This is a genomic window from Pseudonocardia sp. ZF1, assembly GCF_056835605.1.
The window spans coordinates 2892835-3008177 of record NZ_JAJNBY010000001.1; the positions used below are offsets into that span (position 1 = coordinate 2892835).

Consider the following 115343-nt stretch of genomic DNA (forward strand, 5'->3'; position numbering starts at 1 on the left):
ACCTCCTCCAGGTGGGCCATCCGCTCCTCGTACTCGATGCCGTCGGCCTTCATCGCCGCGATCGCCTCGCCGCGGGCCTTGTTCTGCTGGGCGGCGAGGATCTGGCGGGGGTCGTCGAGGGTCGACTCGATCACCGAGAGCACGTCGAGTGCGTAGGTCGGCGACTCCCGGTCGAGGAGCTCGAACACCGCGAGCGCGAACGGCGACAGCGGCTGGTTGAGCGCGAAGTCCAGCTGCAGCTCGTCGACCACCCGCGCCCGTGGACGGGTCGCACCGTCCACGGTGTACTGCTCGACGACGCCGGAGGTGCGCAGCGCCCGGTTGATCGCGATCGCCCGCAGCATGTGCTTCAGCTGCCGCTTGCGGGGCTCGTGGTTGTCGGTGAGCAGGTGCTCCATCGCGGCGTAGGTGTCCCCGCCGCGCGAGACCACGTTGAGCAGCATCGCGTGGGTGACCTCGAAGTGGCTGGTCAGCGGCTCGGGCCGGGCCTGCTGGAGCTTCTCGAACGAGGTCTCCGACCAGCCGACGAACCCCTCGGGGGGCTGCTTGCGCGCCACCTTGCGGCGCTTCTTCGGGTCGTCGCCGGCCTTGGCCAGGGCCTTGGCGTTCTCGATGTCGTGCTCGGGGGCCTGCGCGACGACGGTGCCGACGGTGTCGTACCCGGCCCGCCCGGCGCGGCCGGCGATCTGGTGGAACTCGCGGGCCTTGAGCGGGCGCACGCGCCGCCCGTCGTACTTGGACAGGGCGGTGAACAGCACCGTGCGGATCGGCACGTTGATGCCGACGCCGAGGGTGTCGGTACCGCAGATGACCTTGAGCAGGCCGGCCTGGGCGAGGGTCTCCACCAGCCGCCGGTAGCGGGGGAGCATGCCGGCGTGGTGCACGCCGATCCCGTGGCGCACGAGGCGGGACAGGGTGCGGCCGAAGCCGGAGGTGAACCGGAACGCCCCGATCGTCTCGGCGATCGCGGCCTTGTCCTCCTTGGAGGTGACGTTGACGCTCATCAGTGCCTGCGCCCGTTCGACGGCGGCCTGCTGGGTGAAGTGCACGACGTAGACCGGCGCCTCACGCGTCGACAGCAGCTCGGTGATCGTCTCGTGCAGCGGCTCGACGACGTAGCGGAAGTGCAGCGGCACCGGCCGCTCCACGGAGGTGATCTCCGCGGTCTCCCGCCCGGTGCGCCGGGTCAGGTCCTCCGCGAAGAACGACGTGTCGCCCAGCGTGGCGCTCATCAGCAGGAACTGTGCCTGCGGCAGCTCGACGATCGGCACCTGCCAGGCCCAGCCGCGCGACGGGTCGGCGTAGAAGTGGAACTCGTCCATGATCACCGAGCCGACGTCGGTCCCGGGGCCCTCGCGCAGGGCGAGGTTCGCCAGGATCTCCGCGGTGCAGCAGATGATCGGCGCCTTCTCGTTCACCGCGGCGTCGCCGGTGAGCATGCCGACCTTGTCCGCGCCGAACACCTCGCACAGCGCGAAGAACTTCTCGCTGACCAGCGCCTTGATCGGCGCGGTGTAGAAGCTGCGCTCACCGCGGGCCAGCGCCGCGGCGTGCGCGCCGATCGCGACCAGCGACTTCCCCGAGCCCGTCGGCGTCGAGAGGATCACGTTGGCGCCGGTCACCAGCTCCAGCAGCGCCTCCTCCTGCGCCGGGTACAGCGACAGACCGCGCTCGTCGAACGCCCACTCGGCGAAGGTGTCCACCAGCGCGGCGGGATCCGGGGGGTTCGCGGGGTCGGAGGAGCGCGGCAGCCGGTCGGTGAGCGTCATGATGGGACCGATCGTCGCAGACACCCCCGACACCGGGCGCCGCAGCGCCGAGGTGGCGCCCGCACTCGCCCGTGCGGGGGATAGCGTGGATGCCGTGGTGGGGGTCGGTGCGACGCACGGCGCCGGGCAGGCGCGCGCCGGCGCGGGTCCTGCTGCGCCCATGCCCGACCTCGTCCCGCCGATGCTGCCCGCCGCGGGGGAGCTGACCGACGCGGGCGACCCGGACCGCTGGGCGGTCGAGTTCGCCTGGGAGGGCCACCGCTGTGTGGCCTACGCCCGGCCCGGCCGCGTCCGGCTGCTGTCCTCCACCGCACGCAGCGTGACCGGGTCCTTCCCCGAGCTCGCCGTGCTCGGCGACCAGGCCCCGCCGGGCGGCATGGTGCTCGACGGCACCGTGGTCGCCCTCGACGAGGCGGGCCGCCCGTCGCGCGGCCCGCTGCTGCGCCGCACCGCGACGGTGTCCCCGGACGCGGCCCTGCGGACCGAGGTGCCGGTCGGCTACGTGGTCACCGACCTGCTGTTCTGCGACGGCCGCCGCACCCTCGAGCTGCCCTACCGGCGGCGCCGCGCGGAGCTGGAGGCGCTCGACCTGGCCGGGCCGAAGATCCTGGTCCCGCCCTCGTTCGGGCTCGACGAGGCCGACCTCGTGGTCCGGACCGCGGAGCGCTACGGCCTCGACGGGCTGCACCTCAAGCGGCTCGACCTGCCCTACCAGCCCGGGCGGCGCACCCGGAACTGGCTGCGGGTGCCGCTGCGCCGCCACCGGCAGGTGCTCGTCGCGGGCTGGGTGCCCGCCGGGGGCCCCGGCGGGGGCCGGGAGCGGATCGGTGCCGTGCTGCTGGCGCTGCCCGAGCCCGACGGGCTCCGCTACGTGGGCCGCGTCGGGATCGGCGCCGCCGACGTCGACGCCCGCACCGTGCTGCGCGTCCCCGCCACCGGGAACCCGCCGCTCGGGGTGCCCGACGGGATCGGCGTCGACGCCCGCTGGCTGGCCCCCGGCCTGGTCGCGGCGGTCGAGCACCGGGGCCGGACGGCCGCCGGACGGCTCACCCTGCCGTCCTGGCGCGGTCTGGTGGCGCCCGCCGAGCACGACGACGACCTGGCCGGCGCGATCGACGCGGCACGCCGGGCGGCGTCGGCGGCCCGCCCGACCGTCGCGCTGCGCCGCCCGGGCCGCGGGACCGGGCAGGCACCCGGGCACGGCCCGGAGACCGTCGTCCTGCCCCGCGCCGGTGCCGCGGCCGCACCGGGCACCCGGCCCGCGTCCGAGGACGGGGACGCCGCGGCAGGCACCCGAGCCCCGGGCCCCGCCGGCCGCGCCGGCACCGCGGACCCCGACCGGCCCGCCGGTGACACGCCACCGGACGAGGGCCGCCCGGCCCGGCCCGGCGCGCACCGTGCCCCGGCCCCCGACGAGACCGTCCGCATCCGGGTCCGCGACGCCGTCCCGCCCGTCCCCGTGGACCCCGCGCCGCCGGCCGCCGCCCCGGACGGCCCCTGGCACGGGCCGCTGTCGCGGCGGCTGGAGCAGCACTTCGTCTACAACACCCTCAACACCATCGCCTCGCTGGTGCGCACCGACCCGCCACGGGCCCGGGAGCTGCTGCTCGGCTTCGCCGACCTATCCCGGGCCGCGGACCGGGCCGGGGAGCCCTCGATCCGGCTCGACGAGGAGCTCGCCGCCGTGCGGGCGTACCTGCAGATCGAACGGACCCGATTCGGCGCCCGGCTGACCACCGAGCTCGACGACCCGTCCGGGGCCGGTGTCGACCCGTCGTCGGCGGTGCCGCCGCTGTCGGTGCTCGCCGCGGTCCGCCGCGGGGTGCAGGAGGAGATCGAGCCGCACAGCGCGGGCGGCGCGGTCCACGTGCGGCTGGACCCGGACGCCCCCGACGGGCCCACGGCCCGGGTGGAGGTCCATCCGGCGGACCCGGCGGAGCGGTCCGCCCGCGTCCCGCTCGTCCTGTTGGTCCTGCCGCTGGGCGTGCCCGTCGTGTGACACCCGTCGGCGGGGGAGTGGCGTGCACCGCCCGGGGCGACGGACCTTCATCGATCCGGATAGCGTGCGCGCCATGCTGGGGCTGCCCGAGGGCACACGCGCGTGCCTGTTCGACCTGGACGGCGTACTCACCGACACCGCGAGCGTCCACGCCGCGGCGTGGAAGCAGATGTTCGACGAGTACCTCCGTTCCCGCGACGGTGACGGGTACACCCCGTTCGACGTCAACGCCGACTACGGTCCGTACGTGGACGGGAAGCCCCGTCTCGAGGGGACCCGCAGCTTCCTCGCCTCGCGCGGGATCGAGCTGCCCGAGGGGTCCCCGGACGACTCCGCGGACACCGGGACCCTGTGGGGCCTGTCGACCCGCAAGAACGACCTCGTGCAGGAGCGGATCCGCACCGACGGCGTCGAGGTCTACCCGGGGTCGCGCCGTTACCTGGAGGCGGTGAAGGACGCCGGGCTCACCACCGCCGTCGTGTCCTCCAGCGCGAACGCGGAGCAGATCCTCCGGGTCACCGGGCTGGAGACCTTCATCGACCACCGCGTCGACGGCGTCACCGCCCGCGAGCGCGGCCTGCCCGGCAAGCCCGCTCCCGACACCTTCCTCGCCGCCGCGGCCGACCTCGGGGTGGACCGGTCCGCCGCGGTCGTGTTCGAGGACGCGCTGGCCGGCGTGCAGGCCGGCCACGCGGGGGACTTCGGCGCCGTCGTCGGCGTCGACCGTCTCGACCAGGCGGACGCGCTGCGTGAGCACGGCGCGGACGTCGTCGTCACCGATCTCGCCGACCTGCTGGAGCGTTCGTGAAGCCCGACCACCTGCCCACCTTCACCGTCGAGCCGTGGGTGGTCCGCGAACCGCGTCTCGACCTGGACGCGATGGGCCAGACCGAGTCGGTCTTCGCGCTGTCCAACGGCCACATCGGGCTGCGCGGCAACCTCGACGAGGGTGAGCCGCACGTCCTGCCCGGCACCTACCTGAACTCCTTCTACGAGGTGCGTCCGCTGCCGTACGCCGAGGGCGGCTACGGCTACCCCGAGTCCGGGCAGACGATCATCAACACGACCAACGGCAAGCTGATCCGGCTGCTGGTCGACGACGAGCCGTTCGACCTGCGCTACGGCACCCTGCACCGGCACGAGCGGGTGCTGGACATGCAGGCCGGCACGCTGCACCGCGAGGTCGAGTGGGAGTCCCCGGCCGGGCGCCGGGTCCGGGTCCGCTCCACCCGCATGGTGTCGCTGACCCAGCGCGCGGTCGCCGCGATCTCCTACGAGGTGGAGCTGGTCAGCAACGGCAACGAGGGCAGCGGCGCGGCCGGGGACGGCGCGCTGCTGGTGCTGCAGTCCGAGCTCGTCGCCAACGAGCAGCTGCCCGGCCGCGACGCCGACGACCCGCGCCTGGACACCGCGCTGGACAACGTGCTGGAGCCCGAGCAGTCCCGCGCCGGCGACGCCGGGGCCACCCTGGTGCACCGCACCCGCAAGTCGGAGCTGCGCTGCGGCGCGGCGATGGAGCACGAGGTGTTCGGCCCGGACGGCGTCCAGGTGTCCACCGACGCCAACGAGGACCTCGCCCGCACCACCGTCATCGCCCGGGTCAAGCCCGGCCAGTCGCTGCGCGTGGTCAAGTACCTCGCCTACGGCTGGTCCTCGCGGCGCAGCCTGCCCGCCGTCTACGACCAGGTGCGCGCCGCCATCGCCGCCGCCCGCTACACCGGCTGGGACGGCCTGGTCGCCGAGCAGCGCGACTACCTCGACGACTTCTGGGCCACCGCCGACGTCGAGATCGACGGCGACGCCGAGCTGCAGCAGGCCGTGCGGCTGGCGACCTTCCACATCCTGCAGGCCGGCGCCCGCGCCGAGCGCCGCTGCATCCCGGCCAAGGGGCTGACCGCCGACGGCTACGACGGCCACACCTTCTGGGACACCGAGACGTTCTGCCTGCAGGTGCTGTCCTTCGTCGCCCCGGAGGCCGCCGCGGACGCGCTGCGCTGGCGCAAGTCGATCCTGCCGCTGGCCTTCGAGCGCGCCGAGACACTCGGCCTGAAGGGTGCCGCGTTCCCGTGGCGCACCATCCGCGGCCACGAGTGCTCCGGCTACTGGCCGGCGGGCACCGCGGCGTTCCACATCAACGCCGACATCGCCGACGCGGTGAAGCGGCACGTGCACGCCACCGGCGACACCAAGTTCGAGCTGGAGGTCGGGCTGGAGCTGCTGGTCGCGACCGCGCGGCTGTGGCGCTCGCTGGGCAGCCACGACTCGGCGGGCAACTTCCGCATCGACGGCGTCACCGGCCCCGACGAGTACTCCTCGATCGCGGACAACAACGTCTACACCAACCTGATGGCCCAGCAGAACCTGCGCTACGCCGCCGAGGTCGCCGCGAAGCACCCGCGCTCGGCGTCACGGCTCGGGGTGGACTCCGAGGAGATCGCGTCCTGGCGCGACGCCGCCGGCGCCATGTTCATCCCGTTCGACGAGCGCCTCGGCGTGCACCCGCAGTCCGAGGGCTTCACCGACCACCAGCGGTGGAACTTCGAGGAGACCCCGGCCGAGCGGTACCCGCTGCTGCTGAACTACCCCTACTTCGACCTGTACCGCAAGCAGGTCATCAAGCAGGCCGACCTCGTGCTGGCGATGCAGATCTTCCCGGAGGCGTTCACCGAGGAGCAGAAGCGCCGCAACTTCGCCTACTACGAGGCGATCACGGTGCGGGACTCGTCGCTGTCGGCGTGCACCCAGTCGGTGATGGCCGCCCGTACCGGGCACCTGGAGCTGGCCCACCAGTACCTCGCCGAGGCCGCCCTGGTGGACCTGCAGGACCTGGCGGGCAACACCGACCACGGCATGCACATCGCGTCGATGGCCGGGACCTGGACCGCGGTCGTGCTGGGCTTCGGCGGGATGCGCTGCGAGGCCGACGGGCTGTCGTTCGCACCGGTGCTCCCGGCGTCGCTGTCGCGGATCTCGTTCGGCCTGAAGTGGCAGGGACGCCGGATCCGGGTCTCGATCACCCCCGAGGAGACCGAGTACCGGCTCACCGACGGCGCCCCGATGCGGCTGCGCCACCACGGCGAGCCCATCGCGCTCGACGACGAGGGCCCGGCCACCGCTCCGACCCCCACCCCGGAGTGGGTGGAGCCGGTGGAACAGCCCCACGGACGGGCCCCGCGGGTCCGCGGCTGACCGCGCCGGGCCGGACCGTGCAGGACGGCGGGGGACGGCGCATCCCGCCGCCGTCCCCGCAGCGGTCCGATGCCCGGTCCGTCGTTCACCGGATGGTCGTGCACCACTGGTAGCCTGGTCAGTCGCTCCGTCGGCGACAGGCTCGTCCTGCCACCGCGCGGACGTGTCGTGTACGTCCCCCCGGTGGAGGATCCCCGCGCCGTGCCCGAACCCACTTCCGCTGCCGGCTCCCCGGCTGCCGCGGCCGACCCCGCCGCGCCGGTCGACCCGGAGCTGGCCCACGAACAGTCCTACGTGGCCATGCTCTACGAACAGCTCGAGGACCGCCGTCGCGACACCGCACGCCGGCTGGCCGACACGCTGCGCGAGGAGACCGTCGGCACCCCGCAGGCCATCACCCAGCGCGACGCCGCCGCGGAGATGCTCACCGACCGGCTCGCCGGTCTGCGTGCCGCCGAGCACGGGCTGGCCTTCGGCCGGCTCGACGCCGACGACGGCGAGATCCGCTACGTCGGCCGCATCGGCCTGCTCGACGAGGACAACGAGTACGAGCCCCTGCTGATGGACTGGCGGGCACCCGCCGCCCGGCCGTTCTACACCGCCACCGCCGCGAACCCCGAGGGGATGCGGCGGCGCAGGCACCTGCGGACCCGGCTGCGGCAGGTCGTCGCGGTCGACGACGAGCCGCTCAACCTGGCCGAGATGACCGAGGCGGAGCGGGCCCGCTCGGGTTCGGGGCTCACCAGCGAGGCCGCGCTGCTGGCGGCGGTGTCCTCGGCCCGTACCGGGCGGATGGGCGACATCGTCGCCACCATCCAGGGCGAGCAGGACCGGATCATCCGGTCGAAGCCGTCCGGGGTGCTGGTCGTGCAGGGCGGGCCCGGCACCGGGAAGACGGCGGTGGCGCTGCACCGCGCGGCCTACCTGCTCTACACCCACCGTGACCGGCTCGCCCGGCGCGGCGTGCTCGTCGTCGGGCCGAACCCGACGTTCCTGCGCTACATCGGCCAGGTCCTGCCCTCGCTGGGGGAGACCAGCGTCGTGCTCGGCACCGTCGCCCAGCTGTTCCCCGGCCTGGACGCGCGACGCACCGAGACCCCGGCGACGGCCGAGCTGAAGGGCCGCGCCGACATGGCGCCGGTGATCGCCGCGGCGGTGCGCGACCGGCAGCAGCTGCCGCGGACCCCGGTCGAGCTCGTCGTGGAGCAGCAGCGGGTCGTCCTCGACCGGGACACGGTCGCCCAGGCCCGCACCCGGGCCCGGCGCTCCCGCAAGCCGCACAACGAGGCCCGTCGCATCTTCCGCAAGGAGCTGCTGCGGCTGCTCGCCCAGCAGGTCGCCCGTCGCGTCGGCGGCGGCGAGTCCGGCCTGCTGGACCGGCGCGACGTCGACGACATCCGCGACGAGCTCGCCGAGTCCGCCGAGGTCGCGACGCAGCTCGAGGAGCTCTGGCCGACGCTGTCGCCCGAGCAGCTGCTCACCGACCTGTTCGCCGATCGTCGCCGGCTCAACTCGGTGGCCCGGCGGATCCCGGCGCCCGAGCGGGCCCTGCTGGAGCGCGCGGCGCCCGACGCCGACGTGCCCCCGGACCTGCGCTGGACCCCGGCCGACGTCGCCCTGCTCGACGAGGCCGCCGAACTGCTCGGAGACGACGGCGCCGCCCAGGCCGCCGCAGAGGCCGCGGCGCTGCGCGAGGAGGTCGAGTACGCCCAGGGCGTGCTCGACGTGCTCGACCTGGAGGAGGACCTCGACCCCGAGCTGCTGCGCGCCACCGACATCATCGACGCCGACAGGCTCGCCGAGCGCATGCAGGTCTCCCGCTACGACTCCACCGCCGAGCGGGCGGCCGCGGACCGTGAGTGGACCTACGGCCACATCATCGTCGACGAGGCGCAGGAGCTGTCGGCGATGGCCTGGCGGATGGTCATGCGTCGCGCCCCCGCCCGGTCGATGACCCTCGTCGGGGACATCGCCCAGACCGGTGACCGCGGCGGCGCGGGCTCGTGGGACGAGGTCCTGTCACCGTTCGTGGCACGCCGCTGGCGCCTGGAGCAGCTGACGGTGAACTACCGGACGCCCTCGGAGATCGCCGACGTCGCCGATGACGTGCTGGCCGAGATCGACGCCTCGCTGCGGCCGCCGTCGTCGGTGCGCTCGACCGGGGTGCCGCCGTGGGCGGCGGTGCTGCCCGCCGGGGCCGACGGCGACCGGGTCCTGGCCGAGCGCGTGCGCGCCGAGCGCGACGCCGTCGGGGACGGGCGCACCGTCGTCCTCACGCCGCAGGGCCGCCTGGACCGGGTCCGCGCCGTCCTCGACGCCGCCGGGCTCACCACCCCCGAGCCCGCCGAGGGCGAGTCCGAGCTGGACGCGCCGGTCGTCGTGCTGCCGGTCGCGGCGTCGAAGGGCCTGGAGTTCGACGCCGTCGTCGTGGTGGAGCCGCAGGAGATGCTCGACGAGTCCCCGCGCGGGCTCAACGACCTCTACGTCGCGATCACCCGGGCCACCCAGCGGCTCGGGGTGCTCCACTCCGGGGACCTGCCCCCGGTGCTCAAGCGGATCGGGCGCGCCTAGCGCACCCAGCGGTCGAACCAGGACAGCAGGGCCGCGCGCTGCAGCTCGGTGCCCGGGGTGACGGTGCCGAGCCCGTCCCCGGCGCCGTGCTCGAGCCCGGGAAGCTGCAGGTAGCGGGTCGGGATGCCGAGCTCGTCGGTCGCGGCGGCGAAACGGGCCACCGGCGCCGCCGGGACGAGGTGGTCCGCCGAGCCCTGCACGACCAGCGTCGGCGGCGAGTCGGGCCGGGCGTGGGTGATCGAGTCGGTGAACGCGTAGCGCTGCGGGAACTGCTCCGGCGACCCGCCGATGTAGGCCGCCCCGACCTGGCGCCCGATCGCGGAGAACGGCTCGGTGGCGGTCAGGTCGACCGCCGGGTACATCCCGGCGACCGCCCGCACCCGGGGCAGCGCGGCGAGGTCACCGCACGTCGGGGCCAGGGCCCCCGCGCGGTCGAGGTAGGCGGCGTCGACCGCGAGGTTGCCGCCTGCCGACTCGCCGAAGATCCCGACCCGCGAGGTGTCCAGCCCGAGCCCCGGGCCGGCGGTGCCGACCCAGGTGAGCGCGCAGCCGACGTCGCCGACCTGGGTGTCCCAGTCGTGCAGCTCTTCGGTCGCGAGCCGGTAGTCGACGTCGACGACGGCGTACCCGTTGTCGGCGAGGAACCGGTTGTACGGCGACGGGCCCCGCGAGCCCTGCACGAAGCCGCCGCCGTGCACCCGCACCAACACCGGCGCCGGGCCGCCGCCGGGCCGGGGCAGGTAGAGGTCCGCGAGCAGGGGGGTCCCGCCCGGAGCACCGAACTCGACGGTGCGGTCAGGCCCGGGCGCGGCGACCGGGACGGGCGAGACCGGCAGGAACGGGTGCAGCCCGCCGCCGTCGCGGGCGACGGTCACCACGAGCGCCGTGTACGTTCCCGTGGCCATCAGCGTGGCGGCCACCGTGAGGCCGATCAGCACCGAGCCGGCCCGACGGCGCCGCCACAGCGCCCGCACCCCGACGGCGGCCGCCACCCCGACCAGGGCCAGGACGACGTTCCACACGCCGAGGCCGTCGCGCAGCGAGCCCAGCACGAGCAGCAGCCCCTGCGACGTCACGTCCTGCAGCAGCGGCACCCACCAGCCGACCGGGGGCCAGCGCGAGCGCCTGGGCGAGGACGGTCCAGACCAGCACGACGACGGCCAGCAGACCGAGCAGGGCGGCGAGCAGCACCGCCCCCGCGCAGTGGACCCGACCGTGTGACCGGTCCCGCCGTCGTCCGCCCCGTCGCCGTGTCCTGTCCCACTGCGGGCCCCCGTCGTCCGTCGCACCGGATCTCGTTGTGCGACAGAGTAGGCGCTCCGGTCGACGGGGTGTTCAGCCGCGGGCGCGGTAGAGGTCCCGCAGCAGCGCGATCTCCGCCCCGTGGTGGATGGCCTCCCGGTGGATGTGCAGCACCAGGGTGGCCAGCGGCGCGTCGGCGTAGGGGCCCTCGGCCGGTCCGCACGGCCGGGCGAGGCCCTCGGCGCCGAGCGCGGCGACCCCGGCGGTCCAGCGGGCGTACTCGGCGTCGAGTGCGTCGAGCGCCGCCGCCGCGGTACCGGGGTAGGCGTAGGAGCCGTAGTCGACGGCCGGCCCGCCGAAATGGGAGTGCGAGCGCATCGCGAACACCCCGACCAGGAGGTGCCCGAACCGCCACGCGATCGTCGTGACCGGCGGCGGCTCCGGCGTCGGGAACGCGAAGTCGATCACCCAGTCGCCGGACCCGGCACCCGGCGGGGTCACCGACTCCCCGCGGCGGCGCACGCCCCAGCAGCCGGGCACCGGCTCCCAGTGGTACTCGTCGTCGGTGAGCCCGGCCAGCCGCGGGCGCAGTGCGGTCTCCCAGTGGAACGTCAGCTGCGCGAGCAGCTCGCCGTTCCAGTCGACACCCGTCCTCGTCCCCATCTCCGTCATGACCTCACAGTCTGGCCCCGATCGCGGACACCGACTGCCCGCGTGCGGATCCGGGTCAGCCGGCGAGGCGGACCGGGCGGAAGGCGCGGCTGCGGGCCCGCGTGGCGGCGGCGACCAGGGCACCGGCCAGGCGCAGGTCCTCGGCGTCGCGCTCCGGATGGGACTGGACACCGACCACCCAGGGCGCGTCGGCACCGCCGGGGCCCGACGGGTCGCTCCACTCCAGCGCCTCGACGACGTCCCCGGCGCGGGCGGACACCCGCAGCCCGGGGGCGACGCGGTCCACCCCCTGGTGGTGGTGACAGCGCACCGTCACCGGGCCCGGCCCCAGGATCTCCGCGGCCCGGGTCCCCGGCTCGGTCAGCACCGGCACCGGCGCGTACACCCCCGGTCCGGCCGAGTGCGCTCCGGCGACCTGTGCACCGACCACGTCGGGCAGGTGCTGGTGCAGCGTCCCGCCGAGCGCCACGTTGAGCAGCTGCAGCCCGCGGCACACGCCCAGCACCGGGATCCCGCGGCCGAGCGCCCGGTGCAGCGCCGCCACGTCGGCGGCGTCACGCCCGGTGCGCGGTGTGTCGGTGTGCGCGCCGGCCACCTGTCCGTAGCGGGCCGGGTCGACGTCCTGGCCGCCGATGAGGAGGAGCCCGTCGAGGGCGTCGACGGCCTCCTCGGCGCCGTCCACCGGGGCGAGCAGCACCGGGACGCCGCCCGCGGCCAGCACCATCTCGACGTAGGTGCGGGGGACCAGCACGACGTCGTCGTCGCGCATGATCCAGTAGTCGGCCCGCTCGCTGTAGCAGCTGATGCCGATGAGCGGGCGCGTCACGAGTCGGCCCCGTGCAGCACGTCGATCACCTGGTCGCCGTAGCGCGCGAGCTTGCCCTCGCCGATCCCGGAGATCGTGCCCAGCGCGGCCCGGTCGGCGGGGGACCGCGTCGCGATCTCACGCAGCGTCGCGTCGTGGAAGATCACGTAGGCGGGGACGCCCTGCTCCTTCGCCGTCGCCGCCCGCCATGCCCGGAGCCGCTCGAACACCGGCGCGAGCTCGGCCGGCATCTCCACGGCCTGCTTCGACCCGCCCCGCGACCGCGACGACCGCGCCGCGCGTTCCGGCTCGGAGCGCAGCATGACCTTCTGCTCGCCACGCATCGCGGCCGGGGACTCGTCGGTGAACCGCAGCGTCGAGTAGTTCCCGCCGACGGTCAGCAGCCCGCGCGCGACGAGCTGGCGCAGGACGTTGCGCCACGCGACGTCGGTCAGCTCGGTCCCGACGCCGAACACCGACAGCTCGTGGTGGCGGTGCTGGTCGACCTTCGGGGTGCGCTTGCCCAGCAGGATGTCGACGACCTGCCCGGCGCCGAACTCCTGGTTGCGCTCCTTCTTCAGCCGCCACACCGTCGACAGCACCTTCTGCGCCGCGACCGTGCCGTCCCACGACGACACCGGCGTCAGACACGTGTCGCAGTTCCCGCACCGCTGGGCAGCGGGCTTCTGCCCGAAGTAGCGCAGCAGCTGCGCCCGGCGGCACTCGGTGGTCTCGCACAGCGCGAGCATCGCGTCCAGGTGCTGGGCCAGGCGCCGCTTGTGCGCGGCGTCGCCCTCGCCGTCGTCGATCATCTTGCGCTGCTGGACGACGTCGGCGAGCCCGTAGGCCAGCCACGCCGTCGACGGCTCGCCGTCGCGGCCGGCCCGCCCGGTCTCCTGGTAGTAGCCCTCCACGGACTTCGGGAGGTCGAGGTGGGCGACGAAGCGGACGTCGGGCTTGTCGATGCCCATGCCGAACGCGATCGTCGCGCACATGACCAGGCCGTCCTCGCGCAGGAACCGGGACTGGTTCTCCCGGCGCACCGACGCGTCGAGCCCCGCGTGGTACGGCAGTGCCCGGATCCCCTGCGCGGTGAGGAACTCCGCGGTCTGCTCGACCGACCTGCGCGACAGGCAGTAGACGATCCCCGCGTCCCCGGCGTGCTCGGAGCGCAGCAGCTCCAGCAGCTGACGGCGCGGCTCGTTCTTCGCGACGATCCGGTACTGGATGTTGGGCCGGTCGAAGCTCGCGACGAAGGCCTGAGCCCCGGTCAGCTCCAGACGCTGCGCGATCTCGGTGCGGGTCGCGTCGGTCGCGGTCGCGGTCAGTGCGATCCGCGGGACGTCCGGCCAGCGCTTCGGCAGCTCGGAGAGCAGCAGGTAGTCGGGCCGGAAGTCGTGCCCCCACTGCGCGACGCAGTGCGCCTCGTCGATCGCGAACAGGGCGATCCGGCCGCGTTCGAGCAGCCGCACGGTGGCCTCGACACGCAGCCGCTCCGGGGCGAGGTAGAGCAGGTCCAGCTCGCCCGCGAGGAACTCCTGCTCGGTGAGGCGGCGCTCGTCGGCGTCCTGGGTGGAGTTGAGGAACCCGGCCCGCACCCCGAGCGCGCGCAGCGCGTCGACCTGGTCCTGCATCAGTGCGATCAGCGGCGACACCACGACCCCGGTGCCCGGCCGGGCCAGCGCCGGTACCTGGTAGCAGAGCGACTTGCCGCCACCGGTCGGCATGAGCACCAGCGCGTCCCCGCCGCCGGTGACCTGCTCGACGATCGCCTGCTGCTCGCCGCGGAACGCGTCGTAGCCGAAGACGCGGCGCAGGATCTCGTGCGGGTCGCTGCTGTGCACCCGCTCCGGGACCGGCTCCGGCTCCGGCAGCCGGCCCGGCCCGGCGGGAGCGGCGGCCCAGGCGTCCTCCGGTGGGGGTTCGTCGCCGTAGTCGTCCTCGGGTTCGGGCGGGAGCGGGATCTCGTCCGGGTCGGAGGCGTCGAACACGTCGTCGATCGTACGAGCCCCGCCGCGTGCGCCCCGCCCGGCACTCACCTCGCGGCACCGCCGACCGCGCCCGGGCCCGGGCGCGGCGTGGCCCCGGTCACCGCCCGTGTGTCGCGGGCGCCGCGGTGCTGCGCCGGACGGCCCCGGGGTGTAGCAAGACCTGCAGGACCAGCGGCGTTCGCAGACCGGGCGCCGGGCGATCACGCGAGAAGGACGGATCCGTGGATCTGAAGATCGGGTACAAGGCGTCGGCCGAGCAGTTCGGCCCCCGCGACCTCGTCGAGTACGCGGTGCTGGCCGAGGAGCTCGGGCTCGACAGCGTCTGGGCGTCGGACCACTTCCTGCCGTGGCGGCACGAGGGCGGGCACGCCCCGGCCGCACTGCCCTGGATGGCGGCGGTGGGGGAGCGCACGAAGCGGGTGCAGATCGGCACCTCCGTGCTCACCCCCACGTTCCGCTACAACCCGGCGGTGCTGGCCCAGGAGTTCGCCACGATGGCGCTGCTCACCGGCAACCGGGTCGCACTCGGCGTCGGCACCGGCGAGGCGCTCAACGAGATCGCGGTGTCCGGGCGGGAGTGGCCCGAGTTCAAGGAGCGCTTCGCCCGGCTGCGCGAGGCCGTGAAGATGATGCGGGCGCTGTGGACCGAGGAGTCGGTCAGCATCGAGGGCGAGTACTACACCTTCGTCGACGCCATGATCTACGACCGGCCGGAGCAGCCGGTGCCGATCTACGTCGCCGCGGGGGGCCCGATGGTCGCCCGGTTCGCCGGCCGGTTCGGCGACGGGTTCATCTGCACCTCCGGCAAGGGCATGGACCTCTACACCGACAAGCTCCTCCCGGGGGTCGAGGAGGGCGCGGGCAAGGCCGACCGCGACGCAGGCGCCATCGACAAGATGATCGAGATCAAGATCAGCTACGACCGGGACCCCGACGCCGCGCGGGAGAACACCCGGTTCTGGGCGCCGCTGTCGCTGACCGCCGACCAGAAGAACTCCGTCGACTCCTCGCAGGAGATGGAGCGCCTGGCCGACGAGCTGCCGATCGAGCAGGTGGTGAAGCGCTGGATCGTCGCGTCGGACCCCGACGAGGCCGTCGAACAGATCAAGCCCTACCTCGACGCGGGCCTGAACCACCTCGTGGTGCACGGACCGGGCCACGACCAGCGCCGGTTCCTGACGCAGTTCACCGAGGACGTCGCGCCGAAGCTGCGGGCGCTCGCGTGAGCGCCGCGACGAGCGCTCCCGCCGTCACCCGCGACGGACGGGTGCTGCGCTGCCGGGTCTCCACCGGCCGGCACGGCACCCTCGACGGGCCCGCCATGGCCGAGGTCACCGAGGCGCTGCTGGCGCTCGACCCGGCCGAGACCGGAGCGGTGCTGGTGCACGGCGACGGCGAGAACTTCTGCACCGGCGGTGACGTGCGAGCCTTCGCCGGGGCCGAGGACCGCTACGCCTACGTGCACGGCCTCGCCGACACCTTCCACTCCATGCTGCGCCCGCTGGCCGCCTCCCCGGTGCCCACGATCGCGGCGGTGCCGGGCTGGGCCGCCGGTGCGGGAATGAGCATCGCGCTGGCCTGCGACCTCGCCGTCGGCGGGACCTCGACCCGGATGCGCCCGGCCTACCCCGGCATCGGGTTCTCCCCGGACGGCGGAATGACCTGGACGCTGCCGCGGCTGATCGGCGCCGCGCGGGCGCGGCGGGTCCTGCTCACCGACGAGGTCCTCGAGGCCGAGACGCTGGCCCAACTGGGCCTGCTCGCCTCCGTCGTCGACGACGACCGGGTGGCCGACGAGGCCGCCGCGGTCGCGCACCGGCTCGCCCAGGGACCGACGGCCGCGCTGGGCCGCATCCGCGGGCTCCTGACCGCGACCTGGGACCGGGGGCTCGACGAGCAGCTGGCGGCGGAGGCGGACTCCATCGCGACCTGCGCCGCGGGGCCGGAGGGGGCCGAGGGTCTCGCCGCGTTCGGCGAGAAGCGCCGTCCGCAGTTCCACTGACCACCGCACACGACGAGGGGGCGCGACCGGACGGTCGCGCCCCCTCGTCGTCGGTGTGAGCGGTCAGCGCCCGCTGGCCGGGCTCCCCGCGACGACCCGGCGTGAGCGCTGCGGGCCGCGGGCGGTGCCGGGCATGCCCACGGCGAAGCGCCGGGCCGGGCGGTGCAGGCCCGGGCCGAGCGGCCAGCCCGCGTCGAGCGGGGCGAGCAGGCGGTCCAGCTCGGAGTCCGGGGTGGCGCCGACGCTGTTGCGGAGCAGCCGCTGGAACTCCTCGTACTCGGCGAGCGCGTCGGCGACGTGCCCGCCGGCGAGCAGGGCCTCGACCAGGGCACGGCGCGACCGCTCGCGACTCGGCGCGGTGGCGACGGCCCGGCGCGCGACGGCGACGGCGTCGTCGTGCCGGTCGGCGGCGGTGAGCGTGCCGGCCAGTCCTTCCAGGGCGGACAGGCGCAGCTGGCGGAACCGTTCGCGCTCCACGGCGATCCATGCCGCGGTCCACGACGGGAGGATGTCGGCCTCCAGCAGCGCGGTCTCCGGCGCGCCGATCTCACGGACGGTGCGCAGCATGCTGGGCGCGGACAGCCCGCGGATCAACAGCATGGCCTCGGTGAGATCGACGACCACGTCGTCACCGAGCTGCAGCCGACCGAGGTGGTCGGCGTCGAGCAGGCCCGGTACGTCGACGCCGGCCACGGCCTCGTCGAGCAGCCGGGCCGCGGGGACGGGACCGACCCCGGGCCACAGCGTCGCGGCGAGCGCCGCGGTCGGCTGCGGCCGCCGGTGGACGGCGAGGTAGGCGACCAGGCGACGGGAGTCGACCGGCAGCGGGACGGCGCGATCACCCGCGCGCAGCCCGAACGAGCCCAGCACCCGCACGTGCGGGGTGGAGGTGGGAGTGCTCTGCTCACTGGATCGACAGTGATCGTCGGACATGGCCGTTTCCCCGGATCGGTCGTGACGTGCGGCCCGCGATCGGCTCCGTACCGAGCCGGGGCGCGCCGGGCGGGAGGCCTCGGATCGCGGAGCGAGCACGACGGAACCGCACCGACACGGACGGCGGGCGGCGTCTCCGTGTGGTGTCGTGGGACGAGGATAGCCCAGCAGTGCCCACGGTGTGAGATCCGGGTACGGCCGGATTGTGAGATCTGCGTCAGGCCCGGGAGAGCAGCCGGACGTGGGTCCCGTCCGGGGCACGCCACACGTGCAGGCTGTCGCAGAGCTGCCGGGCGATCCAGGTCCCGCGCCCCCGTGCCTGCGACGGGTGCGGCGGCGCGAGCCCGATCAGCGGCAGCGCGATCGCGCCGCTGTCCTGCACCTCGCAGACCAGCTCCCCGTCGCGCGCCCACACCGACAGCCCCGCCTCCGGGGAGCCGTGCTCGACCGCGTTGGTGGCGACCTCGTTGACCGCCTGCACCATGTCCTCGCCGCGCGCGGTGTCGAACCGGCACACCCGGGCGGCCTCCTCGACGGCGTCGCGCACCCGGGACAGCTCGAAGGTGTTGTAGGACAACGTGACGTCCGGCGGTCCGAGCAGGTGTGGCGGCGCGATCGGCAGGGCCGCGAGCGCCTCGGCGGGCGGGCGGTGCCGCGGGTTCTCGGTGAGCCCGGACGCGTGCAGCCGCAGCGGGTGGTTGACCACCGCCGACTCGCCGACCGCGCCGTGCAGCGGCAGCCGTGGGTAGGCGCACACCTGCAGGACCGGTAGCCCGGCGAGGGAGATGTTGAGCGCGGCCTCCAGCTCGACCCAGAAACCGCCGTCGACGCCGTCGAGGTCCGGGTCGTGCGCGCTCACCACGAACACCGGGCGGCCCGAGGAGGTCAGCGCCCGCAGCTCCCGGGCCCGCCAGGCGGCGACGGTCTGTCCGGACTCCCGGGCCGAGCTGGTCAGCGAGGTGAGCCTGCCGAGCTCGACCTCGTCGCCGAGCTCGTCGTGCAGCGCCTGCTCCAGCGGTGCGGGCAGGTCCACCGCGACCCGGGCGCCGGTGTCCCGCGCCGCGGCCCGGGCGGCGGGGGCGACGGTGGCGAGCAGCTCGACCGGGTCGTCGGCGTGCACGAGGGCGTGCCGGAAGCCGGGCGGGCGGGGCGCGGCGTTGACCTTCACCGGAGCTGTCCTCCCGGGTGCACGACCTCGGGGGCCGGCGGACGGTCGTCGAACACGAGCTGGGGGGAGAAGGCCGCGCCGCAGCGTTCGAGCACACGCAGCACCCGCGGCCGGACCCGGTGCAGCACCAGGCGGTGGGTGGCCGGGAAGCCCTCGGCGGCGTGCACCAGCGCGACCGCGGTGGCGACGTCGACGAACCGCACCGAGGCCAGGTCCAGGCCGATGTCGGTGGAGGCGTCCGCGGAACGCAGCGCGGCGTCCAGTGCCGAGTGCAGCAGCGAGGTGATCTTCGAGCGGTTGCTGTGGTCGACCTCGCCCGCCAGCCGGGCGTGGCCGGTACCGAGGCGCACGATCCGCAGCAGGCCGTCGTCGTAGGCGGTGGAGCAGGGGACGTGGTCGCGGTGCAGCGCCCGCATGATGTCGATCTGCTCGGCCGGGAAGTGCTCGGTGTCGTAGGTGCACAGGGCGGTCAGCCCGCCCGCGCTCTCGCGGACGAGCCGGGCCAGCAGGCCGTCGTACTCGGGGAGGGTGCCCGCGGCGCCCGCCTCGAGCACCGAGTGCATCTGGCCGGTCATCCGGGTGCCGTTCCAGCCGAGCTCGCGGGAGCGGGCGACCTCGCCGGACATCCCGGCGTGCACGTCGGACAGCGGGGTGCGGAAGGTGCGCCGGGTCCGCTCGGCGGGCAGGATCTCGAGCTGGCCGTGCCGCAGCGGGTCGTCCACCTCGACGCCGTCCTCGACGAGGCGGCGGAGCAGGACGTCGGCGGCGCCGTCGTCGTCGAAGTAGAGGATGCGCTCGCCCCGGTCGAGACCGTGCGCGACGTAGGCCGCGGCGAGCTCGCCGAGGTGCTCCGTACTGTCCGGGACCGCGCACACGTGATCGCCGGACGTCAGCGCGTCCGCCAGTTTGATCACGTCTCACCTGCCGCGCGCACCCCGCGGCCGCACGTCGCGGCGCCGGGCACACCCCGTCACGAACTCCTGGACGGATCAACCGTACGGAGGCCCCCGGCGGGGACCGGAGAGCCCGGAGCGTGTGGGGCGCCGAACCGACGGTGACACGCGACGAGCGGATCGCCACCGGCGGGCGACCGGGATCGACAGACCCGGTCCGACCAGGACCTACGGCCGTTCGGCGCTGTCCGGTGCACGCCGGACGGCGGTGGCACCCGGTGTCCGGGTGGTCACCTTCCGGCGTGCTGCCCGCGGGTCAGGCGGCCGGGTTGACCGCGACCGAGGTGGTCGCGCTGCCCTGGATCGTCTGCAGGACGACGCAGTACCGCTCGGTCAGCTTCACCAGGGTCGCGACCTTGTCCTCGGCGGCGGGCGCGCCGCCGTCGCGGATGTCGACGTCGAAGGACAGGCGGATCTCCCGGAAACCGACCGGGGCGTCCTTCGCGACGCCGAGGGTTCCGCGGAAGTCGAGGTCGCCCTCGGCGCGCACGGCGCCGAGCACCTCGAGCTCCAGCGCGGTGGCCACCGCGCGCAGGGTCACCCCGGCACAGGCCACCAGCGCTTCCAGCAGCATGTCGCCCGAGCACAGCTGGGTGCCGTCGCCACCGGTTGCCGGGTGCAGGCCCGCCTCGGCCATCGCCTGGCCGGTCGAGACCTTGCACGCCACACCGGAGCCGAGCTCGCCGTCCGCCTTCAGGGTGATGACCGCCGACTCCGGGTCGTCGCGGTACTGCTGTTTGAGGGGGGCCTGGATGTCGCGCAGGGAGATGTTGGTGTCGGTCATGTCCCCATCCTCACCCCGACGGGGCGACCCGCACATCCCGACCCGACGACTAGGGTGCCCGGTGTGGGCGGGGAGAGCGACACCGGACGGGCGGCCGCGGTGCGCCGCAGCGCCCGCGAGGCCGCCGACTCGGTCCGCGAGGCCCGTGACACCGTCCGGGACACGGTGCGCGACACCGTCCGGGACTCGGTGCACGACACCGTCGGCCCGCCCACCGACGACGACCGGCTCTGGACGGTCCCGAACGCGCTCAGCATGCTGCGCCTCGCCGGGGTACCGCTGTTCCTGTGGCTGATGCTCGGCCCGGAGGCCGACGGCTGGGCCGTCGCGGTGCTGGCGATCGGCGGGTTCACCGACTGGCTCGACGGCAAGCTCGCCCGCGTCCTGGACCAGTTCAGCCGGTTCGGCGCCATGCTCGACCCGGCCGTGGACCGCCTCTACATCCTGGCCGCGCTGGTCGGGCTGGCCGCGCGCGACATCGTGCCGTGGTGGGCGGTGGTCGCGCTGGTGGCCCGCGACGTCGTCCTCGCCGTCTGCGTGTTCGTGCTGCGCCACCGCGGCTACGGCCCCTTCGAGGTCGTCTACCTCGGCAAGGCCGCCACCTTCGTCCTGCTCTACGCCTTCCCGCTGCTCCTGCTCGGCGACGGTCCCTCGCCCGCCGAGGCCGTGGTCGGCGTCGTCGCGAACGCCTTCGCCATCTGGGGCGTGGCCCTCTACCTGTGGTCCGGGCTGCTGTACCTGGCCCAGTTCCGGCTGGCGCTGCGGCGCCCGGCGCCGGGCGTCCCGGCCCCGTCGACCCGGTTCGATCACGGCGGCGCCGGGGGATAGGCTCCCCGGCGTGAGCTCGGAGATTCCGTCGGACCTGTCCTACACCGAGGCCCACGAGTGGGTGCGCCGCAGCGGGGACGGGGTGGTCCGGGTCGGCATCACCGACCACGCCCAGTCGCAGCTCGGTGACGTCGTCTTCGTGCAGCTGCCGGCCGTCGGCGACACCCTCGCCGCGGGCGACGCCATGGGCGAGGTCGAGTCGACCAAGTCGGTGTCGGACATCTACGCCCCGGTCGGCGGCGAGGTCGTCGCCGTGAACGACGGGCTGGACGCCGGTCCGGAGCTGGTGAACTCCGCCCCCTACGGCGACGGGTGGATCGTCGAGATCCGCCTGGCCGAGGGGGCCTCGCTCGACGGTCTGCTCGACGCCGAGGCCTACCGCCAGCTGTCCGACGGCGCCTGAGCCGGCCCGCCCGCCGCACCACGCGGCACGGCGCGCCGACCTCCGTATCGCCCCGGCCGCTCCGACCGGTAGGTTCACATCCCCTGGACGTGCCGTCCGGAAGGGACCGGGACACCGGCCCCGCAACAGCCCTGACCGCCCGGACGCCGTCCGGGTACCGCATCCGCGAGGAGGAGTCCCCGAGGTGACCACGAACGACCCGCGCGACGTGCCACCGGAGCGCGCACCGGAGACCACGTCGGTCTTCCGGGCGGACTTCCTCGCCGACGTCGAGCAGCCGGCCGCCGAGCCCGCCGTCTCGGGTGTCGACGGGCTTCCCGCCGGGTCGGCGCTGCTCGTCGTCCGGCGCGGTCCGAACGCCGGCTCGCGCTTCCTGCTGGACGTGCCGACCACCAGCGCCGGCCGGCACCCCGACAGCGACATCTTCCTCGACGACGTCACCGTCTCCCGGCGGCACGCGGAGTTCCGCCGCGACGCCGGTGAGTTCGTCGTGGTGGACGTCGGCAGCCTCAACGGCACCTACGTCAACCGCGAGCCGGTCGACACGGCGGTGCTCGCCAACGGCGACGAGGTGCAGATCGGCAAGTTCCGACTGGTCTTCCTGACCGGGCCCCGCGAGCCGGGCGCCCAGGGCTGACCGCGGGTCCGTGCCGCGGCGTCCCGGATGCCGCTCACGGACCCCCGCGTACGACCGGCCCGTCGCGGCCGGGGGGTGCCCCCGTACCCCTGGTGCGACGGGCTTTCTGCGCGCACGGGGACCGTCGGGTGTCGAGCCGACACGCCGTGCGCGACGGGCGTGTGACGATCGTCGAACGGACCCCGTCACTCCCCGTCCGGAGGCGCGCGTCGGGGCGGACCGCCGTGTAGCGTCATCAGGTGTCGGTGGCAGTGCGGTGGCAACGACACGGAGCCCGTCGGGTCCGCCGCACGGGTCAGGGCGAGCAAGGCGATCAGGGCGGCCGGGGTGGCGTGTCCACCCGGGTGGCCCGACAGGCCCGACAGGGCCGGGGAGGCGGGCTGATGAGCGAGATGCGCGTCGTGGGCGTCCGGGTCGAACTTCCGGCGAACCAGCCGATCCTGCTGCTGCGGGAGACGAACGGCGACCGATACCTCCCGATCTGGATCGGATCGGTGGAGGCGACGGCGATCGCCCTGGAGCAGCAGGGGGTCAAGCCCGCGCGGCCGCTGACCCACGACCTGCTCAAGGACGTGATCGGGGCACTCGGGCGGCGGCTCGAGCAGGTGCGGGTGACCGACCTGCAGGAGGGCACCTTCTACGCCGAGCTGATCTTCGACGGCGGCGTCACGGTGTCCGCGCGGCCGAGCGACTCGATCGCGCTGGCGCTGCGGACCGGTGTCCCGGTGCACGCCGACGAGAGCGTCCTCGCCGAGGCGGGTCTGGTCATCCCCGACGAGCAGGAGGACGAGGTCGAGAAGTTCCGCGAGTTCCTCGACTCCGTGTCGCCGGAGGACTTCCGCGGGGCCCAGCCGGGCTGATCCGTCCGGGTGACCACCGCCGTCACCCGACGGTGGAACCGGATGAACCGCGGTCCGACCGTTCACCGACGTCACCAACCGTTCGGCGGCTGTACGTCCTCCGTACCCGGCAACCCGGGCGGGTGTCCGGTACGCCCGGGTCGGCGAGCCGCGTTGACCACCTCGACCACTGGGCCTACCGTCATCACGACTGATGACATCCGTGGAACTCACCCACTACCCAGAGTCACATGGTAGAGGAGGGCCACGGTCCCGACCGAGGGAGACCGCGCGGTGCAGACGCCACCACCCGAGGGGTCGGGTCAGGGAGAGCTGTTCCCGGACCCGCTCGTCGGTGAGGGGCTCGACGGGGTGACCGACCGCCTGGTCGGCTTCCGCGGGCCGACCGCGTGTCAGGTCGTCGGCATCACCTACCGGCAGCTGGACTACTGGGCCCGTACCGGCCTGGTCGTGCCGTCGATCCGCGGCGCCGCCGGATCGGGCAGCCAGCGGCTGTACTCCTTCAAGGACGTCCTCGTCCTCAAGATCGTGAAGCGGCTGCTCGACGCCGGTGTCTCGTTGCAGAACATCCGGATCGCCGTCGAGCACCTGCGCCGGCGCGGGATCCGCGACCTGGCCGGCATCACCCTGTTCTCCGACGGCACCACCGTCTACGAGTGCACCTCCCCGGAGGAGGTCGTCGACCTGCTGCAGGGCGGCCAGGGCGTGTTCGGGATCGCGGTGTCCGGGGCGATGCGCGAGATCTCCGGCGTCATCAAGGACTTCCCGGCCGAGCGGGCCGACGGCGGCACCGTCGACGAGGCCCCCGAGGACGAGCTGGCCCGCCGCCGCGCACGCCGCGCGATCTCCTGACTCCCGCTCCGGCGGGCCTACGCGACGGCGCGGAACGGGTCGTGCTCGGCCAGCAGCTTCTCCATCCGCGCCTGGTCGACCCGGTTGACCACGGTCAGGCTGTCCTGCCGGTCCCGGACGCACTTCGCCAGGGTGAACGCGGAGGTGATCGCGTACAGCACGGCGATGGCGAGGAACGCCTTCACCCACCCGTCGACGGGCAGGTAGACGGTTCCGACGACGACGGCCGCGAGCGACACGCCGAAGGACAGCATCGCCTGCGTGTGGAACGCGGCGGTGGTGGCCGGGGTGGTGTTCGGAGCGCTGGTGTTCGACATGGCAGGAAGTGTGACGAGCCGGCGCAGGCGGCGACGCCGCAGAACTACGCAGGTAGGCTGGCCCGGTAGTCGTCGACGCCGCGCGGGAGAGCCCCGGGGAACGAGCCCGGGCGCCGAAGGAGCAACCCCTTCCCGGAATCTCTCAGGCACACGGACCGCGCGGTCGAGGCGCCTCTGGAAAGCGACGGGCCGCACACGCACGCGGGGCGCCCGTCCGCCGACGGGGAAAGCCGGAAGCCTCCGGTGAATCTCTCAGGCGCCCGGTCTCCGGGTACGGACAGAGGGGAAGGGGCCAGTCGCCCTGCCCCGATCCGCCCGACGACCTCCGGAGGCGCCGTGAGCCCGACGTCCGAGCACCGTCCCACCCTCGCCGAGCTGGAGCGGGGGCTCCCGTTCGCCGAGCGCCACATCGGGCCCCGCCCCGATGACCTGGCCCGGATGCTGGAGGTGCTGGGCGTCGACTCCCTCGACGCGCTCGCCGCCCGCGCGCTGCCCGACACCATCCGCGACGACGCACCGGTCGGTGCCTCGCTGCCCGCGCCGGTCGGCGAGGCCGAGATGCTCGCCGAGCTGCGCGAGCTGGCCGGGCGCAACACCGTCACCGTCCCGATGATCGGCTACGGGTATCACGGCACCCGCACCCCGTCGGTGATCCGCCGGAACGTGCTGGAGAACCCGGCCTGGTACACCGCGTACACGCCGTACCAGCCCGAGATCAGCCAGGGCAGGCTCGAGGCCCTGCTGACCTTCCAGACGATGGTGTCCGACCTGACCGGGCTCCCGGTCGCCGGCGCCTCGTTGCTCGACGAGGCCACCGCCGCCGCCGAGGCGATGACGCTGCTGCGCCGGGCCAACCGCTCGACGAGCCCGCGGTTCGTCGTCGACGCCGACACCGTGGCCCAGACCGTGGACGTGCTGCGCACCCGCGCCGAGCCGCTCGGCATCGAGCTGGTCGTCGCCGACCTCGGCGACGGCGTGCTGCCCGAGGGCGAGTTCTTCGGGATGCTGCTGTCCTACCCGGGCGCGTCGGGCCGGGTCGCCGACCCGTCGGCGCTGGTCGAGGCCGCGCACGGGCGCGGGGCACTCGTCGCCGTCGCGGCGGACCTGCTGGCCCTGACCCTGCTCACCCCGCCCGGGGAGTTCGGCGCGGACGCCGCGGTCGGGTCCACCCAGCGCTTCGGGGTGCCGCTCGGCTTCGGCGGCCCGCACGCAGGCTACCTCTCGGTCGGGCAGCGCCACGCCCGTCAGCTGCCGGGACGCCTGGTCGGGGTCTCCCGCGACGCCGACGGCCACTACGCCCTGCGGCTGGCGCTGCAGACCCGCGAGCAGCACATCCGCCGGGAGAAGGCCACCTCCAACATCTGCACCGCGCAGGTCCTGCTCGCGGTCATGGCCGCCTGCTATGGGGTGCACCACGGCCCGGACGGGCTGCGCGACATCGCCACCCGCACCCACCGGATGGCCGCGGTGCTCGCCGCAGGTCTGCGCTCGGGCGGGGTGGAGATCGTCCACGACGCGTTCTTCGACTCCGTGCTGGCGCGCGTCCCCGGCCGCGCCGACGCCGTCGTCGCCGCCGCGCACGACGCCGGTATCGCGCTGCGCCGCGCCTCGGACGACGAGGTCGGCGTCGCCACCTCGGAGATCACCACCGTGGCGCACCTGCACGCGGTGTGGGCGGCGTTCGGCGTCACCGGGGTGGACGTCGCCGCGCTCGACGGGGACACCGCCGACGCGCTGCCCGCGGGCCTGCGCCGCGCGAGCGAGTACCTCACGCACCCGACGTTCCACGAGTTCCGGTCCGAGACCGCGCTGATGCGGTGGCTGCGCCGCCTCGCCGACGCCGACCTCGCACTGGACCGCACGATGATCCCCTTGGGCTCGTGCACCATGAAGCTCAACGCCGCCGCCGAGATGGAGGCGGTGACCTGGCCGCAGTTCGCCGACCTGCACCCGCTCGCGCCGGAGTCCGACACCGCCGGCACCCGGGAGATGATCGACCAGCTGGAGACCTGGCTGGCCGACCTCACCGGCTACGCCGCGGTGTCGCTGCAGCCCAACGCGGGCAGCCAGGGCGAGCTCGCCGGGCTGCTCGCCATCGCCGCGTACCACCGCAGCCGCGGGGCGACCGACCGCGACGTCTGCCTGATCCCGGCCTCCGCGCACGGCACCAACGCCGCCTCGGCGATCATGGCCGGGCTGCGGGTGGTCGTCGTCGGGACCGCACCGGGCGGCGACGTCGACCTCGACGACCTGCACGCGAAGATCGCCGAGCACGGCGACCGGCTCGCCGCGCTGATGATCACCTACCCGTCGACGCACGGCGTCTACGAGGCCGGGGTCCGCGACGTGTGCGCCGCGGTGCACGACGCCGGCGGCCAGGTCTACGTCGACGGCGCCAACCTCAACGCGCTCGTCGGGGTCGCCCGCCCGGGGGCCTTCGGCGGCGACGTCAGCCACCTCAACCTGCACAAGACCTTCTGCATCCCGCACGGCGGCGGCGGGCCCGGCGTCGGCCCGGTCGCGGTGGCCGAGCACCTGGCGCCGTTCCTGCCCGGGCGCACGCCCCGCTCCGACGGCGGCGTCGGCCCGGTGTCGGCCGCCCGCCACGGCTCGCCCGGCGTCCTGCCGATCTCCTGGGCCTACCTGCGGATGATGGGCCTGGACGGGATGCGCCGCGCCACGCTCACCGCGGTGGCGGCCGCCAACTACGTCGCCACCCGGCTGCGGGAGCACTTCCCGGTGCTCTACGCGGGCGCCGACGGCACGGTCGCCCACGAGTGCATCCTCGACCTGCGCACGCTGACCAAGGAGACCGGGGTGACCGTCGACGATGTCGCCAAGCGGCTCATCGACCACGGCATCCACGCCCCGACCATGTCCTTCCCGGTGGCCGGGACGCTGATGGTCGAGCCCACCGAGTCCGAGGACCTCGCGGAGATCGAGCGGTTCGTCGCCGCGATGGTGTCCATCCGCGGCGAGATCGACCGGGTCGCCGCGGGGGAGTGGCCCGCCGAGGACAACCCGCTGCGGAACGCCCCGCACACCGCGGCCTGCCTGGCCGACGACAAGTGGGACCACCCGTACCCGCGGGAGCTGGCCGCGTACCCCACCGGGGTCACCCCGGGGGTGCACGACCGCAAGGTGTGGCCTCCGGTGCGCCGGATCGACGGCGCCCACGGCGACCGGAACCTGGTCTGCTCCTGCCCGCCGCCGGACGCCTTCGCCTGAGCCGGCACCGGCCCGCCGGGCGAATGTCCGGACAGGGCGGGGATCATGGTGGCGTGTCACGCCGACCGAGTGAGCGCCTCCGGGTCCCCGCCCCCGTCCTGCGGACGCGCGTCGGGTCGAAGCGGGCCGCCACCGACCAGCCCAACGTCACCGGCGACGGCGCGTCGCCGCTGACCGTCCGGTTCTGGCTGCTGCTCGTCGTGACCGGGGTCGCCGCCGGGCTGTCCGGGATCGTGCTGATGGCACTGCTGCACGCGGTGTCGGAGCGGGTCTGGGGGTCCGGGGCGGCGGAGGGGTTCCAGGCGGCGGTCGAGCGGGCCGACGCCTGGGGGCGGGTGTGGCCGCTGCTGGTGGCGGGGCTCGTCGCCGGGGTCGGCGGGTACCTGCTGCGCCGGTTCGTGCCCGGCCGCACCGACGTCGACGACGCGATCTGGACCGGCGACGCGCGGCTGGGGGTGCGCCGCAGCACCGGCACCGCGGCGCTGTCGGAGATCGTCGTCGGGCTGGGTGCCTCGCTCGGCCGGGAGGCCGCGCCCAAGCTGATGGGCGGGGTGTGGGGCGCGGTCCTGGCCGGCTGGGGCGGGCTGTCGCTCGAGCAGCGACGGCTGTTGGTCGCCTGCGGCGCGGGCGCCGGGCTGGCCTGCGTCTACGACGTGCCGCTGGGCGGGGCGCTGTTCACCGCCGAGGTGCTCGTCGGCACCGTGCGGCTGCCGGTGGTGCTGCCCGCGCTGGCCTGCACCGCGACCGCCACCGTCGTCGCCTGGCTGTACCTGCCCGCCGGGCCGGTCTACCCGGGCCTCCCGGTCCCGGCGACGACGCCGTCGCTGCTGGTGTGGGCGGTGCCCGCGGGTGTGCTGATCGGGGTGCTCGCGACCGGCTGGGTCCGGCTGATCGGGTTCGTGTCGCACCACGGGCCCCGGCGGACGTGGTGGCGGATCGCCGCCCCGGTCGTCGCGTTCGGGCTGCTCGGTGTGGCCGGGCTGGCGTTCCCGCAGCTCTACGGCAACGGCGCGGACCTGGCCGAGCAGGCCTTCCTGGGCGGCGGGGCGCTGCTGCTGTTCGCGGCGCTGGCCGTGCTGAAGCCGCTGGTGACGGCGATGTGCCTGGGCAGCGGCGCGTCCGGCGGACTGTTCACCCCGACGCTGTGCACCGGCGCGGTGCTCGGGGCCGCGCTCGGCGGGGCCTGGTCGGCGCTGTGGCCGGGCACCCCGGTCGGCACGTTCGCCCTGGTCGGGGCGGCCGCGATGATCGGGGCCGGGATGCAGGCGCCGCTGGCCGGCCTCGTGCTGGTGCTGGAGCTGACCGGCACCGGGTTCGGGATCGCCGTCCCGCTGGTCGCCGCGACGCTGGTGGCGACCGCGGTGGCCCGGTGGCTCGACGGGTACTCGATCTACTCGGCGCGCCTGGCCGCGCAGCCGTCGCCGGAGCAGTCGACCTGAGACCGGGCGGTCAGGTCCCCGGCAGCGGGGCGGCGTGCGCGGGGCCGGGACCTCCCCGACGACGGCCGCGACGCCGGCGGGACCGCTCAGCCACGGGCGAGCCGGGACCGGCGGTGGGCCGCCATCCGGACCGGGGCGTCCGGCCAGCCGTGCCCGTCGTGCGTGCCGGTGCGCTGCACCAGGGCGAGGAACAGCCGTCCGCCGAGCAGCTCGGTGCAGACCTGCAGGTAGTCGCCGTGCGCGTCGCGGTCGTGCAGGACCCCGAGCTCCCGGTAGGCGGCGACGGTGTCCGCGGGCAGGTCGAGCCGGGCGGCCAGGTCGTCGTGGTAGTTGGCGGGCACCGCGAGCAGCGGCACCCCGGCGGCCCGTGCCGCGGCGGCGGTGGCGAGCACGTCGTCGCAGGCCAGGGCCACGTACTGCGGGTCGGCGACGGCCGGGCTCCAGTCCCCGCGACGCAGCACCGACACGGTCAGCGCGAGCCGGAGCCGGCGCCGCGGATCGGCGAGCGCCCGGCTGCGGACCAGCCCGAACGGGGCCGCGTACTCCCCGTCGCCGACCGGGTCCAGGCCGAGGACGGCACGGTGGAACAGCACCGCCTCGTCGAACGCGTCGTAGGGCTGGGTCAGGCCGACGTGGTCCATCCCGGTGATCCCGGTCCCGGGGGCCGGCGCCTCGTCGACGCCGACGAAGTCGTGCGGCCAGGCGGGGCCGTGCGTGGAGTCCGGGCCCGCGTCGCCGGAGGTGCGGCACAGGAACAGCGCCGTGCCGTCCGGTGCGGGGATCTCGGCGAACTCGGCCTCCCCCGGCCCGGTCGCGCGGGGGACCGGGGAGGCACAGAGCCGGGCGGCCCGGCGCGCGGAGGCGTCCGGGTCGGGGGTCTCGACGGCGATCGCCGCGACCGCACCGGACCCGGTGCCCGCCGCGTTGACGAGCAGCCGGGCACCGCCCTGCTCGAAGCGCTCCACCTGCTTGGTGCGGTGCACCCCGGTACGGCTGAACCCCAGTGCACGCAGCACCCGGCCCAGCTCCGGGCCCGCGGTCAGCTCGACGAACGCGGTCCCGTCGAGGGACGGCGCCGCGGTGGCGACCGGGTCCGTCCCGGCCCCGGCCAGCGCGGTGGCCTCGGCGAGGGCGATCAGCGAGCGGCGGGCGTCGACGGCGGTGCGGACCGGGTCGGACTGGCGGAAGACGTCGTTGAACACCTCCAGCGACAGCGGCCCGGCGTACCCGGCCGCCAGCACCGGGGCGAGGAACGCGGGCAGGTCGAACCCGCCCTGACCGGGGAACAGCCGGTGGTGACGGCTCCAGGACAGCACGTCCATCGACAGCTCCCGGGCGTCGGCGAGCTGCAGGAAGAACAGCTTCCCGCCGGGGACCTCGGCGATCGGGGCCGGGTCCGAGCCGCGGGCCAGGACGTGGAAGGAGTCCAGGCAGAGGCCGAGCGCGGGGTGGTCGGCGGCGCGCACGGCGTCCCAGGAGGCGTCCCAGGTGTCGACGTGCCTGCCCCAGGCGAGCGCCTCGTAGGCGATGCGCAGCCCGCGCTCGTGGGCGCGGGCGGCGAGGGTGTGCAGCTGGGCGGCGAGCAGGTCGGCGTCGGCGGCGGGGTCGACGGCGTCGGGGGACACCGAGGAGCACACCAGCACGGTGTCGGCGCCGAGCCCCGCCATGACCTCGAAGGTCGCGTCCGCGCGGCGCAGGTTCGCCGCGAACCGGTCGGGGTCGGTCGAGTCGATGTCGCGCAGCGGCTGGTAGAGGTCCACCGACAGGCCCAGGTCGCGGCAGCGGGCGCCGATCGCCGCCGGGGACCCCGGGTCGGCGAGCAGGTCCGGCGCGAAGATCTCGACGCCGTCGAACCCGGCGATCGCGGCGGCGGCGAGCTTGTCCTCCAGCGTGCCGGACAGGCAGACCGTGGCCAGGGACAGGCGCGCGGTCCCGGTGGCCGGGGTTGCGGTGGGCACGGTTGCGGTGGGCACGGTTGCGGTGGGCACGGTTGCGGTGGGCACGGTTGCGGTGGGCACGGTTCCGGCGGGTGCGGTCTCAGGCGACACGGGCGGCCTCCTGCTCGGCGGTGATCAGCTCGGCGAGGTGGGCGAGCATCCGCGCCGGATCCGGTGCGACGCCGGTGAACAGACGGAACGCCTCCGCGGCCTGGTGCACCGCCATCGCGCCGCCGTCGACGGTGCGGCAGCCCGCGGCGCGCGCGGCACGCAGCAGCGCGGTGTCCAGCGGCCGGTAGACGATCTCGGCGACCCACGGGCGGGTCGCGAGCAGCGCGGGGTCGAACGGCAGGCCGGGGTGCTCGGCCATCCCCACCGGTGTGGCGTGCACGAGGCCGTCGGCGCCGGGGAGCAGCGCGGCCAGCTCCGGCGACGGGTGCCCGGTGGCCTGCGCGCCGGGGGCCAGGTGCGGGGTCACCGACGCGGCGAGCGCGGCGGCGCGGTCCCCGTCGACGTCGACGACCTGCAGGACGGCGACACCCTCGCGGGCCATGGCGTAGGCGGCCGCGGCGCCGGCGCCCCCGGCGCCCAGCAGCACGACCCGGTCCGTCGCGGCGCCGGGCAGCCCGGCCCGCCAGCCGTCGCGGAACCCGGTCCAGTCGGTGTTGTGCCCGGTCATCGACCCGTCCGTGCCGATGACGACGGTGTTGACCGCGCCGACGGCGGCGGCGTCCGGGGCGAGGGCGTCGAGGTGGCCGATCACGCGCTGCTTGCAGGGATGGGTGATGTTGAGTCCCGCGTGGCCCTGGGCGCGGGCCCGGCGGAGCAGGTCGCCGACGCCGTCCGGTGCGACCCCGAGGACGTCGAGGTCGAAGCGCCGGTAGGTCAGATCCAGGCCGTGCGCGGCGCCCTCGCGCTCGTGCAGGGCAGGCGACAGCGACGGACCGATGCCGGCGCCGATCAACCCCGTCCGCACCCGTGTGCCGGTTCCGGTGGCGTCGGTGTCGCGCCGGGTCTCGCTGCTGCTCCGCACGGATCCCTCCTCGGATCTATGTACCGTACGGTTAGTTGTACCGGACGACGGACGGATCGGCCAGGGGAGACGGCCGGTGATCCGTAGAGTCCGGGGACGCCGCCGGGATCCCGGCGGCGCGGACCGGCGGAGGGGGACCGCAGTGGCAGCGGCACCGGAGGACGGCGTCCGGCAGCGCGACGCCGAGCGCACCCGCACCGAGATCCTGGACGAGGCGACCGCGGAGTTCGCCGACCGGGGACTGGCCGGGGCACGGGTCGACGAGATCGCTGCGCGCACCCGGACCACCAAGCGGATGCTCTACTACTACTTCGGCTCGAAGCAGGGTCTCTACCTGGCCGTTCTCGAACGGGCCTACGCCGGGATCCGGGCACTGGAGCAGCAGCTGTCGGTGTCGGACCTCAATCCGGCGCGTGCGGTGCGTGCGGTCGCCGAGCTCACCTTCGACCACCACGAGGCGCACCCGGACTTCATCCGGCTGGTGGCGATCGAGAACATCCACCACGCCGAGCACCTGCGGTCCTCCCCGGTGCGCGAGGGGCTGGCCGGGCCCGCGGTCGGAGTGCTGGAGCCGATCCTCGCCCGCGGCCGGGAGACCGGCATGTTCCGCGACGACGTCGACGCCTTCGACGTCCACGTGCTGATCAGCTCGTTCTGCGTGTTCCGGGTGGCCAACCGGCACACCGTCTCGGCCATCTTCGGCCGCGACCTGCTGGACCCGGCCCGCCGGGCGCACTACCGCCGCATGGTCGGTGACCTGGTGGTGGAGTACCTGACCGCCCGCGTCGGACAGGACTGACGGGACCGGCGTCCCTCCGGCTCTTGACAGGTGTCGCCGCGCAACTCACTATTCGGTACGTAACCAGACGGTACATAAGCGAGCGGCCCGCCGCCCGGGAGCCGTCGTCCACACCAGTGCCTGCAACGTCGCACACGCCGGGAGCCACCGTGAGCCAGCAACCGTCCGCCGCGCCCACCGCGCCGCAGGCGCAACCGACACGTGCCGCCCTGGCCGCGTGGATCGGCAGCGCCCTGGAGTACTACGACTTCTTCATCTACGGCACCGCCGCGGCGCTGGTGTTCAACAAGGTGTTCTTCCCCGACTCCAGCCCGGTCGCCGGCACGCTGCTGTCGCTGGCCACCTTCGGCTTCGGCTACGTCGCTCGCCCGCTCGGTGCGGTGCTCTTCGGTCACATCGGTGACCGGCTGGGGCGCAAGAAGGTGCTGGTCGCGACCCTGATGATGATGGGGGTCGCGACGCTGGCGATCGGCTTCCTGCCCACCTACGGCCAGGTCGGGGTGCTCGCCCCGGCGCTGCTGGTGACCTGCCGGCTGCTGCAGGGCCTGTCCGCGGGCGGTGAGCAGGCCGGCGCGAACTCGATGACGCTGGAGCACTCCCCGCAGGGCCGCCGCGCGTTCTTCACCAGCTTCACCCTGTCCGGCACCCAGGGCGGGCAGATCATCGCGACCGCGGTGTTCCTGCCGATCGCGCTGCTGCCCGAGGACGCGCTGCTGTCCTGGGGCTGGCGGGTGCCGTTCTGGGCGAGCGTGCTGGTGATGGTCGCCGGTGTGCTGATCCGGCGGACGCTGCACGAGACCCCGGTGTTCACCACCGAGGTCGCCGACGCCGAGGGCGCACCGAAGGCGAAGGACGAGCTCCCGATCGCCGCGCTGTTCCGCGGCCACTGGCCGAACCTGCTGCGTGTCACCCTCGCCGCGACGGTGGCCTCGGTCAGCACCCTGATGACGGTGTTCGCGCTGTCGTTCGCGGTCAACACCGTCGGCCTGGAGCGCTCGACCATGCTGTGGGTCGTCGTGAGCGCCAACGTGGTCGCCCTCGCCGCCATCCCGCTGTTCGCCACGCTCGCCGACCGGATCGGGCGGCGCCCGGTGTTCATCGCGGGCGCGCTGGGCAGCGCGGTGCTGCTCGCCGCCTACCTGTGGGCCGTGTCCACCGGGGTGGTCCTGCTGGTCTTCGGCGCGGGCATCCTGCTGTCGGGGATCGTCTACAGCGCCGCCAACGGCGTGTGGCCCTCGTTCTACGGCGAGATGTTCCCGGCCAAGGTCCGCCTGACGGGTATGGCCGTCGGCACCCAGATCGGCTTCGCGTTCGGCGGTTTCGCCCCCACCATCGCCGCAGCCCTGGCCGAGAACAGCGTCAGCGGCTGGCTGCCGGTCGCCGTGTTCGGCGGTGTGATCTGCCTGGTCGCGGCGGCGTCGGCCTGGTCGGCCCGGGAGACCGCGCACCTGTCCCTCGACGAGATCGAGGCCGGTTTCGAGGCCCGTGACCGGGCCCCGGCCCGCGTCTGACCCGACCGCACCCGTCCCGCAGCCGGGCCCCGTGGCATCACGCCACGGGGCCCGTCGGCGTCCCGGCCGCGGCCGCCAGTACGCCGACGACGTCGCCGGGGTCGGCGGCCCGGTCACCGCGCCACACCGCGTCGGTGCCCAGCCGCACCTGCGCCCCGGTCACCGGCAGCACGTGCACCGGCTCCCCGACGAACGCCTTGTGCGTGGCGCCGGACCCCAGTCCGACCAGTGTGAACGCCTCCCCGGCCGCCACGACGTGGGTGAGGTCGCCCGGGTTGTGGGTGTCGAGCTCGATCCGCCGGTGCACGCCGTGCCGGGCGAGCAGCTCGCCGGTGGCCCGGTAGACCGCCGGCGCGGCGTCGTAGCGGATGGACACGTACGGCAGCTCCGCCAGCTCCTCGAGGCGGACCTCGGTGCGGTCGTCGAAGCCGCGCCCGTGCCCGACGGCGACGGCGGCAGGCCGGGTGTCCACCCGCCGCACGGTCAGCCCGGGGTCGTCGCTCCCGCCGTGCAGGAACGCCAGGTCCAGCTCGCGGCGGGCGACCGCACGGGCCAGCTCCGCGCTGGTCCCGGGCCGGATCCGCACCGCCAGCTCCGGGCGGGCGGCCCGCAGCCGTTCCAGGAACCCGTCGCGGACCGCCGCGGTCACGTCCGGCGCCATCCCCACGACGACGACCGGGTGCCCGTCCGCGGCGGCCAGCGCGCCGGGCAGCGCCTCCACCCGGGCCACGATGTCGCGGGCCCGCGGCAGCAGCGCCCGTCCGGCCGCGGTGAGCGCCATCCCGCGCGCGGACCGGGTGAACAGCGGCGCGCCGAGCTCCCGCTCCAGGTCGCGGACCCGCCGCGACAACGGCGACGCGGCCAGGTGCAGCCGGGCCGCCGCCCGGGTCAGGTTCAGCTCGTCGGCAACGGCGAGGAAGTACCGCAGATGGAACAGCTCCACGAACCGTGACCCTAGAGGTCACGCCGACCTGCATCCATCGGTCCTGGTCACCGGTACGGCCGCCGTCCTAGCGTGACCGGCATGGCCTCCCGTCCCGTGCGCATCGCGAACGTCTCCGGCTACCTCGGCGACCGGTACACCGCCGTCGACGAGGCGATGGCCGGTGACCCGGTCGACGTCCTGATGGGCGACTACCTCGCCGAGATCACCCTCGCCGCGCTCGCCGCCGCGGCCGGGCGGGGCGGCCCCGGCTACGTCGCCTACGCCCTGGACCAGCTCACCCCGCACCTGCCCGAGATCGCCCGGCGCGGGATCCGGGTCGTCACCAACGCGGGCGGGTTCGACCCGGCCGGGATGGCGCAGGAGCTGCGCGGCCGGATCGCGGCGGCCGGGCTGCCGCTGCGGGTCGCGCACGTCGCCGGGGACGGGGTGTTCGACCGGCTCGCCGACTTCCACACCGACGGCCACGGGCTCGAGCACCTCGACACCGGCGCCCCGCTCAAGGACTGGGGGTTCACCCCGATCACCGCGAACGCCTACCTCGGCGGATTCGGGATCGCCGCGGCGCTGGCCGCCGGCGCCGACGTCGTCGTGACCGGGCGGGTCACCGACGCCTCGCTCACCGCCGGCCCGGCGGCCTGGTGGCACGGCTGGGGCCCCGACGAGTTCGACGCGCTGGCCGGCGCGGTCACCGCCGGGCACGTCATCGAGTGCGGTGCGCACGCCACCGGCGGAAACTTCTCCGGGTTCCGGTCGGTGCCCGGCATGCTGCGCCCCGGTTTCCCGATCGCCGAGGTCGCCGCCGACGGCTCCTCGGTGATCACTAAGCACGCCCGCGACGGCGGCACCGTCACCGTGGAGACCGTCACCGCGCAGCTGCTCTACGAGATCCAGGGCCCCCGCTACCTGAACCCCGACGTCACCGTGCACCTCGACTCCGTGCGGCTGAGCCAGGAGGGCCCGGACCGGGTCGCGATCGGCCCCGTCACCGGGTCCCCGCCGCCGCCCACGGCGAAGGTCGCGGTGTTCGCCCCGATCGGCTACGAGATCTCCACGATGCTGTTCTGCACCGCCCCGGACGTCGAGGGCAAGGTGGAGCTGCTGCGCGCCCAGCTGCGTGCCGCGCTGGAGGGGCACGTCGACTCCCTCGAGGTCACCCCGCTCGGCGTCGCCGCGGTCGACCCGCCGACCCAGTGGGCGGCGACCGTCCCGATCCGGGTGATCGCGACCGCCCGCGAGAAGGAACCGCTGCTCCGGTTCGCACCGGCCGTCGGGTCGCTGTACCTGCAGGGCTTCCCCGGCTTCCACCACGACGGGCACGCGCCACGGGCGTCGCAGCCGTGGCCGCGGATCGAGTACTGGCCCGCGCTGCTGGAGTCCGCGCTGCTCGACCACCACGCCGTCCTCGACGACGGCAGCCGGGTCGAGGTCCCGCGCGCCACCCGGACCGCCACCGCGGAGGAGACCGCGCAGCCGGTGCACCCGGAGCCGGACCTGCCCGCACCGACCGGCCCGCGCGCCGAGCTGGGCGACTACGCGTGGGCCCGGGCGGGGGACAAGGGCGGCAACGCCAACGTGGGCGTCTGGTGCCGCGACCCCGCGCACTGGGAGTGGCTGCGTGCCACCCTGACCACCGAGCGGGCGGCCGCGCTGCTCCCCGAGGCGGGGGGCCGCATCGTCCGCCACGAGTTCCCGCACCTGCGCGCGGTGCACCTGGTGCTCGTCGGGCTGCTCGGTTCGGGCGGCTCGGCCAATCTGCGCGTGGACCAGATCGGCAAGTCCGTGGGCGAGTACCTGCGGGCCCGGCACGTGGAAGGACCCACCGCATGAGCACCACCGGCGCCACGACCGGCGCCACGACCGGCGACGCCACCGCCGAGCGCATCCTCGCGAACGTCGCGTCCCCCGCCACCGACGACGCCTTCGACCCCGGCGCGGCCCTCGACGGGCTGCTGGGCTGCGTCGGGATGAGCGGCGCCGACGCCGGCGGGCGGGTCGGTTTCGTCGGCGCCGACCCGGTCGTGCCCAGCGCGCTGCGCCTCGGCGGCGGTGCGGCCGTCGCGCTCGCCGCGAAGTCGGTCGGGATGGCCGCGGTGCACCGCGACCGCGGCGGCGACGGCCAGGACGTCACCGTCGACGTGCGCCGCGCCCCGCACCGGCTCTGCCCGTTCTACGACCGCCGCTGGGAGCTGGTGAACGGCCATCCCGCCGCCAGCCCGGTGATCACCTCGCAGGCGCTCGGGTTCTCGTTCCACCGCACCCGCGACGACCGCTGGGTGATGCCGCTCAACCCGTACCCGGCACTGCGGGCCCGGGCCGAGACCTTCCTCGGGGTGCCCGAGAGCGGCGTCGCCGACGCGGTCGCCCGGTGGGACGCCGCCGAGCTGGAGGCGGCCGCGAGCGACGCCGGCATCGTCATGCCGATGGCCCGCACCCCCGCCGAGTGGCTCGCGACCGAGCAGCACGCGGCGCTGGCCGGCACCCCGCCGATCACCCTGCGCCGCATCGGCGACGCCCCGCCCGAGCCGTTCCCGCAGCGCCGCCGCGCCGACCTGCCGCTGGACGGGCTGCGCGCACTCGGGATGGGCCACGTCATCGCCGGCGCCGGGACCGGCCGGGCGCTGGCCCTGCACGGCGCGGACGTGCTCAACATCTGGCGCCCCACGGAGTTCGAGCACGACAGCACCTACGTCACCGCGAACGTCGGCGTCCGGTCCGCCACGGTGGACCCGCACGCCGCCGACGGCGCCGCGCTGCTGCGCGGGCTGCTCGCCGACGCCGACGTGTTCTACGCCAACCGCCGCCCCGGCTACCTGGACCGGCTCGGGCTGTCCGCCGAGGAGGCCGCCGCGGTGCGGCCCGGCATCGTGCACGCCTCGAACACCCTGCACGGGCCGGTCGGGCCGTGGGCGCACCGCGTCGGGTTCGACCAGTCCGCGGGCACCCTGGTCGGGATGATGACCCTGGAGGGCGGCTCGGCCACCGACCCGACGGTGGCGCCCCGGCTCTCACCGATCCTGGTCGTCAACGACTACATCGTGTCCTGGCTGACCGCCGCCGGGGTCGCGGCGGCACTGCGCCGCCGCGCGGTGGAGGGCGGCTCCTGGGCGGTGGAGGTGTCGCTGGCCCGGGCCGCGCTCTGGATGCTGGAGCTCGGTGTCCTCGACCTCGGCTACGCCCGCGAGGTCGCGGGCACCGGCGAGCGCCACGCCTACCCCGCCCCGGAGACGTTCACCGCGCAGACCGCGCTGGGGCACTACCAGGGGGTGACCGACCAGGTCACGATGAGCGCGACGCCGGGGGAGTACCGCACGGTGCTCGTCCCGCGCGGCTCCGGACGCCCGGAGTGGCTGGAGCGCTGAGCCGGGCGCCCGGCCGTCGGGATCCCGGGCCCGCCGTTCAGCGGTCGCGGCGCGGCGGCGGCTCCACCCGGGGGATCGGGCGGGTCACGTCGGCGTCGTCCACGGTCCGGTCCAGGGCGCGGTGCGCGCCCGGGTCCGCGACGGGGCCCGGGACGCGGTCCATGACCCGGGTCGCGGCCCGGTCAGGGGCGCGCTCGGGGGTGTCCTCCGGGGCGGCCGGCGCCGCCGACCCGTCCACCCGCCGCTCGACGGCCATGATCGCCAGGACGACCGCGGCGCCGGCCGCGGCCGGCAGCAGCATCCACCACCAGCCCGGGTCGGGCGCCAGGACACCGCGGGCGTCGTCCTGCCAGGGCCACAGCGCCCGCAGCGCCCCCAGCAGCACCCCGGTCATGATCACCATCAGGGTGCGGCGGTGGTGCTCCAGCAGCCAGGTCAGCACCGACACGAAGCTCGCGAGCCCCAGCACGGCGCCGAGCCCGAACACCGCGATGTAGGCCAGGTCGAGGTCGCGCACCGCGCGCAGGGTCGGCTCGTAGAGCCCGAACACCAGCAGCAGGAACGACCCGGAGAAGCCCGGCAGCACCAACGCGCACACCGCGACCGCCGCGGCCAGCCCGACCAGCGGCATCGGCGGGCGGCCGTCGCCGACGGCCGGGGGGAGCGCGCTGACCGCGAACGTCGCCACGAACGCGACGACGACCAGCGCCCACTCGCGCGGCCCGCGCAGCCGCCCGGTGATCCGCAGCGGGACCGCCACCGACGCGGCGACCATCCCCAGGAACACCGCCCGGGCGCCGACGGGGTGGTCCTCGATCAGCCCCGGGAGCACCTGCGACGCCGCCAGGACCGCCAGCACCATGCCCAGTGCGACGGGCAGCAGCAGGCCCCAGTCCAGCCGTCGCAGCTCCTCGCGGGGCGCCGCGTCACCGCCCGCCGCGCCCGGGAGCAGCCCCCGGGCCGCGGCGACGAGGTGGGCCCCCTGGGCGATCAGGCGCTCGTAGATCCCGACGACCAGGGCCATGGTCCCGCCGCTGACCCCCGGGATGGTCTCGACCACGCCGATCGCGGCCCCACGGGCCAGATGAATACCGGACATACGCGACAACACGGGACAGGACGGTACCGACCGGGCGCCTGTCGGGAACGGACGGGTGAACTCTCGTTCGCATCACGAAGGATCGGGGCAACCGGTTGCGTGCCGATACGTCCGAGGAGACGTACACACCATGACGATCGGGGGACTGACATGGACGGGTATGTCCTGCACCGCACCGCCCGCTGGGCCGTGACCATCGCCGCCTGCGGCGCCGTGCTGGCCGGCTGCGGTGGCGGTGGCGACTGGCCGGCGGCCGCCGGCTCCGGTGGCGCCTCCGCCACCCCGAGCGCCGCCGCGCCGACGACGAGCGCCCCGGTGTCCGACGCCGGGGGCACCGGATCGGCCGGGGGAGCCGGGAACGGTGGCACCCACACCGGCACCGGGGGCGCCGAGGCGGGCGGCGACGAGCGCTGCCACACCTCCGAGCTCGCCGGCTCGGTCGCGGCCGACCCGGGCGGCGGCGCCGCGGGCTCGTCGTACGTCACGCTGACGCTGCGCAACCAGGGCGGCCGCACCTGCTACGTGCGGGGCTTTCCCGGCGTGTCCTACGTCGGCGGCGACGACGGCCACCAGATCGGCCCGGCCGCCGCGATGCAGGGCGGGCACGGCGACCCGGTGCGCCTCGCCCCCGGCGGGACCGCCGGTGCGACACTGCGGGTGGTGAACGTGCGCAACTTCGACGAGGCGGCCTGCCGCCCGACGGCCGTGCGCGGCCTGCGCGTCTACCCGCCCGGCGAGACCGACTCGCTGTTCGTCCCGATGGAGGGCACCGGCTGCGCCGCCACCCCGCCCGGGGACCAGCTGGTGATCCAGGCGTTCACCGCGCGCTGACCCGCGCCCGGGCCCGGTCCGCCGCGGACCGGGCCCGGCGGGTCCGCGGGTGGCCGCCACGACGGTGGAGGAGTGAACCCCGCATGACCCCGCACGACCGCCCGGACGCACCCCGCCGGCGTGGCGACGTCGCCGCGCTCGGCTACCGGCTGCAGGACCTCGACGGAGCCTCGTACCGCTCCTACAAGGGCCTCACCGGCGTCTGGACGGGTGAGGACGGCTACGACCTCGAGATCCGGACGGTGCAGGCCGACCCGTTCGCGCCGCCGTCGCGGCTGCGGGTGACCGTGCCCGCCCGGACCGCGGGACTGCCGCCCGGCCTGTACCACGGCGCCGTCCGCGCGCGTGCCCTCGGCGGGTTCCTCGCCCGCGCCCTGCGCCGCGCGGTGGAGCACAGCACCCTGCGGGTCGACGCGGGCGGCCAGGAGGTGCTCGACCGCAGCGCGGTCCGCATCCGGCCCGACGGCACGGTCGTCGCCGAGCTGTCGGTCCCGCTGCCCGGCCGTGGGCGCCGGATCGACGGCGGGGCCGCGGCCGCCGCGCTGACGGTCGTGCTGCCCCGCGCGGTGCTCGGCGCGCTGCGCTGGGAGACCGCCGACACCGCCGCGGCCGAGCAGTTCGTGGAGACCGTCGAGGACGCGGGTGCCCTGCGCGACGCGCTGGCCGGTCGTGGCCTGGTCGGGTTCGTCGCCGACGGCGCGGTGCTGCCGCGGGCCTCCGGTGTCGACGACCGGCCGTTGGCCGGCGGGGTGCCGTTCGTCTCCCCGCCGGAGCTGCGGGTGACCCTGGACGTCCCGCACCGCGGCACGGTGACCGGGATGGGCGTCCCCGAGGGGGTCACGCTGATCGTCGGCGGCGGCTACCACGGCAAGTCCACGCTGCTGCGCGCGCTGGAGAGCGGCGTGTACGACCACGTCCCCGGCGACGGCCGTGAGCTCGTCGTCGCCCGTGCCGACACGGTGTCGGTGCGCGCCGAGGACGAGCGCTCGGTGCAGCGCGTCGACGTGTCGGCCTTCGTCACCGGCCTGCCGTCCGGGAACCCCACCGACGACTTCTCGACGGAGTCGGCGTCCGGGTCGACCTCCCAGGCCGCCGCCACGGTCGAGGCGCTGGAGGCCGGTGCCGGCGTGCTGCTGATCGACGAGGACACCGCCGCCACCAACGCCATGATCCGCGACGACCGGATGCGCGCGCTGATCCCGGCCGAGCCGCTGGTCCCGTTCGTCGAGCGGGTCCGGCCGCTGCACCGCGGGCACGGGGTGTCCACCGTGCTCGTCATGGGCGGGTCGGGGGAGTACCTCGACCGCGCCGACACGGTGGTCCTGCTGCAGGACTACACCGCCTCCGAGGTCACCGGGCGGGCCCGGGAGATCGCCGGGCGGGCGGACGAGGCGGGCGACTCCGCGTTCCCGGCGTTCGCGCGCCGCGAGTTCGACCCCCGCAGCGTGGACGCCTCGGTGCGCGGCCGGCGCCGGGTGACCGCCCGTGGCCGCGGCCGGCTCACCTTCGGCGCCGACGACATCGACCTGTCCGCGATAGCCCAGCTCGCCGACCCCGGCCAGACCACCGGCGTCGGGTACGCCCTGGCCGCCCTCGACCTGCGCGGGGTCACCCTCGCACAGGCCCTGGACCGGCTGGAGGAGGCGGTGCGCCGCGAGGGGCCCGACGCGATCACCCGGGGCGCCCCCGTGGACGTCGCGGTGCCGCGGCGGCACGAGGTCGCGGCCGCCCTGAACCGACTGCGACCGGCGCGTGTGACCCACCTCCACGGAAACGGTCAGATCTGACTGTTACAGTGCGCTCCGAGCACGTGCACCGACGCACCGTCACCGGAGGACCCCATGACCCAGCCTGCCCAGCGGGACCTGAACGGCCGCACCATCGTCATCTCCGGCGGCAGCCGTGGCATCGGCCTCGCGATCCTGCTCGCGGCCGCCCGCCGCGGCGCCAACTCCGTCATCCTGGCCAAGACCGACCAGCCCGACCCCCGTCTGCCCGGCACCGTGCACACCGCGGTCGCCGAGATCGAGCAGGCCGGCGGCAAGGCCGTCGCCGTCGTCGGCGACGTGCGGGTCGAGGAGGACGTGGACCGCGCCGTCGCGACCGCCGTCGAGACCTTCGGCGGGGTCGACATCGTCGTCAACAACGCCAGTGCGCTGAACATGAGCGGCACCGCCGACGTCACGCCCAAGCGCTACGACCTCATGCAGTCGATCAACTCGCGCGGCACCTACCTGCTGACCCGGGCCGCGCTGGACCACCTGAAGGCCTCCGACGACGCGCAGGTCCTCACCCTGTCCCCGCCGATCAACCTCGACCCGAAGTGGCTCGGGGAGTTCCCGCCCTACATGCTCTCCAAGTACGGCATGTCGCTGCTGACCCTGGGCTGGGCGCACGAGTTCGCCGGCGACGGCATCCGGGCCAACTGCCTGTGGCCGCGCACCACCATCGCCACCGCGGCCGTGGTCAACCTGCTCGGCGGCGACGACGCCGGCAGGCGGGCCCGCACCCCGGAGATCATGGCCGACGCCGCCGTGGCCGTCCTGACCGACCCGGCCCGCCCCACCGGGCAGACCTTCATCGACGACGAGGTGCTCGCTGCGCACGGCGTCACCGACCTCGCCCCGTACGGCGCCTCCGAGCACAACGACATCGACTTCTTCATCGAGGGCACCGACCCGGCCGACCTCCCGAAGCACTAGTGCCCCGACGGTGACCGGTTGACCCCATCGGGTGACGCCCGGAACCGGCGGGCCCGGGTGCGCGACCCCTCACGACGGCGCGGGCACCCGTCCCGCCACCCCGGACCGACGACGAGGAGCACCCGAGTGCGACACATCGCCACCTTCTGCGGCAGCTGCAACTGCGGATGCCCCGAGCTGTACGTCGACGACGACGCCGCGCCGGAGAAGCGCATCGTGGTCACCGACGACTTCGGCCAGCGCGTGCAGATGAGCGTGGACCAGTTCGCCGACCTGGTCGCCTCGGCCCGCACCGGCCTGCTGGACGAGCTCGTCGCGAGCTGAGCCGCTACGCGATCGCGGGGCCGCCGGGGACCTCCCCGGCGGCCCCGTCGTCGTTCCCGGGCCGGTCACCGGCCCCGGCGAGGCGCCCCGCGAGGTCGATCAGCTCCTCGCGCAGCGGCGCCGCCCGCTCGGCGAACCCGGCCTGGGCGCGGGCGTACTCGGCGCGCCCGGCGGGCGTCTCGATCGGCACCGGGTCGAACCCGTGGCCGGACAGGTCGTAGGGGGAGGCCCGCATGTCCAGCTCGCGCACGTCCGCGGCCAGGGCGAAGCAGTCGGCCACGACCTCCGACGGCACCGCCGGGGCGAGCTTGTAGGCCCACTTGTAGAGGTCCATCGTCGCGTGCAGACAGCCCGGCTGCTCCATGTCGACCTGCCGCTCCCGGGTCGGGACGAGCTCGTTGCGCGGGGCCGCGGCGTCGGTGAAGAACCGGTAGGCGTCGTAGTGGGTGCAGCTGATCCGCGCCGACTCGACGACGGCGTCGGTGCCCGCCCGCCCGAGGCGCAGCGGCACCGTGTCGCGGTGCCGGGCGTCGTCGGTGCGGTAGACCATCGCCCACTCGTGCAGGCCGAAGCAGCCCAGCCGCGGCGCCCGGGAGCGGGTCGCGGTGAGCAGCCGGTGCACGAACGCCGCCGTCGTCCGCAGCCGCGCCGGCGCCGCCGCGGGGTCGAACAGCACCGTGCCGTCGGGCCGGGTGACGTGGCCGGGGCGGTCGGCGAGCTCCGCGGCGTCGGCCAGCGCCACTCCGGCACCCGGGTCCCAGCGCTCCAGCTGGGCGGGGCGGTGGGAGTAGTAGGTGAACAGGAAGTCCCACACCGGGTGCGGCTCGCCGCGCCGTCGCCGCTCGCGGTGCGGCACGGTCCACACCGCGACCCGATCCCGGTGCGCCGCCGCCCGCGCCCGCCACGCGGCGCCGTCGAGGACGGGCACGGCGGTGGTGGGGGCGGAGGGCGTGGGCACGGTGTCCGACGGTACGACCCGCCCGGGTCAGGTCGGGGTGCCGGGGGCGTGGGTGGCGTCGCGGACGCTGCCGACGAACGCCTCGGTGAGGTCCTCCATGGTGACCATGCCGACGGTGGTGTCGTGCCCGTCGACGGCGCGGGCCAGGTGTGCCCGGGCCGCCCGCAGCGTCGCCAGCGCCTCGTCCAGGCGGGCCGAGGCCGGGACCGAGGGCAGGCTGCGCACCCGCTGCGGCGGGATCGTCGCCGACTCGGAGTCGGCGAGGTCCAGCACGTCCTTGACGTGCAGGTACCCGGTGAGCCTGCCCTGGGCGCCGCGGATCGGGAAGCGGGAGTACCCGGTCCGCTCCACGGCCTCGGTGAGCGCGGAGACCGTCGTCGACCCGCCGGGGCCCGCGTCGAGGCAGACCAGGTCCTCCAGCGCGACGACGACGTCGGAGACGGTCGCCTCCGCCGAGGACAGGGTCCGCTCGATCCGGGAGCTCTCGGAGTCGTCGAGCAGGCCCTCCCGGCGCGAGTCGCCCAGCATCTCGGCGAGCTCGCCGGTGGTGAACGCGGTCTCCAGCTCGTCGCGCGGGGTCACCCCGACCAGGCGCAGGGTGCCGTTGGCCATCGCGTTGAACAGGTCGATGAACGGGCGGGTGACCCGGGTCCACACCAGGAACGGCGGGACCAGCAGGATCGCCGCGCGTTCGGGACCGGCGATCGAGATGTTCTTCGGCACCATCTCGCCGAGCATCATGTGCGCGACGACGACGATCATCAGCGACACCGCGAACGCGACCGGGTAGGCGAACGCCTCCGGCACCCCGACGGCGGCGAGCGGCCCGTCGATGAGGTGCGCGACGGCGGGCTCGCCGAGCCGGCCGAGCAGCAGCGAGGCGATGGTGATGCCCAGCTGGGAGGCCGCGAGCATCCGGGACAGGTCGTGCGAGGCGTCGAGCACCCGCCGCGCCCCGGCGGACCCGCCGTCGGCCATGGCCTCCAGGCGGTCCTTGCGGGCGGAGATCAGTGCGAACTCCGCGGCGACGAAGAACGCGTTCACACCGAGCAGGGCGACGGCGGCGAGCAGTGCGATCAGGTCGTTCACGCCGGCACCGCCCCGTGCGCCGCGGTGCGGTCGGTGGTGCGGTCGGTGGTGCGCCCCACCCGGACCTCGGCGACCCGGTTGCGGTCGCGGCGCAGGACCTCGAGGGTCCACCCGTCGACCTCGACGGCGTCGCCGACGTCGGGGATGCGGCCCAGCCGGGCCACGACCAGCCCGGCGAGGGTCTCGTACTCCCCGTGCGGCATCCGGAAGCCGGTGGCCTCGTCGACCTCGTCGTCGCGCATCAGCCCGGACAGTGCCCACACCCCGTCGCCGAGGCGGCGCACCCGGTTCTGCTCGCCGCGGTCGTGCTCGTCGCGGACGTCGCCGACGATCTCCTCCACCAGGTCCTCCATGGTCACCAGGCCCGCGGTGCCGCCGTACTCGTCGACGACGACGGCGGTCTGCAGCCCGGCCGCCCGCAGCCGGGTCATGAGCTCGTCACCGTCCAGCGACGACGGCACGGTCTCGACCGGCCGGGCCAGGTCCCGCACCGCGGTGTCGGCGCGGCGGGCCGGCGGGACCGAGAACGCCTGCTTGACGTGCACCAGCCCCAGCGGGACGTCCGGGTCGCCGTCCACGACCGGGAACCGGGAGAACCCGGACCGGCGGGCCAGCGCCACCAGGTCGGTCACGGTGTCGGTGGCGTCGATGGTCTCCACCCGCACGCGCGGGGTCATCAGGTCCTCGGCGACGCGGTCGGTGAAGCGCAGCGAGCGCTCCAGCAGCACCGCGGTGCCCGGGTCGATGCTGCCGCTCTCGGCGCTGGCCCGGACCAGCGAGCTCAGCTCGCCGGGGGAGCGGGCCGAGCGCAGCTCCTCGGCCGGCTCGATGCCGAGGCGGCGCACGATGGCGTTGGCCGCGGTGTTCAGGCCGGTGATGAGCCAGCGGAACGCCGCGGCGAACCCGGCCTGCAGCCACACCACCGAGCGCGCCACCTCCATCGGGTGGGCGATGGCGAGGTTCTTCGGGACCAGCTCGCCGAACACCATCGACAGCACCGTCGCCAGGACCAGCGACAGCACGGTGGCGGTGCCCGAGGCGATCCCGGCGGGCAGCCCGACGGCCTCCAGCACCGGCCGGATCAGCTCGGCGACGGCGGGCTCGGCGATGTAGCCGGTGGCCAGGGTGGTGGCGGTGATGCCGAGCTGGCAGCCCGACAGCTGGAACGACAGGCCGGCGTGCGCCCGCTGCACCGAGCGGGTCCGCCGGTCGTCGCTGCGGGCGACGGCGGCGTCGATGCGGCTGCGCTCGAGCGCGGTGAGGGAGAACTCCGAGGCGACGGAGACAGCGGTTCCCAGGGTGAGCGCGACGACCGCGAGCAGCCCGAGACAGGAGAGCAGGATGGACACGGAGCTCAGGGCCTCCATCAGGGAGAAACGGTGCACGACGATACGGCGGCCGCGCCCGGCCCGCCCGACGGGAGCTGCGAGTGATCTCACGGCGTCCCGACGGTGATCCGGGCCGTGACCGGGGTCTAGGTTGGTCAGCCATGACCACGGCGACGTCGCCCTCCGCACCGCTCCCCGCGCCACCGGGTCCCCCGGACGGCCGCCGGGGGCCGGTGGCCGGGGCCCCGACCGCGGCGCAGCGGTGAGCGCCCCGCAGCCGACGCCCCCGTCGGAGCGCGCGACCCGCGCGGCCGCGGCGCCCCCGCAGTACGGCGGCCGGCGCAGCTCCGGGCTGGCCCGGGGGAGCGCCTCACCGTTCGTGGACTTCGACCGCCGCTCCTGGGCGCAGCTCGCGTCCTCGACCACGGTGCCGCTGTCGGCCCAGGAGCTCGAGCAGCTGCGCAGCTACGGCGACTTCGTCGACCTCGACGAGGTCCGCGAGGTATACCTGCCGCTGTCGCGGCTGCTCAACCTGCACGTGGAGGAGGGCGGGCGGCTCTACCGGGCCTACCGGCGCTTCCTCGGCTCGGGCGGGGCCCGCACCCCGTTCGTGATCGGGATCGCCGGCTCGGTCGCGGTCGGCAAGTCGACCACCGCGCGGCTGCTGCGCCTGCTGCTGGCCCGCTCCCCGGAGCACCCCGACGTGCAGCTGGTCACCACCGACGGGTTCCTCTACCCCAACGCCGAGCTGCAGGCCCGCGGGCTGATGGAGCGCAAGGGCTTCCCGGAGTCCTACGACCGCCGCAAGCTGCTGCGGTTCGTCTCCGAGATCAAGGGGGGCCGCCCCGAGGTGAGCGCCCCGGTCTACTCGCACCTGGTCTACGACATCGTGCCCGACTCCCAGCTCGTGGTCCGCAGCCCCGACATCCTCATCGTCGAGGGCCTCAACGTGCTCCAGCCCGCGGTCGCGGGCGCGCTGACCGTGTCGGACTTCATCGACTTCTCGGTCTACGTCGACGCCGCCACGGCCGACGTCCGCCGCTGGTACGTCGAGCGGTTCCTGCGGCTGCGCGAGACCGCGTTCCGGGACCCGCAGTCGTTCTTCCGCCGCTACGCCGAGCTCGACCACGACGCGGCCGTGGCCCGGGCCGAGCACATCTGGGCGACGATCAACCAGCCCAACCTGGAGCAGAACGTGCTGCCCACCCGCTCACGGGCCAGCGCGGTGCTGACCAAGGGGCCGAGCCACGACGTCACGCGGGTGCGGCTGCGCAAGCTCTGACCAGCGCCGGGACCAGGGCGTCGGCGGCCTCGCCGACCCGGGCCGCGGAGCAGGTCTCGTCGGTGACGTGCGCCAGCTCGGGGTCGCCGGGCCCGTACACCAGCACCGCCGGGTCCCCGAGCGCCCCGACGAGCACCGACGCGTCGGTGAAGTAGGACGCGTACGCCGCCGGCCCGCCGTACCCGAGCACCGTCGCGGCCGCGGCCGCCCGCGGGTCGGCCGGGTCGGTCGCGACGGCGGGCAGGTCCAAGCGGACCTCGACGTCCGGGACGCCGCGGTGGGGGGTGGCGGCCAGCGCGGCGCGGGCGATCCCGGCGACCTCGTCGCGGGCGGTGGCGGCGTCCAGGCCGGGGACCAGGCGCAGGTCGACCTCCAGCTCGGCGCGGTCGGGCACCAGGTTGGGCTGCAGCCCGGCGTGCAGCGTCCCGGGGTTGGCCGTGGCGGCGCCGTGCGTGGCGCTGACGGGCCAGGTGTGGTCGTGCAGCGCCGCCGCGACCCGGCCGAGCGCGACGAGTGCGTTGTCGCCCAGCTCGGGGCGCGACCCGTGGGCGCCGACCCCGTGCTGCACCAGCCGCAGCCACAGCACGCCCTTGTGGCCGTGCAGCACCCGGTTGGCGGTCGGCTCGGCCACCACCAGCAGCGGTGACGGCTCCAGGCCGGTGAGCAGGCGGGCGCCGTCGCCGCCGGTCTCCTCGCCGAAGGTGAACACCAGCTGCAGCGGGGTGGCCGGGTCGCTGCGCAGCGCCGCGACGACGAGCGCCGCGACCCCGGCCTTCATGTCGGTGCTGCCGCGCCCGCGCAGCCGCCCGTCGACGACGTCACCGGCGTGCGGGTCGAACGACCAGCCCGCCGGGTCGGCGGGGACGGTGTCGAGGTGCCCGGTGAGGGTCACCGGCGGGCGGCCGTCGCCGCGGCGCGCCACCAGGTTCGCCCGCGCCGGGTCGGCCGGGTCGGGCTCGGTGCGCACGGTGAAGCCGCCGTCGTCGAGCAGGCCGGCGAGCAGGTCGGCGGCCGCGCGCTCCCCGCCGCCCCGGGTGCCGAGGGCGATCAGCGAGCCGGCGAGGGCGACGGGGTCGGGGGTCTCCATCTCCCCGACCCTTCCACGCCCCCGCCGCCTCCGAGGGCCGATGCCATTGCTCATCACTTCTTTGGCAGAATGGGGCGATGAGTGAGGGATCGGGCAGCGAGTCCGGCGGCTCCGGCGGCACCGTGGTGTCGAGCCGCTTCGAGACGAGCGACGACGAGGTGGCATCCCGGCTGCGGCTGGCCGTGGGCCGGCTGAACCGCCGGATCCGCATCGACGGCTCCGAGTCGCTGCCGCCGTTGCAGCTGTCGACCCTGGTCACCGTCGAGCAGCACGGCCCGCTGCGCCTGTCGGAGCTGGCCCGTCGGGAGGGCGTGACCGCACCGACGATGTCCCGGGTGCTGTCCGCGCTGGACGACCAGGGCATGGTCGAGCGCGCGGCGGCCCCGGGCGACGCCCGCGGCGTGCTCATCTCGATCTCCGCCGACGGGCTCGACCGGCTGCGCGAGGTCCGCAGCCAGCGCACCGCGCTGGTCGCCCGCCGTCTCGACCGGCTCGACGCCGCCCAGCGCGCCGCGCTGGAGGCCGCGCTGCCCGCGATCGAGGCCCTGATCGTCGCCGACGAGGACTGAGCGCTGCCGGATCCCCTCAGGCCTCGGCGCCGTCGACGGTGACCACGACCCGGGAGCCGTCGTCCCGGCTGCCGCCCGCGACGGACCGCAGTCCCGCGACCCGCGCCGACTCCGGCAGCGGGTCGGGGTAGTGCCAGAACACCTCGGCCAGCCGGGTCCCGCCGGGCAGGTCGGCGTGCTCGTAGTGCGCCTCGCCCTTGTAGGGGCAGCGGGTGCGCAGCCCGCTCGGCGTGGTCGGGACGGCGACGTCGGCGGCGGGCAGGTACCAGCGGTTCGGCAGCCCGGTCTCCGACAGCACCCACGGGTGCTCCGAGCGGGCCAGCACCGTCTCGACGCCGTCGGTCGCGACGTGGGTGACCACGACCTCGCGGTGGGTCGGGCGCACGTCGACCCGGGTGTAGGGGTCGGTGAGGTGGGCGAAGACCTGCTCGTCCTCGTCGTACCAGGCGTCGGCGGCGTTCCAGTACACCGCGGCGAGCCCGCGCAGCCAGGGTGCGGCCGCCACGGGCTCGGGGTAGTGCCAGACGGCGTTCTCGGCGATCCGGTCGCCCACGACGAGCGACCGGTAGGACGCGTCGCCCTTGAACGGGCAGTGCGTGGTGTGGTCGGTGGCGACCAGCACGTCCTGGTCGAGGTCGGTCTCGGGGACGTAGAGCACGGGCAGCAGGTTCGACTCGTGGACGAGGAACCCGCCGCGGGTGTCGAGCACGGTGCGCCCGGCGAACTCCGCCCGCACCCGCCTCGGGAACGGATGCATGAGCAGCTTGTGCGGCGGGCCGTCGATCGCGTAGTTCACCGTGGTCGGCGCGTACGGCGACAGCGGGCCGTCGGTGCGGGTCAGTCCCATGTGGCCTCACCTCGTGGGTGGTCGTGCGGGTCGGTACCCACACAACCACCCACGGGGAGAACCTGCCACGGGGCTACAGCGAGAGTTGCACGTCGTAGTCGCCGATCCAGGTGTTGAGGTCGATGATGCGTTCCAGCTGCATCCGGCGGCCCATCGAGTTGGCCTCGTGGCCACCGCCCTCGTCGAGCCTGCGCCGCACCGCCGCCCGGTCCACCAGCGGCGCGACGGGCGCGTCGTCGCCCTGCCCGACGATCTCGGCGACCTGGTCGCGCAGCGACTTCTCGTAGGAGTCGTCCTGGGTGGAGGGGTAGGGGCTCTTGACCCGCTGCACCACCGACTCGGGCAGCAGGTCGGAGGTGGCGTGGCGCAGCAGCGACTTCTCGCGCCCGTCGAAGTTCTTGTGCGCCCACGGCGTGCCGAAGACGTACTCGACGAGGCGGTGGTCGCAGAACGGGACCCGCACCTCGAGCCCGACGGCCATGCTCATCCGGTCCTTGCGGTCCAGCAGCACCGGCAGCCAGCGGGTCAGGTAGAGGTAGCAGATCTCGCGCATCCGGCGCTCGTGCGGGTCGTCGGCGGCCGGGCCGGTCAGCTCCGGCACCTCGGCGAGCGCGGCCCGGTACTGGTCGTCGAGGTAGCCGGGGACGTCGAGCTTGTCCCACAGGGCCCGGTCGAACAGCCCGGGGTCGGACTGGTCGGCGTTCATCATCCGCCCGGCCAGCCACGGGAAGGTGTCCGCGGCGACGGTCTCCGGGTCGTGGAAGTCGCGGTAGCCGCCGAACACCTCGTCGGCGGACTCCCCGGACAGCGCGACCGTGGACTCCTGGCGGATCGCGGAGAACAGCAGGTACAGCGACGAGTCCATGTCGCCGATGCCGGCGGGCAGGTCGCGGGCGTGCACCGTGGCCCGGCGCACGGCCGGGTCCATCATGTCCTCGGTGCGCAGCACGATGTCGCGGTGCGAGGTCCCGACGTACTCGGCGACCTCGTGCACGTAGGGGGAGTCGGGGGTACCGCGCGCGTCGTCGGCGACGAAGTTGTCGGCGTAGCCGACGAAGTCCACCGCGAAGGACCGCACGGTGCCGTCGACGTGCTTCGCGGCCAGCGCGGTGAGCGCCGAGGAGTCCAGCCCGCCCGAGAGCAGCGTGCACAGCGGGACGTCGGCGTAGAGCTGGCGCAGCGCGGTGTCCTCGAGCAGCTCGCGGACGTGGTGCACGGTGGTGTCGACGTCGTCGGTGTGCCCGGTGTCGGTGAGCTGCCAGTAGCGCTCCTCGCGGACGCCGCCGTCCCGCGAGACCCGCACGACGCAGCCGGGCGGGACCTCGCGCATGCCGCGGAACACCGCGTTGGACATGTCGGAGACGAACGCCAGCGCCCGGCGCAGGCCTTCGGCGTCGACGACCCGCTCGGCCTCGGGGTTGGCCAGGATCGCCTTGGGCTCGGAGCCGAACAGCACCCCGTGCGGGGTGGGGTAGTAGTACAGCGGCTTGATGCCCAGGCGGTCACGCACCAGCACCAGCTCGTTCGTGCCGGAGTCCCACAGGGCGTAGGCGAACATGCCGTTGAGCCGGCGGGCGACGTCCCGTGGGTCCTTCGCGCCCCACTCGCGGTGCGCCCGCAGCACGACCTCGGTGTCGCTGGAGGTCCGGAACCGGTGCCCGGCGGCGGCGAGCTGCTCGCGCAGCTCGCGGAAGTTGTAGGTCTCGCCGGAGTAGACCATGTGCAGGGCGGGGGCCCCGCCCTCGTCGAGGGTCATCGGCTGGCGGCCGCCCTCGATGTCGATGACCGCGAGCCTGCGGTGGCACAGCGCCGCCGGACCCTGGGCCCACACGCCCTGCTGGTCCGGTCCGCGGCAGGACATCGTGTCGTTCATCGCCGCGAGGGTGCGGGCGTGCTCGTCCGCCCCCAGGTCGTGTCGGTAGTCGATCCAGCCGCAGATTCCGCACACGGTTGAGCGCCTCCTCGATCTCGTGGCCCGGGCCGCGTCGCCCGGTAAGATCGATTGCAACGCTAATGATTGCGAGACGCAACACGTGGGTAACACGAGGCGGGCGCTCCGTCCGGTAGCGGGCGGTTCGTCCAGCGCTTTCGACGACGGGCGTCGCTGATCACACTCGTTCGGCGGAGCATCGTTGCGTGAAGGCGCACGAACCTTTCGATCCGCTTACGTGATTGCGATCGTCAATGTTGCAGTCCGCAACGTGTGTAGCATGCGAATCATGACGGAACGTCCGATTGACCCGATTGACGACGACGCAACCGTGGCGACCGGCGGTCTCGCCACGGCGACCCAGGACCCGCTGCACTCGCTGGAGAAGCAGATCACGCTGCTGGTCCGCCGCACCATGGAGTCGGTGTGGTCCAACGGCTACGGCGCGAACGACGCCGTGGACCGCTACACCTACCCGGTCCTCATGCTGCTCGACGACGAGGGCGCCCTCTCGCTCACCGCGCTGACCGGCAAGCTGGGCGTCTCCAAGCCCACCGCCAGCCGCCAGGTCTCGCGCCTGTCGCGGGCCGGCCTCGTCGACGTGTCCCCGCACGAGCGCGACCCCCGCTCGGTCAGCGTCACCCTGACCCCGGCCGGCCTCGCCGCCCGGGAGCAGGTCCGCGAGGCCCGCCTGGCGCCGCTGCGCGAGGTCATCGCGCACTGGCCGACCCACGACCGCGACTCCCTGGCCGAGCTGCTCGACCGCTTCAACACCGACCTGGACCTCTTCGTGCGCTGACCCCGCTGCACCCGCCCGCGCGCGCCCCCGTGCACCCGCTGCTCCGCCGGGCCCCACCCGGGTGATGCGATAGTGGGCAGTCCGGGTGGCCGCACCCGGAGCGAGTTCGGGGGTGAGGACGGGCGTGGACGCGCTGGTGGCGCTCGTCGCCGGGGTTCTGGAGGGCATCCGCGGGCTCGGTGTGCCGGACGTGTGCCCGGGGGACTGGGCCTGGTCGGTCACCGCGCTCGGCGTGCTGACGGGGCTGCTGCCCACCGCGGGTGCGGCGCTGGTCGCGCTGCTGCGCCGGGGGATCGGCTCCGGGTCCTCGTCGGGCTACGGCTCGGCCGAGTCCGTGCTGCTGGCCGGGATCGGAGTGCTGTCGGCGGGCCTGCTCCCGCTGGCGGTGTTCGTCGGGGCGGGCGGGGTGTTCAGCCGTGCCACCGCCGGCGTGCCGGCCGTCCCCGGGCTGAGCTCGTCGGCCACCTCGTCGATCCGGGTCGAGACCTGCAGCGTCGTCGGGACCCAGAGCAGCTACCTGGGCCGCGGCACCGTGGCCGGGTCCATCGGCGGGGACATCGTCACCTCGGTCACCTCCGTCGCCCTGCTCGGCGTCGTGCCGCTGCTCGCGACCGTGCTCGTCGCGGTCCAGGCGCGCACCGCGCTGCGTCGCGGGCCCCGCTGGCCCGCCAAGTTCTTCTGGCTCCCGCTGTTCGCGCTGATCGTGCTCACCGGCGGGGTCCCCGCGGGCACCGCCGAGCACCTGTGGGTCGGCATCCTCGCCGCGAGCCTGGCCGGGGTGCTGATCGTCCCGCTGTTCCCCGCACCGTCGCGGGCGACGGTCGAGCGGATCCGCGCCGGGCGCGACGCGCCGCCGCGCCGCGCCGAGCCGCCCGCCGCGGGACGCACCGGCACCGGGTCGTCGCGGGCCGGGCGCGGTGGCGGTGACGGGCTCGCCCCGCAGTCCGGCGCCGCCGCGACGCCCAGCGTCGCCGAGCGGCTCGCCCAGCGCTTCTCCGCCCGCGAGACCCCGGGCACCGCCGGGACCGACGGCACCCGCGGGCCGTCCTCGGTCGAGCAGTCCGCGCCCTACGCCGGGTTCGCCGCCGCGCCCCGCCCGCCGTCCGGGTACGGCGCGCCGCCGCCCGCCGGGTACGCCCCCGGCCCGACCGGGCGCCCGCCCGCCGGACCGCCGCCGTTCACCGGCCCGGCCGCGCACCCCGCCGCGGGTCCGCTGCGCGGCCCGGTGCCGGGAGCGGCCCGCGGCCCGGCCTCCGGTGCGGGACGGCCGCCGGCGGGGCCGCCGCGCCGGCCCACGCTCGTCGCACCCGTGGCGGGCGGTCCACCGCGGGCGCCCCGGTTCCGGCTGATGCGCCGCCTCGGTGCCGGTGGTTTCGGCGGGGTCTGGCTGGCCCACGACGCCAAGCTCGGCCACACCGTCGCGGTCAAGTCCGCGCACGCCGCGGACCCGGAGACCGAGGAGCGCATCCGCCGGGAGGCCGCCGCGCTCGGCGCGCTGCGCCACCCCTGCTGCGTGCAGATCCACGACCTGCTGCACGCCTCGTCCGACCCGGGCCTGCAGGGCATGGACGGGCTGGTCATCGTCATGCAGTACGTCGACGGCATGTCCCTGGGCCAGCTCGTCGGCGAGCAGGGCCCGGTGGACGACATCTCCGCGGCCCGCATCTGGACCGGCATCGCCGGCGCCCTGCACACCGCGCATCGTGCCGGGGTGCTGCACCGCGACATCAAGCCCGGCAACATCGTCGTCGACCCGCAGGGGCACCCGCACCTGATCGACTTCGGGATCGCGCGCAAGCAGGGCGACTCCACGCTGACCCAGACCGGCTACGTCCTGGGCACGCCGGACTACCTGGCGCCGGAGGCCGCGGCCGGGAAGCCCGCCTCGCCCGCCTCCGACGCCTGGCAGCTCGCGGCGGCGGTGTCGTTCGCGCTGAGCGGGCACCCACCGCGCGGGGAGTCCGCCGACGCCGTCGCCGGGCTGCGGGCGGCCGCGGCGGGGGCGAAGCTCACCCACCTGCCGAGCCGCACCGCACACCTGGCGCTGCTCAAGCAGGCGATGCGCACCGAGCCGCACCGGCGCCCGGACCTGCCGACGGTGCAGGGCAAGCTCGACGGCTGGCTGCGCCGCCACGGGCACCGCACCGACGGCCCGGTCACCGCGATGCTGGAGTACCGCCGGGGCTGAGGGCCCGCCCACGGCGTGGCGCAGGGCCACGCCGGACCGCTCAGAGCCAGGCCTGGACGAACAGCCGCAGGGCCAGGCCGAGGCCCGCGACCGCGATGCCGATCCGGACCAGGCGGGCCGGGAGACGCCGGGCCACGACCGGGCCGAGCCGGCCGCCGATGAGCAGGCCCAGGGCCAGCGCGGGCACCGCGGCCCACGCGACGTCGCCGAGGACCGCGAACCCGACCGCGGCGACGGCGTTCGCCGCCCAGGTCAGCACGTTCTTCAGCGCGTTGGCCCGCAGCAGGGTCGCGCCCGGCAGCGACAGCGTGAGCGCCGGGCTGCCGTTCAAGTACCAGATGGTGCCCCGGGACCGGCAGATCGTGGTGCCGAAGTACCTGCGTCCGCGCACCGACACCCCCAAGCAGACCGTCGGCTACGGCGGCTGCTTCTCCTGCATCTACTCGGTGCGCGGCGCCGGGGGCTACCAGATGTTCGGCATCACCCCGGCGCCGATCTACGACCCGACCCAGAGCAAGCCCGACTTCACCGAGCACATGGTGTTCATGCGGCCCGGGGACATGGTCAAGTTCCGCGGCATCGACCGCGACGAGTACGACCAGCTCCACGCCGCCGCCGAGGCGGGGGAGTACCGGATCACCGCCCGTCCGGTGGCGTTCGACCTGCAACCGTTCCTCGACGACCCCGACGGCTACAACAAGCGCCTGCTGGAGGTGCTCGCGTGACACGCATCGAGGTCCGCAAGCCCGGTCTGTCCACCACCGTGCAGGACGGTGGCCGCTCCGGCTACTACCACCTGGGCATCCCGCCGTCGGGCGCGCTGGACCAGTACTCGCTGACCTGCGCGAACGCGCTGGTCGGGAACCCGGACGGCGCCGCCGCACTGGAGATCGTCTACATGGGCCCGGAGCTGGTGTTCACCGGCCCGGCGACCCTCGCCGTCGCCGGGGCGACGATCGCCCCGAAGGTCAACGGGTCGGCGGTGCCCGTCTGGGAGTCCTTCGACGTCGCCGAGGGCGACGTGCTGGCCTTCGACTACCTCAAGGCCGGCGCACGGGCCTACCTCGCGGTGTCCGGCGGGATCGACGTGCCGGAGAAGCTCGGCAGCCGCGCCACGTACGCGCTCGGCGCCCTGGGCGGGCTCGACGGCCGGCCGCTGGCCGAGGGCGACGTCCTGCCCGTCGGGTCCGGCACCGGCCGGGCCGGGCTCGTCGTACCCGAGGACCTGCGGCCGTCGCTCGCGAAGGACGTCGAGGTCCGGGTCGTGATGGGGCTCTACGACCACCGGCTCACCGACCGGGGCCGCGCCACCTTCCTCGACACCACGTGGACGCTGACCCCGGTCGCGGACCGGATCGGGTTCCGCTACACCGGCGGGGAGCTGGAGACCGTCGACCGTGAGCCGCCGTTCGGGGCGGGCCAGGACCCGTCGAACATCGTCGACTCGCCCTACCCGATCGGCTCCATCCAGGTCCCGGGCGGTGTGGAGCCGATCGTGCTGCACCGGGACGCGGTGTCCGGCGGCGGCTACATGATGGTGGCGACGGTGATCTCCGGGGACCTCGACGTCGTCGCCCAGTCGGCGCCGCGCACCCGCACCCGGTTCGTGGCGGTCGACCTGGAGACGGCGCTGTCGCTGCGGGCCGAGCGCACGGACCGGCTCGCGCGGATGCACAGCGCACTGGAGCGGTGACACCGTTCCTGCTCACCCGTTCGGGCTGGCCCCGCAGCGCCGTCTGGTCCAGACTCGACGCTCGGTGACGCGGGGCGGTACCGGACGTGGGGGAGGACCGAGCGATGAGCGGCAGGCACCGGAGGGCGGCGGGGGCCGGACTGGTCAGGCGGGTCCTGGCCGTGACGGTCCCCGTGGTCGGGGCGATCGCAGTCGCCGCGGCGGTCGTCGTCACCGTGACGCCGGGGGAGCAGCCCGTCGCGGCGCAGGGAGAGCAGGGGGAGCAGACCGGCCCCCGCCCGGCCGCGCCGCTCGCCGCCGGTCCCGCCGTGCCCGGCGGTGGCTCCCCGGCGCGGATGGCCGACCCGGCACCGCTCGCGCAGGCACCGGTGCGGGCGGCCGCCGACGCCGCGGCCGCCGCACCCCGGAACTCCACGGCGGGGTCGCCCCGGGAGCCGGGGTCGCCGGGTACGGCCACCGGCGGGTCCGGCCCGGTCCGGTCCGGCGGGGGTGGTGCGTCGCGCGCCGCCGCACCGCCGTCGACGACCGGCGGGGCGGACGGCCCCGCTCCGGCGGGCCCGGCTGACCGCACCGCGCCCGGACCCCTCGCGGTCGCGCCCGGCACGGGCACTGCGCCGGCGCCCGGCCAGGTCACCGCTCCGGACGACACCGCTCCGGACGACACCGCCCCGGACGACACCGCCCCGGACGACACGCCCCCGGCCGACGACACCGCACCCGGCGACGACACCGGATGGTCCGCCCCGTCCCGGCCGACGGTCCCGCGGCCGGTGGTGCCCGCCCCGCGCGTGGCCGTCCCGCCCCAGGCCGCCCCACGGTCCGCCGCGCCGCCGGACGACGACCCGGCCGGCAGCGGTTCCTCCGGTGTCTCCCCGGGCACCGTCACACCGGCCGACCCGGACACCGGCGCCGCGGACGGGGCGCTGCTCCGGCTGCGCCTGCGGATCGCCGAGACCCCGCCCGTCGACGTCCGGGTGCCCGGACCCGCGCTGTCGCTGCTCGGGGGCTGAGCCCGGTCGCCCGTCCGTGCGGCGCGCAGTTCACCCCACCGGGACGGCCCGCGACGGCGACACACCCGTTCGGTGCATGGCCGTACCGCCGCCCGCCGGTGACGATCACCCCATGCGCACGGCGAGCGGCTCCACCACGTGACCGGCCGGCACCGGATGCCGGGCGGGCCCGGCCCGGCCGGCCCGGACCCCGCCGGGCCCGAGGTGTGGCCGAGCTCCGCTGCCCGCTCCCGGGGCGCGACCGCGACGGCGCCCGTCGGCCCGTGGGACGCGCCACGACCGGTCGAGGGCCGGGCCCGGCAGCCGCGGGGCCGCCGGCGTCTCCGTGTGACCCTGGCCGGGGTCGTCCCGGTGGTGCTGGTCGCGTCGGTCACCGTCGCCGGTCTCCTCGGGACCGGGGTGCTCGGCGGGGTCGCTCCGGCGGACCAGCGGGTCGACGACCACGTCCCGGTACCGACCTTCGCGTCCGGCTCGACCGTCGACGACGCCTCGTCGATCCCGATGCCGTCGCGCTGGTACGGCTCCGGCACCGGGGTCGCGCCCACCACGGCACCGGTCGCGGCCCGCGAGACGCGCGCGGCCGCCGTCGCCGACGGGGCGGTGCGGGCGGCCACGGCCCGGATCGCCGAGGAGCGCCGGATCGCCGAGGAGCGCCGGGCCGCCGAGGCCGCCGAGGCCGCCGCACGGGAGCGTCTGGCCGCGGAGCAGCGCGCAGCGCAGGACCGTGCCGCGCAACGGACCCGGGAGCAGGCCGACGCGCGCCGTCGCGCCGCCGTCCCCCCGACCGGGACACCCACGACGCCGCCCGCCCCGACCACCACCCCGGCCCCGCCGACCGGCACCGCGCCCGACGACGCCCGGACCGCGACCCCCGCCCCGACCGGGGACACCCCGCGCACCGAGGGCGTCGTCTGTCGTGTCGTCCGGTTCGTGATCGTCCCCTGCTGAGGCCCGGCCGGGCGAGGCAGGTTTGAGCCCCTCCGGCTCCGGCTACCGACAGTGCAGGAGGCGATCACGATGAGCGCACGGCACCGACGTCCACGCACCACGCCGGGCCGCCTGGCCCTTCTCAGCACCGTCCCGCTGGTCGGCGGTGCCGGTCTGGCGGCCGCCCTCGTCGGTGGCGTCGCCGGCACGGACCCGGCCCGGGATCTCACCCCCACCGCCGCGGCCGCCGACGGCACGGCGGTCGACGGCACAGCGGTCGACCCGACCGACGCCGTGGCTGTCCCCGGGCGCGGTGAGATCGTGCTGGACGCCGTCGGCGGGGCCCGCGACGCCGCCACCCGCGCGGGCGACGCACGGACCGCGGACCGGGTCAGCACCGTGGCCGCCGAGCTGCGCGACCAGGCACGGTCCCGGGCCGACGCGGCCCGCGCCGCCGGGGACGCCGAGCTCGCCGCCTACCACCGCGACGAGGCGGCCCGGCAGGACCGGGTCGCGGACGCCTCGCGCCCCGTCGTCCCCGACGACCAGACCGGCGACGACGAACTCGCCGGCACCTCGCCGCTCTGCCGCGCCGCGGACGTCGTCCGGCTCGGCCCGCTCACCGCGGCCGGCCCGCAGTGCGACGAGGACCCGTGGATCGCCGGCCAGGTCGACGACGCGATGCGCCGCGGCGGTCTCGACCGCCCCGTCGGCTGACCCGGCCTACGGCTCGAGCACCGTCAGTCCCAGCGCCGCGCAGATCGCGCCCGCCTGGGTGGGGGAGACGATCGCCCCGCGCAGCTCGCGCGGGGTGTCGGGGGTGACCTCGCCGAGATCGCAGCCCCGCAGGTCGGCGCCGTCGAGCCGGGTGGACCGCAGCACCGTGCCGCGCAGCCGGCACCGCTCGAACCGGACGTCGCGCAGGTCGGCGCCGGACAGATCGGCCTCGGAGAGGTCGCAGTCGGCGATCCGCAGCCCGCGCATCGCGAGGTCGCGCAGGTCGGCCAGCTGCAGCGAGCAGTCGTCCAGGACGAACGACGCCGTCAGCCCACGCAGTCCGCGCAGGACGGTGCCGATCATCCGGCAGCCGGTGAACCGGGTGTCGCCGAGCGTCGCCCCGGCCAGCCGGGCCCCGGACAGGTCGACCCCGCCGAGCACGGCGTCGGTCAGGTCCGCCTCGCGCAGATCGGCCCCGGCCAGCGACGTCCCGGTGATCCGCGCCCGGTCCAGCCGCACGCCGCGCAGATCGGCTCCGGCGAGCGAACCGCCCCGCAGGACCAGCCCGGCGAGGTCGGTCTCCCGCAGGTCGGTCTCGTCCAGGACGGCCGAGCCGACCTCCACGCCGTCCCGGGCCGCCGCGAGCAGGTCCTCCGCCGTCGTCACCGCCGTCACGGGCGACAGCGTGGCACGGTCAGGATGCCGCGGGTGCGTCCGGGCCCACCGGCAGGCAGCGCACCGGGTTCGCATGGGCCGGGTCGAGCGCGTTGAGCACGTGCTGCAGCGTGACCGGGTCGAACGCGACGGCGACGTGCTCGGCGAGGTCGGTGGGGCAGCCGTCCTGCAGGACGATGTTGTGCGCGCCGTCGAGCAGGCCCGAGGTGTAGGGGACGACCAGTTCGTCGTAGCGGGTGAGGATCATCGTGTAGTCGACGCCGTCGGCGCGGGGCCCGCCGTCGGAGTTCATGCGCTGCAGGAAGTCCGAGCCGCGCAGGAACTGACGGCAGGACGCGCACAGCGGGTCGAGGACGGTGCCGACCGCCGGGCCGAGGCCGAGCTGCTCACCGGTGCGGTTCAGGAACGCCAGCCCGGCGGTGTTCGTGCCGTCCCAGAGCGGGGTCAGGCCGACGTAGCGCCGGACCTTCTCGGCGCCGCCGAGGAACCGGACGTAGTGGTTCGGCATCAGCGAACCCTCGGAGTGGCCGACGATGTCGACCTTCGCGGCACCGGTGGCCCCGCGCACCCGGTCGACGAACGCGGCGAGCTCGGCGGCGCTGTCCTCCATCGGGGCGAGCCCGCCGACCTGGGTCAGCGGCGGCGGGGCCAGGGGGTTGCGGCCGTAGGTCAGGGAGAACACGCAGTAACCGCGCTGGGCCAGCTGCGGGGCCATGTAGGCCCAGTTGTTCCCCTGGTTGGCCGAGAGGCCGTGGACGAGGACGACCGGCTCCGGGTGCTCCTCCGACGGCCGGCAGCCCCAGTCGTTCGACCCGGGCGGGGAGGGGTCCAGCAGGTCCTGCACCGACGCGACCTGCTCGGGCTCCGGTGCCGCCGCCTGGGCGGGCGGGACCAGCGCGAGGCCGACCGTGCACACCGCGACCGCGATCGAGACGACCGCCGCCCACCTGCGCCGGTCGTTGCCCTGTCCAGCCACCAGCCGCCTCCTCGGATGCCGTCGTCACGAGGATCAACGACGACGGTCACCGGAGGTTGCGCACCGTCACCGGACAGGGCCGTCCGGGGGAGGGGTGACTACTCCGTCCGATCCTGACCGGCGCTCCCGTCCGGCTCCGTGGACCCGTCGTGCCGGGGGACCTGGTCCTGGCGGGGACGTCCGCCTCGGCGCATGTTCCCGTTGGTGGTCCGCCGGGTCGGGTCGACCAGGCGTTTCCACTTGGCCTGGGCCGCCTGTCGGCTCGACAGCTGGGCCTGGACGGCGTCGGCGACCTCCTTCCAGGTCATCCCGCCGGCCCGCAGGGTGCGGATCAGGTCGCGCTCGTAGTAGTCGGCCAGCCGGCGCATCTCCTGCACCAGGGCGTACCAGGCGGCCGCCCCGTCGTGGGTGAGGACGCCGTCGGCCGCCCGCTCCTTCATCCCGTCCAGTTGTTCGGTGATGGACTCCCGCTTCTTCGCGATCGAGGGGTCGGCCCGTTCCAGCCAGCGCTGCGCTTCGTCGTATCTCATGATGTCAATGGTTCATTGACGCGTACGCGCGGTCAACCGTTGCGCGACACCGGCGTGTCGCGGGGGAGCGGGCCACGACGACGGCCGCGGTGCCGGCGGCCGGGCCACGCGCCGGTGGCGCCCCGGGGTGCCGGTCGTCGCCGGAGGAGGCCCAGGAGGCTCAGGAGGCGCTGGGGGCGCCCTGGACGGCCCTGTGCGGGTCGCCGCGGCGGGGACGGACCATCCGGCGGCCACGCACGACCGGGCCTGTCCAGGGCCCGCTGAACCTCCCGCGGCCGGACGGGGGCGAACCGGAATGCCCCCACGGCTGTCGAGACCCGCTCGTGGTCCGGATCCCCGCCGCCGGCGCCTCGGTTTCCTCTGAGGTCAATGTTTCATTGACGCCTACTCGTGGTCGTCGAAACGACGACAACAGAGCGGCCAGAACCGAGCCGAGCCGGGGGAGCGGCCGTCAGGTGAGGGGGAGGCTGAAGCCGTCGTGGGTCCGGAGGAACCCGAGGCGCTCGTAGAACCGGTGGGCGTCGGTACGGGACCGGTCGGAGGTGAGCTGGACGAGCGCCGCGCCACGTCGACGGGCCTCGTCGACGGCGTACCGGACCATGGTCGCCCCGAGCCCGTCGCCGCGCCGGCCCGCGGCCACCCGGACGGCCTCGATCCGTGCCCGCAGCGCGCCGCGGCGGGCCAGGCCCGGCAGCAGGCTGAGCTGCGGGGTCCCGACGACCGTGCCGTCGTCGTCGGCGACCAGGAGCAGGTGTCGCGGGTCGGCGTCGAGCTCGGCGAACGCGGCGAGGTAGGGCGCCAGGTCCTCCGGGGTCTCCCGGGTGGCGCCGAGCGGGTCGTCGGCCAGCAGCGCGACGACGGACGGCACGTCACGGACCGTGGCCCGGCGCAGGACGGGTACGGGCACGGCGGGACCTCTCGACGCGGGACGGCGGGGGAGCGGGCTCCGGAGAGTGTCCCGGAGTGATGTCGTGCGGCCGGGCTGGGAGTCCGCCGGGTCGGCGGTCACCATGAGGGGCATGTCCCTCGACACCCGCGACCGGGCCGACGGCACCACCCCCGCCGCCGCGTCCGCTCCCGCTCCGACCGGCGGCGACCCCGTCACGGTCTCGTTCACCCGTCGCGCCGACCCCGGTCACGCCGCGGAGATGACCGCCTGGATCCGCTCCGGCCTGCTCATGGCCGAGGGGTTCCCCGGCTTCCTCGGCGGCGGCTGGGTCCGCAGCCGCGACGGCTCCGACGAGTGGCACATGCTGGCCCGCTTCGACTCCCCGGAGTCGCTCGGGCGCTGGGAGGCGAGCCCCGAGCGCCGCTGGTGGCTCGGGTCCGCCCAGGGCCTGGCGGAGATGACCCGGGCCGAGCGCCGCACCGGGATCGAGGGCTGGTTCGACCAGCCCACCGCGGTGGAGACGGCCGGCCCGCCCCAGGTCACACCGCCGCGCTGGAAGCAGGCGACGACGATCTGGCTCGTCTTCTTCCCGATGAACCTCCTGGCCACGGTGACCCTCGGCGCGCTGCTCGCGGACTGGCCCGTCGTGCCGCGGCTGGCGGTCACGACGATCGTCCTGACCCCGGTCATGGTGTACGTGATGCTGCCCTGGATCACCCGTGTGCTGGGGTGGTGGCTGCAGGGCAGGCGGTTCCGCGACCGGCACCGCGTCCCGGTGGGCTGATCACCCCCGGGGGCTCCCCGGATCACGCGGAGCGAGGCCGCTACCGTCGTTCGGTGCTCACCTCCGAAGCGACGGTCGCCGCGCCGGCTCCGGTCGACACGCTCCGCGACCGTCGACGCCTGCACTGGGCGGGCCGGCTCGGTCTCCTGGCGTTCGTGCTCGCCGTCGCGGTGCCCTTCCTGCCCGTGGTGCAGCACACGACCACGATCGTCTGGCCGTCGGTGGCGGACGGCACCGCCGACGTCAACGCGCCGCTGGTCGCGCTGCGCCCGGAGACGATGTCGGTGGTCGTCCCCGCCGACGCGATCCGCAGCCTCGACGACCGCACCGACGGTTCCGCCACGGTGCTGTCGACCGTTCCGCCGGAGTCGCCGGAGGGCGCCCGCTCCGGGATGGTCCTGACCGTCGCCGACGGCCAGCTGGCGCTGGTCGACCGTGGCCAGCAGCTCGCCACGGCGCCGCTGCGGGCCGGCCCGTCGGAGGTCCGGATCACCTCCGACGGCACGTCCACCACGATCGACCTGGGCTCCGGCGCGCAGACCTTCGAGGGCGACCTGCGGCCGCAGGTCGTGGGGATCTACTCCGACCTGGACACCGCGCTCGACCCGACGGCCGGTACCGCGGTCCGGATCACCCCGGACACCCGCTTCGACACCAGCCCGTCGGTGTGGAAGACCGCGGCCACCGTCGTCGCCGTGGTGGCGCTGCTGGGCTCGCTGCTCGCGCTGGCCGGCGTCGACCGGCACCTGGGCCGCAGCCCGCACCGGGCGGGGCGCGACGCCATCGGCGGTCTCGCCGGGCGGTGGCCGCCGCGGCTGCGCCGCTGGTGGTCCCGTGCGAGGCCCCGGCCGATCGACCTGATCGTCACGGTGGTGCTGGTCGGGTGGGCCGCGATCGGGGGCCAGACCTCCGACGACGGGTTCACCCTCGGCATCGTCCGCGACGTCCCGACCTCGGGCTACGTCGGCAACTACTACCGCTGGTACGACGCCGCGGAGGCGCCGTTCGGCTGGTTCTACGATCTCTACGCGCTGTGGGTGCGGGTCTCGGACTCGCTGCTGTGGCTGCGGCTGCCCTCGGTGCTGATGGGGATCATGGCCTGGTGGCTGGTCTCCCGGGGCCTGCTGCCGCGCCTGGGCCGTCAGGCCCGCCGCTCGCGGGCGGCGACCTGGGCCGCCGGGATGGTGTTCCTGGCGTTCTGGATGGCCTACAACTCCGGGCTGCGGCCCGAGCCGGTCGTCGTCGTGTGCTCGCTGCTCGCCCTGGTGTGCGTGGAGCGGGCGCTGGCCCTGCAGCGGCTGCTGCCGGTCGCCCTGGGGCTGTTCGCGGCGTCGATGGCGGTCGGGGCGAACCCGGCCGGGCTGATCGCGATCGCGCCGTTCATCGCCGGCGTGCGTCCGCTGTGGCACCTGCTGTCGGCCCGGGTGCGGGCGGTCGGCGCCGTCCCCGTTCTCGCCCCGCTGCTGGCCTCCGGCACCGCGATCCTGATGATCGCCTGGGCGGACCAGAGCTGGGCAGCGGTGGTCGACTCCACCCGACTGCGGTCCGACATCGGCCCGGACTGGCCGTGGTACACCGAGATCGCCCAGCGCTACGCGCCGTTGTTCGAGGGGCTCGCGGACGGGTCCATCGCGCGCCGGTTCCCGATCCTGCTGGTCATCCTCTGCCTGCTGGCGTGCGTGGTCGTGCTGATCCGGCGCAACCGGATCCCGGGCGCCGCGCTCGGCCCGGCCCAGCGCCTGATCGGCAGCACCGTGATCGCGCTGCTGATCTTCGCGCTGACGCCGACGAAGTGGACCCACCACTTCGGCGACCTGGTCGGCCTCGGCTCGGGCATGGTGGCGCTCGCCGCGATCGCCACCGGCTCGGACGTCCTGCGCTCGCTGCGCAACCGGCTCGCGTTCCTGTCCGCGGTGTTCCTGGTGGCGGCGCTGTCCGCGGCCGGGCCGAACCTGTGGTGGTACACGAACAACTGGGGCGTTCCGTGGGCCGGCGAGCAGGTCACCGTCGCCGGCTACGAGCTCTCCACGATCCTGCTGCTCGTCGCGCTGCTGCTCGCCGCGGGCGCCGGTGTCGAGCACCTGCGCGGGATCCGCGAGGAGCGTCATCCCGACCAGCTGGCGGGTGTCGAGCGGGCACTGGGCCGGATCCCGCTGCTGGGCCGCTGGGTCCGGGCCCGGGACTGGCGCCGCGACGCGTCGTCGGCGCTGCGGGCGACACGGCGGCTGCGGCTGACCTCGGCACCGCTGGCGGTGCTGTGCGGACTCCTGGTCACGTTCAACGTGTGGTCGATGGTCTCGGCCATCCAGGACCGCTCCGGGACCTGGACGATGGGCGCCGACGCGCTGTCCCACCCGTTCGGCGGGTCCTGCGGGCTCGCCAGCCAGGTGTTCGCCGAGCGCCGCCCCGTCGACGGCGTGCTGCCCCCCGCCCCGGAACCGACCGGGATGGCCGCTCCGGCCCGCTCCGGGCTGCTCCCGACCGTCGCCCCGCCGCCCCCGCCGGGGGAGCCGACCTCGACCCCGGCACCGCTGCCGCCGGGCGTCGTCCCCGCCAACAGCCCCGACGCCCAGCTGCTCGACCCCAACAGCGGGGGCAGCGGCTTCGTCCGCAACGGCATCCCGCCGACCGGCGGCGGGACCGGGGCCTCCGGGTTCGAGTACGTCCTGTCCGGCGGCCTGGGGAGCGACGCGGCGCCCGCGTTCGGCAGCTACCTGCCCCGCGGCGACCGCAACACCGGCACCCTGCGCACCCCCTGGGTGATGCTGACCGCCGAACAGCGCGCCGGCACCACGCCGCTGGTCGTCACCGCGGCCGGGCGCCTGGGCAACGGGAACCGGCTCACCGTCCAGTACGCGACACGGTTGTCGGACGGGCGGGTCCGCGTCGTCGAGCAGACCACCCTCGACGACGGCCGGGTGGAGGAGATGCCGTGGCGCGAGCTGCGGTTCGACCTGCCCGAGACCGCCCGAGCGGCCACCGAGGTCCGGATGGTCGTGCAGGACAACTCGCTCGGCGCCGACGGCTGGCTCGCCATCGCGCCGCTGCGGGCGCCGCAGCTGGCGCCGTTGTCACAGGTCGTGGGCGACCAGCCGATGTTCCTCGAGTACCCGGTGTCGCTCGCCAGCCCGTGCCTGCACCCGTTCCGGACCTCCGGCGGCATCGCCGAGGTCCCCGCCTACCGGCTGCAGGCCGACGGCAGCCAGATGCGTGCCGACGGGGAGGGGTGGTCGTCCCCGCAGGCCGGTGGCCCACTGGGCTGGATCACCGTGATCGGCAAGCAGACCGAGCTGCCCACCTACCTCGAGGGCGACCCGGGGCGGGACTGGGGCAAGGTGCAGGCGATCCAGCCGTACCGGCCGAACGCGGTCACCCCGACCCTGGAACGTCGCGACGTGGACCGTTCCGGGCTCTACAGCTCCGGTCCGCTGCCGGCGCCGCCGCCGGGCATCCCGTCACCGAGCCGGTGACGGCGGGCCCGGGCCGGACCGGCCCGGGGAGCGGGGTCAGCCGCTGAACTCGACCGCGGGCGCCGCGGAGGACTGCCTGCGCTCCGCGGGCCCCTCGTCCCCGGTCTCGCTGTCCGGGACGGCCCGGGCTGCCGGCACGGCCTCGGCGGCGGGCTCGCCGGTGACCGTGCCCTGCGGCGTGACGCCCGCGGCGTCGCCGTCCTGGGCGCGGCGGTGGGCCTCGACGACCTCGGACGGGATGCGGCCCCGCTCGGACAGCGTCCAGCCGTTCTCCCGGGCCCAGGCCCGCACCGCGCGGTTGTGCTCGCGGGTCGCGGCGTCCGAGCCGTCCGCACCGCTGCGCCCGGCCGACGGCGCGGACACGCCCGCGTTGCGTCCGGTGCGCGGGGACCCCGCGGCACGCGCGACCCCGACGAACGGGGCGAGCGCGTCCCGCAGCGCCGCAGCGTTGTCCGCGGTCAGGTCGATCTCGAACCGGCGGCCGTCGAGCCCGAAATCGACGGTCTCGTCGGCGTCGCCGCCGGTGATGTCGTCGACCAGCCGGATCGTCTCGACCTTCGCCACTGCAGTTCCTCCCGGTTCGCCGCCCCGGATTCACCCGGGATCTCCGGAAGCATAACGACGGAGGTCCTCCTAATCGTGGGCGCCCGGCCGGGCGGAACGGCGGAACTCCCGCGCCCGGACCACACTCGGCCTGGTCGGACGCACCTCACGGAGCGTTCCGATCAGGACGGCGAGGCCGATCAGGACAATGACCAGCAGTACTGCGACGACTGCGCCCACGGTGTTCTCCTCGCCGGTCGGTTCGCGGCCACCCGCCGCCGGTCAAAGTGCGATGTACCGACGATAGGAGCGTGCCGAATGGGTCGGCGCGCTATTTGAGCAATTCTTGAGCCGTGCCCGCCGGGGGGAGGGGCCAGGATGGAGCACGTGCAGATCGACATCGACGACCTGTCCGGAGCGCAGATCCAGCGGTTCCTGGCCGGGCACCTCTCCGACATGCGCGCCCAGGGGCCACCGGAGAGCACACACGCGCTGGACCTCGACGGACTCCGCGGGCCCGGTGTGACCGTCTGGGCCGCCCGCGACGACGACGGCACCCTCCTCGGCTGCGGCGCGCTGAGCGAGCTGGCGGCCGGCTCGGTGCCCGAGCACCCGGCAGCGGAGATCAAGTCCATGCGGACGGCCGAGCGGGCCCGCGGTCGCGGCGTCGGCGCCGCGGTGCTGACCCGGCTGCTCGACGCGGCACGCGGGCGGGGGCACCGGGCGGTGTACCTGGAGACGGGCGCGGGGGAGTACTGGGCCCCGGCGCGGCGGCTCTACGAGCGCTTCGGCTTCACGGTCTGCCCGCCGTTCGCCGACTACCCGGTCGGTCCGCTGAGCGTGCACTACCGACGCCTCGTGTGATCCGACGATCATGTGATCCCGCTCTCGCCCGGATGCCGCACGTGATCTAGAATGCGCTACGAGCCGTAGAACACGGTGCCGACGCCGGACCGTTCGAGGGTCCTCCCACCCGGGCGTCGGGCCCCACCGCGCCGCCTCAGCGCCGGAGGTCCGTCCCGGGACGCGGGGACGGAAATGAGGCCACGGGGATGACGGTCGAAGCCGGTCTGGTCAACGCCGACCTGCGCCGCAAGCGGTCGGTGGAGCTGGCGCAGCTGATCCACGAGCAGCACGGGGGACCCGTGACGGCGCTGCGCGAGGCTCTGCTGACCTACCCGTACCCGCACCCGGTGGCCGACTGGCACCGCGCGCGGACCGTCGTCCCGGCGATGCGGGGGACCGGCGAACTGACACTGGTGGCCTCGACCGCACCGGACCGGAGCTCCCCGGCGACCGGTGTGGGGATCTGGGAGCTCGCCGTCACCGGGTCGGAGCCGCTGGCGCGCGGCGAGGCCGAGGGGTGGGCGCGAGCACTGTTCGGGTACCGCTGCGCGCCGCTGGTGTACCGGCGCCGGACGGGCGGGCTGTTCCGCCGCCCGACCGGCGTCGAGTTCGTCGTCTTCCACGGGCTGCACGGCCCGATGCATCCCTCCGACGTCGAGGAGTACGGCGCGAACGCCTGCGCCTGAGCGCTCAGAGCCGGTAGGACCGCAGCCAGACGGTCTGGGCGGCCCGACGGAGCGCCGAGAGCACGTCCTCGGGCAGGACCTGGTCGGTGTCGGTCAGGACATAGCCGAGGTCGCCGCCGGTGGACAGCGACTGCCCGACGACGTTGACGCCGGCGTCGGCCAGCAGCCGGTTGATGTCGGCGAGCACACCGGGGGTGCTGGTGTGCAGGTAGGCGGTCCGGAACACCCCGGGCGGGTTCGGGGCGCCGACGTTGGGCAGGTTCACCGACAGGGGAGTGGCACCGAGCTGCACGAAGTCGAGCATCTTGCGCGAGACGAAGGTGCCGATGCCCTCCTGCGCCTCCTGGGTCGACCCGCCGATGTGCGGGGTCAGGATGACGTTGTCCAGGCCGCGCAGGGGTGAGTCGAACTCGTCGCCCTGGGCCTTGGGCTCGACCGGGAACACGTCGACGGCGGCGCCCGCGAGGTGCCCGGACAGGATGTTGTCCCGCAGGGCGTGCTCGTCGGTGACCATGCCGCGCGAGGCGTTGATGAACATCGAGCGGGGCTTCATCCGGGCGAACTGCTCGGCGCCGAACAGGCCGGCGTTGCCGGGGCGGCCGTCGACGTGGATGGAGACGACGTCGGACTCGGCCAGCAGCGCGTCCAGGCTCGACATCCGCCGGGCGTTGCCGTGGGCGAGCCGGTCGGCGGTGTCGTAGAACACGACCTGCAGGCCGATGGCCTCGGCCATGTTGGACAGCTGGGTGCCGATGTTGCCGTAGCCGACGATGCCCAGGGTGCGGCCGCGGAACTCGTGCGCGCCCTTGGCGGACTTGTCCCAGACGCCCTCGTGCATCCGCTGGGTCTTCTCGGTCAGCCGCCGCGCCAGCACGACGATCTCACCGATGACCAGCTCGACGACGCTGCGCGTGTTCGAGTACGGCGCGTTGAACACGGCGATGCCGCGCTCGGCGGCCGCGGTGAGGTCGACCTGGTTGGTGCCGATGCAGAAGCAGCCGACGGCCAGCAGGTCCTTGGCGGCGTCGAGCACCTCGGCGGTGATCGTGGTGTTGGAGCGGATGCCGAGCAGCTGCACACCGGCGAGCGCGTCGTGCAGTTCGTCGCCGCTGAGCGACCCGGGTCGGGTCTCGACCTCGAAGCCGTCGCGTCGGAACGCCTCGGCGGCGCCGGGGTGGATGTTTTCGAGCAGCAGGACCTTCACGCGTCCAACCTAGGACGCCGGGAGGTCTCGGAGGCACCGGGGCCGGGTGATCCTTGCGGCATGGCGCCGTTCGGGGGGTAGGAGGGTCACCTCGGTGCGCAGGCCCGCACCGCTCGAACTGTCATAACGTGCATTATCGGCTCGCTGTTGAGGTGGGTCGACGACCGCCGCCGGCCGTCCACGGCGTGCACGACCGGACACGTCCGGGTCTGAACCATCTGGCCCTGGCCGTGTCCGGCCGCGCCCGGCTCGACGCGCTGCGGGCGGACTGCGCCGCGCACGGGTGGTCCGAGCTGTTCGCCGGGGCCTACCCGCATGCCGGCGGCCCGAACCACACCGCGTTGTTCGCGGAGAACGCCGAGGGCTTCGAGGTGGAACTCGTCGCGCCCTGACCGGACCGGCTCAGTTGCCGCGGCCGGTCGCGTCCTGCAGCTCGTCGATCCGCTTCGAGGCCTCGGCCTTGGTCAGCTTGTCCAGGTCCTCCGGGGCGTCCTGCCCGGCCTGCTGCAGCAGCGTCTCCAGGTAGGAACGCTGCGGGCCGGTCATCGGCTCGTCGCCGGTCGTCCAGTCCGCGGGGTCCTTCTCGGCCGTCCCGGGGTCGACGGCGTCGGTGCTGTGGTCGTTGGTCATGAGTCGAACGTATCTTCGACCGGCACTCCCCGCACGTCGAGCCGTCCCGGCCCCACCGGAACTGTCATAACGACGACCCGGTCGGTGTCGGTGCCGGTCACTACGCTGCCGCTGTGCCCCTCGACGAGTACCGCCGCCGGCGCGACGCGCGGCGCACGCCCGAGCCGGTGCCCGAGCACGACGCCGGGCCGCCGGGCACCGTCGGCGACCGGTTCGTCGTCCAGGAGCACCATGCGACGGCGCTGCACTGGGACCTGCGGCTCGAACGCGACGGCGTCCTGGCGTCGTGGGCGGTCCCCAAGGGACTGCCCGAGGACTCCGAGACCGTCCGGATGGCCGTGCGGACCGAGGACCACCCGCTGGAGTACCTCGAGTTCTCCGGGGAGATCCCGCGCGGCGAGTACGGCGGCGGCGGGATGGCGATCTGGGACCACGGCCGCTACGACACCGAGAAGTGGAACGACCGCGAGATCGCGTTCGTCCTGCACGGCGGGCGCGTCCGCGGCCGGTTCGTGCTGCTGCACCGCAGCTCCGGCGGGCGGAAGGACAACTGGCTGCTGCGCCGCACCCGGGACCAGCCCGACGGCATGGACGCCGGGGGTGAGCCGCTCCCCCACGACGTCGTCCTGGCCGTCCCGCGCCCCGCCGACCGGCTGCCCACCGGGGACGGCTGGACGGTCCGCCCGGTCTTCGGTGGCCGCCGGGTGCTGGTGCGGGTGGACGGCGGCCGGCTCTCCCTGCGCCCCGTGGACGACGACGGCCGGGCCGGGGAGCCGTTCGACCCGCCGGGTGCGCTGCGGGGCCTGGGGCCCGACCTGGGCGCCGGGGGGCACCTGCTCGACGCCGAGCTGACCGGCCGCGGCGAGCTGTGGGTGGCCGACGTCCTGCACACCGGCGGCCGCGACGTCCGGGTGCTGCCCGCCGAGGAGCGTCGCGCGCTGCTGGAGGAGCTGCCGCTGGACGGGCCGCACCGGCGGGCGGCGCCGTCGTACCCGAACGCGGGCGCCCGGCTGCTCGACGCGGTGCGCGACCAGGGCCTGCCCGGGGTGGTCGCGGTCCGGACCGGTTCCCGGTACCCCGAGGGCGCGGGCGACGACTGGCGGGAGGTCCGGGTGGACGGTGCGAGCCGGAGGGCGGCACAGCGCGGGGCCGCGCGACGGGAGGGGTACGGGCGGGCGTCGCTGTCCAACCCGGACAAGGTGCTCTACCCCGCCACCGGCACGACCAAGGCCGACGTGCTGGGGCACTACCTGGCCGTCGCCGAGGTGATGGTGCCGCACCTCGACGCCCGGCCGGCGACGCTCAAGCGCTGGCCGGACGGGGTGGAGGGGTCGTCGTTCTTCGAGAAGAACGTGGCCCGGCACGCGCCGGGCTGGCTGCGCACCGCCCGCGTCGGGACGCCCGGCGGCCGGTCGGAGTCCGCGGACTTCGCGGTTCTCGCCGACGCCGAGGGACTGGCCTGGGCGGCGAACCTGGCCGCGCTGGAGCTGCACGTGCCGCAGTGGCGCCTGGGCCCGCGCGACGGACGCCACCCGCCGGACCGCGTGGTGTTCGACCTGGACCCGGGCGAGGGCACGACGATCGTGGAGTGCTGCCGGGTGGCGCTGTGGGTGCGGGACCTGCTCGACGAGCACGGACTCGTGGCGTACCCGTCGACGTCGGGCGGCAAGGGGATGCAGCTCTACCTGCCGGCGCGGGTCACCGATCCGGAGCGGACCAGTGGGTTCGCCCGCGAGGTGGCCGAGCGGCTGGCCGAGGAGCACCGGCGCGAGGTGATCGCGGTGATGACCCGGGCCCGTCGGCGCGGCAAGGTCTTCGTCGACTGGAGTCAGAACAACACCGCCAAGACCACCATCGCCTCGTACTCGCTGCGCGGCCGCGAGCGACCCACCGTCGCGACCCCGGTGACGTGGGCGGAGGTCGAGGGCTGCCGCGAGCCCGCGGACCTGGTGTTCACCCTCGACGACCTGCCGGCCCGGCTGGACACGCACGGCGACCTCATGCGTCCCCTGATCGACACCGAGGGTTTCCGGCTCCCCCGTGGTGGCGTGATCGGGCAGGTGCCAGGCTGACCGCCGTGCACCACCCGTACCTCGACGGTCCGCACCCCCGCGCCTACGCCCACCGTGGCTGGCACATCGGCGAGCTGGCAGGTTGCGAGAACACCGTCGCCGCGTTCACCGCCGCCGCCGACCACGGTCTGCGCTACGTCGAGATGGACGTGCACGCCAGCGCCGACGGGGTGCCGTTCGTGCACCACGACCCGACGCTGGACCGCACCACCGACGGCACCGGCCGGATCGACGCGCGCCCCGCCGCGGAGCTCGACACCGTGCGGATCACGGGGACACAACGCACCGAGCCGCTGCCGCGGCTGGCCGAGGTGCTCGACGCGGTCCCCGGCGTGCGGGTGACGATCGAGCTGAAGTCGGCCGAGGTCGTCGCGCCGACGTTGGCGGTGCTCGACGCCGCCGACGCCTGGGACCGGGTGTGCCTGGGCTCGTTCTCCACCCGCTGGCTGGGCGTCGCCCGGAGGCTGGCCGGGCCGAGGCTGTGCACGTCGATGGGGCAGGCCGAGGTGGTGGCGCTGCGGGCCCGCGCGTGGGGCGTCCCGGGCCGGCTGCTGCCGGCGTCGGCGGGGGTGTTCGCGCAGGTCCCGCCGATGTTCGGGCTGATCCCGGTGGCGTCGGACCGCCGGTTCGTCGAGGCGGCGCACCGGGCCGGGCACGAGGTGCACGTGTGGACGGTGGACGAGACCGAGCAGATGCGACGGCTGCTGGCCCTCGGGGTGGACGGGTTGCTGTCCGACCGGCCGGACCGGCTGCTCGACGTCGTCGGGAGCTGACCGGGTGGGCGCCTGCGTAGATGATCGGAGGCCGGGTCCCGCGGGCGTCGATACGCTCGCGCCGTGACCGCCTCGACCGCTCCGACCGCAGAGCCGGCCCCGCCCCGCCGATCCCGGCTGTGGGCCTGGGGGCTCTGGGACTGGGGCTCCTCGGGGTTCCAGCACATCGCGCTGACCTTCGTGTTCTCGGTGTACCTGACCGACGCCGTCGGGGCGGACCTGCCGGGCTCGGTCAGTGCGAACAGCTGGCTGGCGTGGTCGACCGCGGCCGCCGGGGTGCTGATCGCACTGATGGCGCCGGTGGTCGGGCAGAGCGCGGACCGCACGGGGCGGCGACTGCGGGCGACCGGGGTGTGGACGGCGCTGGTCGTGCTCTGCATGGCCGGGATGTTCTTCGTCCGCGACGACTGGTCCTACCTGTGGCTCGGTCTGCTGCTGCTGGCGCTGGCGTCGATCTTCGTCGAGCTGGCGTACGTGTCGTACTACGCGCTGATGGCGCAGGTGTCGACGCCGACGACGGTCGGGCGGGTGTCGGGCTTCGGCTGGTCGCTGGGCTACATCGGCGGGATCGTGCTGCTGCTCGGGGTGTACGCGTTCCTGCTGTCCGGTGACGGCGGCTTGCTCGGTGTCCCCACCGCCGACGGTCTGGACGTGCGGATCGCGGTGCTGGTGGCGGCGGTGTGGTTCGCGGTGTTCGCCGCGCCGATGTTCCTCCTGCTGCCCGAGACTCCACCGGTGGCGCCGGACGCACCGAAGCTGGGCGTGGTCGGCTCCTACCGCAGACTGGTGGCCGACCTGCGCGCGCTCTACCGGGCCAGCCCGCACACGGTGTACTTCCTCGGGGCGAGCGCGCTGTACCGGGACGGCCTCAACGCGGTCTTCGCCTTCGGCGGGGTCCTGGCGGTGACGGTGTACGGGCTGGAGCCGGGCCAGGTGCTGATCTTCGGTGTGGCGATCAACGTGGTCGCGGCGCTGGGCTGTGTGATGGGCGGCCGGCTGGACGACCGGCTGGGGCCCAAGGCCGTCGTGGTGGGGTCGCTCGCCGGGAGTGTGGCGGTGGGTGTGATCCTGCTGTTCGTGTCCGGGCCGACCATGTTCTGGATCTTCGGGCTGGTGCTGGGGCTGTTCGTGGGGCCGGCGCAGGCGTCGTCGCGGTCGTACCTGCTGCGGGTGTGCCCGGCGCAGCAGGAGGGCCAGCTGTTCGGTCTGTACGCGACGACCGGGCGCGCGGTGTCGTTCCTGGCGCCGGCGCTCATCGGCCTGTTCACCTACGTGTTCGGCTCGGACCGGGCCGGGACGATCGGGATCGTGCTGGTCCTGGCGGCGGGACTGGTCGCATTGCTGCCGGTGCGCTCCCCCGACCGTGCACCGGTCCGGTCGGCTGTATGAACACTCGTCGACACCCGGGTGGGCACCGTCACACATGGCTGACACGTCACATCGGAGTGTGTAACGGGCGGCGATAGGGAACACTGGTCAATCGGGCGCAGAGCGGGTTACCGCGAGGTAACTCGAGCGGGTCTGTTCTGCCCTGCCGCCGGAATACCGTAGCTCCACGTACGTTACACCCGGTGGCGAAGACGTAACCGTCGAGGTGCTCCCTCGACATCGCGCTACAGGAGGGTGACGCATGGCCGACCGCGTTCTGCGTGGCAGCCGGCTCGGGGCTGTCAGCTACGAGACGGACCGCAACCACGACCTGGCGCCGCGGCAGATGGTCCGTTATGTGTCCGAGTCCGGCTACGAGTTCCAGGTGCCGTTCGCGAACGACGCCGAGGCTCCCGCGACGTGGGAGTCCCCGCAGGGCGGCGTCGGTCGTCGGGTGGACGGGACCGAGCCGGAGCAGAAGAAGCAGAAGCCGCCGCGTACGCACTGGGACATGCTGCTCGAGCGCCGGTCGATCGCCGAGCTCGAGGAGCTGCTCGACGAGCGCCTGGAGCTGCTGCGCGAGCGGCGCGCCGAGATCGCCTGATCCCGGCCGCACCGCAGGCACACACCGGACCACCACCCGGTGACCACGGAGCCCGGATCCCTCAGGGGGTCCGGGCTCCGTCGCGTGCGGGCATGATGACCGGTGATGAACGATCAGCAGACCGGCACCGCCAGCCCCTCCCGCCCCGCCCGAGCGGTCCGCGACCTCGCCGACGACCACGTCCGGCGCCTCGCCGAGCTCGACCCGGTCCTCGCCGGCGACCTCGGCTGGACCGAGCGGCAGGACGAGCTGCCCGACCTCTCCCCCGACGGCACCGCCGCGCTCGTCGCCGCCTGCCGGGAGACCCTGGAGCGGCTGGACACCACCACGGGCGCCCGGCAGCCCGCGGACCCCGACGAGCGTCGCTGCGCGCGGCTGCTGCGTGAGCGTCTCGGCGCCCAGCTCGACCACCTGACCTCCGGGGAGCCGTTGCGTGCGGTGCAGGAGCTGTTCGGACCGCTGGCGACCCTGCGGACCGCGTTCACCCTCATGCCCGTCGACGGCGACGAGGACTGGGCCACCGTGGCCGCGCGGATGGCGCGGGTCCCCGAGGCACTCGCCGGGTACCGGGCGTCGCTGGCCGAGGGCCGCCGTCGCGGGCTGTTCGCCGCGCCGCGCCAGGTGGTGCGGGTGACCGAGCAGATCGACGCCTGGAACGGCGACGCGGGCGGCCGTGGCTGGTTCGCCGGGTTCGCCGCGGACGCCTCCGTCGGTGACGCCGTGCGCGCCGACCTGGACCGCGGTGCGCGGGAGGCGACGGCGGCGCTGGGCGAGCTGCGGGACTGGCTGGCCGCGGAGTACCTGCCGGCCGCGGAGGGGACCCCGGACGGCGTGGGCCCCGACCGGTACCGGATCGCGAACCGGTTCTGGAACGGCGCCGACATCGACACCGTCGAGGTCTACGAGTGGGGCTGGTCGGAGTTCCGCCGGATCCGTGAGGAGATGGCCGTCGAGGCCGCGCGGATCGTGCCCGGCGGCAGCGTGCGCGAGGCGATGGAGTTCCTGGAGACCGACGGGGGCTCGACCGGGGTCGTCGTGGGCGGGGAGGCCGCCCGGGCGCACCTGCAGAAGATCATGGACGACACGATCGCCGAGCTCGACGGCGTCCACTTCGACCTGTCCGGCCGGCTGCGGGAGGTCGAGTCCCGGCTGGCGCCGGCGGGCAGTGCGGCGGCGCCGTACTACACACCGCCGGCGCTGGACTTCTCGCGGCCGGGCCGGACCTGGCTGCCCGCGAGCGAGGACGACCGCTACCCGCTCTGGGACCTGATCAGCACCTGGTACCACGAGGGCGTCCCGGGCCACCACCTGCAGCTGGCGTCGTGGGCGGTGCGCAGCCGGGAGCTGTCGACGTTCCAGACGTCGCTGGTGGGTGCGGTGAGCGCGGACGTGGAGGGCTGGGCGCTCTACGCGGAGCGGCTGATGGACGAGCTGGGCCACCACTCCGACCCGGGGTCGCGGCTGGGCTACCTCAACGCCCAGATGCTGCGCGCGGTGCGTGTGGTGATCGATCTGGGGATGCACCTGTCGCTGCCGGTACCCGACGACTCCCCGGTCGGTGCCGGTCAGCGGTGGACCCCGGAGCTGGGGCGGGAGTTCTTCGGCCGGCACGTCGGCGGCGGGGACGCGATGGCCGACTCGGAGCTGCTGCGCTACCTCGGCGGACCGGCCCAGGCGATCGGCTACAAGCTGGGCGAGCGGGCCTGGCTGACCGGGCGGGAGCGGGCCCGGGCCGCGCACGCCGCCCGCGGGGAGGAGTTCGACCTCGCCGCGTGGCACGCCGCCGCGCTCGCGCAGGGCACGCTGGGTCTCGACGACCTGGTGCCGGAGCTGGCGGCCCTGCCGGCGCGCGCCTGAGCGCACCCGGGGGCGCCGCGCGGCTCAGCCGTGTGCGGCGCCCTCGGTGACCGGCCCCGCGGGGCGCTGGGGGGTGTCGCGGCCGAGCCGGTGCGACAGGCCCCAGCAGGTGACCCGCCACAGCGCCTCGGCGACGATGCCGCCGCTCATCTTGGACGCACCGCGCTCGCGCTCGGTGAAGGTGATCGGGACCTCGCTGACCCGGAACCCGGCCTGCAGGGCCCGCCAGGCCATGTCCACCTGGAAGCAGTAGCCCTGGGAGGCGACCGAGTCCAGCTGCAGCTGCTCGAGCACGGTGCGCCGGTAGACGCGGTAGCCGCCGGTGATGTCGCGCAGCGGCACGCCGAGTGCGAGGCGGGAGTAGAGATTGCCGCCGCGGGAGAGGAGCTCGCGGTGCCATGGCCAGTTCACGACGCGCCCGCCGGGCACGTAGCGGGAGCCGAGGACGACGTCGGCGTCGGTCAGGGCGGCGAGCAGCGCGGGGAGGTCCTCGGGGGCGTGCGAGCCGTCGGCGTCCATCTCGACGACGACCTGGTGCTCGCCGGTCAGCGCGTGCCGGAAGCCGTCGAGGTAGGCGGCGCCGAGGCCGTCCTTGCCGGAGCGGTGCAGGACGCGGACCCGCTCGTCGGCGGCGGCGAGGGCGTCGGCGAGCTCTCCGGTGCCGTCGGGGCTGGCGTCGTCGACGACGAGGACGTCGGCGTCGGGCAGCGCGGCGTGCAGCCGCGCGACGGCGGGACCGAGGTTCTCCCGCTCGTCGTAGGTGGGAACCACGACCAGGACCGGGCCCGGCGGTTCGACCATGCTCGTCCTCTCCCCCGCCCGATCGGTGTCGACCGGGCGACCCTACCCGTACCGACCGCACCTGCTCGGTCACCGCTCGTCGTGCTGCGGCGGAGCGCGGTCGTGCGGACAGCGTAGTGGAGCGCCGCGACCGCCCGACGCGGCGGCATCGGACGCGGGACCGGGCCCGGGGCGGGAACCGGCGCGGGACGGGGCGGCGGTCAGCGGGTCCCGGCGAGCAGATGGGCGTTGCCCAGCGCCTCCAGGACACCGCCGCGGGCCCGGCCGCCGGTGTTCTCGCCGGGGAGGAACCACTCGTAGCCGTAGGCGGCGGCGAAGCCCGCCTCGTCGACCGCGTCCGGGGCGATCTGGCTGGCGTGGGCGAGCATCGCGGCCCGCTTCACGGCGAGCTCGGCCGGGCCGCCCCCGACGGCGACGGCGATCTCGGCGGTGACCCGGCCGTAGCCGACGCCGGCGGCGTGCGCGGCGCCGTGGACGAGGTGCCGGTCACGCGCGGCCAGCGCGAGGTGCTCGCGGTCGACGGTCATCCGGTAGCCGTGGGCGCCGGTGAGCGAGCAGGCGATGGCGCCCGCGGCGTGTGCGGCGCGGTGGTCGGGATGGCCGTAGATGCCGGCGTCGTCGTCGTGCAGGACGGTGCCCGCGCCCTCGGCGTCGACGATCTCGGCGACGGCGCGGCCGAGCGCGACGGGGTCGGCGGCGGCGAGGGCGCGCGGATGGCGCAGGCCGGGGCCGCCGGGCAGGCCGGAGTCGCGGTGCCCGAGCAGCACCAGGCGGTGCACGCCGAGCAGGGCGGCGGCGTCGGTGAGCTCGCGGCGGCGGCGGTCGGGGACGGTCTCGCCGGGTTCCAGGGGGAGGCGGGACTCGCCGAGGTCGCCGCCGGTGGCCATGACGAGCACGACGCGGGCGCCCGCGTCGGCAAGACGGCGCAGGGTCAGGCCGGTGAAGATCGACTCGTCGTCGGGGTGGGCGTGCAGGGCCAGGACGGTCTGGCCGGAGAGGGTGTGCACCTGGTGATCGCTTCGCGTGCGGGGCCGGGGCGGCCGGTACGGACACGGGTCCGGAGCGGGTCGGTACCCGGGCGGCGCGAGCGGTCCACGGACGGTGAGCCGGGACGGCGGTGTCAGCCGCGCGGGGACGGACCCCGACGACAGCGACACGCGGCGGCGCGCACGGGGCGCGCGGCGGCGGCGGTCGTCGGCTCGATCACGCGGGAGATGATGGCAGGGGCGCCGTCACGGGTCCACACCGGGGCCCCGCGACGGCGCTCACACCGGTCAGACGGTGCTCCTCGGCATGATCAGCCAGAGGGCGAGGTAGATGACGAACTGCGGGCCGGGCAGCAGGCAGGACAGCACGAACAGGAACCGCACGGTGTTGCGACCCATCCCGAAACGGTCGGCCAGCCCGGCGCAGACCCCGGCGATCACCTTCCCGTTGCGGGGACGGACGAGACGCTGGGTCACGGGCATGTTCACGGGGTGCTCCTTCGTGGTGCGGGTGGGACCTCCCCCACCCTGGCACCACCGGGGCCCGGCGCGCTCGGGGAACACCCGGAGGGTGACCCCGAACGCGCCCCGGGGGTCGTTACAGGACGACGAGGTCGCGGGCGGTGGTGTTGAGCCGCTCCACGCCGTCGGCGGTGACGACGACGATGTCCTCGATCCGGGCGCCCCACTTGCCGGCCTGGTAGATGCCGGGCTCGATCGAGAAGGTCATGCCCTCGGTCAGGACGAGGTCGTTGCCGCCGACGATGTAGGGCTCCTCGTGCACGTCGAGGCCGATGCCGTGCCCGGTGCGGTGGATGAAGTGCTCACCGTGCCCGGCGGCGGCGATGTGCTCGCGGGCGGCGGCGTCGATGTCGGCGGCGGTGGCACCGGGCCGGACGGCGGCGACGGCGCGCTCCTGGGCCTCCTGCAGCACCGCGTAGGTCTCCTTGACGTCCGGGCCGGGCTCGCCGCCGACGGCGTAGGTGCGGGTGCAGTCGGAGTTGTAGCCGCCGGGCAGCGGTCCGCCGATGTCGATGACGACGACGTCGCCGGCCTCGATCACGCGGTCGGAGACGTCGTGGTGCGGGCTGGCGCCGTTGGGGCCGGAGCCGACGATGACGAACGCGGCCTCGGTGTGGCCCTCGGCGATGATCGCGGCGGTGATGTCGGCGCCGACCTCGGCCTCGGTGCGGCCGGGGCGCAGGAACTCGCCCATCCGCCGGTGCACCCGGTCGATGGCGGCGCCGGCCTCGCGCAGGCGGTCGATCTCGGCCGGGTCCTTGCGCATGCGGAGCTCGCGCAGCACGGTGCCGCCGAGGTACTGCGGGACGTCGGGGAAGGCGTGGCGCAGGCCGAGGACGTGGCGGGCGGGCATGTCGTCGTCGACCGACATCCGGGTGGGGCCGCCGGCGAGGTCGCTGACCAGCAGGTACGGGTCCTCGCCGTCGGTCCAGGTGACCAGGTCGATGCCGAGCGCCTCCAGCGGCACACCGGCGAACCCGGGCGCCTCCAGCGACGGGACGACGAGCGCGGGCGGCGCCCGGTGCCCGGCGGCCGGGACGATCAGGCAGGTCAGGCGCTCGTGCGAGGACCCGTCGAACCCGGTCAGGTAGCGCAGGTCGGTTCCCGGGGTCAGGAACAGCACGTCGGTGCCCTGCTCGGCGGCGTGCTCACCGGCACGGCGCAGCCGGTCGGCGAGCAGCTCGGTGGGGACGGCATCGGTCATGACCGTGAGCGTAGGCGGGCACGGGGGGTACACGACCGCCACCCGGAGCACCGCGGCGTGGGCCGGGCGGAAGCCGGTGGGCGTCCGGACGCGCTGCGTGACCCGACGCCTGCGGAGCCGGAGGGCGGGTCAGTCGGTGTCGAGCGCGGTGGGGTGCGCGGTGACGGTCCCGGCGAGCTCGACGAGCTTGACGTTGAGGTCCTGGGAGGTGCGTCGGAGCACGTCGAAGGCCTCCTCGGCGGTGAGCCCGCGGCGCGCCATCAGGATGCCCTTGGCCTGGCCGATCACGTCGCGCGAGGCGATCGCCTGGCGCAGCTGGGTCTCCTGGAGCCCGGCGTCGGACACGGCGACGCAGGTGGCCAGGGCCAGCGACGCGTGCGTGGCGAGCAGCATCAGGCGGTCGCGGTCGGCGGAGGTGAACGCCCGGCGGTCGGTGGCGTAGACGTTGAGCGCGCCGGGCAGCCGCGGCGGCTCGGCGTCGGGGATCAGCGAGACCGCCAGCACCGAGTGGAACCCGTGCCCGACGGCGGCGTGGGCGAAGTCGCTCCAGCGGCTCTCGGCGGCGAGGTCGTCGGAGAACGCCAGCGCGGGACCGTCGGCGCGGGCGGCCTCGACACAGGGGCCGCAGCCGCTGGTGTACTGGGCCTCGTCGATCGAGGAGGCGGCGGGGTCGGTCTCGACGGGGGTGTGGAAGCGGCCGTCGCCGTCGCGGAGGGTGACGCTGACCATGTCCGCGCCGGGCACGACCCGGCGGACCGCGGCGACGACCCGGGCGAGGACGTCGGCGACCGAGCCGGAGGCGAGCAGGGCGCCGGTGAGGGCGGCGAACTCGCGGGCGAGCGGGCCGGTGTCGGCCAGGGCGTCCTCGGCGGGGCCACCGCGCTGCTCGGTGACGACGAACAGGTCCCGCTCGGCGGTCCAGTCGTCGCGGCCGGTGACCGCAGCAGGTCCGCTGTTCGTGGTGGTTCCGCTGTTCTCCACACCGGGCATTCTGCACGGTCCGCGCGGGTCCGGCGCCCACCCGGGTACGGCGGCGGTGCCAGACTCGCGGCATGAGTGAGCGCCCGCTGATGCTGCTGGACTCCGCGAGCATGTACTTCCGTGCCTACTTCGGCGTGCCGGAGAGCGTCACCGCCCCGGACGGGACGCCGGTGAACGCGGTGCGCGGGTTCACCGACATGATCGCGCGGCTGGTCACCGAGCACCGCCCGGTGCGGCTGGTGGCCTGCCTCGACCTGGACTGGCGGCCGGCGTTCCGGGTGGACGCGCTGCCGTCGTACAAGGCGCACCGGGTGGAGGCGGGCCGGGCCGGCGACGAGGTGCCGGCCGGGGTGCCCGAGGAGGTGCCGGACACCCTCGCCCCGCAGGTGCCGCTGATCATGGAGGTGCTGGCCGCGGCGGGGATCGCGACCGGCGGGGCCGTGGGCTGCGAGGCCGACGACGTGATCGGGACCCTGGCCCACCGGGAGGCCTCCGACCCGGTGCTGGGGGTGTCCGGGGACCGGGACCTCATGCAGATCGTGCGCGACGCCCCGCCGGTGCGGCTGCTGTACATCGGCCGCGGGCTGAACAAGGCCGAGAACCTGGGCCCGGACGACGTCGCCGAGAAGTTCGGGGTGCCCCGGGAGCGGGCGGGCGCGGCGTACGCGGAGATGGCGATGCTGCGCGGGGACCCCTCCGACGGGCTGCCCGGCGTGCCCGGGGTCGGGGCGAAGACCGCGGCGACGCTGGTGGGCCGGTTCGGCTCGTGGGCGGAGCTGCTGGCCGCGGTCGGCGACGGCGACACCCGGATCGGGGCGGGGCCGCGGGCGAAGCTGGCGGCGGCGCGGGACTACCTCGACGTCGTCGAGCCGGTGGTGCGGGTGCGGACCGACGCCGAGGTCGACCTGAGCCGGGACGACGTGCTCCCGGCGTCGTTCGCCGACCCGGACCGGCTCGACGAGCTGGCACGGCGGTGGGGTCTGGAGTCCTCGGTGGGGCGGCTGCGGAAGGCCCTGGACGCGGCGGCGTCGTCGTGACCTGCCCGGACCACGGGCTGCCGGTCCCGCCGTCGTCAGCGTACGACGAGGTCGTGGCCCGGGAGACCGCGGTGCGCGCGGCGGCGGCCGAGCCGATCACCTCCCCCCACGACGGCGCCCCCGCCGCGGTGCGGGAGGCGGTGGCGGCCGCGGTCGAGGAGCTGCGGGACGAGCTGCTGGCGCTCTCGCACGACCTGCACGCCCACCCGGAGACCGCGTTCTCCGAGCACCGCTCGGTCGCCGCGGTGGCCGCGCTGCTGGCCGGGCACGGGGTCGACGCCGCCGTCGGCGTGCACGGGCTGGACACGGCGCTGCGGGCGACGCTCGGCTCCGGGGACGGCCCGACGGTCGCGGTGCTCGCCGAGTACGACGCGCTGCCCGGCATCGGGCACGCCTGCGGGCACAACGTGATCTGCTCGGCGGCGGTGGGCGCGTTCCTGGCGCTGGCGCGGGTGCTCGCCGCGCACCCGGTGGGCGGCACCGTGGTGCTGCTCGGCACGCCGGCGGAGGAGGGCGGGGGCGGGAAGGAGACGATGGCCCGCGACGGTGCCTTCGACGGCGTCGACGCCGCGGTGATGCTGCACCCGTTCGCCCACGACATCGCCGACCACCCGTTCCTGGGGCGCCGTCAGCTGGAGGTGACCTACCACGGGGTCGCCGCGCACGCCTCGGCCCAGCCGCACCGGGGCCGCAACGCCCTGGACGCGGTCGTCCTGGGCTACCAGGGGATCGCGATGCTGCGCCAGCACATCCCCGACTCCGACCGGGTGCACGGCGTCGTCGTCGACGGCGGGCAGGCACCCAACGTCGTGCCGGAGCGGGCGGCGGCGCGCTACTACCTGCGCTCGCAGCGCCCGGAGACGTTGCGGGACCTGACCACGCGGGTGGAGGCGATCGCCGTCGCGGCGGCGGCGATGACCGGCTGCGGCCACACCCTGGAGTGGGACCCGCGCCCGCCGTACCTGCCGATCCGCCACAACCGGACCCTCGCCGCGCGCTGGGCGGTGCACCAGGCCGGGCGGGGGCGCACGGTGTACCCGCGCGGGGTGGTGCCGGAGACCGAGACCGGGTCGACCGACCTGGGCAACGTCTCGTTGCGGGTGCCGTCGATCCATCCGATGATCGCGATCGCGGAGCCGGGCACCGCGCTGCACACCACCGGGTTCGCCGAGGCCGCCGCGAGCGCGGCCGGGGACCGCGCGGTGCTCGACGGCGCCGCCGGGCTGGCGGCGGTGGTAGCCGACCTGCTGTACGACGAGGCGCTGCGCGGGGCGGTCGCGGCGGAGTTCGCCGAGGCGGGCGGCCCGGTGGACGTGCCCGCGTTCTTCGACTGAGCTCAGCCGCCGTGGCCCGGGGTGCGGCGCTCGCGCGGCGCGGCGCGGGTGTGGACCTTCTCGCCCTGCGGGCCGAACAGGCTGAGCACCTCGACGGCGCGGTCGCGGTCGGCGGAGCCGAACCAGTGCGGGACGTGGGTGTCGAACTCGGCGGCCTCCCCGGCGCCGAGCACGACGTCGTGCCCGCCGAGGACCAGGCGCAGCCTGCCGTCGAGGACGTAGAGCCACTCGTAGCCCTCGTGCACCCGCGGGTCGGGCTCGTCGCCGCGGAACGGGATGAGCATCTTGAACGCCTGCAGCCCGCCGGGGCGCTCGGTCAGCGGGACGACGGTCATCCCGTTGGCCCGGCGCGGCCGCAGCCGCACCCGCGGGTCGCCGACCGGTGGGGCGGCGACGAGCTCGTCGAGCGGCACCTGGTGGGCGGCCGCGATCGGGAGCAGCAGCTCCAGGGTCGGACGGCGCCCGCCGGACTCGAGGCGCGACAGCGTGCTCACCGAGATGCCGGTGGCCTCCGACAGGTCGGCCAGGGTCATGCCGTGCGCGGTGCGCAGCCCGGCCAGCCGGGGGCCGACGCCGGCCAGGGTGTCCGCGATCGCCTCGTCCACACCGGCAGTTTGCCATCCTGGCAACGATGTTTGCCAGTCTCGCGCGGAGGCGCGCAGGGTGGTGCCATGACCTCCTCTCCCGCAGACCCGTTCGGTGCCGCGTCCGAGCGCCGGGTCGCCGCGCTCGTCGCGGACGACCGGGTGCACGGACTCGCCACCGGCATCACCACCGCCGCTGCGCCCACCACACCGACCACATCCACCGGAGGAGCCACCGTGACCGAGGACCGCTGGTCCGCGGCGTTCTGGGACGCCCACTACGACACCCGTCCGCAGATCTGGAGCGGCGACGCCAACGCCGCCCTCGTCGCCGAGGCCGCGGACCTGCCGCCCGGGCGGGCGCTCGACGTCGGCTGCGGGGAGGGCGGCGACGCGGTGTGGCTCGCCGCGCGGGGCTGGCGGGTGGACGCCGTCGACGTCTCCCCCGTCGCGGTGGAGCGGGCCCGGGCCGCCGTCGAGCGGGCCGGGTGGGCCGACGCGGTCACCCTCACCGCCGCCGACCTGCGCTCCGCCCCGCCCGCCGCGGGCGTCTACGACCTGGTCAACGCCCAGTTCCTGCACCTGCCCCCGGACGTGCGCCGCCCGCTGTACGCCGCGCTCGCCGACGCCGTCGCCCCCGGGGGGACACTGCTGCTGGTGCTGCACCACCCGCGCGACCTGGCCGCCGGGATCCCGCGCCCGCCGGAGCCGGAGCTGTTCCCCGACGAGCACGAGCTCGCCGGTGCGCTCGACCCGGACCGGTGGGAGGTCCTGGTCGCCGACGCGCGGCCGCGGCCGGTGACGCTGCCCGACGGCAGCACGGTGACCGGCCACGACGCGGTCGTCCGGGCCCGCCGCCGGGCCTGAGCGTCCGCGTCGCCGGCGGGGACGCTCAGAAGAACGTGCCGCACCACGGCGCCGGTCCGGGCACCGCGAACAGCGCGTCCGCCCGGACCCGGGCGCCGGGGGTGTGCTCGCGCCAGCGGCCCGCCGCCACCAGCGACGACGGCGACCGGTCGCCGAGGAACGCCGCCGCCAGCGCGTCGACGGTGCACTCCAGGTCCGGATCGGTGCCGGCGGCGGGCTCGGCGGCGCCGTCGGCGAGACGCCAGGTGCCGGTGTCGCCGAGGAACGCGTCGTGCACCCGCAGCACGACCGGTCCGCCGGGGCCCCAGGCGCGGGCCCGCAGCGCGGCGTCCGGGTCGAGCAGGCGCAGCCACAGGTCGTCGCCGCGGCCGGTGACCCGGTGGGCCCGGGAGTCGGCCAGCACCAGGTCGAGGTCCTCGTCGAGGGGACGTGCCCAGCTCGTCACCGCGCCGGCCAGGTCGAGGCCGGTCAGGAACCGCCACAGCCCGGCGGTCGCGGCGGGCCCGGCGGCCCAGAGCTGCTGCACCCGGACCTCGTCCGTGCCGCCGGTGGCCAGGTCGCCCTCCGCGACGCCCCACACCACGAATCCGTCGTCGACGCCGTCGGTGCCGGTGTGCACCGCCACGCCCTTGTACTCGCCGGCGGGCGGGCCCGCGGGGCGCAGCGCCCGCCGCCACCAGCGCGCGGAGCGGGTCATCCCGCCCGGGCGGTCCGCGGCGAGGCGTTCCTGCAGGCCGGGCAGCAGCCCGGTCGCCTCGTCGGGGTCGAGCATCCGCACCGTGCCCCCGGCCGGGGCCTCCGGGCGCCACGCGGCCCCCGCCGTGACGCGGACCTGGTCGGCGCGGGAGGCGACGCCGTAGCCGTAGCGACCGTAGATGCCGGCCTCCGACGCGCGGAGCACCGCGGCGACGTCGCCGCGGTCGCGGGCCGCGGTCAGCTGGGCGCGCACGAGCGCGGTCAGGCGCCCGGCGCGGGTCCGGTCGGGTCGCACCCCGACGCCGCTGACCGCGGCGGCGGGGACCCGGGCCCCGCCGGGCAGGGTCAGCCGGGTCGGGAAGGAGTACGCCGACCCGACCACCGCACCGGAGGGGTCGACGACGCCGAGCCAGTGCTCGTCGGGGGCCTGCCCGTGGGCCTCCCACGCGTCGTCGGTGATCGGGCCGTGGTGCAGGGTGCCCAGGAACAGGTCGAACGCGCGGCGCCGGTCGGCGGGGTCGGTCAGGGTCCGGACCGGGTGGGGGGCGACGGCCGGCGGGGCGGGGTGCGGGGCGAACGGGTCATCGGGGCTCACATCCGACGAGCCTCGCGTCCGCGCGCCCCGCGCGCCAGCCGATTACCCGGCCCGCCACCGCGGCCCGGTCAGACCCGCCCGACCTGGTAGTCGCCCTGGTCGCTGGTCACGACGACGGGGACCTCCACCTGCTCGCCGTCGACGACGGCCTGGCAGGTGAACTGCGTGCCGGCCGACACCTCGACGTCCTCCGGGCAGGCGATCGCGCCGACCTGCAGGCCGTAGTCCTGGGTGAGGACCTGGTTGACCCCGGCCTGCAGCGCGGTGCGGTCGAGCCGGTCGCTGCCGAGCACGCCCGCCCAGAACAGCGCGCCGACCACGAGTGCGGCCACCACCACGGCGCCGATCCCGGCCAGGACGTAGCGCCGCGTCCGCGACGGGGAGCGGACCGCGTCCCGGGAGACCCAGGGCTCGTCCTCGCCGGGGCCGGGGTTCTGCCATCCGCCCGGCCCGGACCCGCCGTCGGCCGGGACGGCCGCGGTGGTCTGCGCGTCGGCCCAGGGCGACCCGGGCGACGACGCGGGGACGGCGTCGGTGGGCGCTCCGGTCTCGGCGGCCCGGCGACGGGCGCGGCGCCCGGTCGGGACGGCCCATCCGCCGTCGGTGCCGGTGTCGGGGCCGGCCTCGTCGCCCCACAGCGGCTCGCCGCGGGCCGGGTCCCCGGCGCCCCCGTCGTGGGCGGCCCAGCCGCCGGTGTCGCCGCTGTGGCGTCCGCCCGCGGGCGGGACGGCGTCCCAGCCGCCGGTGCCCTGCGCGGGTGCGCCGCCGGCGTCGTGGGCGGCGTCGGGGGCGGCCCAGCCGTCACGGTCGTCGCGGTCGGGGGACCAGGCTCCGGTGGTCTCGGGGTCGGCGCCCCACCCGCCGGGCGGTGGCGTGCCCCAGGCGGGGATCTCCCCGGTCCGCTCCGCGGCATCCTCGGGATGCCGGTCCGGTCCCTGCGGGTTGTTCATCGCCTACTCGTCCGCCCGTCTCTCTCGTCGTACCGTCGTGACAGCTGGTGCTGCTCGTGACAGCTGGTGCTGCTCGTGACTGCCGGTGCTGTTCGTGACTGCTACTGCATACCGGCCGCGACCACGCCGCGCCGGACCGCACCGGAGGCCCGGTGGGCCGCCTTCCCGACCGCGCTCGACCGCCCGGCGACCCCGGCGATCTGGTCGAGCAGGTCGAGGACCTGCCGGGTCCAGCGTACGAAGTCGCCCGCGGACAGCTCGTGCCCGTTCCGTTCGGCGGCCTCCAGGACCTGTGCCAGGGACTCGCCGCGGGCCCACCGGTGCATCGGCCAGGCGAAGGCCAGGTCGGGTGCGCGGGTGCGTTCGGCCTTGTGCCGGCGCTGGTCGGCGTCGAGCTCCTCCCACAGCCGCACGGTCCGCTCCAGCGCGTCGGACACCGGACCGGTGGGCAGCCGCGGCATCGGCGCGTCGTCGCGGCGGGACTCGTAGACCAGCGCCGAGACCACCGCGGCCAGCTCGTCGGGCTCCAGGCCGTCCCACGCGCCGTGCCGCAGGCACTCGGCGGCCAGCAGGTCCGACTCGCCCCACAGCCGGGCCAGGACCCGGCCGTGCGCGGTGATCTCCTCCTCGCCGGGCTCGGCCTCCCCCGCCGGGACGAGGTAGCCGCGCTCGGCGAGCAGCGCCCGGATCCGGTCGAACGCCCGGGCCAGCGAGTGCGTCGTGGCCCGCACCTTCTGCCGCAGCGTCTCGGTCTCCCGCTCCAGCCTCGCGTGCCGCTCCGCCCAGCGGGCGTGCGCCTCGCGGTCGTCGCAGCCGTGGCAGGGGTGCGCGCGCAGGGCCCGGCGCAGCGTCGACAGCTCCGGGTCGTCCTGCACCCCGGGCCGGCGACGACGCCCGAGGGCGCGCCCCTCCCCCAGCCGGGAGGCACGCAGCGAGGAGGCCAGGTCCCGGCGGACCTGCGGGGACCGGTGCTCGACCCGCTTCGGCAGCTTGATCCGGCCCAGCACCTCCACCGCGTCCGGGAAGTCCGCCGCCGACAACCGTCCCGCCCAGCGGTCCTCGGTGCACACCAGCGGCCGGACCTCGGCGTCGCGGCCCGCGGCCGACACCGCCCCGATCCCCGGGTCGAGCACCACGGCGATCCCGGCGCGCTTGCCCGAGGGCACCGCGATCACGTCGCCGGGGCGCAGCTCGCGCAGCGACTCCGAGGCCTCGTCGCGGGCGGCGACGGTGTTCTGGCGGCGCAGCGACTTCTCCCGGTCGGCGATGCGCCTGCGCAGGTCGGCGTACTCGGCGAAGTCGCCGAGGTGGCAGCTCATCGCCTCCCGGTAGCCGTCCAGGGCCTCGGTGTTGCGGTCGATCCGCCGGGCCAGCCCGACCACCGAGCGGTCCGCCTGGAACTGCCCGAAGGAGCGTTCCAGCAGCTCGCGGGCGGCGTCGGTGCCCAGGCGCCCGACCAGGTTGACCGACATGTTGTAGACCGGCCGGAACGAGCTGCGCAGCGGGTAGGTGCGGGTGGAGGCCAGCCCGCCGACCTGCTCCGGATCCATGCCGGGTGCCCACAGCACGACGGCGTGGCCCTCGACGTCGATCCCGCGGCGCCCGGCGCGCCCGGTGAGCTGGGTGTACTCGCCGGGGGTGAGGTCGACGTGGGCCTCGCCGTTGTACTTGACCAGCCGCTCCAGCACGACGGTGCGGGCGGGCATGTTGATGCCCAGCGCCAGGGTCTCGGTGGCGAACACACAGCGCACCAGGCCGGCGACGAACAGCTCCTCGACGGTCTCCTTGAACGCCGGTAGCAGCCCGGCGTGGTGGGCGGCGACGCCGCGTTCGAGGGCCTCGCGCCACTCCCAGTACCCGAGCACGCCGAGGTCGGCCTGCGGCAGGTCGCCGGTGTGCTTCTCGACGATCCGGCGGATCTCGTCGACCTCCTCGGGCACGGTCAGGCGCACCCCGGCCCGCACGCACTGGCCGACCGCGGCGTCGCAGCCGGCGCGGGAGAAGACGAACGTGATCGCGGGCAGCAGCCCCTCGCGGTCGAGCCGGTCGATCACCTGCACCCGCGACGGCGGCCGGAACCCACCGCGCGACGGCCCGCCCCCGCGCGGCCCCCGCCCGACGACGGCCGTGGAGTCGGTCTTCCCGCCCCGGGTGCGGCCGCGCTGCGGACCACCCCGGCCGCGCGGCCCGCGGTCGCCCGCCCGGTCCGAGCCGCGTGAGGTGGTGAAGTCCCGCCGCGCCATCTCGCGGGTGTAGCGGACCAGCTCCGGGTCGACGACGACCTCACCGGGCCCGCCGGGGGTGCTTCGCTCACCGAACATGTCGAACAGCCGGTTCCCGACCATCATGTGCTGCCACAGCGGCACCGGGCGGTGCTCGTCGACCACCACGCGGGTGTCACCGCGGACCTCGACCAGCCAGTCGCCGAACTCCTCGGCGTTGCTGACCGTGGCCGAGAGCCCGACGACCGCGACGTGCTCGGGCAGCTGGAGGATGACCTCCTCCCAGACCGCGCCGCGGAACCGGTCGGCCAGGTAGTGGATCTCGTCCATCACCACGTAGCCGAGGTGGTCCAGCCGCCGGTTCGCCGCCTTGTCGGAGTCGGCGTAGATCATGTTGCGCAGCACCTCGGTGGTCATCACGACCACCTGGGCGTCACCGTTCACCGCGGTGTCACCGGTGAGCAGGCCGACCGCGTCCGCGCCGTAGCGGGCGACCAGGTCGGCGTACTTCTGGTTGGACAGCGCCTTGATCGGCGTGGTGTAGAAGCACTTGCGGCCCTCGGACAGGGCCAGGTGCACGGCGAACTCGCCCGCGACGGTCTTGCCGGCGCCGGTGGGCGCACAGAGCAGGACGCCGTGGCCGTCCTCCAGGGCCTCGCACGCCTCGCGCTGGAACGGGTCCAGGTCGAAGGGCATCAGACCGGTGAACTCGGCCAGCCGCGGATAGGCGGCGCGGGCCTTCGCCGCCGCGTACGCGGCGGCCGGGTCGGCGGCGGAACCATTCACGGCTCCAGGCTGTCACACGGCACCGGCACCCTGCTCCGTCACAGGGTGAGCCGGGCCACGTGGCACCGCCGGCCTACTCCGGGTGGGCGAACTCCGCCTCGACGATGTCGGGGTTGATCTCCGTGCCGTGGTGCTCACCGCGGCAGATCGCGGCCATCAGGCCGTCCTTCTCGATGTCGAACACGTGCAGCGGCAGGCCGTGGTCGCGGGCCAGGATGAACGCGGTCTGGTCCATCACGGCCAGCCGGCGCGACAGGACCTCGTCGTAGGGCAGGCGCTCGTAGCGGCGCGCGTCGGGGTTGGTGCGCGGGTCGGTGTCGTAGACGCCGTCGGTGCCGTGCTTGGCCACCAGCAGCGCGTCCGCGCCGATCTCCAGGGCGCGCTGCACGCTCGGGTAGTCGGTGGTGATGAACGGCTGCCCGTTGCCGCCGGAGAAGATCAGGATCGCGTCCTTCTCCAGGTGCCGCTTGGCGCGCAGCCGCAGGAACGGCTCGGCGACGGCGTTGATCGGGATCGCCGTCATGACGCGGACGTTCTCCTCACCGCCCGCGGAGAGCTTGCCGCGCAGCAGGAGACCGTTGATCACGGTGCCGAGCATGCCGATGTTGTCGGCCTCGACGCGGTCGATCCCCCAGGTCTCGGAGCGGTTGCCGCGGAACACGTTCCCGCCGCCGACGACGACCGCGACCTGCACCCCCAGCGCACGCATCTGCCGGATCTGGTCGGCGAGGTGGGACAGGGCGTGCGCGGAGAACCCGAAGCCGTCGGCACCGGCCATCGCCTGTCCGCTGAGCTTGATGACCACCCGGTTGTACTTCATCTGTCCCGACCCGCTCCTCAGTGCCGCCCGACCCGATCCGGGGGGCAAGCCTACGGAGCCGTGCCGGACGGGGCCGCGGGGGGATCCGCGGCACCGCCCCGGTCAGGTGATGTCGTCGTAGCGGGGCGGCCCGGGCACGGTCCCGTTCGTCCCGGCACCCCCGGTGCGGCCGATCCCCGCACCCGCGGTGCCGCCGTCCGGGGCAACGACGGGTGCCCGGGTGGTCGACACCGGCGCGGGGGGTTCAATCCGGGACGGCTCGATCCGGGACGGCCCCTCGATCGGCGACGGCGTGGTGTCCAGCGGCGAGGGCTCGTCCGGGTCCAGGGAGTCCCAGCCCTCGGCGGCGCGACGGCGGGCCCGGCGCCGGTCGGTGATCCGGCAGACCTGGATGGCGCCCTCGAACAGCAGGGTCAGCGCGAACGCCAGCGCCAGCATCGAGATCGGGTCCTGGCCGGGCGTGGCGATCGCGGCGAAGCAGAACAGCCCGAAGATCAGCCCGCGCCGGGAGCGGCGGAGCACGTCGTAGGACACGACCCCGGCCGCGTTGAGCGCGACGACCAGCAGCGGGATCAGGAAGCTGACCCCGAAGATGACGATCAGGTTCACGACCAGCGAGAAGTACGACGTGCCGGTCAGCGCCGTCGTCTGGATCTCGCTACCGATGGTCAGCAGGAAGCCGAGCGCCTGCGGGATGATCAGGTAGGCCAGCACCGCGCCGGCGACGAACAGCACCGCGGCCACCGAGACGAAGCCCAGCGCGTAGCGGCGCTCCTTCTTCAGCAGGCCCGGGGTGATGAAGCCCCACAGCTGGTAGAGCCAGATCGGGCAGGCCAGGATCACCCCGGCCGTCGCCCCGACCTTCAGGCGCAGCATGAACTGGTCGAAGGGGGTGGTGCCGAGCAGGGTGCAGGCGTTCGGGTCGGCCGTCAGCGACGCGCGCGCCGAGGGCGGCAGCGAGCAGTACGGCTCCTTGAGCAGCTCACCCAGGCTCGGGAAACCGAAGAACGAGACCTCGAACCAGATGTAGCCGAACACCGTCGTCACCACGATCGCGGCGAGCGAGATGCCGAGCCGGTTGCGCAGCTCGTAGAGGTGCTCGATCAGGGTCATGGTCCCGTCGGGGTTCAGCCTGCGCTTCCGACGGAACGGCGCCTTCACGGGAGGAGGTGCCTCAGGCGGTCGGACCGGCGGGCCGGTCGGTGGCCTGTGCCTGCGGCTGCTGCGGCGTCTGCTGCGGGGCCGGGGCGGTCTGCTGCGGCGCCGGTGCGGCGGCGGGCAGCTCCTGGGCGGGCTTGGACTCCTCGGCCTGCCGGCTACGGGCGTCGTCGTCCTTGAGGCCCTTCATCTCGCCCTTGAACACGCGGGCGGACTGACCGACCGACCGCGCCATCTCGGGCAGCTTCTTCGCGCCGAACAGCAGGAGCAGAACGGCGATGATGATCAGCCACTCGTAACCACCGGGCATGGGTCCACCTCGCGTTGATCGGGCCGGGTCGACACCGAGTGTAGACACGGGCGAATCGGTCGCCCGGTCCCCCCGTCCCGGGACGTGGCTCCGGTCACCCGGTGTTCATGCCGTCGTCGTCATCCTGTCGCATTCCCCCTCCCGGGGGTGCCGGAGTGACTCAGGGTGATGCGTCGGCGATCCGGAGGGCCTCGCGGGCCCGTTCGCGCACCGCCGTCGCCAGCTCCGGGGGCTCGACGATGCGGGCCGCGCCACCGAGCCCCAGGACGAGGCGGACCAGCCAGTCGTCGTCGGCGAAGCGGAGCAGCACCCGCAGCCGGTCGTCGCCGCCCGCCGCGGCGGGCACCGGGTCCGGCGCGCCGGGCGGCGGGTCGCCCTCGACCAGCTCACCGGCGCCGGTGCGCACCTCGTCGACCGGGTAGTACTCGGCGACCCAGTGCGCGTCCGGGTCGAGCTCCAGGACCGCGTACCGGTGCTCGGCGCGCGGGCTGAACAGCCCGTGCGAGACGTCGACGGGCCGGGCCTCGGGATGGGCGCGGGCCGGTTCGTCGAGCTCCTCGGCCTGCTCCACCCGGTCCAGGCGGAACATCCGCACGTCCTCGGCGCGGCGGCACCACGCCTCCAGGTAGCCGCGCCCGCCGCTGACGACCAGCCGCATGGGGTCGACGTCGCGGCGGGACACCGCGTCACGGCCCGCGGTGAAGTAGACGATGCGCAGCGCGCGCCCGCGGTCGAGCGCCCGGCGCACGACGGCGGTGGTGTCGCGCTCGCCGATCCCGGACTCGACGGTGACCAGACCGCCCGGACCGGCCGCCTCCCCCACCGCGGCCTCGACCTTCGCGATGGCCCGCCCGACGGCGTCGGAGTCGACGACCCCGGCGGTCTGGTGCAGCATCCGCAGCGCCACGAGCAGCGCGGTCGCCTCGGTGGTGGTCAGGCGCAGCGGCCGGGTCAGCCCGGCGTCGAAGACGACGTCGACGGTGTCCCCGGCGAACGACAGGTCGACCAGGTCACCCGGCCCGTAGCCGGGTAGCCCGCACATCCACAGCAGCTCCAGGTCCTTGCGCAGCTGCCGTTCGTCGACGCCGAAGTCCGCGGCGGCCTCGGCGACCGGCACCCCGGGGTGCGCCCGCAGGTAGGGCACCAGCGACAGCAGCCGGGGCAGGCGCTGGGCGACGCCCTGGCGGCTCACGTGCGGGTCCCGAGGGCACCGGCACCGAGCGCGGCCTCCCACAGCTCGCGGACCGCGCGGGCCAGCTCCGGCGGGTCGAGGACGGCGACGTCCGGGCCGTGCCCGGCCAGCCACCGCGCGACGGTGCCCCGGTCGCGCAGGTCCAGCTCGATCTCCACGCCCGGCCGTCCGGCGTGCTCGCGTGGCCCGCGCTCGCGGCCGGCGCGGCGCAGCCCGGCCGCGCGTCCCGCCGCGACCCAGACCCGCGCGGTGCCCGACACCGGCTGCGGGCCCGCCGAGGCACGCACCAGCGCCCGCAGGTCGACACCGGCGGGCACGGTGACCGCGCCCTCCGGTCCGACGGCACGCACCGGGCCCTCGACGCGGGAGAGCCGGAAACAGCGCACGTCGTCGCGGTCGCGGTCGTGGCCCACCAGGTACCAGCGGCCCCGGAACGACACCACGCCCCAGGGCTCGACGGTCCGCCGCACCAGCTCCCCGGTGGGGCCGCCGCGGCGGTGGTCGAAGGTGACCACGCGGCCGGTGCGCACCGCGCCCAGCAGCGGCGCGAGGGCCGGCTCACCCGCGGCGGCGCCCGGCCGGATCGCCGCGGCCGCGGTCTCGGCGACCTCGACGCCCGCGGCGCGCAGCTTCACCAGCGCCCCGTGCGCGGCGCCGGCCAGCTCCGGGGAGTCCCACAGGTTCCCGGCCAGCGCGACGACGGTCGCCTCGTCCGGGTCGAGGTGGATCTCGCCGAGCTCGTAGTCGGCCCGGGCGATCCGGTAGCCCTCGACGGTGTCGAACACCGAGTTGTGGCCGGTCTCCAGCGGCACGCCCAGCTCCCGCAGCTCGGCCTTGTCCCGCTCGAACATCCGGAAGAACGCCTCGTCGCCGGCGCCGTCGGCGTAGCCGGGGACGATGGACCGGATCCGCTCCGCGGACAGGTACTGGCGCGTCGACATCAGGCAGAGCACCAGGTTGACCAGTCGCTCGGCGCGGGCGGAGGACACGACGGGCATCGTAGCCAGGCCGGACGGGACGGATCGGGCGCCCCGGGCCGCGGGCACCCGGGACCGCGCCGGGGTGTCGCCTCAGGTCGCCGACGGCGCCGACACCCGGTCGCCGACGACCCGCACCATCCGCCCGCCGCCGAGCACGACTCCGGCGAGCGCGGCGAGCACGATCCCGACCTCCCCCGCCAGCCCCAACGGCAGCGCCGGGTTCACCGGCTCCACCGCCCCCTGCACCCCCACGAGGAAGATCAGGACGCCCAGGGGCGGCCCGAGGACGCCGCCCAGGACCCGCCACGCCACCGGCCGCCCGCGCAGCAGCCACACCCCCGGCCCGGTCGCCGCGAGCAGCAACGCGGCGAACCCCACCCCGAAGAACAGCTGGTCCAGCCCGCCCTCCGTGCCGGTCGCCCACAGCGTTACGACCTTCGCCGTCCACGCAACGCCGCCCAGCACACCCGCGCCCGCGGTGATCGCCAGCCATCGCTCGGTCCCTGTCATCGCCGTCCACCCTCTCTCCGTTCGCCCCGTCACCCGACGGACGACGACGAGTGCAGCGCGGGCGGCGGTCCCACGGCCAGGGACCGGTGTACCCGTCCGGTCCGTGACCGGTGTCCGGTGACAGCGGGACCCCGGCGCACGATGATGGGCCGGTGGAACCCGCCGGGGTACGTCCGGCCCGCCGCGGCACCGTCGTCGCCGTGTGGGCGGTGGCCGTCGGGTCCGCGGTGTGCGTCGCCGCGGCCGTCCCGCCGGCGGTGGTGAACTGGCGGACTCTCGGGCCCGGGTCGGTGTACGTCGTGAACGCCCTGGTCGGGGTGCTCGTCCCGCCGGCGGGAGCGTTCGTTCTCGCGCGACGGCCGGGGCACCGGATCGGTCTGGTGCTCCTGTCTGCTGCCGGTCTCGGGGTGTCGTTCCTGGCGCTGAGCTGGGCCGACTACGCGCTGCGGAGCCGCCCCGGTGCACTGCCCGGGGCGGAGTGGGCGGCGCTGGTCGCGGGCGCCACCTGGACGCCGTTCCTGGCCCTCATCACGCTGCTGCCGCTGTGGTTCCCGGACGGACGGCCCGCCGGCCGGTTCTGGACGGTCGCCGAACGGGTGCTGCTGGTCGTGCTGGTCGCGGTACCGGTGCTGAGCCTGCTCGAGCCGCGGGTCGCCCTGGGACTGGCCGCGAACCCCCTGGTGACCGGCCCGCGGTGGGTGACGCCGCTGGTCGAGGGGCTCGTCGTGGGGTGCGTGTTCGCGGCGGCGTTCGTCTGCGTCCCCGCGGCGGTGGTGACCTATCTGCGGGGCGATGACGGGGAGCGGGTGCGGCTGCGCTGGTTCCTCCTGGCGGCCGCGGTGGTCGCGGCGTCGATGTTCGTGCCGGGGCCACCGGTGAGCGACGTGCTCACCGGCCTGGCGCTGGGGCTGGCCGCGCTGGCGATCACTGTCGCGGTGGTGCGGCACCGGCTCTGGGGCGTCGAGCCCGCCCTGCACCGGACGCTGGTGTTCGGGACGGTCGCGCTGTGCCTGCTCCTGGTCTACGTCGGGGTGGTCGGTCTGGCCGACCGGGTCCTGCCCGAGGGCGCGGCGCTGCTGGGCGCGGCCACGGTCGCGCTGGTGCTCGCGCCGCTGCTGTCGCGGGTGAAACGGATGGCGCGGACCCTCATCCACGGCGACCGCGACGACCCCTACGCCGCGCTGACCCGGCTGGCCGAGCGGCTCGAGGCGAACCTGGACCCCGAGGACGTTCCGGGAGCGGCGCTGGCCGAGGTCCGCACCGCGCTGCGGGTCCCGTACGTGGCGTTGCGGGTCCACGACGGCCAGGCGGACGGGAGCGGCGGGGAGTGCGGCACCGAGTCGGTGCTCGGCCGCCGCCCCGGCGACGGGCGCGCGGTGGAGACGGTTCCGCTGCTGCACCAGGGGACCCCGGTGGGTGAGCTGCACGTCGCGACCCGCCGCCCCGGGGAGCCGCTGACCGCGCGCGACCAGGTCCTGCTGGCGGACCTGGCGCGCCCGCTGGCCGCGACGGTGCAGGCGGCGGTGCTGCGCTCCGAGCTGCGCCGGTCCCGGGAGGCGCTGGTGGAGGCGTTGGAGCGGGAACGGAGACGACTGCGGGCCGACCTGCACGACGGCGTCGGGCCGTCACTGGCGGCGCTGGTCCTCGCCCTGGACGGGATCGCGCACGCCGCACGGGGTGCCGACCCGGCCCGAGCGGTCCCGGACCGGGTGGACGCGGTCAAGTCCGAGGTCCGGGACGTGATCGGGGAGCTGCGGCGGATCGTGGACGCGCTGCGCCCCCCAGCGCTCGACGAGCTCGGTCTGGCCGGGGCGCTGGACCGGTACCTCACCACGTTCCGGCACACCGACAGCGCGCCGCGGTTCGTCGTGGAGAGCGGGTTGGACGGCACGACGCTGCCGGCCGCCGTCGAGGTCGCCGCCTACCGGATCACCTCTGAGGCGATCACGAACGTGCTGCGCCACGCGGCGGCCGGGCGGTGCTCGGTGCGACTGACCCTGGACGGGCCGAGGCTGTGCCTGGAGATCGAGGACGACGGCGCGGGCGGTGCGGCGCCGGGCGGCGGGACCGGTCTGGCCTCGATGTCGGAGCGGGCCCGGTCGCTGGGTGGGACGCTGGAGGTGCTCCCCGGAGTGCCCACGGGCACGCTGGTCCGGGCCGTGCTTCCGGTGGGCGGGGCACGGTCCGGTGGGTGAGCCGGGACGCCCGGTGCGGGTGCTGGTCGTCGACGACCACCCGCTGTTCCGGGCCGGGCTGCGCGGGGTGGTCGAGCGGATGCCCGACGCCGAGGTCGCCGGTGAGGCCGCGGACGGCGACGCGGCGCTCGCCGCCGTCGCCACCACCCGGCCCGACCTGGTGGTGCTGGATCTGTACCTGCCCGGTCCGGACGGGATGACGGTCACCGCACGGCTCGCCGAGCGCCACCCGGACGTCGCGGTCGTGGTGCTGACGATGCTGTCCGACGACGGCACGGTGCTGGCCGCGCTGCGCGCCGGTGCCCGCGGCTACCTGGTGAAGGGCTCCGACGAGGCCGAGATCGCCGCGGCGATCCGGATCGTCGCGGCGGGCGGGTCGGTGCTGGGGCCCGCGGTCGCCGACGCCGCCCTGGCGGTGCACCGGGGCACGGCTGCGGCCCCGGAGACGTTCCCGCAGCTCAGTGCCCGGGAACGGGAGGTGCTCGACCGGATCGCGGCGGGCCTGCCGAACCCGGTGATCGCAGCCGAGCTGCACCTGAGCCACCAGACCGTCCGCAACTACGTGTCGTCGATCTTCCTCAAGCTGGGGGTCGCGGACCGGGCCGCAGCGATCGTCGCCGCCCGCGACGCCGGTCTGGGGACCGGTCACCGCTGATCGGTGTCTCATCCTGCGACAGGGTCGTTGACGGCGGCGCGTGTACGGAAAAGGCTCGACCCCGGGTGCGGCGCCGCGGCCGTACCGGCACGTGGAGGTGGCGCATGTCCGGTGAGCAGGAGACGTTCAACCCGTGGACCGTGGTGAACCTGGTGTTCCACCACCTGGCCGACCAGGGTCTGCACCCGGTCCTCGGGGAGACCGGGGACCCGGCCGCGGCCGCGACCGGGCTGCTGCGGTCGATGGGGGTCGCCCCGGCGCCGGAGAAGGCGGGTCCGGCCGACCCGGAGGTACAGGACGAGCTGGCCGAGCTGCGCCGCCGGATCATGCCCGGGATCGAGTGACCCGGCACCGGTGATCTAGTTTGCGCTCCGCACCGGACGGACCGGTCCGCGAGGAGGGGCGCCGATGGAGCAGCAGACCGAGCGCGCGATCGTGCAGCGGCAGCTCGAGGAGCTGCACCGTGCGGTCGGGAGCCCCGGCGGGGTCCCCGACGGGCGGGTCGTCGCGTACTACCCGCCGTCGATGGCCGGGCAGGCGCAGCTGTTCGGGCTGGCCGCCACCGACATCGAGGGCACACAGTGGGAGGTCGGCGACGCCGGGGTCCGCTTCCCGCTGCACTCGATCTCCAAGGTGTTCACCTACGGCCTGGCGCTGGAGGACAACGGCCGTGAGGAGGTCCTGCTGCGGGTCGGGGTCGAGCCCTCCGGCGACCCGTTCAACTCGATCAGCTTCGACGAGGTCAACCACCGCCCGTTCAACCCGATGATCAACGCGGGGGCGCTGGTCGCGGTGAACCTGGTGCACGGCGCCACCAAGGAGGAGAAGGTCGAGCGGCTGCTGACCCGGCTGCGGATCTACGCGGGCAACCCCGACCTGGCCGTCGACGACGACGTCCTGGCCGAGCAGCTGGTCTCCAACGACCGCAACGTCGCCCTGTCGTACCTCATGCGCAGCCTGGGGATGCTGCACGGCAACATCGAGGACAACCTGTACGTCTACCTGGCGGCCTGCTCGGTGACCGTCACCGCCGCGGAGCTCTCGACGATGGCGGCGACCCTGGCCCGGGGCGGGGCGAACCCGTTCACCGGGGTGCCTGCGCTGCCCCGGACCTACACCCGTGACGTGCTCAGCGTGATGAGCATGTGCGGCATGTACGACGCCGCCGGGCAGTGGGCCTACGAGGTCGGGATCCCGGCCAAGTCGAGCGTGTCCGGGGCGATCCTGGCGGCGATCCCGGACGCGATCGGGGTCGGCGTCTACTCCCCCGGGCTGGACCGGCACGGCAACTCGGTGCGCGGGATCGCGGTGTGCCGCGAGCTGTCCGACCGGTTCGGGCTGCACGTGTTCGCCGACCCGTCGGAGTCGCGGCTGGGCCGGATCGTGCGCCCGGGCCGGCGGGAGGAGGCGACCGAGATGTACCCCTCCGGCGACGGCTGGCTGCCCGACGGGCTCTAACGATCCGGCGCCGCGGACGAGTCCTCTGGGGGACATCGTCGTCGACACCGGGAGCAGGGCACGCATGGCCACGTTGGACGTCGTCGCGGACCGGGCGCTGCGCCGGGCCGGGGCCATCCGGTTCCACCGCCGACACCGCGGGGAGGCTGCGGCGCTCCTCGCCGCGATCGAGGCCGAGCGCGGTCCGTCCGACCCGGCGACGGCCCGGGCGTGCGACGCCTGGGCCGTCGACGTGCTGGGCTGGCGCGGCTACGCCCCCTGGCTGCGGGTCTACGCCGCGGTGGCCGGGGAGTTCCGGGAGGGCTGGATCCCCGACAACTACTACGGCCGGGTCGTGCTCCCCGCCGTGCAGGGGCCCTACGGCGAGGTCTCGAAGCTCAAGCCGCTGTCGCGGCGGCTGCTGCGGTCCGACCTGTTCGCCGACGTCGCCTACTGGGTCAACGGCGGCCTCTACGACCGCGACCTGCGCCACCTCGACCGCGCCGGGCTCGCGTCGGTGCTGTTCGCCGGTTCGGACCGGGCGGTGTTCAAGTCCGACGACTCGATCCAGGGCGCCGGGGTGCGGGTGCTGCACCGGTCGGGGTTCGACCCCGCCGAGCTCGGCGGGCTGCCGTCGGGGGTGTTCCAGAGCTGGGTCGACCAGCACCCGCTGCTCGCGGGGTTCACCCCGGGCTCGGTGGCGACGATGCGGGTCACCACCGTCGTGACCGACGACGGCGTCGCCTCGGTCCGGGCCGCCTACCTGCGGTTCGGGCGCGCCGCCGACACCCACGTGCGCTCCGCCAGCCACGTGCGCGTCGCCGTGGACACCACGACCGGCCGGCTCGCCGACCACGGCCTGACCCCGCGCTGGACGCGCGTCGACGCCCACCCCGACTCCGGGGCGGGGTTCACGGGGACCACCGTGCCGGGCTTCGACGGGTGCGTCGCCGCGGTGCTGCAGCTGCACCGGGGGATGCCGTTCGCGCGCTGCGTCGGGTGGGACCTGGCCGTCGACGCCGACGAGCGGCCCGTCGTACTGGAGTGGAACGCCGGGCACAACGACATCAAGTTCTCCGAGGCCACCCAGGGTCCCTGCTTCGCGGACATGGGCTGGGAGCGGCTGTGGCGACCCGCGGCCCGGATCCCGGCCCCGCGGCGGCCCGGCCCGTAGGTTCGGTCGCCGGACGCCCCCGGCCGGGGGACGACGCTCCGGTGTCATGGCCGAGCCGGGCCCGGGGAATCCGGGTGCGGCCGCCCCGCGGGGTCCGGCACCCTGCGGGGCATGGACACCTACCGGCGACCGGACGTGCCGGCCGCCGTGTTCCACGACGCCACCGGCGCGGTCGTCCCGCACGGGAGCCGCTGGGGTCCGGACGGCCCGCCGGAGGACAGCTACTCGGTGGTGACCCACTCCGAGCGGTTCCGGCCGCTGCACACCGTCGCCGACGCCGTCGCCGCGCACCTGGCCGCCCGTTACGACGTCGATGTCGAGCACGAGGACGCCCCCGCCCGGGACGAGCCGGGCGCGGTCCGGGTGACGACGCTGCGCCCGCGCGACCCGGACGCGGCCACGGTGACGCTGGTCCGGACGGATTTCCCGGGCGTCGTGGTCCGGGCCGGGCACCTGCTGTCCGCGCACCTGCCGCCGTGCGGGTGCGACGCCTGCGACGACACCTGGGAGCAGGTCGCCGACGAGCTCGAGCACACCGTCGCGGCGGTCGTCGCCGGGACGTTCCGGGAGTGGTGCGCCCGTCGCGACGGCGTCACGTGGGCCGGGCACGCGCTCGGACCGCACCGCGGCAGGTCGTCGTCCGGGGAGACCGTCGCCGGCACCGCGTCCGACGGCCGTGGGGCGACCGCGTGCGCCGGCCCGGGTGACGCTCCGGTCGTGTGGGCGCCCTGGCCGCTGCGCCACGCCTGAGCCGCGCGCTCGCTACGGTGCGACCGGACACCCTCGACGAAAGGGACACCGATGGTCGCGCAGGCCGAACGCGAAATGGTCCAGCAGCAGTTCGAGGACCTCCGCAGCACCTGCACCGCCGGCAGCGGCATCCTGCTGCCCGGCGAGGAGGTCGTCAGCTACTACCCGCCGGAGATGGAGGCCCGCGCCGAGGAGTTCGGCCTGGCCGGCACGAACGTCGACGGCACGCAGTGGCAGGTCGGCGACTGCGACGTCCGCTTCCCGCTGCACTCGATCTCGAAGGTCTTCACCTACGGGCTCGCGCTGGAGGACAACGGCCTGGCCGAGACGCTGCGCCGGGTGGGGGTCGAGCCGTCGGGGGACCCGTTCAACTCGATCACCTTCGACGAGACGCACCACCGCCCGTTCAACCCGATGATCAACGCGGGGGCGCTGGTCGCGGCGAACATGGTCAAGGGGGCCACCAAGGAGGAGCGCGCCGAGCGGCTCCTGGAGCGCAACCGGGTCTACACCGGCAACCCGTCGCTGGAGATCGACCGCGCGGTCCTCGACGAGCAGCTGGTCTCCAACGACCGCAACCTCGGGCTCAGCTACCTCATGCGGAGCCTGGGCATGCTGCACGGCGACATCGACGACACCCTCTACGTCTACCTCGCCGCCTGCTCGATCACGGTGACCGCGCCGGAGCTGTCGGCGATGGGCGCCACCCTGGCCCACGGCGGGGTCAACCCGCTGACCCGCGAGCGCGCACTGCCGAGCGAGCACCTGCGCACCGTGGTCAGCGTGATGAGCATGTGCGGCATGTACGACGCCGCCGGCGAGTGGGCGCACGACGTCGGCATCCCGGCCAAGAGCGGGGTGTCCGGCGGGATCATGGGGGTGCTGCCGCGCTGGTTCGGGCTCGGCGTGTACTCCCCCGGCCTGGACCGGCACGGCAACTCGGTGCGCGGCGTCGCGGTCTGCCGGGAGCTGTCGTCGCGGTTCGGGCTGCACGTGTTCGCCGACCCGCAGGAGTCGCGGTTCGGCCGGATCGCCCAGCCCGACTGAGCCGTACCCCGGGGTGGGTGTCCACCCACCCCGGGGCCGCGGTCAGAGCGAGGCGATCAGGCGGTCCACCCGCTCGTCGACGGCGCGGAACGGGTCCTTGCACAGCACGGTTCGCTGGGCCTGGTCGTTCAGCTTCAGGTGCACCCAGTCGACGGTGAAGTCCCGTCCGGCCGCCTGTGCGGCGGCGATGAAGTCCCCGCGCAGCTTGGCCCGGGTCGACTGCGGCGGGGTGTCCTTGGCCGCCTCGATCTCGCCGTCGTCGGTGACCCGGTCGACCAGCGCCTTGCGCTGCAGCATGTCGAACAGGCCGCGACCACGGCGGACGTCGTGGTAGGCCAGGTCCAGCTGGGCGACGCGGGCGCTGGACAGCTCCAGGTCGTGCTTGGCCCGGTAGCGCTCCACCAGCCGGTGCTTGATCGCCCAGTCGATCTCCCGGTCGATCTTCGACAGGTCCTGGGACTCGACGGCGTCGAGGGTGCGGCCCCAGAGCTCGACCACGCGCGCCATCGCCGGGTCCGGGTGCCCGGTCGCCTCCAGGTACTCCACGGCGCGGGCGTGGTACTCGCGCTGGATGTCCAGCGCGGAGGCCTCCCGGCCGCCGGCCATCCGCACCGGGCGGCGCCCGGTGAGGTCGTGGCTGATCTCGCGGATCGCGCGGATCGGGTTGTCCAGGGTGAAGTCCCGGAACTGGACGCCGGCCTCGATCATCTCCAGCACCAGGGTGGCCGATCCGACCTTGAGCAGGGTCGTCACCTCGGACATGTTCGAGTCGCCGACGATCACGTGCAGCCGCCGGTAGCGCTCGGCGTCGGCGTGCGGCTCGTCGCGGGTGTTGATGATCGGCCGGGACCGGGTCGTCGCCGAGGAGACGCCCTCCCAGATGTGCTCGGCCCGCTGGGACAGGCAGTACACGGCGCCGCGCGGGGTCTGCAGGACCTTCCCGGCCCCGCAGATGAGCTGGCGGGTGACCAGGAACGGCAGGAGCACGTCGGCGATCCGGGAGAACTCGCCCTGCCGCGCGACGAGGTAGTTCTCGTGGCAGCCGTAGGAGTTCCCCGCGGAGTCGGTGTTGTTCTTGAACAGGTAGATGTCCCCGCCGATGCCCTCGTCGACCAGGCGTCGCTCGGCGTCGACGAGGAGGTCCTCGAGGATCCGTTCACCGGCCTTGTCGTGCGACACGAGCTGGGTCAGCGAGTCGCACTCCGCCGTGGCGTACTCGGGGTGCGACCCGACGTCGAGGTAGAGACGGGCACCGTTGCGGAGGAAGACGTTGGAGGACCGGCCCCACGACACCACCCGGCGGAAGAGGTAGCGCGCCACCTCGTCCGGGGACAGTCGGCGCTGCCCGTGGAAGGTGCACGTGACACCGAACTCCGTCTCGACCCCGAAGATCCGACGCTGCATGCCGTTCAGGGTAGGCGCCCGACCCCCTCTACTGTCACGACTGTGAGTGGATGGTTCGAACGCGTCGCCCGCAGGTCCCGTCGTCTGGACCGCGGGGTGGACTCGGTCTCCCGGGCCGACCGGGCGGTGACCGAGTTCATCGCGAGCCGTCCGCCGAGCCGGGTGGACACCTCGCTGCGCCGGCTCACCCGCACCGCCGACCACAGCGTGCTGTGGTTCACCATCGCGGCGCTGATGGCGGTGCGCCGCGGCGCCGGGCGCAAGGCGGCGATGCGCGGGATCGCCTCCATCGCGCTGACCAGCCTCACCGCGAACGCGCTGCTCAAGCCGTTGCTGCCGCGCCGGCGGCCGGCCGCGGCGGAGCTGCCCGTCTACCGGACGGTGGCCGACCCGCCGTCGTCGTCGTCGTTCCCGTCGGGGCACGCCGCCTCGGCCGCGGCGTTCGCGACCGCGGTGGTGATGGAGAACCGCCGGGCCGCACCGGTCGTGGTGCCGCTGGCGGCGCTGGTGGGCTGGTCGCGGGTGCACGTGGGCGTGCACTGGACCTCCGACGTGCTCGTCGGGGCGGCGATCGGCACCGGCGTGGCGAAGCTGACGAACCGCTGGTGGCCGGTGCGTCCCAGCGACGAGGCCCGCGCCCGCCCGATCGACACCGTCCCGGTCCTGCCGCAGGGCGAGGGCCTGGTCATCGTCTCGAACCCGTTCTCCGGGCCGCCCGACCAGGACGTGTCCGAGGAGGTCCGCGAGCGGCTGCCCGCCGCGCACCACCTCGTCGTCGGTGACGGGGTGAAGGTCGAGGACATGCTGACCGACGCCCTGGACCGGCTCGGCTCCTGGGTGCAGGCGGTCGGCGTCGCGGGCGGGGACGGCACCGTCGCCACCGCCGCCGCGGTCGCGGACCGCCACGGCCTGCCGCTGGTCGTGGTGCCCGGCGGGACCCTGAACCACTTCGCCCGCGACATCGGTGTCTACGACACCCAGGAGGCCGTCGACGCCACCCAGGCCGGCGAGGCCGTCGCGGTCGACCTGGCACTGGTCGAGGCCCATCCGGGCCGCCTGGACGACCCCGAGGACGTCTCGGTCACCCGCACCCGCTACTTCATCAACACCGCCTCGATCGGCTCCTACCCGGAGCTGGTGCGGCTGCGCGAGCAGTGGCAGCCGCGCTACGGCAAGTGGCCGGCGTTCGCCGCGGCACTGATCACGGTGCTCCAGCGCTCGGAGAAGATCTCGGTCCGGCTCGGGGACCGCTGGTACAAGGTCTGGTTCCTGTTCGTGGGCAACGGCCCGTACCACCCGCGCGGCGCGGTGCCCGCCTGGCGTCCGACGCTGGACTCGGGCCTGCTCGACGTCCGCTGGCTGCGCGCCGACGTGCGGTTCTCCCGGCTGCGGGTCGTCCTCGCGCTGATCCTGGGGGCCCTGGGGCACAGCCGGGTCTACCACCAGCGGGAGGTACCCAGCCTCGACGTCGAGCTGCTGGAGCCGAGCATGCTGGCCACCGACGGCGAGGTCGTCGAGGAGGCAGGGCGCTACACCTTCCGGGTCGCCGAGAAGCCGATCCCGGTCTACCGCCGCGACGAGGACCGCTGGACCGGGCGGGACCGCCCGTTCCAGGGATGAGCGGCGTGCCGACGGGCACCGTGGCGACGGACACCGTGGCGACGGACACCGTGGCGACGGACACCGTGGCGACGGGCACCGTGCTGCTGCGGTCGGTGCGGCCGCTGCGGCCCGGCTGCGACGGCCTGGGCGACCCCCTCGACGTGCTCCTGGCCGGGGGCCGGGTGCGCGCCGTGGGCGCCGGGCTCGACCCGGGCGGCGCCGAGGTCGTCGGGTGCGACGGGCGGGCGCTGCTCCCCGGGCTGTGGGACCACCACGTGCACATGGCGCAGTGGGCGCTGGCCCGCCGCAGGCTCGACGTGTCCGGCGCCCGCTCGGCCGCCGACGCCGCGGCACTCGTCGCGGCCCGGATGGCGACCGCACCGCCCGCCGCCGGTGAGGTACTGGTCGGGTTCGGGTTCCGCGACGCGCTGTGGCCCGACGAGGCGCACCGTTCGCTGCTCGACCCGGTCACCGGTGACACCCCGGTCGTGCTGGTGTCCGGGGACCTGCACCAGGGGTGGCTCAACGGCGCCGCGCTGGCCCGCTTCGGGCACGGCGGGCACCCGACCGGCCGGATCCGGGAGTCGGAGTTCTTCGCCGTCGTCTCCCCCGCGCTCCAGGACGCACCGACCGAGGTCCTCGACGGGTTCGTCGACGACGCCGTCGCCGCGGCGTCGGCGCGCGGGGTGGTCGGCGTCGTCGACTTCGAGGCGCCGTGGTCGCTGCCGGACTGGCGGCGCCGGATCGCCGGCGGCACGACCGGGCTGCGGGTCGAGGCGTCGGTGTGGCCCGACCGCCTCGACGACGCCCTGGCCTCCGGGCTGCGCAGCGGCGACGTCGTCGAGGGCACCGGGGGCCTGCTGACCGCGGGCCCGCTGAAGGTGATCACCGACGGGTCGCTCAACACCCGCACCGCCTACTGCTACGACCCCTACCCCGCGCCGGCGGAGAACCCCCTGGAGCACCCGTGCGGGCTGCTGCTGGTCCCGCCGGCACAGCTGCGGCCGCTGCTGGCCCGGGCGCACGCGGCCGGCCTCACCGCGGCCCTGCACGCCATCGGCGACCACGCCAACACCCTGGTCCTCGACGCGTTCGCCGAGACCGGCGCCCGTGGGCGGGTCGAGCACGCCCAGCTGCTCACCGCCGACGACGTGCCCCGCTTCGCCGGGCTCGGCCTGGTCGCGAGCGTGCAGCCCGAGCACGCCCTCGACGACCGCGACGTCGCCGACCGGCTCTGGGCGGGCCGCACCGGCCGGGCGTTCGCGTTCGCGACGCTGCACCGTGCCGGGGCCCGCCTCGCGCTCGGCTCCGACGCCCCGGTGGCGCCGCTGGACCCGTGGATCGCGCTCGCCGCGGCCGTGCACCGCACCGCCGACGACCGGGACCGCTGGCACCCCGAGCAGGAGATCGACCGCGCGACCGCGCTCGGTGCGTCGTTCGGGGTGGTCGACGGCTCGGCCGCCGCGGTCGCCGTGGGCGCGCCCGCCGACCTCGTGCTGACCGACGCCGACCCGACCTCCTGCGACCCGGCGACGCTGCGGGCCATGCCGGTCGCGGCGACGCTCGTCGGCGGCCGGTTCACCCACCGCGCCGGTGTCTGACCCGGGGGCGCACGAGCGGGTTCGGCTCCCGGGCGGGCCGCTGGACCTGCTGCGTCCCGCCGACCCGGACGCCGTCGCGTTCGACCCGGTCGCCGTCGACGAGGGTGTGGAGGAGCTGCACCCGCCGCACTGGGCGCGGCTGTGGCCGTCCGGGCGGGCGCTGGCGACGGCGCTGGACGACGCCGGTCCCGACCTGCTGGCCGGACGCTCGGTGCTGGAGCTGGGCTGCGGGCTGGGTCTGCCGTCGCTGGTGGCCGCCCGGGCCGGGGCGCACCCGGTGCTCGCGACCGACCGCTCGCCCGCCGCACCGGGCTGGGTGGCGGCGACCGCGCGCCGCGCGGGGCTGCGGGTCGCGACGGCGGTCGCCGCGTTCGACGGCTCCGGCGACGCCCTGACCGGCCGCGGCTGGGACCTGGTCCTGGCCGCCGACGTGCTCTACGGTGCGGCCGCCGCGGACGCGCTCACCGCGCTGCTGCCGCAGGTGACCGGCCCGGACGGGCAGGTGTGGCTGGCCGACCCGGGGCGGCCCGAGGCGCCCCGCTGGCTCGACGCGGCCCGGGAGACCTGGACGGTCACATCCCGCAGGCTGCCGGGCGGGGTGGACCTGCACGTCCTGCGCCGCCCCTGACCGTCCGGCCGGGGGCGGCGCAGGTGCGGATGCCGTCGCACCGACCGGCTGCGATCATGGCGGTGCACCGCGCAACGTCCACCGGAAGGGGTTCCGCCATCCTCCGCCTGCCTCGGGCCGCCGCCTTCGCCGGCCTGGCCGTGACGTTCGCCGTGGTCATGCTCGGGGCGACGATGCCGACCCCGATGTACGCGCTCTACCAGCGCGAGCTCGGGTTCTCCCCCACCGTCCAGACCGTGGTCTTCGCGCTGTACGCGGTCGGTGTGCTCGCCGCGCTGCTGGTCACCGGCCGGTGGTCGGACCAGCTGGGGCGGCGACCGGTGCTGCTGGCCGGTGTGGCGCTGTCGCTGGCGTCGAGCCTGGTGTTCCTGGCCGCGGGTCCGGTGTGGGTGCTGCTGGTGGGGCGGCTGCTGTCCGGGTTCTCCGCCGGGATCTTCGCGGGGGCGGCGACCGCCGCGGTCATCGAGGCCGCACCGGAGTCCTGGCGCGAACGCGGGGCCGCGGTCGCGACCGTCGCGAACATCGGCGGGCTCGGGCTGGGCGCGGCGCTCGCCGGGGTGGCCGTGGAGTACCTGCCCGCGCCGCTGCACCTGTCCTTCGCGGTGCACGCGGTCGCCGTCGCGCTGTGCGGGCTCCTCGTGCTGGGCGCCCCGGAGACGGTGACCGACCGGCCCGCGCACCCGGCCCTGCGGCCGCAGGTCCCCGAGGTGCCGCCCGCGGTGCGCGCCGTGTTCGTGCCGGCGGCGACGGCCGGGTTCGCCGGGTTCGCGGTGCTGGGCCTGTTCACCGCGCTGTCCCCGCGGATCGTGTCGGACCTGATCGGGATCCCGAACCATGCCGTCGCCGGGGCGATGTCGCTGCTGCTGCTGGGCGCCTCGGTGCTCGCACAGCTCGCGGTCCGCACCGCGCCCACCGAGCGGATCCTCGCCCTGGGCTGTGTGCTGCTGGCGGCCGGTCTCGCGCTCGTCGCACTGTCGGTGGCGCAGGGGTCGATGGCCGAGCTGGTGGCCGGCGCGGTGGTCGCCGGGGTCGGTCAGGGAATGACGTTCTCCAAGGGCCTGGCCGCGGTGAACGCGCGGGTGGAGGCCCACCAGCGGGCGGGGACGACGTCGTCGTACTTCGTGGTGGTCTACGTGGCGATCTCGCTGCCGGTCGTCGGGCTGGGGGCGTCGAGCCAGGCGTGGGGGCTGCGGACCGCGGGGATCGCATTCTGCGTCGCGGCCGCGGTGCTCGCGCTGCTGGCGCTGGCGGCGCTGCTGGTCATCCGGCGGCGCGACGCGCGCGCGTCCGTGTGAGCCTCACCGGTAGCCGGTCGTGTCGGCGGGCAGTCCCGCGTCCTGGACCTCGGTGACGTAGCGCCAGGCGTCGGGCCGGGACCCGTCGACGTCGTCGACCTCGTAGACCCGCCCGAGCTCGCCCGAGGAGGTGGAGCGGCCGTTCCAGCGGTGCCGGTCGAGGTCGGCGGCCAGCGCGGCGATCCCGCGGCCGACGAACCGCGGGCTCTCCGAGATCGCGAAGTGCGGCTCGGTCACGCACGCGTCGCGCCAGGTGTCGGCGGTGACCCCGAACTGCTCCAGCATGATCTCCGAGCGCAGCCAGCCCGGGGTGACCGCGACCGCGGTCCCGCCGTGCCCGCGCAGCTCGTGCGCCCAGGACCGGGCCAGCCGGATGGGCGCGATCTTGGCCAGGTCGTAGAAGACGTTGAGCCGGCGCCCAGCTCGACCGCGATCCCCCGCCCGGCGCCGCGCGTCGCGCCCGCCACCAGCGCCACCCTGTCCCTCAGGTCCGTCACACCGGGCAGCCTGCCAGGGACCGAGTTGTTTGTAAACGAGCATTCGGTTATGTTCGTCGGAGCCCACCCGAGCCGACGAGGGGACCGACCACCGGCATGTTCGAGACGACCACCGAGCTCACCGACCTCCAGCGACTGCTGGACGCCTCCGTCTCCGGAGCCGGGGACCACCTGCGCAGCATCGTCACCCCGGGGGAACGGACGCTGACCGCCGCGCAGCTCGTCCGGGTCGCCACCGGGATCTGCACCCTGGCGCTGGCCACCACCACGCGGCGCGGCGAGCCCCGGGTCAGTGGTGTGGACGGACACTTCCTGCACGGCGCGTGGGTCGTCGGCACCGACCCCGGCGCCGTGAAGGCACGTCACCTCGCGGACCGCCCCGCGGTGAGCGCCGCCCACCTGCGCGGCGACGACCTCGGGATCTTCACGCACGGGACCGCGCACCCGCTCAACCCGGCCGGCGCGCCCGCGCACCCCCGGTGGCCCGCGACCCTCGACCACCTGCAGCGCTGCTACGGACCGGAGGGGTTCGTCTGGGACGAGGTCGTCTTCTACCGGATCGAGCCGACCTGGATCGTCGCCTACAGCCCCGACCCGGCCGGCCTCGCCGGGTCCGCGGCGTCGACGGCGCCGCCCGCCTGAGAGGGTGAGCCGTGCCCCGTCGCAAGCAGGTCCCCGACGCGGACGTCCTCGACGCCGCCCTCGACGTGCTGCACGCCCGCGGGCCGCAGGCGCTCACCTTCGCCGCGCTGGCCGGGGCGAGCGGGCTGGCCCCGGCCACGCTCGTGCAGCGCTTCGGCGGCAAGTCCGACCTGCTGCGCCGGACCCTGCTGCACGCGTGGGACCGGCTCGACCGCGAGACCGCCGGGAGCGGCGCCGAGGCGGAGCGCACGCCGGAGGGCGCCGTAGCGTTCCTGGTCGGGCTGTCGGGGCAGTACGGCGGGATCGACAGCTACGCCGACGCACTGCTGGTCCTGCGCGAGGACCTCCTCGACCCCGACGTCCGACGGCGGGGCGCCGCCTGGCGGCAGGCGCTCACCGACGTCCTCGACGCGTGCCTGGCCGGCACCCCGGGCGCCCCGGACGGCGCCGGCGCGCTCCTGGCGACCCACTGGCAGGGCACCCTGCTGTGGTGGAGCTTCGACCCCCGGCTGCCGGTGGCCGAGCACGTGGAGCGGGAGCTGACCCGGTTCGTGGCCGCGGTGCTCACGCCTCCGGCAGGTTCTGCACGTGCCGGAACCCGAACCGGCCCTTGATGCACAGGTGCCCGTGGGTGACCGAGTGGTCCGCCGGGCTGGTGACGTTGACGATCTCGCCCCGCTGCACGTGCAGCTCCAGGTTGCAGCCGACCCCGCAGAACGAGCAGATCGTCGTCGTGACGGTCTCCTCGTCGGGGTGCCAGTCGCCTGCCTCGCGGCGGTCGTGCTCGGCGACGGACTTCAGCGCCCCGGTCGGGCAGACCCCGATGCAGTTGCCGCAGTAGACGCAGGCCGACCCGGGCAGCTCGACGTCGTGCTCGGTGGCGATGCGGGCGTCGAACCCGCGGCCCGCGGCGGCGATCGCGAACGTGAACTGGGCGTCGGTCCCGCAGGCGTTGACGCACTTGTAGCACATGATGCACCGCGAGTAGTCCCGCACGTAGAGCTCGTTGTCGATCTTCACGGGCTGGGCGACGGTGGCCCGGGTCGCGCCGTCGGGGGCCGGGTGGTGACCGGCGTGGCGGCGGTCGCGCTCCCCCGCCGCGGCCGGCGGGGCGGGTGGGCCGTAGCGGTCGGGGTCGACGCCGTAGTCGGTCATCCAGCGCGCCACGTCGGCGCTCGCCTGGGTCATGTCCACCGAGGACGCCAGCAGTTCGAGGACCATCCGGCGGCTGTGCCGGACCGTGTCGGTGTCGGTCCGCACCTCCATGCCGTCCTCGCAGCGCCGCGCGCAGGAGGGCACCAGCGCGCGGGAGCCCTCGACCTCGACCACGCAGACCCGGCAGGCGTTCACCGGGTCCATGTTCGGCGCCCAGCACAGGGTGGGGGTGTCGGCCTGGGCGGGCGAGCCCTCGCGGTGCAGGGCGTCGAGGATCGTCGCGTCCTCCGGGACCCGGACCTCGGTGCCGTCCAGGGAGACGGTCACGGTGCGCCGGATCGCGCCGAGCATCACCGGGCCGCCGGCGAGCCGTTCGGCCGGTCCGGGACCGGAGCCCGCCGGGTCGGCGACGGTCACGCCGACCGCGCCGGCCCCGTTCGTGCGGTGCAGGGCGGCGACGCCCTCCCCCGCGCCGGGCCCGTCGCCGGGGGTGCCGTCGCCGGACGAGGCGCCCGCCTCGGGCGCACCGTCGACCTCCCCGGCCCGGGGCGCGCGCGAGCCGCCGCCCGGCCCCATCGGGCCCTTCCCGCCGGTCGTGGTCATCGACGCCCCCCGTGTCCGTTCGACGAGTGCGACGGCGCCGCGATCAGCCCCAGGTCGAGTGCCGAGGCGACGGCCGACGGCGCGGTCTGCCCGAGCCCGCAGATCGACGCGTCGCGCATGACCCGGGCGAGGTCGTCGAGCAGGCCCAGCTCGGTCTCCCGCGACCCGAGCGGGGCACCGCGTTCCAGCCGGGCCAGTGCCTCCTCCTGGCGGACCGTCCCGACCCGGCACGGCACGCACTGCCCGCAGGACTCGTCGCGGAAGAAGGCCGCGATCCGGCGGAGGGTGGCGGTGAGGTCGGCACGGTCGTCGAACACGAGCACGACGCCGGACCCGAGGGTGGCGCCGATGTCGCGGGCCCCCTCCAGGGTGAGGGGCACGTCGAGGTCCTGCGGGAGGACGAACCCGCCCGCGGCGCCGCCCAGCAGCACGGTGCGCAGCGTGCCGCGGGTGCCCCCGGCGAGGTCGAGCAGCTCGCGCAGGGTGGTGCCGAAGTCGACCTCGTACACCCCGGGGGCACCGACGGCACCGGACACGCAGAACAGCTTCGACCCGGTGGACCGGCCCCCGCCGACCGCGGCGAACGCCCCGCCGCCGATGTTCAGCACCTCCAGCACGTTGTAGAGGGTCTCGACGTTGTTGATCGCGGTCGGCTTCCCGAACAGCCCGGAGGTCGCCGGGAACGGCGGCTTGTTCCGCGGCTCGCCCCGGTAGCCCTCGATCGACTCCAGCAGCGCGGTCTCCTCACCGCAGATGTAGGCGCCCGCCCCGCGGCGCAGGTCGATGTCGAAGGCGAAGCCCTCCCCCATCACGTCGTCGCCGAGGTGGCCGCGCGCCCGGGCCGCGGCGATCGCGTCCTGCAGCCGGCGGGTGGCCAGCGGGTACTCGCCGCGGATGTAGAGGTGCCCGACGGTGGCGCCGGTGACGTAGCCGGCGATCGTCATGGCCTCGACCAGGCCGAACGGGTCGCCCTCCATGAGCACCCGGTCCTTGAAGGTGCCCGGCTCGGACTCGTCGGCGTTGCAGACGAGGTGGTGCGGGCGCTCCGGGGACTGCGCCACACCCTCCCACTTGACGCCGGTGGGGAACGCGGCGCCGCCGCGCCCGGTGAGCGAGGCGTCCTTGAGCTCGGCGATCACCCGGGTGGCGCCGAGGCGGACCGCGCGGCGCAGGGCCGCGTAACCGCCGCGGGCGCGGTAGTCGTCGAGCGAGGTGGGGTCGACGACGCCGACCCGGCGCAGCAGCCGCAGGTGCTCCCCGGTCCGGGTCTGCGGGGCCGAGACGGTGGTGTCGGCGAAGGCCCGGTCGGCCTCGGCCGCCTGCTCCCCGGCCGGGTCGGCGGGCGCGTGCGCCGCGGCGAGGACGGCCTGCGGGGTCGCGGGGGCCTGGGACAGGTCGGGCTCGCCCGCGCGCTGGTGCAGCACCGCGGGCGCCCGCTCGCACAGTCCCAGGCAGGGGCTGCGCACCACGCAGGCGCGCCCGCCGTCGAGGTCGCGCTCCAGCGCCGCGACGATCTCCTCGCCGCCGGACGGGCCGCACGCCACGTCGTCGCAGACGTGCACCACCCGCGGCGCGCGCGGCTCCACCGAGAACATCGCGTAGAAGGTGGCGACGCCGTACACCTCGGCCGGCGGGACCTGCAGCGTCCGCGCGACGTGGTTCAGCGACCCCTCCGACAGCCAGCCCGCCGCGTCGTGCACCGCGTGCAGCAGCGGCAGCAGCAGGTGGCGCCGCGAGCGGGCGGCGTGCCCGGCGTGCGCCGACCGGGTCGGCCGGTCCCCGGCGGTGGCGTCCGCGGCGGTGGGGGCGAGCAGCGCGAACGCGGCGTCGATCGTGTCCCGTTCGGCCGCGGTCGGTGCGGCGGTGGAGATGTGGAGATCCATTCACAGCCTCTCGATCCGCACGGCGGTCGCCTTGAACTCCGAGGTGCCCGACTTGGGGTCCCAGGCGTCGTTGGTGAGCGCGTTGACGTCGACCTGCTCGGTGAAGTGCGGGGTGAACGACGCCAGCCCCGGCCGCAGCGACCGGTCGACCCACACCGGCGCCTCGACACTGCCGCGACGGCTGGTGACCCGCACCCGGTCGCCGTCGGTGACGCCGAGCGCGGCGGCGTCGGCCGCGTCGATGCGCAGCGACTCGCGGCGGCGCAGCGGCGAGGCGTAGCCGCCGGTCTGCACCCCGGAGTTGTAGGCGTCGAGCAGCCGCACCGTGGTGAGCCGGATCGGGTACTCCTCGGTGAGCTCGTCGGCCGGCGGGACGTGCTCGACCGGGGTGAACGGCGCCGGCGCGCCGCGCTCGTCCGGGTCGTCGGCCCACAGCCGGGTGTGCATCAGCGGGGTGCCCGGGTGGTCCTCGGCGGGGCAGGGCCACTGGATGCCGCCGAGCGCGTCGAGGCGGTCGTAGCTCATGCCGTGGTGCCAGTTCAGCGACACCGAGCGCAGCTCGTCCCACACCTGCTCGGCCGTCGGCTCGCCCCAGTCGTGCCCGAGCCGCTGCGCGACGCCGCAGATGATGTGGGTGTCGGGGCGGGCCAGGCCCGGCGGGTCGAGGGCCTTGCGGACCCGCTGGACGCGGCGCTCGGAGTTGGTGACGGTGCCCTCGTACTCGCA

General features: G+C 75.2%; 103 protein-coding genes, 1 pseudogene and 1 riboswitch (2 of these 105 only partly in view). Of the genes and pseudogenes, 56 read left to right on the forward strand and 48 right to left on the reverse strand.

The window, feature by feature from the left end; genetic code table 11:
* Nucleotides 1–1769 carry the 5' portion of a DEAD/DEAH box helicase gene (locus ZF1_RS14080; RefSeq protein WP_482637479.1) on the reverse strand. The gene continues 781 nt to the left of window position 1, outside the view, so the window shows 1769 of its 2550 coding nt (coding positions 1–1769); it begins with the start codon at nucleotides 1767–1769; its stop codon lies beyond the left edge, outside the window.
* 94 nt (nucleotides 1770–1863) lie between these two features.
* Between ZF1_RS14080 and ZF1_RS14085 the strand changes: the two genes are divergently transcribed.
* The 4 genes from ZF1_RS14085 (at nucleotide 1864) to ZF1_RS14100 (ending at nucleotide 9528) form a co-directional block, all read left to right on the forward strand.
* A complete protein-coding gene (locus tag ZF1_RS14085) occupies nucleotides 1864–3768 on the forward strand; it encodes a histidine kinase (RefSeq protein ID WP_482637480.1) in 1905 nt (634 codons plus the stop codon).
* 73 nt (nucleotides 3769–3841) lie between these two features.
* Nucleotides 3842–4576, forward strand: a complete 735-nt coding sequence (locus ZF1_RS14090; protein ID WP_062394933.1) for a beta-phosphoglucomutase family hydrolase — start codon at nucleotides 3842–3844, stop codon at nucleotides 4574–4576.
* Nucleotides 4573–6957 (forward strand): glycoside hydrolase family 65 protein, encoded by a 2385-nt coding sequence (locus ZF1_RS14095; protein ID WP_178373824.1) that lies wholly within the window; start codon nucleotides 4573–4575, stop codon nucleotides 6955–6957. The genes ZF1_RS14090 and ZF1_RS14095 overlap by 4 nt, the downstream gene beginning before the upstream one ends.
* 300 nt (nucleotides 6958–7257) lie before the next feature.
* Nucleotides 7258–9528 (forward strand): HelD family protein, encoded by a 2271-nt coding sequence (locus tag ZF1_RS14100; RefSeq protein ID WP_357545728.1) that lies wholly within the window; start codon nucleotides 7258–7260, stop codon nucleotides 9526–9528.
* Here ZF1_RS14100 and ZF1_RS14105 read toward each other — a convergent pair.
* From ZF1_RS14105 to recQ, 4 genes are all read right to left on the reverse strand, one after another.
* Nucleotides 9525–10622, reverse strand: coding sequence for an alpha/beta hydrolase fold domain-containing protein (locus ZF1_RS14105; RefSeq protein ID WP_482637481.1), 1098 nt, complete (start codon nucleotides 10620–10622; stop codon nucleotides 9525–9527). The two genes, ZF1_RS14100 and ZF1_RS14105, sit on opposite strands and share 4 nt — an antisense overlap.
* A 241-nt stretch (nucleotides 10623–10863) precedes the next feature.
* Nucleotides 10864–11442 carry a DinB family protein gene (locus ZF1_RS14110; RefSeq protein WP_226369293.1) on the reverse strand — a complete coding sequence of 193 codons (579 nt, stop codon included), beginning with the start codon at nucleotides 11440–11442 and terminating at the stop codon, nucleotides 10864–10866.
* A 55-nt stretch (nucleotides 11443–11497) separates the two neighbouring features.
* Nucleotides 11498–12268, reverse strand: a complete 771-nt coding sequence (locus ZF1_RS14115; RefSeq protein WP_482637482.1) for a gamma-glutamyl-gamma-aminobutyrate hydrolase family protein — start codon at nucleotides 12266–12268, stop codon at nucleotides 11498–11500.
* A complete protein-coding gene (recQ, locus tag ZF1_RS14120) occupies nucleotides 12265–14091 on the reverse strand; it encodes a DNA helicase RecQ (RefSeq protein WP_174525563.1) in 1827 nt (608 codons plus the stop codon). Before recQ ends, ZF1_RS14115 begins: the two co-directional genes overlap by 4 nt.
* A gap of 368 nt (nucleotides 14092–14459) precedes the next feature.
* On the opposite strand from recQ, the gene fgd reads away from it, so the two are divergent.
* Nucleotides 14460–15464, forward strand: coding sequence for a glucose-6-phosphate dehydrogenase (coenzyme-F420) (gene fgd / locus ZF1_RS14125; RefSeq protein WP_073574906.1), 1005 nt, complete (start codon nucleotides 14460–14462; stop codon nucleotides 15462–15464).
* Nucleotides 15461–16240 (forward strand): enoyl-CoA hydratase/isomerase family protein, encoded by a 780-nt coding sequence (locus ZF1_RS14130; RefSeq protein WP_062394944.1) that lies wholly within the window; start codon nucleotides 15461–15463, stop codon nucleotides 16238–16240. Before fgd ends, ZF1_RS14130 begins: the two co-directional genes overlap by 4 nt.
* Nucleotides 16241–16303: 63 nt before the next feature.
* On the opposite strand, the gene ZF1_RS14135 is transcribed toward ZF1_RS14130, so the two are convergent.
* From ZF1_RS14135 to ZF1_RS14150, 4 genes are all read right to left on the reverse strand, one after another.
* Nucleotides 16304–17173, reverse strand: a complete 870-nt coding sequence (locus tag ZF1_RS14135) for an AfsR/SARP family transcriptional regulator (RefSeq protein ID WP_145982953.1) — start codon at nucleotides 17171–17173, stop codon at nucleotides 16304–16306.
* Nucleotides 17174–17390: 217 nt separating this feature from the next.
* Nucleotides 17391–18341 carry an ATP-binding protein gene (locus ZF1_RS14140; protein WP_482637483.1) on the reverse strand — a complete coding sequence of 317 codons (951 nt, stop codon included), beginning with the start codon at nucleotides 18339–18341 and terminating at the stop codon, nucleotides 17391–17393.
* Nucleotides 18338–19255 carry an MEDS domain-containing protein gene (locus tag ZF1_RS14145; protein ID WP_178373818.1) on the reverse strand — a complete coding sequence of 306 codons (918 nt, stop codon included), beginning with the start codon at nucleotides 19253–19255 and terminating at the stop codon, nucleotides 18338–18340. Before ZF1_RS14145 ends, ZF1_RS14140 begins: the two co-directional genes overlap by 4 nt.
* Nucleotides 19256–19550: 295 nt before the next feature.
* Nucleotides 19551–20078 (reverse strand): OsmC family protein, encoded by a 528-nt coding sequence (locus ZF1_RS14150; protein ID WP_062394956.1) that lies wholly within the window; start codon nucleotides 20076–20078, stop codon nucleotides 19551–19553.
* 189 nt (nucleotides 20079–20267) lie between these two features.
* Here ZF1_RS14150 and clsA point away from each other — a divergent pair, with 189 nt between their 5' ends.
* The 5 genes from clsA (at nucleotide 20268) to ZF1_RS14175 (ending at nucleotide 23658) form a co-directional block, all read left to right on the forward strand.
* Nucleotides 20268–20906: a cardiolipin synthase ClsA gene (gene clsA / locus ZF1_RS14155; protein ID WP_062403017.1), complete on the forward strand. Its 639-nt coding sequence runs from the start codon at nucleotides 20268–20270 to the stop codon at nucleotides 20904–20906.
* Between the two features lie 10 nt (nucleotides 20907–20916).
* Nucleotides 20917–21309, forward strand: coding sequence for a glycine cleavage system protein GcvH (gene gcvH, locus ZF1_RS14160; protein WP_062394959.1), 393 nt, complete (start codon nucleotides 20917–20919; stop codon nucleotides 21307–21309).
* Nucleotides 21310–21493: 184 nt separating this feature from the next.
* Complete coding sequence (garA, locus tag ZF1_RS14165; RefSeq protein ID WP_062394962.1) at nucleotides 21494–21946, forward strand: glycogen accumulation regulator GarA; 453 nt, start codon at nucleotides 21494–21496, stop codon at nucleotides 21944–21946.
* 383 nt (nucleotides 21947–22329) lie between these two features.
* On the forward strand, nucleotides 22330–22806 hold the full coding sequence (locus ZF1_RS14170; RefSeq protein WP_010224693.1) for a bifunctional nuclease family protein: 477 nt from the start codon (nucleotides 22330–22332) through the stop codon (nucleotides 22804–22806).
* Between the two features lie 273 nt (nucleotides 22807–23079).
* Complete coding sequence (locus tag ZF1_RS14175) at nucleotides 23080–23658, forward strand: MerR family transcriptional regulator (protein ID WP_083474081.1); 579 nt, start codon at nucleotides 23080–23082, stop codon at nucleotides 23656–23658.
* 17 nt (nucleotides 23659–23675) lie between these two features.
* Here ZF1_RS14175 and ZF1_RS14180 read toward each other — a convergent pair whose 3' ends face one another.
* On the reverse strand, nucleotides 23676–23975 hold the full coding sequence (locus ZF1_RS14180) for a YiaA/YiaB family inner membrane protein (protein ID WP_062394965.1): 300 nt from the start codon (nucleotides 23973–23975) through the stop codon (nucleotides 23676–23678).
* 73 nt (nucleotides 23976–24048) lie between these two features.
* A riboswitch (glycine riboswitch) is annotated at nucleotides 24049–24143 on the forward strand.
* Nucleotides 24144–24311: 168 nt separating this feature from the next.
* Here ZF1_RS14180 and gcvP point away from each other — a divergent pair.
* A complete protein-coding gene (gene gcvP, locus ZF1_RS14185; protein WP_482637484.1) occupies nucleotides 24312–27203 on the forward strand; it encodes an aminomethyl-transferring glycine dehydrogenase in 2892 nt (963 codons plus the stop codon).
* A gap of 53 nt (nucleotides 27204–27256) precedes the next feature.
* The gene (locus ZF1_RS14190; protein ID WP_476651409.1) at nucleotides 27257–28642 is read left to right on the forward strand and encodes a chloride channel protein; all 1386 of its coding nucleotides are present in this window, start codon (nucleotides 27257–27259) and stop codon (nucleotides 28640–28642) included.
* 86 nt (nucleotides 28643–28728) lie between these two features.
* Here the strand turns inward: ZF1_RS14190 and ZF1_RS14195 are convergent, their stop codons facing one another.
* Both ZF1_RS14195 and ZF1_RS14200 read right to left on the reverse strand, forming a co-directional pair.
* Nucleotides 28729–30600 carry a TIM barrel protein gene (locus tag ZF1_RS14195; RefSeq protein ID WP_482637485.1) on the reverse strand — a complete coding sequence of 624 codons (1872 nt, stop codon included), beginning with the start codon at nucleotides 30598–30600 and terminating at the stop codon, nucleotides 28729–28731.
* 79 nt (nucleotides 30601–30679) lie between these two features.
* Nucleotides 30680–31612, reverse strand: coding sequence for a shikimate dehydrogenase (locus ZF1_RS14200; protein WP_482637486.1), 933 nt, complete (start codon nucleotides 31610–31612; stop codon nucleotides 30680–30682).
* Nucleotides 31613–31754: 142 nt separating this feature from the next.
* Here ZF1_RS14200 and ZF1_RS14205 point away from each other — a divergent pair, with 142 nt between their 5' ends.
* Nucleotides 31755–32411 carry a TetR/AcrR family transcriptional regulator gene (locus tag ZF1_RS14205; RefSeq protein ID WP_062394969.1) on the forward strand — a complete coding sequence of 219 codons (657 nt, stop codon included), beginning with the start codon at nucleotides 31755–31757 and terminating at the stop codon, nucleotides 32409–32411.
* A 149-nt stretch (nucleotides 32412–32560) separates the two neighbouring features.
* Complete coding sequence (locus ZF1_RS14210; protein ID WP_482637487.1) at nucleotides 32561–33922, forward strand: MFS transporter; 1362 nt, start codon at nucleotides 32561–32563, stop codon at nucleotides 33920–33922.
* 37 nt (nucleotides 33923–33959) lie between these two features.
* On the opposite strand, the gene ZF1_RS14215 is transcribed toward ZF1_RS14210, so the two are convergent.
* Entirely contained in the window at nucleotides 33960–34865 is a 906-nt protein-coding gene (locus ZF1_RS14215) for a LysR family transcriptional regulator (protein WP_062394974.1), read from the reverse strand.
* An 81-nt stretch (nucleotides 34866–34946) separates the two neighbouring features.
* On the opposite strand from ZF1_RS14215, the gene ZF1_RS14220 reads away from it, so the two are divergent.
* Both ZF1_RS14220 and ZF1_RS14225 read left to right on the forward strand, forming a co-directional pair.
* A complete protein-coding gene (locus ZF1_RS14220) occupies nucleotides 34947–36695 on the forward strand; it encodes an acyclic terpene utilization AtuA family protein (protein ID WP_482637488.1) in 1749 nt (582 codons plus the stop codon).
* Nucleotides 36692–38227, forward strand: a complete 1536-nt coding sequence (locus tag ZF1_RS14225) for a CoA transferase (RefSeq protein ID WP_482637489.1) — start codon at nucleotides 36692–36694, stop codon at nucleotides 38225–38227. Before ZF1_RS14220 ends, ZF1_RS14225 begins: the two co-directional genes overlap by 4 nt.
* A 37-nt stretch (nucleotides 38228–38264) precedes the next feature.
* Here ZF1_RS14225 and ZF1_RS14230 read toward each other — a convergent pair whose 3' ends face one another.
* Entirely contained in the window at nucleotides 38265–39338 is a 1074-nt protein-coding gene (locus tag ZF1_RS14230) for a DUF368 domain-containing protein (RefSeq protein WP_476651421.1), read from the reverse strand.
* 138 nt (nucleotides 39339–39476) lie between these two features.
* Here ZF1_RS14230 and ZF1_RS14235 point away from each other — a divergent pair, with 138 nt between their 5' ends.
* The 4 genes from ZF1_RS14235 (at nucleotide 39477) to ZF1_RS14250 (ending at nucleotide 43183) form a co-directional block, all read left to right on the forward strand.
* Nucleotides 39477–40157 carry a DUF4232 domain-containing protein gene (locus ZF1_RS14235; protein WP_405417131.1) on the forward strand — a complete coding sequence of 227 codons (681 nt, stop codon included), beginning with the start codon at nucleotides 39477–39479 and terminating at the stop codon, nucleotides 40155–40157.
* A gap of 83 nt (nucleotides 40158–40240) precedes the next feature.
* On the forward strand, nucleotides 40241–41944 hold the full coding sequence (locus ZF1_RS14240; protein ID WP_482637490.1) for a P-loop domain-containing protein: 1704 nt from the start codon (nucleotides 40241–40243) through the stop codon (nucleotides 41942–41944).
* Between the two features lie 54 nt (nucleotides 41945–41998).
* Complete coding sequence (locus ZF1_RS14245) at nucleotides 41999–42859, forward strand: SDR family oxidoreductase (protein ID WP_482637491.1); 861 nt, start codon at nucleotides 41999–42001, stop codon at nucleotides 42857–42859.
* 126 nt (nucleotides 42860–42985) lie between these two features.
* The gene (locus ZF1_RS14250; protein WP_405417126.1) at nucleotides 42986–43183 is read left to right on the forward strand and encodes a hypothetical protein; all 198 of its coding nucleotides are present in this window, start codon (nucleotides 42986–42988) and stop codon (nucleotides 43181–43183) included.
* A 4-nt stretch (nucleotides 43184–43187) separates the two neighbouring features.
* Here ZF1_RS14250 and ZF1_RS14255 read toward each other — a convergent pair whose 3' ends face one another.
* From ZF1_RS14255 to ZF1_RS14265, 3 genes are read right to left on the reverse strand one after another with little or no spacing between them, the layout of a single operon-like run.
* Nucleotides 43188–44141: a 3-methyladenine DNA glycosylase gene (locus ZF1_RS14255; protein WP_482637492.1), complete on the reverse strand. Its 954-nt coding sequence runs from the start codon at nucleotides 44139–44141 to the stop codon at nucleotides 43188–43190.
* Between the two features lie 27 nt (nucleotides 44142–44168).
* On the reverse strand, nucleotides 44169–45230 hold the full coding sequence (locus tag ZF1_RS14260; protein WP_482637493.1) for a hemolysin family protein: 1062 nt from the start codon (nucleotides 45228–45230) through the stop codon (nucleotides 44169–44171).
* Complete coding sequence (locus ZF1_RS14265; RefSeq protein WP_482637494.1) at nucleotides 45227–46597, reverse strand: hemolysin family protein; 1371 nt, start codon at nucleotides 46595–46597, stop codon at nucleotides 45227–45229. Before ZF1_RS14265 ends, ZF1_RS14260 begins: the two co-directional genes overlap by 4 nt.
* Before the next feature lie 313 nt (nucleotides 46598–46910).
* Here ZF1_RS14265 and coaA point away from each other — a divergent pair, with 313 nt between their 5' ends.
* Complete coding sequence (gene coaA / locus ZF1_RS14270; RefSeq protein ID WP_405421820.1) at nucleotides 46911–47840, forward strand: type I pantothenate kinase; 930 nt, start codon at nucleotides 46911–46913, stop codon at nucleotides 47838–47840.
* Here the strand turns inward: coaA and ZF1_RS14275 are convergent.
* Nucleotides 47812–48927: a M20/M25/M40 family metallo-hydrolase gene (locus tag ZF1_RS14275; protein WP_482637495.1), complete on the reverse strand. Its 1116-nt coding sequence runs from the start codon at nucleotides 48925–48927 to the stop codon at nucleotides 47812–47814. The two genes, coaA and ZF1_RS14275, sit on opposite strands and share 29 nt — an antisense overlap.
* A gap of 77 nt (nucleotides 48928–49004) precedes the next feature.
* On the opposite strand from ZF1_RS14275, the gene ZF1_RS14280 reads away from it, so the two are divergent.
* The gene (locus ZF1_RS14280; protein ID WP_476651427.1) at nucleotides 49005–49496 is read left to right on the forward strand and encodes a MarR family winged helix-turn-helix transcriptional regulator; all 492 of its coding nucleotides are present in this window, start codon (nucleotides 49005–49007) and stop codon (nucleotides 49494–49496) included.
* A 16-nt stretch (nucleotides 49497–49512) separates the two neighbouring features.
* On the opposite strand, the gene ZF1_RS14285 is transcribed toward ZF1_RS14280, so the two are convergent.
* Nucleotides 49513–50343, reverse strand: coding sequence for a DUF427 domain-containing protein (locus tag ZF1_RS14285; RefSeq protein WP_476651429.1), 831 nt, complete (start codon nucleotides 50341–50343; stop codon nucleotides 49513–49515).
* Between the two features lie 73 nt (nucleotides 50344–50416).
* Nucleotides 50417–52291 carry an asparagine synthase (glutamine-hydrolyzing) gene (gene asnB / locus ZF1_RS14290; protein WP_482637496.1) on the reverse strand — a complete coding sequence of 625 codons (1875 nt, stop codon included), beginning with the start codon at nucleotides 52289–52291 and terminating at the stop codon, nucleotides 50417–50419.
* A gap of 271 nt (nucleotides 52292–52562) precedes the next feature.
* On the opposite strand from asnB, the gene ZF1_RS14295 reads away from it, so the two are divergent.
* Entirely contained in the window at nucleotides 52563–53072 is a 510-nt protein-coding gene (locus tag ZF1_RS14295) for a MarR family winged helix-turn-helix transcriptional regulator (protein ID WP_405417111.1), read from the forward strand.
* Nucleotides 53073–53196: 124 nt separating this feature from the next.
* A complete protein-coding gene (locus ZF1_RS14300; protein ID WP_482637497.1) occupies nucleotides 53197–55260 on the forward strand; it encodes a serine/threonine-protein kinase in 2064 nt (687 codons plus the stop codon).
* Between the two features lie 40 nt (nucleotides 55261–55300).
* Here ZF1_RS14300 and ZF1_RS14305 read toward each other — a convergent pair whose 3' ends face one another.
* Nucleotides 55301–55591, reverse strand: coding sequence for a TSUP family transporter (locus tag ZF1_RS14305; protein ID WP_405417109.1), 291 nt, complete (start codon nucleotides 55589–55591; stop codon nucleotides 55301–55303).
* Between ZF1_RS14305 and ZF1_RS14310 the strand changes: the two genes are divergently transcribed.
* The 5 genes from ZF1_RS14310 (at nucleotide 55569) to ZF1_RS14330 (ending at nucleotide 59607) form a co-directional block, all read left to right on the forward strand.
* Nucleotides 55569–55985: a carboxyltransferase domain-containing protein gene (locus ZF1_RS14310; protein WP_476651433.1), complete on the forward strand. Its 417-nt coding sequence runs from the start codon at nucleotides 55569–55571 to the stop codon at nucleotides 55983–55985. The two genes, ZF1_RS14305 and ZF1_RS14310, sit on opposite strands and share 23 nt — an antisense overlap.
* Nucleotides 55982–56953, forward strand: a complete 972-nt coding sequence (locus ZF1_RS14315) for a 5-oxoprolinase subunit C family protein (RefSeq protein ID WP_405417107.1) — start codon at nucleotides 55982–55984, stop codon at nucleotides 56951–56953. Before ZF1_RS14310 ends, ZF1_RS14315 begins: the two co-directional genes overlap by 4 nt.
* A gap of 161 nt (nucleotides 56954–57114) precedes the next feature.
* Nucleotides 57115–57963: a hypothetical protein gene (locus ZF1_RS14320; protein ID WP_482637498.1), complete on the forward strand. Its 849-nt coding sequence runs from the start codon at nucleotides 57115–57117 to the stop codon at nucleotides 57961–57963.
* A gap of 327 nt (nucleotides 57964–58290) precedes the next feature.
* Complete coding sequence (locus tag ZF1_RS14325) at nucleotides 58291–58911, forward strand: hypothetical protein (RefSeq protein ID WP_482637499.1); 621 nt, start codon at nucleotides 58291–58293, stop codon at nucleotides 58909–58911.
* A gap of 69 nt (nucleotides 58912–58980) precedes the next feature.
* A complete protein-coding gene (locus tag ZF1_RS14330; protein ID WP_482637500.1) occupies nucleotides 58981–59607 on the forward strand; it encodes a hypothetical protein in 627 nt (208 codons plus the stop codon).
* 6 nt (nucleotides 59608–59613) lie between these two features.
* Here the strand turns inward: ZF1_RS14330 and ZF1_RS14335 are convergent, their stop codons facing one another.
* The 4 genes from ZF1_RS14335 to ZF1_RS14350 all read right to left on the reverse strand — a co-directional run bounded on the left by ZF1_RS14335 (nucleotide 59614) and on the right by ZF1_RS14350 (nucleotide 62695).
* Nucleotides 59614–60282, reverse strand: coding sequence for a pentapeptide repeat-containing protein (locus ZF1_RS14335; protein ID WP_476651438.1), 669 nt, complete (start codon nucleotides 60280–60282; stop codon nucleotides 59614–59616).
* 19 nt (nucleotides 60283–60301) lie between these two features.
* Nucleotides 60302–61258 carry an esterase/lipase family protein gene (locus ZF1_RS14340; RefSeq protein ID WP_482637501.1) on the reverse strand — a complete coding sequence of 319 codons (957 nt, stop codon included), beginning with the start codon at nucleotides 61256–61258 and terminating at the stop codon, nucleotides 60302–60304.
* Nucleotides 61259–61356: 98 nt separating this feature from the next.
* Complete coding sequence (locus ZF1_RS14345; RefSeq protein WP_482637502.1) at nucleotides 61357–61788, reverse strand: hypothetical protein; 432 nt, start codon at nucleotides 61786–61788, stop codon at nucleotides 61357–61359.
* Nucleotides 61789–62239: 451 nt separating this feature from the next.
* A complete protein-coding gene (locus ZF1_RS14350) occupies nucleotides 62240–62695 on the reverse strand; it encodes a GNAT family N-acetyltransferase (RefSeq protein WP_482637503.1) in 456 nt (151 codons plus the stop codon).
* 112 nt (nucleotides 62696–62807) lie between these two features.
* Here ZF1_RS14350 and ZF1_RS14355 point away from each other — a divergent pair, with 112 nt between their 5' ends.
* Together ZF1_RS14355 and ZF1_RS14360 are read left to right on the forward strand one after the other, a co-directional pair.
* On the forward strand, nucleotides 62808–63461 hold the full coding sequence (locus ZF1_RS14355; protein WP_482637504.1) for an antibiotic biosynthesis monooxygenase: 654 nt from the start codon (nucleotides 62808–62810) through the stop codon (nucleotides 63459–63461).
* 53 nt (nucleotides 63462–63514) lie between these two features.
* Nucleotides 63515–66931, forward strand: coding sequence for an arabinosyltransferase domain-containing protein (locus ZF1_RS14360; RefSeq protein ID WP_482637505.1), 3417 nt, complete (start codon nucleotides 63515–63517; stop codon nucleotides 66929–66931).
* Between the two features lie 36 nt (nucleotides 66932–66967).
* Here the strand turns inward: ZF1_RS14360 and ZF1_RS14365 are convergent, their stop codons facing one another.
* Complete coding sequence (locus tag ZF1_RS14365; protein WP_482637506.1) at nucleotides 66968–67495, reverse strand: histone-like nucleoid-structuring protein Lsr2; 528 nt, start codon at nucleotides 67493–67495, stop codon at nucleotides 66968–66970.
* A gap of 357 nt (nucleotides 67496–67852) precedes the next feature.
* On the opposite strand from ZF1_RS14365, the gene ZF1_RS14370 reads away from it, so the two are divergent.
* Both ZF1_RS14370 and ZF1_RS14375 read left to right on the forward strand, forming a co-directional pair.
* A complete protein-coding gene (locus ZF1_RS14370) occupies nucleotides 67853–68338 on the forward strand; it encodes a GNAT family N-acetyltransferase (RefSeq protein ID WP_482637507.1) in 486 nt (161 codons plus the stop codon).
* 188 nt (nucleotides 68339–68526) lie between these two features.
* A complete protein-coding gene (locus ZF1_RS14375; protein ID WP_482637508.1) occupies nucleotides 68527–69006 on the forward strand; it encodes a hypothetical protein in 480 nt (159 codons plus the stop codon).
* 4 nt (nucleotides 69007–69010) lie between these two features.
* Here ZF1_RS14375 and serA read toward each other — a convergent pair whose 3' ends face one another.
* Nucleotides 69011–70210 (reverse strand): phosphoglycerate dehydrogenase, encoded by a 1200-nt coding sequence (gene serA / locus ZF1_RS14380; RefSeq protein WP_482637509.1) that lies wholly within the window; start codon nucleotides 70208–70210, stop codon nucleotides 69011–69013.
* Nucleotides 70211–70395: 185 nt separating this feature from the next.
* Here serA and ZF1_RS14385 point away from each other — a divergent pair, with 185 nt between their 5' ends.
* Entirely contained in the window at nucleotides 70396–70602 is a 207-nt protein-coding gene (locus ZF1_RS14385) for a VOC family protein (protein ID WP_482637510.1), read from the forward strand.
* 10 nt (nucleotides 70603–70612) lie between these two features.
* On the opposite strand, the gene ZF1_RS14390 is transcribed toward ZF1_RS14385, so the two are convergent.
* On the reverse strand, nucleotides 70613–70840 hold the full coding sequence (locus tag ZF1_RS14390) for a DUF3072 domain-containing protein (protein ID WP_226357144.1): 228 nt from the start codon (nucleotides 70838–70840) through the stop codon (nucleotides 70613–70615).
* A 113-nt stretch (nucleotides 70841–70953) separates the two neighbouring features.
* Between ZF1_RS14390 and ligD the strand changes: the two genes are divergently transcribed.
* The 5 genes from ligD (at nucleotide 70954) to ZF1_RS14415 (ending at nucleotide 77514) form a co-directional block, all read left to right on the forward strand.
* On the forward strand, nucleotides 70954–72912 hold the full coding sequence (gene ligD, locus ZF1_RS14395) for a non-homologous end-joining DNA ligase (RefSeq protein WP_482637511.1): 1959 nt from the start codon (nucleotides 70954–70956) through the stop codon (nucleotides 72910–72912).
* A 5-nt stretch (nucleotides 72913–72917) separates the two neighbouring features.
* A complete protein-coding gene (locus tag ZF1_RS14400) occupies nucleotides 72918–73685 on the forward strand; it encodes a glycerophosphodiester phosphodiesterase family protein (protein ID WP_476651445.1) in 768 nt (255 codons plus the stop codon).
* 63 nt (nucleotides 73686–73748) lie between these two features.
* Complete coding sequence (locus tag ZF1_RS14405) at nucleotides 73749–75074, forward strand: MFS transporter (RefSeq protein ID WP_476651446.1); 1326 nt, start codon at nucleotides 73749–73751, stop codon at nucleotides 75072–75074.
* 241 nt (nucleotides 75075–75315) lie between these two features.
* Nucleotides 75316–75657 carry an RNA polymerase-binding protein RbpA gene (locus ZF1_RS14410; protein ID WP_020627709.1) on the forward strand — a complete coding sequence of 114 codons (342 nt, stop codon included), beginning with the start codon at nucleotides 75316–75318 and terminating at the stop codon, nucleotides 75655–75657.
* Nucleotides 75658–75762: 105 nt separating this feature from the next.
* On the forward strand, nucleotides 75763–77514 hold the full coding sequence (locus tag ZF1_RS14415) for a DUF885 domain-containing protein (RefSeq protein ID WP_100877747.1): 1752 nt from the start codon (nucleotides 75763–75765) through the stop codon (nucleotides 77512–77514).
* 24 nt (nucleotides 77515–77538) lie between these two features.
* Here the strand turns inward: ZF1_RS14415 and ZF1_RS14420 are convergent, their stop codons facing one another.
* The 5 genes from ZF1_RS14420 to ZF1_RS14440 form a co-directional block, all read right to left on the reverse strand.
* Nucleotides 77539–78315, reverse strand: a complete 777-nt coding sequence (locus ZF1_RS14420; RefSeq protein ID WP_476651450.1) for a polyprenol monophosphomannose synthase — start codon at nucleotides 78313–78315, stop codon at nucleotides 77539–77541.
* 200 nt (nucleotides 78316–78515) lie between these two features.
* The gene (locus tag ZF1_RS14425) at nucleotides 78516–79322 is read right to left on the reverse strand and encodes a PIG-L deacetylase family protein (RefSeq protein WP_224402491.1); all 807 of its coding nucleotides are present in this window, start codon (nucleotides 79320–79322) and stop codon (nucleotides 78516–78518) included.
* Nucleotides 79323–79589: 267 nt separating this feature from the next.
* On the reverse strand, nucleotides 79590–79784 hold the full coding sequence (locus ZF1_RS14430) for a PspC domain-containing protein (protein WP_345650873.1): 195 nt from the start codon (nucleotides 79782–79784) through the stop codon (nucleotides 79590–79592).
* A gap of 115 nt (nucleotides 79785–79899) precedes the next feature.
* Nucleotides 79900–81027: a M24 family metallopeptidase gene (locus tag ZF1_RS14435; RefSeq protein WP_346107429.1), complete on the reverse strand. Its 1128-nt coding sequence runs from the start codon at nucleotides 81025–81027 to the stop codon at nucleotides 79900–79902.
* 129 nt (nucleotides 81028–81156) lie between these two features.
* Nucleotides 81157–82008, reverse strand: coding sequence for a GAF and ANTAR domain-containing protein (locus tag ZF1_RS14440; protein WP_482637512.1), 852 nt, complete (start codon nucleotides 82006–82008; stop codon nucleotides 81157–81159).
* Between the two features lie 71 nt (nucleotides 82009–82079).
* Here ZF1_RS14440 and ZF1_RS14445 point away from each other — a divergent pair, with 71 nt between their 5' ends.
* Together ZF1_RS14445 and ZF1_RS14450 are read left to right on the forward strand one after the other, a co-directional pair.
* A complete protein-coding gene (locus ZF1_RS14445) occupies nucleotides 82080–83045 on the forward strand; it encodes a 5'-3' exonuclease (RefSeq protein WP_224402490.1) in 966 nt (321 codons plus the stop codon).
* A gap of 53 nt (nucleotides 83046–83098) precedes the next feature.
* Nucleotides 83099–84379, forward strand: coding sequence for a M20 family metallopeptidase (locus tag ZF1_RS14450; RefSeq protein ID WP_251782992.1), 1281 nt, complete (start codon nucleotides 83099–83101; stop codon nucleotides 84377–84379).
* Nucleotides 84380–84381: 2 nt separating this feature from the next.
* Here the strand turns inward: ZF1_RS14450 and ZF1_RS14455 are convergent, their stop codons facing one another.
* Complete coding sequence (locus ZF1_RS14455; RefSeq protein ID WP_308215792.1) at nucleotides 84382–84984, reverse strand: helix-turn-helix domain-containing protein; 603 nt, start codon at nucleotides 84982–84984, stop codon at nucleotides 84382–84384.
* 66 nt (nucleotides 84985–85050) lie between these two features.
* Here ZF1_RS14455 and ZF1_RS14460 point away from each other — a divergent pair, with 66 nt between their 5' ends.
* On the forward strand, nucleotides 85051–85830 hold the full coding sequence (locus tag ZF1_RS14460) for an SAM-dependent methyltransferase (RefSeq protein ID WP_405421816.1): 780 nt from the start codon (nucleotides 85051–85053) through the stop codon (nucleotides 85828–85830).
* Nucleotides 85831–85855: 25 nt separating this feature from the next.
* Here the strand turns inward: ZF1_RS14460 and ZF1_RS14465 are convergent, their stop codons facing one another.
* The 9 genes from ZF1_RS14465 to ZF1_RS14505 form a co-directional block, all read right to left on the reverse strand.
* Complete coding sequence (locus tag ZF1_RS14465) at nucleotides 85856–87121, reverse strand: GNAT family N-acetyltransferase (protein WP_482637513.1); 1266 nt, start codon at nucleotides 87119–87121, stop codon at nucleotides 85856–85858.
* A 68-nt stretch (nucleotides 87122–87189) separates the two neighbouring features.
* Entirely contained in the window at nucleotides 87190–88071 is an 882-nt protein-coding gene (locus ZF1_RS14470; RefSeq protein ID WP_476651457.1) for a DUF4333 domain-containing protein, read from the reverse strand.
* A 101-nt stretch (nucleotides 88072–88172) separates the two neighbouring features.
* Nucleotides 88173–91079 carry a DEAD/DEAH box helicase gene (locus ZF1_RS14475; RefSeq protein WP_251782531.1) on the reverse strand — a complete coding sequence of 969 codons (2907 nt, stop codon included), beginning with the start codon at nucleotides 91077–91079 and terminating at the stop codon, nucleotides 88173–88175.
* A gap of 73 nt (nucleotides 91080–91152) precedes the next feature.
* Nucleotides 91153–91899, reverse strand: a complete 747-nt coding sequence (pyrH, locus tag ZF1_RS14480) for a UMP kinase (protein WP_405417073.1) — start codon at nucleotides 91897–91899, stop codon at nucleotides 91153–91155.
* Nucleotides 91900–92001: 102 nt separating this feature from the next.
* Nucleotides 92002–93012 (reverse strand): twin-arginine translocase subunit TatC, encoded by a 1011-nt coding sequence (gene tatC, locus ZF1_RS14485; RefSeq protein ID WP_482638705.1) that lies wholly within the window; start codon nucleotides 93010–93012, stop codon nucleotides 92002–92004.
* 61 nt (nucleotides 93013–93073) lie between these two features.
* The gene (tatA, locus tag ZF1_RS14490; RefSeq protein ID WP_482637514.1) at nucleotides 93074–93367 is read right to left on the reverse strand and encodes a Sec-independent protein translocase subunit TatA; all 294 of its coding nucleotides are present in this window, start codon (nucleotides 93365–93367) and stop codon (nucleotides 93074–93076) included.
* A 160-nt stretch (nucleotides 93368–93527) separates the two neighbouring features.
* Complete coding sequence (locus tag ZF1_RS14495; RefSeq protein ID WP_062395072.1) at nucleotides 93528–94559, reverse strand: helix-turn-helix transcriptional regulator; 1032 nt, start codon at nucleotides 94557–94559, stop codon at nucleotides 93528–93530.
* On the reverse strand, nucleotides 94556–95548 hold the full coding sequence (locus ZF1_RS14500) for a helix-turn-helix transcriptional regulator (RefSeq protein WP_482637515.1): 993 nt from the start codon (nucleotides 95546–95548) through the stop codon (nucleotides 94556–94558). Before ZF1_RS14500 ends, ZF1_RS14495 begins: the two co-directional genes overlap by 4 nt.
* 81 nt (nucleotides 95549–95629) lie before the next feature.
* Entirely contained in the window at nucleotides 95630–96049 is a 420-nt protein-coding gene (locus tag ZF1_RS14505) for a hypothetical protein (RefSeq protein ID WP_482637516.1), read from the reverse strand.
* A 152-nt stretch (nucleotides 96050–96201) separates the two neighbouring features.
* Here ZF1_RS14505 and ZF1_RS14510 point away from each other — a divergent pair, with 152 nt between their 5' ends.
* The 7 genes from ZF1_RS14510 to glsA (ZF1_RS14540) all read left to right on the forward strand — a co-directional run bounded on the left by ZF1_RS14510 (nucleotide 96202) and on the right by glsA (ZF1_RS14540) (nucleotide 103307).
* On the forward strand, nucleotides 96202–98244 hold the full coding sequence (locus ZF1_RS14510) for a sensor histidine kinase (RefSeq protein WP_405417068.1): 2043 nt from the start codon (nucleotides 96202–96204) through the stop codon (nucleotides 98242–98244).
* Nucleotides 98237–98899: a response regulator gene (locus ZF1_RS14515; protein WP_346107411.1), complete on the forward strand. Its 663-nt coding sequence runs from the start codon at nucleotides 98237–98239 to the stop codon at nucleotides 98897–98899. Before ZF1_RS14510 ends, ZF1_RS14515 begins: the two co-directional genes overlap by 8 nt.
* Nucleotides 98900–99003: 104 nt before the next feature.
* The gene (locus ZF1_RS14520; protein ID WP_208823721.1) at nucleotides 99004–99243 is read left to right on the forward strand and encodes a hypothetical protein; all 240 of its coding nucleotides are present in this window, start codon (nucleotides 99004–99006) and stop codon (nucleotides 99241–99243) included.
* A 64-nt stretch (nucleotides 99244–99307) separates the two neighbouring features.
* A complete protein-coding gene (glsA, locus tag ZF1_RS14525) occupies nucleotides 99308–100357 on the forward strand; it encodes a glutaminase A (protein WP_482637517.1) in 1050 nt (349 codons plus the stop codon).
* 64 nt (nucleotides 100358–100421) lie between these two features.
* Complete coding sequence (locus ZF1_RS14530; protein ID WP_482637518.1) at nucleotides 100422–101510, forward strand: sugar-transfer associated ATP-grasp domain-containing protein; 1089 nt, start codon at nucleotides 100422–100424, stop codon at nucleotides 101508–101510.
* A 111-nt stretch (nucleotides 101511–101621) separates the two neighbouring features.
* The gene (locus ZF1_RS14535) at nucleotides 101622–102260 is read left to right on the forward strand and encodes a DUF6226 family protein (RefSeq protein WP_405417065.1); all 639 of its coding nucleotides are present in this window, start codon (nucleotides 101622–101624) and stop codon (nucleotides 102258–102260) included.
* 51 nt (nucleotides 102261–102311) lie between these two features.
* Nucleotides 102312–103307 (forward strand): glutaminase A, encoded by a 996-nt coding sequence (gene glsA / locus ZF1_RS14540; protein ID WP_405417064.1) that lies wholly within the window; start codon nucleotides 102312–102314, stop codon nucleotides 103305–103307.
* 42 nt (nucleotides 103308–103349) lie between these two features.
* Here glsA (ZF1_RS14540) and pafA read toward each other — a convergent pair whose 3' ends face one another.
* On the reverse strand, nucleotides 103350–104711 hold the full coding sequence (pafA, locus tag ZF1_RS14545) for a Pup--protein ligase (protein WP_062395087.1): 1362 nt from the start codon (nucleotides 104709–104711) through the stop codon (nucleotides 103350–103352).
* Between the two features lie 42 nt (nucleotides 104712–104753).
* On the opposite strand from pafA, the gene ZF1_RS14550 reads away from it, so the two are divergent.
* From ZF1_RS14550 to ZF1_RS14565, 4 genes are read left to right on the forward strand one after another with little or no spacing between them, the layout of a single operon-like run.
* Complete coding sequence (locus tag ZF1_RS14550) at nucleotides 104754–106331, forward strand: bifunctional phosphatase PAP2/diacylglycerol kinase family protein (RefSeq protein WP_482637519.1); 1578 nt, start codon at nucleotides 104754–104756, stop codon at nucleotides 106329–106331.
* Nucleotides 106332–106336: 5 nt separating this feature from the next.
* The gene (locus ZF1_RS14555) at nucleotides 106337–107914 is read left to right on the forward strand and encodes an amidohydrolase (protein WP_482637520.1); all 1578 of its coding nucleotides are present in this window, start codon (nucleotides 106337–106339) and stop codon (nucleotides 107912–107914) included.
* Nucleotides 107907–108542, forward strand: coding sequence for a class I SAM-dependent methyltransferase (locus tag ZF1_RS14560; RefSeq protein WP_208823731.1), 636 nt, complete (start codon nucleotides 107907–107909; stop codon nucleotides 108540–108542). The genes ZF1_RS14555 and ZF1_RS14560 overlap by 8 nt, the downstream gene beginning before the upstream one ends.
* 56 nt (nucleotides 108543–108598) lie before the next feature.
* Nucleotides 108599–109837 carry an MFS transporter gene (locus tag ZF1_RS14565; RefSeq protein WP_482637521.1) on the forward strand — a complete coding sequence of 413 codons (1239 nt, stop codon included), beginning with the start codon at nucleotides 108599–108601 and terminating at the stop codon, nucleotides 109835–109837.
* A 3-nt stretch (nucleotides 109838–109840) separates the two neighbouring features.
* Here the strand turns inward: ZF1_RS14565 and ZF1_RS14570 are convergent.
* Nucleotides 109841–110251: pseudogene (locus ZF1_RS14570) on the reverse strand (SDR family oxidoreductase); the annotation flags it as partial.
* A gap of 179 nt (nucleotides 110252–110430) precedes the next feature.
* Here ZF1_RS14570 and ZF1_RS14575 point away from each other — a divergent pair.
* Nucleotides 110431–110976 carry a pyridoxamine 5'-phosphate oxidase family protein gene (locus ZF1_RS14575; protein WP_482637522.1) on the forward strand — a complete coding sequence of 182 codons (546 nt, stop codon included), beginning with the start codon at nucleotides 110431–110433 and terminating at the stop codon, nucleotides 110974–110976.
* Between the two features lie 11 nt (nucleotides 110977–110987).
* Complete coding sequence (locus ZF1_RS14580; RefSeq protein ID WP_062395095.1) at nucleotides 110988–111590, forward strand: TetR family transcriptional regulator; 603 nt, start codon at nucleotides 110988–110990, stop codon at nucleotides 111588–111590.
* On the opposite strand, the gene ZF1_RS14585 is transcribed toward ZF1_RS14580, so the two are convergent.
* The 3 genes in view from ZF1_RS14585 to ZF1_RS14595 are tightly spaced (each overlapping or abutting the next) and all read right to left on the reverse strand, a layout consistent with a single transcriptional unit that may run on beyond the window.
* Nucleotides 111541–112734, reverse strand: coding sequence for a 2Fe-2S iron-sulfur cluster-binding protein (locus ZF1_RS14585; protein WP_482637523.1), 1194 nt, complete (start codon nucleotides 112732–112734; stop codon nucleotides 111541–111543). The two genes, ZF1_RS14580 and ZF1_RS14585, sit on opposite strands and share 50 nt — an antisense overlap.
* Entirely contained in the window at nucleotides 112731–114617 is a 1887-nt protein-coding gene (locus ZF1_RS14590) for an NAD(P)H-dependent oxidoreductase subunit E (protein WP_405417030.1), read from the reverse strand. The genes ZF1_RS14585 and ZF1_RS14590 overlap by 4 nt, the downstream gene beginning before the upstream one ends.
* Nucleotides 114618–115343: the end of a molybdopterin oxidoreductase family protein gene (locus ZF1_RS14595; protein WP_405417028.1), read on the reverse strand. The gene runs 1200 nt beyond the window's last position; the window shows 726 of its 1926 coding nt (coding positions 1201–1926); the start codon falls outside the window, past its right edge — the gene reads right to left on this strand; it ends in the stop codon at nucleotides 114618–114620.

Bases quoted from the DNA above. Each gene is read 5' to 3' on its own strand.
- ZF1_RS14280 (WP_476651427.1), top strand. From the start codon at position 49,005: ATGAGTGAGGGATCGGGCAGCGAGTCCGGCGGCTCCGGCGGCACCGTG.
- pyrH (WP_405417073.1), bottom strand. From the start codon at position 91,899: ATGAAGTACAACCGGGTGGTCATCAAGCTCAGCGGACAGGCGATGGCC.
- ZF1_RS14535 (WP_405417065.1), top strand. From the start codon at position 101,622: ATGGACACCTACCGGCGACCGGACGTGCCGGCCGCCGTGTTCCACGAC.
- ZF1_RS14520 (WP_208823721.1), top strand. From the start codon at position 99,004: ATGTCCGGTGAGCAGGAGACGTTCAACCCGTGGACCGTGGTGAACCTG.
- ZF1_RS14285 (WP_476651429.1), bottom strand. From the start codon at position 50,343: ATGGGACTGACCCGCACCGACGGCCCGCTGTCGCCGTACGCGCCGACC.
- ZF1_RS14370 (WP_482637507.1), top strand. From the start codon at position 67,853: ATGGAGCACGTGCAGATCGACATCGACGACCTGTCCGGAGCGCAGATC.
- ZF1_RS14375 (WP_482637508.1), top strand. From the start codon at position 68,527: ATGACGGTCGAAGCCGGTCTGGTCAACGCCGACCTGCGCCGCAAGCGG.
- ZF1_RS14245 (WP_482637491.1), top strand. From the start codon at position 41,999: ATGACCCAGCCTGCCCAGCGGGACCTGAACGGCCGCACCATCGTCATC.
- ZF1_RS14530 (WP_482637518.1), top strand. From the start codon at position 100,422: ATGGCCACGTTGGACGTCGTCGCGGACCGGGCGCTGCGCCGGGCCGGG.
- ZF1_RS14135 (WP_145982953.1), bottom strand. From the start codon at position 17,173: ATGTCCGACGATCACTGTCGATCCAGTGAGCAGAGCACTCCCACCTCC.
- ZF1_RS14235 (WP_405417131.1), top strand. From the start codon at position 39,477: ATGGACGGGTATGTCCTGCACCGCACCGCCCGCTGGGCCGTGACCATC.
- ZF1_RS14150 (WP_062394956.1), bottom strand. From the start codon at position 20,078: ATGACCGACACCAACATCTCCCTGCGCGACATCCAGGCCCCCCTCAAA.
- ZF1_RS14420 (WP_476651450.1), bottom strand. From the start codon at position 78,315: ATGGTCGAACCGCCGGGCCCGGTCCTGGTCGTGGTTCCCACCTACGAC.
- ZF1_RS14275 (WP_482637495.1), bottom strand. From the start codon at position 48,927: ATGGAGACCCCCGACCCCGTCGCCCTCGCCGGCTCGCTGATCGCCCTC.
- ZF1_RS14265 (WP_482637494.1), bottom strand. From the start codon at position 46,597: ATGGAGGCCCTGAGCTCCGTGTCCATCCTGCTCTCCTGTCTCGGGCTG.
- ZF1_RS14435 (WP_346107429.1), bottom strand. From the start codon at position 81,027: ATGACCGATGCCGTCCCCACCGAGCTGCTCGCCGACCGGCTGCGCCGT.
- glsA (WP_482637517.1), top strand. From the start codon at position 99,308: ATGGAGCAGCAGACCGAGCGCGCGATCGTGCAGCGGCAGCTCGAGGAG.
- ZF1_RS14585 (WP_482637523.1), bottom strand. From the start codon at position 112,734: ATGACCACGACCGGCGGGAAGGGCCCGATGGGGCCGGGCGGCGGCTCG.
- pafA (WP_062395087.1), bottom strand. From the start codon at position 104,711: ATGCAGCGTCGGATCTTCGGGGTCGAGACGGAGTTCGGTGTCACGTGC.
- ZF1_RS14355 (WP_482637504.1), top strand. From the start codon at position 62,808: ATGTCCCTCGACACCCGCGACCGGGCCGACGGCACCACCCCCGCCGCC.
- ZF1_RS14345 (WP_482637502.1), bottom strand. From the start codon at position 61,788: ATGAGATACGACGAAGCGCAGCGCTGGCTGGAACGGGCCGACCCCTCG.
- ZF1_RS14565 (WP_482637521.1), top strand. From the start codon at position 108,599: ATGGCGGTGCACCGCGCAACGTCCACCGGAAGGGGTTCCGCCATCCTC.
- ZF1_RS14220 (WP_482637488.1), top strand. From the start codon at position 34,947: ATGGCCTCCCGTCCCGTGCGCATCGCGAACGTCTCCGGCTACCTCGGC.
- ZF1_RS14470 (WP_476651457.1), bottom strand. From the start codon at position 88,071: ATGAACAACCCGCAGGGACCGGACCGGCATCCCGAGGATGCCGCGGAG.
- ZF1_RS14445 (WP_224402490.1), top strand. From the start codon at position 82,080: ATGAGTGAGCGCCCGCTGATGCTGCTGGACTCCGCGAGCATGTACTTC.
- glsA (WP_405417064.1), top strand. From the start codon at position 102,312: ATGGTCGCGCAGGCCGAACGCGAAATGGTCCAGCAGCAGTTCGAGGAC.
- ZF1_RS14225 (WP_482637489.1), top strand. From the start codon at position 36,692: ATGAGCACCACCGGCGCCACGACCGGCGCCACGACCGGCGACGCCACC.
- ZF1_RS14090 (WP_062394933.1), top strand. From the start codon at position 3,842: ATGCTGGGGCTGCCCGAGGGCACACGCGCGTGCCTGTTCGACCTGGAC.
- ZF1_RS14390 (WP_226357144.1), bottom strand. From the start codon at position 70,840: ATGACCAACGACCACAGCACCGACGCCGTCGACCCCGGGACGGCCGAG.
- ZF1_RS14240 (WP_482637490.1), top strand. From the start codon at position 40,241: ATGACCCCGCACGACCGCCCGGACGCACCCCGCCGGCGTGGCGACGTC.
- ZF1_RS14460 (WP_405421816.1), top strand. From the start codon at position 85,051: ATGACCTCCTCTCCCGCAGACCCGTTCGGTGCCGCGTCCGAGCGCCGG.
- ZF1_RS14295 (WP_405417111.1), top strand. From the start codon at position 52,563: ATGACGGAACGTCCGATTGACCCGATTGACGACGACGCAACCGTGGCG.
- ZF1_RS14170 (WP_010224693.1), top strand. From the start codon at position 22,330: ATGAGCGAGATGCGCGTCGTGGGCGTCCGGGTCGAACTTCCGGCGAAC.
- ZF1_RS14575 (WP_482637522.1), top strand. From the start codon at position 110,431: ATGTTCGAGACGACCACCGAGCTCACCGACCTCCAGCGACTGCTGGAC.
- ZF1_RS14180 (WP_062394965.1), bottom strand. From the start codon at position 23,975: ATGTCGAACACCAGCGCTCCGAACACCACCCCGGCCACCACCGCCGCG.
- ZF1_RS14330 (WP_482637500.1), top strand. From the start codon at position 58,981: ATGAGCGCACGGCACCGACGTCCACGCACCACGCCGGGCCGCCTGGCC.
- ZF1_RS14505 (WP_482637516.1), bottom strand. From the start codon at position 96,049: ATGACAGGGACCGAGCGATGGCTGGCGATCACCGCGGGCGCGGGTGTG.
- ZF1_RS14415 (WP_100877747.1), top strand. From the start codon at position 75,763: ATGAACGATCAGCAGACCGGCACCGCCAGCCCCTCCCGCCCCGCCCGA.
- tatC (WP_482638705.1), bottom strand. From the start codon at position 93,012: ATGACCCTGATCGAGCACCTCTACGAGCTGCGCAACCGGCTCGGCATC.
- ZF1_RS14590 (WP_405417030.1), bottom strand. From the start codon at position 114,617: ATGGATCTCCACATCTCCACCGCCGCACCGACCGCGGCCGAACGGGAC.
- tatA (WP_482637514.1), bottom strand. From the start codon at position 93,367: ATGCCCGGTGGTTACGAGTGGCTGATCATCATCGCCGTTCTGCTCCTG.
- ZF1_RS14430 (WP_345650873.1), bottom strand. From the start codon at position 79,784: ATGCCCGTGACCCAGCGTCTCGTCCGTCCCCGCAACGGGAAGGTGATC.
- ZF1_RS14110 (WP_226369293.1), bottom strand. From the start codon at position 11,442: ATGACGGAGATGGGGACGAGGACGGGTGTCGACTGGAACGGCGAGCTG.
- ZF1_RS14410 (WP_020627709.1), top strand. From the start codon at position 75,316: ATGGCCGACCGCGTTCTGCGTGGCAGCCGGCTCGGGGCTGTCAGCTAC.
- ZF1_RS14100 (WP_357545728.1), top strand. From the start codon at position 7,258: ATGCTCTACGAACAGCTCGAGGACCGCCGTCGCGACACCGCACGCCGG.